The 89,601-nt window shown below is 59.5% G+C and carries 64 protein-coding genes, 1 tRNA gene and 4 pseudogenes; 25 read left to right on the forward strand and 44 right to left on the reverse strand.

Going from position 1 to position 89,601, the window contains the following annotated elements; genetic code table 11:
* Window positions 1–55: 55 nt before the first annotated feature.
* Together GFD25_RS08155 and GFD25_RS08160 are read right to left on the reverse strand one after the other, a co-directional pair.
* A complete protein-coding gene (locus tag GFD25_RS08155) occupies window positions 56–1,252 on the reverse strand; it encodes a glycosyltransferase family protein (RefSeq protein WP_163231742.1) in 1,197 nt (398 codons plus the stop codon).
* Between the two features lie 59 nt (window positions 1,253–1,311).
* On the reverse strand, window positions 1,312–2,124 hold the full coding sequence (locus GFD25_RS08160; RefSeq protein ID WP_338024642.1) for a glycosyltransferase family 2 protein: 813 nt from the start codon (window positions 2,122–2,124) through the stop codon (window positions 1,312–1,314).
* Window positions 2,125–3,031: 907 nt separating this feature from the next.
* On the opposite strand from GFD25_RS08160, the gene GFD25_RS08165 reads away from it, so the two are divergent.
* Complete coding sequence (locus GFD25_RS08165) at window positions 3,032–5,863, forward strand: RICIN domain-containing protein (protein ID WP_163231744.1); 2,832 nt, start codon at window positions 3,032–3,034, stop codon at window positions 5,861–5,863.
* Window positions 5,864–5,951: 88 nt separating this feature from the next.
* Window positions 5,952–7,256 carry a hypothetical protein gene (locus GFD25_RS08170; RefSeq protein WP_163231746.1) on the forward strand — a complete coding sequence of 435 codons (1,305 nt, stop codon included), beginning with the start codon at window positions 5,952–5,954 and terminating at the stop codon, window positions 7,254–7,256.
* 75 nt (window positions 7,257–7,331) lie between these two features.
* Here GFD25_RS08170 and GFD25_RS08175 read toward each other — a convergent pair whose 3' ends face one another.
* Complete coding sequence (locus GFD25_RS08175; protein WP_204314837.1) at window positions 7,332–12,839, reverse strand: glycosyl hydrolase 53 family protein; 5,508 nt, start codon at window positions 12,837–12,839, stop codon at window positions 7,332–7,334.
* A 199-nt stretch (window positions 12,840–13,038) separates the two neighbouring features.
* Between GFD25_RS08175 and GFD25_RS08180 the strand changes: the two genes are divergently transcribed.
* On the forward strand, window positions 13,039–13,989 hold the full coding sequence (locus GFD25_RS08180; protein WP_163231750.1) for a glycosyltransferase family 2 protein: 951 nt from the start codon (window positions 13,039–13,041) through the stop codon (window positions 13,987–13,989).
* A gap of 458 nt (window positions 13,990–14,447) precedes the next feature.
* Here the strand turns inward: GFD25_RS08180 and GFD25_RS08185 are convergent, their stop codons facing one another.
* Both GFD25_RS08185 and GFD25_RS08190 read right to left on the reverse strand, forming a co-directional pair.
* The gene (locus tag GFD25_RS08185) at window positions 14,448–14,852 is read right to left on the reverse strand and encodes a hypothetical protein (RefSeq protein WP_163231752.1); all 405 of its coding nucleotides are present in this window, start codon (window positions 14,850–14,852) and stop codon (window positions 14,448–14,450) included.
* A gap of 843 nt (window positions 14,853–15,695) precedes the next feature.
* Window positions 15,696–16,958 (reverse strand): Fic family protein, encoded by a 1,263-nt coding sequence (locus GFD25_RS08190; protein ID WP_204314838.1) that lies wholly within the window; start codon window positions 16,956–16,958, stop codon window positions 15,696–15,698.
* A gap of 204 nt (window positions 16,959–17,162) precedes the next feature.
* Here GFD25_RS08190 and GFD25_RS08195 point away from each other — a divergent pair, with 204 nt between their 5' ends.
* Window positions 17,163–17,909 carry a helix-turn-helix domain-containing protein gene (locus GFD25_RS08195; RefSeq protein ID WP_163231754.1) on the forward strand — a complete coding sequence of 249 codons (747 nt, stop codon included), beginning with the start codon at window positions 17,163–17,165 and terminating at the stop codon, window positions 17,907–17,909.
* Complete coding sequence (locus GFD25_RS08200) at window positions 17,887–19,215, forward strand: type II toxin-antitoxin system HipA family toxin (RefSeq protein ID WP_163231756.1); 1,329 nt, start codon at window positions 17,887–17,889, stop codon at window positions 19,213–19,215. Before GFD25_RS08195 ends, GFD25_RS08200 begins: the two co-directional genes overlap by 23 nt.
* Before the next feature lie 135 nt (window positions 19,216–19,350).
* Here GFD25_RS08200 and GFD25_RS08205 read toward each other — a convergent pair whose 3' ends face one another.
* On the reverse strand, window positions 19,351–19,626 hold the full coding sequence (locus GFD25_RS08205) for a hypothetical protein (protein ID WP_163231757.1): 276 nt from the start codon (window positions 19,624–19,626) through the stop codon (window positions 19,351–19,353).
* 508 nt (window positions 19,627–20,134) lie between these two features.
* Between GFD25_RS08205 and GFD25_RS08210 the strand changes: the two genes are divergently transcribed.
* Window positions 20,135–20,350: a hypothetical protein gene (locus tag GFD25_RS08210; protein ID WP_163231759.1), complete on the forward strand. Its 216-nt coding sequence runs from the start codon at window positions 20,135–20,137 to the stop codon at window positions 20,348–20,350.
* A 253-nt stretch (window positions 20,351–20,603) separates the two neighbouring features.
* Window positions 20,604–22,352: an ATP-dependent nuclease gene (locus GFD25_RS08215; protein WP_163231761.1), complete on the forward strand. Its 1,749-nt coding sequence runs from the start codon at window positions 20,604–20,606 to the stop codon at window positions 22,350–22,352.
* Between the two features lie 136 nt (window positions 22,353–22,488).
* On the opposite strand, the gene GFD25_RS12405 is transcribed toward GFD25_RS08215, so the two are convergent.
* From GFD25_RS12405 to GFD25_RS08270, 13 genes and pseudogenes are all read right to left on the reverse strand, one after another.
* Complete coding sequence (locus GFD25_RS12405) at window positions 22,489–22,617, reverse strand: hypothetical protein (protein WP_275575583.1); 129 nt, start codon at window positions 22,615–22,617, stop codon at window positions 22,489–22,491.
* Window positions 22,618–22,733: 116 nt separating this feature from the next.
* Window positions 22,734–23,987, reverse strand: a pseudogene (locus GFD25_RS08220) (IS3 family transposase); the annotation flags it as partial.
* A gap of 192 nt (window positions 23,988–24,179) precedes the next feature.
* Window positions 24,180–24,298, reverse strand: a pseudogene (locus GFD25_RS12245) (IS3 family transposase); the annotation flags it as partial.
* 129 nt (window positions 24,299–24,427) lie between these two features.
* Window positions 24,428–25,834, reverse strand: coding sequence for an O-unit flippase-like protein (gene wzx / locus GFD25_RS08225; protein WP_163231763.1), 1,407 nt, complete (start codon window positions 25,832–25,834; stop codon window positions 24,428–24,430).
* An 8-nt stretch (window positions 25,835–25,842) separates the two neighbouring features.
* Window positions 25,843–26,982 carry a hypothetical protein gene (locus GFD25_RS08230; protein WP_163231765.1) on the reverse strand — a complete coding sequence of 380 codons (1,140 nt, stop codon included), beginning with the start codon at window positions 26,980–26,982 and terminating at the stop codon, window positions 25,843–25,845.
* Window positions 26,975–28,078, reverse strand: coding sequence for a glycosyltransferase family 4 protein (locus GFD25_RS08235; RefSeq protein WP_163231766.1), 1,104 nt, complete (start codon window positions 28,076–28,078; stop codon window positions 26,975–26,977). Before GFD25_RS08235 ends, GFD25_RS08230 begins: the two co-directional genes overlap by 8 nt.
* Window positions 28,079–28,086: 8 nt before the next feature.
* The gene (locus tag GFD25_RS08240; protein WP_163231768.1) at window positions 28,087–28,893 is read right to left on the reverse strand and encodes a hypothetical protein; all 807 of its coding nucleotides are present in this window, start codon (window positions 28,891–28,893) and stop codon (window positions 28,087–28,089) included.
* Entirely contained in the window at window positions 28,890–30,491 is a 1,602-nt protein-coding gene (gene pssE / locus GFD25_RS08245) for a PssE/Cps14G family polysaccharide biosynthesis glycosyltransferase (protein ID WP_163231770.1), read from the reverse strand. Before pssE ends, GFD25_RS08240 begins: the two co-directional genes overlap by 4 nt.
* 26 nt (window positions 30,492–30,517) lie before the next feature.
* Window positions 30,518–31,120: a PssD/Cps14F family polysaccharide biosynthesis glycosyltransferase gene (gene pssD, locus GFD25_RS08250; RefSeq protein WP_476727075.1), complete on the reverse strand. Its 603-nt coding sequence runs from the start codon at window positions 31,118–31,120 to the stop codon at window positions 30,518–30,520.
* Window positions 31,014–32,252 (reverse strand): nucleotide sugar dehydrogenase, encoded by a 1,239-nt coding sequence (locus GFD25_RS08255; protein ID WP_204314843.1) that lies wholly within the window; start codon window positions 32,250–32,252, stop codon window positions 31,014–31,016. Before GFD25_RS08255 ends, pssD begins: the two co-directional genes overlap by 107 nt.
* A gap of 95 nt (window positions 32,253–32,347) precedes the next feature.
* On the reverse strand, window positions 32,348–33,850 hold the full coding sequence (locus tag GFD25_RS08260) for a tyrosine-protein kinase domain-containing protein (RefSeq protein ID WP_338024643.1): 1,503 nt from the start codon (window positions 33,848–33,850) through the stop codon (window positions 32,348–32,350).
* A 154-nt stretch (window positions 33,851–34,004) separates the two neighbouring features.
* Window positions 34,005–36,026, reverse strand: a complete 2,022-nt coding sequence (locus GFD25_RS12485) for a DUF4012 domain-containing protein (RefSeq protein WP_163231777.1) — start codon at window positions 36,024–36,026, stop codon at window positions 34,005–34,007.
* Between the two features lie 108 nt (window positions 36,027–36,134).
* Complete coding sequence (locus GFD25_RS08270) at window positions 36,135–37,640, reverse strand: sugar transferase (RefSeq protein ID WP_239512494.1); 1,506 nt, start codon at window positions 37,638–37,640, stop codon at window positions 36,135–36,137.
* Window positions 37,641–38,201: 561 nt separating this feature from the next.
* Between GFD25_RS08270 and GFD25_RS08275 the strand changes: the two genes are divergently transcribed.
* Entirely contained in the window at window positions 38,202–39,860 is a 1,659-nt protein-coding gene (locus tag GFD25_RS08275; protein ID WP_163231779.1) for an MDR family MFS transporter, read from the forward strand.
* Between the two features lie 233 nt (window positions 39,861–40,093).
* On the opposite strand, the gene GFD25_RS08280 is transcribed toward GFD25_RS08275, so the two are convergent.
* From GFD25_RS08280 to GFD25_RS08290, 3 genes are all read right to left on the reverse strand, one after another.
* Window positions 40,094–41,410 carry an Nramp family divalent metal transporter gene (locus GFD25_RS08280; protein ID WP_204314839.1) on the reverse strand — a complete coding sequence of 439 codons (1,317 nt, stop codon included), beginning with the start codon at window positions 41,408–41,410 and terminating at the stop codon, window positions 40,094–40,096.
* A gap of 151 nt (window positions 41,411–41,561) precedes the next feature.
* Entirely contained in the window at window positions 41,562–42,320 is a 759-nt protein-coding gene (locus GFD25_RS08285) for an HNH endonuclease family protein (protein WP_338024644.1), read from the reverse strand.
* 93 nt (window positions 42,321–42,413) lie between these two features.
* Complete coding sequence (locus GFD25_RS08290) at window positions 42,414–43,298, reverse strand: aldo/keto reductase (protein ID WP_163231783.1); 885 nt, start codon at window positions 43,296–43,298, stop codon at window positions 42,414–42,416.
* A gap of 242 nt (window positions 43,299–43,540) precedes the next feature.
* Between GFD25_RS08290 and GFD25_RS08295 the strand changes: the two genes are divergently transcribed.
* Window positions 43,541–44,212 (forward strand): sugar O-acetyltransferase, encoded by a 672-nt coding sequence (locus GFD25_RS08295; protein ID WP_239512495.1) that lies wholly within the window; start codon window positions 43,541–43,543, stop codon window positions 44,210–44,212.
* A gap of 10 nt (window positions 44,213–44,222) precedes the next feature.
* Here GFD25_RS08295 and prmC read toward each other — a convergent pair whose 3' ends face one another.
* The 5 genes from prmC to GFD25_RS08320 form a co-directional block, all read right to left on the reverse strand.
* A complete protein-coding gene (gene prmC / locus GFD25_RS12255; RefSeq protein WP_338024645.1) occupies window positions 44,223–45,113 on the reverse strand; it encodes a peptide chain release factor N(5)-glutamine methyltransferase in 891 nt (296 codons plus the stop codon).
* Between the two features lie 5 nt (window positions 45,114–45,118).
* On the reverse strand, window positions 45,119–46,207 hold the full coding sequence (gene prfA / locus GFD25_RS12260; RefSeq protein WP_163231788.1) for a peptide chain release factor 1: 1,089 nt from the start codon (window positions 46,205–46,207) through the stop codon (window positions 45,119–45,121).
* Between the two features lie 170 nt (window positions 46,208–46,377).
* Window positions 46,378–46,590, reverse strand: a complete 213-nt coding sequence (gene rpmE, locus GFD25_RS08310; protein ID WP_163231790.1) for a 50S ribosomal protein L31 — start codon at window positions 46,588–46,590, stop codon at window positions 46,378–46,380.
* Between the two features lie 140 nt (window positions 46,591–46,730).
* Window positions 46,731–46,804: transfer RNA gene (locus GFD25_RS08315), tRNA-Ile, on the reverse strand.
* 78 nt (window positions 46,805–46,882) lie between these two features.
* Window positions 46,883–47,935, reverse strand: a complete 1,053-nt coding sequence (locus tag GFD25_RS08320) for a hydroxyacid dehydrogenase (protein ID WP_163231792.1) — start codon at window positions 47,933–47,935, stop codon at window positions 46,883–46,885.
* Window positions 47,936–48,286: 351 nt separating this feature from the next.
* Between GFD25_RS08320 and GFD25_RS08325 the strand changes: the two genes are divergently transcribed.
* Window positions 48,287–49,786: a xylulokinase gene (locus GFD25_RS08325; RefSeq protein ID WP_163231794.1), complete on the forward strand. Its 1,500-nt coding sequence runs from the start codon at window positions 48,287–48,289 to the stop codon at window positions 49,784–49,786.
* A 438-nt stretch (window positions 49,787–50,224) separates the two neighbouring features.
* Here the strand turns inward: GFD25_RS08325 and xylA are convergent, their stop codons facing one another.
* Together xylA and GFD25_RS08335 are read right to left on the reverse strand one after the other, a co-directional pair.
* Complete coding sequence (gene xylA, locus GFD25_RS08330) at window positions 50,225–51,571, reverse strand: xylose isomerase (protein WP_163231796.1); 1,347 nt, start codon at window positions 51,569–51,571, stop codon at window positions 50,225–50,227.
* Window positions 51,572–51,839: 268 nt separating this feature from the next.
* Window positions 51,840–53,072: an ROK family protein gene (locus GFD25_RS08335; RefSeq protein ID WP_163231798.1), complete on the reverse strand. Its 1,233-nt coding sequence runs from the start codon at window positions 53,070–53,072 to the stop codon at window positions 51,840–51,842.
* 480 nt (window positions 53,073–53,552) lie between these two features.
* Here GFD25_RS08335 and bilR point away from each other — a divergent pair, with 480 nt between their 5' ends.
* From bilR to pgl, 6 genes and pseudogenes are all read left to right on the forward strand, one after another.
* Complete coding sequence (gene bilR / locus GFD25_RS08340) at window positions 53,553–55,679, forward strand: bilirubin reductase, long form (RefSeq protein WP_163231800.1); 2,127 nt, start codon at window positions 53,553–53,555, stop codon at window positions 55,677–55,679.
* Window positions 55,680–55,845: 166 nt separating this feature from the next.
* Window positions 55,846–56,760, forward strand: coding sequence for a DMT family transporter (locus GFD25_RS08345; RefSeq protein WP_239512496.1), 915 nt, complete (start codon window positions 55,846–55,848; stop codon window positions 56,758–56,760).
* Window positions 56,761–56,962: 202 nt separating this feature from the next.
* A complete protein-coding gene (gene zwf, locus GFD25_RS08350) occupies window positions 56,963–58,531 on the forward strand; it encodes a glucose-6-phosphate dehydrogenase (RefSeq protein WP_163231802.1) in 1,569 nt (522 codons plus the stop codon).
* Window positions 58,528–58,729: pseudogene (locus GFD25_RS12575) on the forward strand (glucose-6-phosphate dehydrogenase assembly protein OpcA); the annotation flags it as partial. The gene zwf and the pseudogene GFD25_RS12575, both read left to right, overlap by 4 nt.
* Window positions 58,711–59,514: a glucose-6-phosphate dehydrogenase assembly protein OpcA gene (locus tag GFD25_RS08355; RefSeq protein WP_420829269.1), complete on the forward strand. Its 804-nt coding sequence runs from the start codon at window positions 58,711–58,713 to the stop codon at window positions 59,512–59,514. The pseudogene GFD25_RS12575 and the gene GFD25_RS08355, both read left to right, overlap by 19 nt.
* A gap of 42 nt (window positions 59,515–59,556) precedes the next feature.
* The gene (gene pgl, locus GFD25_RS08360; RefSeq protein ID WP_163231806.1) at window positions 59,557–60,348 is read left to right on the forward strand and encodes a 6-phosphogluconolactonase; all 792 of its coding nucleotides are present in this window, start codon (window positions 59,557–59,559) and stop codon (window positions 60,346–60,348) included.
* Window positions 60,349–60,603: 255 nt separating this feature from the next.
* Here the strand turns inward: pgl and gndA are convergent, their stop codons facing one another.
* The 3 genes from gndA to GFD25_RS08375 form a co-directional block, all read right to left on the reverse strand.
* Complete coding sequence (gene gndA, locus GFD25_RS08365; protein ID WP_163231807.1) at window positions 60,604–62,052, reverse strand: NADP-dependent phosphogluconate dehydrogenase; 1,449 nt, start codon at window positions 62,050–62,052, stop codon at window positions 60,604–60,606.
* Between the two features lie 218 nt (window positions 62,053–62,270).
* Window positions 62,271–63,605 carry a gluconate:H+ symporter gene (locus GFD25_RS08370; protein ID WP_163231809.1) on the reverse strand — a complete coding sequence of 445 codons (1,335 nt, stop codon included), beginning with the start codon at window positions 63,603–63,605 and terminating at the stop codon, window positions 62,271–62,273.
* Between the two features lie 36 nt (window positions 63,606–63,641).
* Window positions 63,642–64,415 (reverse strand): SDR family NAD(P)-dependent oxidoreductase, encoded by a 774-nt coding sequence (locus GFD25_RS08375; protein WP_163231811.1) that lies wholly within the window; start codon window positions 64,413–64,415, stop codon window positions 63,642–63,644.
* Between the two features lie 332 nt (window positions 64,416–64,747).
* Between GFD25_RS08375 and GFD25_RS08380 the strand changes: the two genes are divergently transcribed.
* Together GFD25_RS08380 and GFD25_RS08385 are read left to right on the forward strand one after the other, a co-directional pair.
* Window positions 64,748–65,770 (forward strand): LacI family DNA-binding transcriptional regulator, encoded by a 1,023-nt coding sequence (locus tag GFD25_RS08380; protein WP_163231813.1) that lies wholly within the window; start codon window positions 64,748–64,750, stop codon window positions 65,768–65,770.
* Between the two features lie 160 nt (window positions 65,771–65,930).
* Complete coding sequence (locus GFD25_RS08385; RefSeq protein WP_163231815.1) at window positions 65,931–66,989, forward strand: bile acid:sodium symporter family protein; 1,059 nt, start codon at window positions 65,931–65,933, stop codon at window positions 66,987–66,989.
* 302 nt (window positions 66,990–67,291) lie between these two features.
* On the opposite strand, the gene GFD25_RS08390 is transcribed toward GFD25_RS08385, so the two are convergent.
* Window positions 67,292–68,479: a pyridoxal phosphate-dependent aminotransferase gene (locus GFD25_RS08390; RefSeq protein ID WP_163231817.1), complete on the reverse strand. Its 1,188-nt coding sequence runs from the start codon at window positions 68,477–68,479 to the stop codon at window positions 67,292–67,294.
* Between the two features lie 241 nt (window positions 68,480–68,720).
* Window positions 68,721–69,122 (reverse strand): annotated as a pseudogene (locus GFD25_RS08395) (very short patch repair endonuclease); the annotation flags it as partial.
* Between the two features lie 211 nt (window positions 69,123–69,333).
* Between GFD25_RS08395 and GFD25_RS08400 the strand changes: the two are divergent.
* From GFD25_RS08400 to GFD25_RS12275, 5 genes are all read left to right on the forward strand, one after another.
* Window positions 69,334–70,389: a Gfo/Idh/MocA family protein gene (locus GFD25_RS08400; protein ID WP_163231819.1), complete on the forward strand. Its 1,056-nt coding sequence runs from the start codon at window positions 69,334–69,336 to the stop codon at window positions 70,387–70,389.
* A 1,196-nt stretch (window positions 70,390–71,585) separates the two neighbouring features.
* The gene (locus tag GFD25_RS12265) at window positions 71,586–72,065 is read left to right on the forward strand and encodes a hypothetical protein (RefSeq protein ID WP_239512497.1); all 480 of its coding nucleotides are present in this window, start codon (window positions 71,586–71,588) and stop codon (window positions 72,063–72,065) included.
* A gap of 172 nt (window positions 72,066–72,237) precedes the next feature.
* Complete coding sequence (locus GFD25_RS08410) at window positions 72,238–73,482, forward strand: tyrosine-type recombinase/integrase (RefSeq protein WP_094667163.1); 1,245 nt, start codon at window positions 72,238–72,240, stop codon at window positions 73,480–73,482.
* Between the two features lie 92 nt (window positions 73,483–73,574).
* Window positions 73,575–74,279 carry a helix-turn-helix domain-containing protein gene (locus tag GFD25_RS12270; protein ID WP_239512498.1) on the forward strand — a complete coding sequence of 235 codons (705 nt, stop codon included), beginning with the start codon at window positions 73,575–73,577 and terminating at the stop codon, window positions 74,277–74,279.
* Complete coding sequence (locus tag GFD25_RS12275; RefSeq protein WP_223847562.1) at window positions 74,276–75,013, forward strand: hypothetical protein; 738 nt, start codon at window positions 74,276–74,278, stop codon at window positions 75,011–75,013. The genes GFD25_RS12270 and GFD25_RS12275 overlap by 4 nt, the downstream gene beginning before the upstream one ends.
* Before the next feature lie 50 nt (window positions 75,014–75,063).
* On the opposite strand, the gene GFD25_RS08425 is transcribed toward GFD25_RS12275, so the two are convergent.
* The 4 genes from GFD25_RS08425 to GFD25_RS08440 all read right to left on the reverse strand — a co-directional run bounded on the left by GFD25_RS08425 (window position 75,064) and on the right by GFD25_RS08440 (window position 78,274).
* The gene (locus tag GFD25_RS08425) at window positions 75,064–75,666 is read right to left on the reverse strand and encodes an ATP-binding cassette domain-containing protein (protein ID WP_204314840.1); all 603 of its coding nucleotides are present in this window, start codon (window positions 75,664–75,666) and stop codon (window positions 75,064–75,066) included.
* Between the two features lie 86 nt (window positions 75,667–75,752).
* Window positions 75,753–76,823: a hypothetical protein gene (locus GFD25_RS08430; protein WP_094667165.1), complete on the reverse strand. Its 1,071-nt coding sequence runs from the start codon at window positions 76,821–76,823 to the stop codon at window positions 75,753–75,755.
* A complete protein-coding gene (locus GFD25_RS08435) occupies window positions 76,820–77,707 on the reverse strand; it encodes an FtsX-like permease family protein (protein WP_094667166.1) in 888 nt (295 codons plus the stop codon). The genes GFD25_RS08430 and GFD25_RS08435 overlap by 4 nt, the downstream gene beginning before the upstream one ends.
* Before the next feature lie 189 nt (window positions 77,708–77,896).
* The gene (locus GFD25_RS08440; RefSeq protein ID WP_109056372.1) at window positions 77,897–78,274 is read right to left on the reverse strand and encodes a hypothetical protein; all 378 of its coding nucleotides are present in this window, start codon (window positions 78,272–78,274) and stop codon (window positions 77,897–77,899) included.
* 383 nt (window positions 78,275–78,657) lie between these two features.
* On the opposite strand from GFD25_RS08440, the gene GFD25_RS08445 reads away from it, so the two are divergent.
* Window positions 78,658–79,935 (forward strand): tyrosine-type recombinase/integrase, encoded by a 1,278-nt coding sequence (locus GFD25_RS08445; protein ID WP_163231821.1) that lies wholly within the window; start codon window positions 78,658–78,660, stop codon window positions 79,933–79,935.
* 123 nt (window positions 79,936–80,058) lie between these two features.
* Here the strand turns inward: GFD25_RS08445 and GFD25_RS08450 are convergent, their stop codons facing one another.
* The 6 genes from GFD25_RS08450 to GFD25_RS08475 all read right to left on the reverse strand — a co-directional run bounded on the left by GFD25_RS08450 (window position 80,059) and on the right by GFD25_RS08475 (window position 87,906).
* Complete coding sequence (locus GFD25_RS08450) at window positions 80,059–82,068, reverse strand: beta-N-acetylhexosaminidase (protein ID WP_163231823.1); 2,010 nt, start codon at window positions 82,066–82,068, stop codon at window positions 80,059–80,061.
* A 132-nt stretch (window positions 82,069–82,200) separates the two neighbouring features.
* The gene (locus GFD25_RS08455; RefSeq protein WP_109056370.1) at window positions 82,201–83,073 is read right to left on the reverse strand and encodes a carbohydrate ABC transporter permease; all 873 of its coding nucleotides are present in this window, start codon (window positions 83,071–83,073) and stop codon (window positions 82,201–82,203) included.
* A gap of 2 nt (window positions 83,074–83,075) precedes the next feature.
* The gene (locus tag GFD25_RS08460) at window positions 83,076–84,011 is read right to left on the reverse strand and encodes a carbohydrate ABC transporter permease (protein ID WP_169240090.1); all 936 of its coding nucleotides are present in this window, start codon (window positions 84,009–84,011) and stop codon (window positions 83,076–83,078) included.
* 10 nt (window positions 84,012–84,021) lie between these two features.
* Complete coding sequence (locus GFD25_RS08465) at window positions 84,022–85,332, reverse strand: sugar ABC transporter substrate-binding protein (RefSeq protein ID WP_204314841.1); 1,311 nt, start codon at window positions 85,330–85,332, stop codon at window positions 84,022–84,024.
* Between the two features lie 397 nt (window positions 85,333–85,729).
* Window positions 85,730–86,659 carry an ROK family protein gene (locus tag GFD25_RS08470; protein ID WP_163231825.1) on the reverse strand — a complete coding sequence of 310 codons (930 nt, stop codon included), beginning with the start codon at window positions 86,657–86,659 and terminating at the stop codon, window positions 85,730–85,732.
* Between the two features lie 131 nt (window positions 86,660–86,790).
* Window positions 86,791–87,906: an ROK family protein gene (locus GFD25_RS08475; RefSeq protein ID WP_163231827.1), complete on the reverse strand. Its 1,116-nt coding sequence runs from the start codon at window positions 87,904–87,906 to the stop codon at window positions 86,791–86,793.
* A 233-nt stretch (window positions 87,907–88,139) separates the two neighbouring features.
* Between GFD25_RS08475 and GFD25_RS08480 the strand changes: the two genes are divergently transcribed.
* Entirely contained in the window at window positions 88,140–89,465 is a 1,326-nt protein-coding gene (locus tag GFD25_RS08480; protein ID WP_163231829.1) for an ABC transporter substrate-binding protein, read from the forward strand.
* Window positions 89,466–89,601: the final 136 nt, after the last annotated feature.

Below are 89,601 nucleotides of genomic sequence, written 5' to 3' on the forward strand. Positions count from 1 at the left end.
GACCTACCTCTCCGATGTTCACCTCGCGCTCATCGCCATCCACCTCAAACGACCCTTAGAGTAAACACACCCTAGTATAACCAAATACACCGTAATCTTTCAATCGTTGAGCAATTACGGCCGTGTCAGCCTGCACTTTATCATCATAGGTTTTTTGCGACATCGTAAACTGATATTCTCGATCATCGTATCCACCAGTATTCGCCATTCCCATCATAATGAAATGCTGCGCCGGTAAGGTTAGATTCTTGTCATACGGCATAACGGTCTGAGTTTCAATGAACCGCTGATACGACACATGCGTTCCGACGAATCCGACGCCGGTTATCGCTAGGACGACCAACAACGGAATAATTGCGCGCCAACGGATCTGATTAATAATCCAGACAACAATGCAAGCAAAGGCCGGGATGACCGCCGATGGCTTCATGGCATACGTGACCGCCATAGTAATTCCGAAAAGTAGCAACAGAGCGACGTTCTTTGCTGATTTGACATATGACAAGTCAATCGCATCCGCTTTCAGGAAGTGCAGCGAAAAGGCCAGCAAAGCAAGCACAAACGGAAGACAAAACACATCACTGTATGGCTGCATGCACCATCCCGACAAACCAAGCAAGGCACACCAAAAGAAAAGAACGACATTCGCTATCAGTGCATCACCATATCGAAGAGCAATACGGTATGCGGCGATGGCGCATATATCGACAGTCAGAACAGACAACACACGTAGCGTCATCGTAAGATGAATCTGTGTGTCCGCGAACGGCAGCAGCCTGTGAATACCGAGCTCTATGAAATAGATCAGATAGTTGTTCGGGGAATTAGACAGGTACTCATATCCATTCAGACCTTTTGAAGTAATGACATTGGGATCAATGACATATTGAACGATCCATCCGCTATCTGCATCATTGAACGGCCCCATCGCAATCATTACTAACAGCTGAATGACTACCATACAGCCGAAAAGGATCCACTTATAACGAATAATGTTGCGGAGCATCCGGCTAATCCGGTGTCTCACTGTTTCAGAGACAAACAGTATAGACGACAGGAACAGCATCATTACGAGGAAAACCGTCGACGGACGATTGTTCTTGCTCACATCGATATCCGTCATCTGAGGGGCATATGCACGCAAAGCGCAATACATCCACCACATCAAAAGAACAAGCAGGATGAAAAAGCCAGAAAGAACAATAACCCTATACCACCTCACAGATGGCTTACTTGCAGCATTATGTTTCACGATAATTCCCAATCAACACACAGATGATTCGTATTACACACGAACATCACACATTGCACTTACTTGTTCAAGCGTTCTTCTTGAACAAGATAATTAGGCCTTTCCTTCGTCTGCATGAAAATTCGACCCAAATATTCGCCGATGATGCCAAGACTCAGCAATTGGACGCCGCCTAATATCAGCATCACGATCATAATAGAGGCGTATCCCGGCACGTCAATGCCGAAGATAAGAGTACGGAACAGAATGATCAGCGCATAGATGACCGCCACGATGGATACGATGCCGCCGAGCCAAGTGGCGATCTTCAACGGCAGCGTCGTAAAGCTGGTGATCCCGTCCATTGCCAGGTGGAACAGCTTATAGTAGTTCCACTTGGTTTTGCCTGCCGCCCTCTTGTCTCGATCATACAAAAACTCTATCTTTTTGAAGCCGATCCAGCTGAACAGGGCTTTTGAATTCCGTTCGGACTCATTAAGACGTTTCAACGCATCAATGCATTTGCGATCCAGTAGGCGGAAATCACCGGTGTCTTTCTGAATCGTCACGCCGGACACTTCCTGCAGCAGATCGTAATACCAGCGACTCGTTGCTTTCTTCAGCCAGCTTTCCCCCGCACGGGACCTGCGACGCGCATATACGTCGTCATACCCCTGCCGCCATAATTCCGCCATCTGAGGAATGAGTTCAGGCGGGTCCTGAAGGTCCGCATCGATGATTACTAATCCGTCAGTATGTACGTTTTCTATCCCGGCGAACATGGCCTTCTCCTTGCCGAAATTGCGGGACAGGAATATATACTCCACGTTAGGGCGTGTCTTTGCATAATCCTTGATCAGGGAGCAGGTACCATCCTTGGATCCGTCATCCACGAACAGAAGCGTATAGTCTAAGCCCCCCCCCCGATGCCGCGACCAGCTTGTCCATCCGCTCAAAAAGAATCGGCAAAGACTCCTGCTCGTTATAGCACGGGATAAGAATTGTTATGGTCCGCTTCCGAGAAAAGTCCGCATGCGCGCCCATACATTATCCCTTTCCAAAATCCAACGGATCAGCAACGCACAAGCCCAGCTTCCTCTATAAGGGCACCAGCCTCAATCTGATCCGTTGTTAGTTTACACTACAAGAGCAAGTTGGTAATCGGTCCAATCGCCATAACTTGATATGTCATTGGCCATATCTCTGCTTGTGTTCGATATGTGTTATAAACACAGAATGGGAATGCCATTGACGTCCGATAGAGCCCGATGCAGATCGGGGGTGTAAAGGCCACTGACTACTATCGGGCATAGTAGTCTAGGCGTTTCGTCGCCGGAATAAAGAAGAGGGCATTTCATGGCATCACATAGATTCATCCGTCAACGGCACACCCGACGGAGTCATCCCCTGCTGGCAATGATAACGGTTTGTCTGCTTTCGTTTGGCCTTCTGTGCAATACCGCATACGCTACGGACGATGTGTCCGAACCGACACATACGACTCAATCCGAGACAGGCGCATCAAACGGGTCCGGGAACAACGATTCGTCGATCCCGGATTCCGAAACCGCAAACGATCAGAAGGATCAGAAGCCGGATCAGACAAATTCCGATTCCGCAACGGAAGCATCGATAGGCAACGGGAACACGGAAGATCAGCCGAGCGCAGACGATTCCAACTCGTCGGATGCATCCGACGACGTATCCGATGACACCGCAGGAATCACACCCGACGACTCCGCGGTCACGACTCAGGTAGCCCCATCCGAGAAGACCACTAGTGTCGTTCTTCCCGACGGCATGTACACCTTCGCATCCCAACTTTCTGGGCACCGTCTGCTCGAGATCGCGAACGGCTCGACGAAGAACGGCGGAAAAGCACAGCTATACGACAACAACTATGCCTCCTGCCAGAGGTGGAAAATCATCAACGACGACACCGGACTGGTCCTCGTCAATGTCAGGAGCGGCAAGGTGCTTGAGGTGCCCGGAGCACGGGCCTCAAGGGGCGCGCGAGTCAAGCAGTATAAGTCCAATGGCACCGCCGCGCAACGCTGGATCGCGGAACAGACCGCCAAAGGCATCGTACTGCACTCGGCACTGAACAAGAACATGGTGCTCGACGTGGCCAGCGCGAACTCGGCAAACGGTGCGGCCGTACAGCTCTACACGGCGAATGGTACAAACGCGCAGGCGTGGATCACCACCAATGAGACCGCCGCCTTGACTGATCTAGCCCAAGCCAACAAAGGCACCGTTCCGGACGGCGTGTATGGATTCGCGAGCGCATTGACCGGCAGCCGTCTTCTTGAGATCGCCGGCGGCTCATCGCAGAACGGAGGCAATGCACAGACCTACCGCAACAACCGTACGTCAGCGCAGCGCTGGCAAGTAACCAACGATGCGAACGGCTTCCTGACACTGAAAAACGTACGTAGCGGCAAGGTACTCGACGTGGCCGGAGCATCTGCGAAAAACGGCACGAATGTGCAACAGTATGCGGCAAATGGCAGTCGCGCCCAGCAGTGGATCGCGGTGAAGACCGGCAACGGCATCGTGCTGCATTCCGCGTTGAATGCCAAACTGGTACTGGACATCGCGGCTGGGCAAGCCAAGGACGGCGCAAACGTGCAGATCTATCAGGAGAACGGTACCAAGGCGCAAAGCTGGTCGCTTGACACTTCGGCGTATGTGCGCGGTTCGATCGAGTCGTATTACAGCAGAAACTCCTCTTGGCTTGGCGTGCCGAAGGCAAACGAGCAGGCCGACGGCAATTATGTTGTGCAGGAATTCCAGAACGGCACCGTATATTCGAAGAACAATGGCGGCACCTATGCGGTGCGCAACAACGGCATGCAGAATACGTATGCGGAACAGGGTGGCCCGTCCGGCTGGCTCGGCTACCCGATCAGTGACGCGCAGACTAACAAGAACCGCACCGCACAGCAGTTCGAACACGGCGCGATCGTGAGGAATTCCAACGGCTCAGTGCTGTTCGTTAAAGGCGAGATCAACTCGTACTGGACGACGCAAGGTGGTTTCGGCGGCTGGCTCGGGTGGCCGACGGCTAACGAACAGGCCGACGGCAACGGCAATTACTCACAGAGCTTCGACGGCGGCACCGTGCACTGGTATGCCGACGGATCGTCGGTGGCCAGCATCCAGTCGAAATGGACGGCGCTTGGCGGAGACTCCGGATCATTGGGGGAACCGGCCGACAAGATCACCGTGCAGACCCCGCAGGGGTATGTACGCACGTTCAAGAAGGGCATGATCTTCGCCACGTCCGCGACGGATGTCTCCACGGCCGTGGTGATGGACTCGAACATCTTCACCTATTGGAACAGCAAGGGCGGTCTGAAAAGCTATCTTGGTCTGCCTACCGGCGATGCGCTCACCGTCAAGGGCGGCGTCTCCCAAACATTTAAGGGTGGCACCGTGTTTTGGAGCAAAGAGACCGGCGCGCACAGCGTCCGTTCCGGAGCGTTTCTGAACGAGTACGCCAAGATGAAGTATGAACAGGGCAAGCTTGGATTCCCCACCTCCGAGGAACAAACAATTCGCGGAGGTAAGTCGCAGGTATTCCAGAATGGACAGATTCACTGGTCGTCCGCAACCGGCGCACATGCAACCATCGGGGCGATCCTCTCATACTGGTCCAGTCGAGGCTGGCAGAACGGCTGGCTGGGCTTCCCCACCGGTGACGAATTGACAGTCAAGGGCGGCGTCTCCCAGACGTTCCAGCACGGCACGGTGTTCTGGAGCAAGAAAACCAACGCGCACGGCGTCAAAGGCGCGATCCTGAGCAAATACGCGAACATGAGGTACGAGCAGGGTAAGCTCGGCTTCCCTACCTCCGATGAGACCGGCACCGTGCGCGGCGGCGTCTGGCAGTCGTTCCAGAACGGCACGATGTATTGGAAGTCCGATACCGGCGCACATGCCGTGGCCAACGGATTCTTCGGCTGGTATCGCAACGACGGCTACGAACGCGGCATCCACGGGTTCCCAACCTCAGACGAGTATCTTGATCGTGGCCACGCCCGTCAGAACTTCGAGCATGGCTCGTACTGGTGGGGCGGCATGCCGTCCGGCACATACTCGTTCGGCATCCAGTGGGCCGGCCAGCCGAACACGTATTACTGCGTGCCAACATCCGGTTACATGATCATGCGCAACGCCAAGCGACTGACGTCCCCGAACGGCACTCGTCTGTCCATCGACGCGATAGCCCGCTACATGGGCGCCGGTACGGACGGCACATGGAACAACGAGAACAAGGCAGGCCTGAACGCCTGGCTCGGCGCCAACTATTACGAGCTATACGGGTACCCGAGCTACAGCACGCTGAAGAACCGCATCCTGCACTCGTATGAGACCGGTTACGCGCCGATGATCCTCGAACATGAGCGTCGCGGCGGATATCACCCGAACGGACATCCCAATGCCACGTTCTCGCATGCGCTCGTTCTTGACCAGTACAACACCAAGGACGACGGCATCCTGCTTGTGGATCCGCTTGCCTCGTACGGCGGCAAGCAGAAGTTCTGGGACCACCTGTCGGGATTCCGCAACGCCTATCTGACGGTCAGTTCCGATGGCGATGCGCCCGGCATCATGGCCACCCGCTGAACCCGAACAGACACAGTGAGGAACGATCGTGAACAACCCTAGCGATACCGAATCGACGCGAACGACGAAACGTCGTCGAATCTGGGCCTTGGCCATCGCGGCAGTCATCGTTGTGGCGATTATCGTCGCCGCGACGGTGGCGTTCGTCGTGACGCACGGCACCGATCAGGCGAACAGCGGCAAGGCCACGTCCCAGATCAAACCGTCGAAGTCGGACGGCGCCACCGTAACGCAGCCGAAAAAGACCGACGACAACGACGTCACGACCAAAAACGATCTTCCGTTCACCCTGGACGGCGTGACGGTCAGCGGCGGTACCGTGGAGGTTTCCGAGGGAACCAGTGCGGCCACGCTTGCTGATTCATGGACGTTCGGCGGCGATTTTTCGCAAATCGGTTCGTTCCCGATCGATACGACGACGGTGTTCGGCTCGACGACCAGCGATCCGAACGACCTGACCGCCTACTACGCTGCCCTGCTCCGCCAGGACGGCAGTACGCAAAGCGTGGACGAAAACGGCGCCGGAACCGGTGCCACGCCGGGTGCTACGTTCTACGAGCCGCAGGACGGTACCGGCGATGCGTCGCGCATCGTGTGGCGGTCGTCCTCGATGAACAACACCACGCAGACGGGTGTGGACAACTGGCGTCTGCAGATGTGGGAAGCCAGCAGCAACACCGCGCATACACTCGGCACCGCCGCAAGCCTCAACGGGCGGGACGATACGCCGCAAACCTACGGCGAGGTCGTGCCGACATTCAACGCCGATCACGCGTTCTTCTCGTCCAACGTCATGCGTGACGGTTCGTGGGTCGAAGCCGTGCTGTCGTTCGATCTCAACGGCAACGGCGATGCCGCTCCGCGCGTGGTCGGCGACGGCAACTTCCCGGCCGCGGTCGACGACGGCGTGCTGTTCGCCGGCAATGCCTCACAGAAGAACCAGTTCCGTGCTTACGCGACGTTGAAGCACGATGACGGCCAGTCATCCACGAACGTGTTCACCGTGCATTCGAACGGCGACAAATGGGGTATCTCCGGTGTCTGGGCGCACGGCAAATACCGTGCCGTGAGCTTCTCGGACGGCACGACCGACAGCGGCAACTACATCGGCCTGTGGTCCGACGATTTCAAGACGAACCTCGGCTGGGTGCACGTCAAATCCGCCAGCGTGGTCGCCTCGATGAACGATCAGTGGATCGTATGGGGATCCGGCTCGCAAAACGACAACGCCGGCATGTACGCATTCAACTGGTCGAACCAGACCGTCAAATATCTCGGCGAACTATCCGGTTATTCCCGACCGACCATCGCATCCGACAACAATACGGTGATGGTGCCCACCCACAGCGGTTCCGCCCAAGCGGTCGGCTTCACCGTGGGAACGTTGGAATAGTTTTACCACGCATAGCGAAGGGGCTGTTCGGAAACCACATAAGGTTTCCGAACAGCCCCTTCGCTTATTGTGTCCTTACTTCTTCAGCGTCCACCGCTGGGCGGAGGAACCGTTATAGGACCACAGCTGGATGTTCGCACCGTTGTTCCGGGAACCGCCGGAGACATCCACGGCCATGTTCTCGGCGAGCGCCGAGTACAGGACCACGCGGCCACGGCTGTCCTTCGTCAGAATCCACTTCTGTGCGTAGGACTTGTTCGACTGGTACTGCTGGATGTTCGCACCCTTGCCGGTGCCGGCTCCGGCGACGTCCAGCACCTTGCCGGACTTCACGTTGGTCAAGGTCACATAGCCCTTGCCATCATGCGTCACCTTCCACTTCTGGGCACTGGTGCCGTTCGCGGTGTAAAGCTGCACGTTCGCACCGTTCTTCTTGGAACCGCCTGCCACGTCGACGCGCATGGAGTCCTTCGCCGTGGACACGATCTCATAGGTGCCGTCGGCGACGTCACCCGCGTGATCCTTGGCGAAGGCGTCCAGCCGGCCGCGCAGTGTCTTGGTCGTCGTGAAGATCCAACGCTGGGCGCCGGAGTTGTTGGACGACCAGATCTGCACGTTCGTACCGTTCTTGGTCGAGGCTCCCGCCACATCCAGCACGAGGTCGGGCGAAACGCCGGACACCAGCTTGAACACCGATCCGGACTTCACCGCGATCCACTTCTGGGCGTAGGTGCGGTTCGACGCGTACTGCTGCACGTTCGCACCGGACTTTGCCGCGGCACCGGCGATGTCGAGCACCTTGCCGGACTTGGCGTTGGTGAACGTCACGTAGCCGTCGGCATCGTGGGACACGATCCATGCCTGCGCATCGGTGCGATTCGAAGCATACAGCTGCACGTTCGCGCCATTGTTCTTCGAGCCGGCGGCAACGTCCAGCACCTGCGACGACTTGTTGCTCGTCGCGATCGTGTATGTGCCGTTCTTCAGATCATCGCGATGCTCGTCGGCAAGACGGTCCAGCTTCTCTCGAGGGCTGGTGGCATCCACGAACTTCCAACGCTGGGCGAGGTTCTGTCCGTTCTGTGTGAACGCGTACAGCTGCAACATGCTGCCGTTGGCGTTCTTCGCGCCCGGCACGTCAAGCGACATGCCTTCCAGTCCGTCGGCGACCGGACGGATCGCGAACGTACCGTTTTCAGCGGCCACGATCTTCCATTCGGTGCCATACGTATCGGATGCCTCACGTTGTTCGATGCGTGAACCATTGGTCGCATGCAGCGGATAGGCAAGCGGCAAGCGCGATCCTTGGTTGACGATCGTATAATTGCCATTCTTCAGCGCGGTGACACGGTACTTCTGCGCGTCTGTAGTGTTCCTCGTATAGAGCTGCACGTTCGCGCGCGCTTTCTTGGAACCGCCCGGAATGTCTAGCACACGTTCGGTGCCACTCAGCGCGGTCGCAATCGCGAAGGTACCGGTGCCGAGCGCCACGTCCACATGCACGGTCACGCCGTCCGACCATCCGGAAACGGAACCGTGCACGTCGAAACCGCCCACCTTGGCATACTGTGTCTTGGAGAACGAATCCCAGACGACCTTCTCGTTGGTGGTCTGGCCGTTCGACCAGGTGGCTTGCACGGTGCTCGGCAGCACCGGCGCCTTGCGGGCCGGAGTGGTCACGGTTTGCGGAGCCGCCACGGAGACGATGTTCTTCCACTGGGCGTACAGCTGCACGTCGGCCGTCACTGCAGTGTCGAAATCGTATGCATTGCGACCATCCGCGTCAGTGGTCCAACCAACGAACACATAATCGTCGCGGGTCGGATCCTTCGGCTTGCTGGCCTTGCCGCCTTCGGCGACCTTCTGCTCGCTGGTCGAAGAACCGCCTCGGGAATCGAACCGTACCGTAAACGCACGTACCAGTTTCGACGTGGCCTGTGCAAGATCGGATGCGGCCTTGCTGAGCTGCGCCGGAGTCGACTGTTCATCGTCTGCGACCTTATGGACGGCGTCGCGTACGATGATGAACTCCTTCCACGAATCGGCGGTGTAGTCGGATTCGTTGAGCTGATCGGCCTTAGCAAGGCTGGCCTGAAGGCTGCTGCGATCCGCTTCGGCAACAGTGATCGTGAAGGTCGTGGTCTTGGTGGTATCGGCAACATAGGTCACGGTCACGGTCTTGGTACCAACCGTATTCAATTCAGGTTTCGACACCGTGTATTCGCCGGAGGAGAGCTCACGCTGTGAACCGTCCGCCAACGTCGCGGCGACGGCAAGACCCGCGGTGTCAAATACGTCACCGACATGGTATGCAGTGTGCTCCGGCGCTGCCGTCACCGTAATGGCGGTCACGTCAGGAGTCCACTTGGCATACAGGTCGAATACTCCATTGGCGGTCGGTACGAGATTCCTGACGGACTGTTTGTCCTGATAGGAATCGCCCGTCGAATCGGCCTTGGTATTCCAACCGGCGAACTGCCAATCCTTGCGAGAGAAAGTGTTTTCGCGCAATGTGACGCTTACGCCGTAGGAGACCTTCTGGTCAACGGTCTGGTCGTTCACAGCACCATCGTTGAGATGGAAGCGGATCGTATAGGAATTGACGGTCCACTGAGCATACAGTGTGACGTCCGCGGTCACCGGCTTGGTGAAGTCGAACGGCTCCTTGCCTTCCTTATCGGTAGCCCATCCGGCGAACGTGTATCCGGCGCGGGTCGGCGCGGCAGGCGCCGCCGCGATGCCGCCGTCCTTTACCGAAACAGCCGCCACATCGGAGCCGCCCTGCGTATCGAATGTGATCGTACGATCGGCGATGATCTGGCTGAACGCCCTGAGCGACTGCAACGGATACCCGTGATCGTCGAACAACGCCTGATTATCCCAGCCGGAAGCGCCCCAGCTGTCGTACTCGGTATTGTTCGGATCGTTGTCCTTGGAGTATTCGCTGGCCCAGCCGGTACCGTAATCGTTGGAGTATGTACGGTTGATCTGCCAGTGGTTCGTACCGGCGACCACGGCGATCCACGCAGGCTCCCAGTAGAATGCACCAAGGCCGAGATCAGTGCCGCCGTCTGCGGTGGTGACCGTCTCCATGATGTCGTGGATGACGTCGGCCTGCCCCTGCGCGGAAGCCGCGTAATCGCTCACGCCGCCGTCGACCAGGTTGTTGGCGAAACCGTCGCTGTCCTGCATGGTGAACGGCTGGCTGAACTCAACCACCGCGAACTTCTTCTTGTACGTTTCGGTGATGACCTTCTCGGACTTGACGAGCGCGGCCATGCCGTCCTTCGGATCGGTGCCGTCGCTGCCGGCCGACCAGAACGGGTAGTAGGTCATGCCGAACACGTCGTAGTCGAGCTTGTACTGCTGGAAGTTCTTCGCGATGACGCCGACCGTCCACGAGTCGGAATACATCATGTGCACGGCGATCTGTGTCTTCGGCGAATATTTGCGGATCGCTTTGGACGCCTCGTTCATCAGCTCGACCAGGCGTTCCCAGTTCGGGTCCTTGTCGAAGCTGTAGCCGTTGCTGCACACGGTGACGCCAAGCAAGCCGCAGTTGCTTTCGTTGCCGATCTGCACCATGCCCAGATCCACGCCGTTGTCATTCATGGTCTGCATGAACTTGGCGGTGAAATCATAGACATCGGTCTTCAGCTGGCTGTAGCTGTGGTTCTTCCACGCCTTCGGCGTGCGCCACGAGGACGCATAGAAGTCGTTGTAATGGATGTCCACATTGACCTTCAGGCCGTACTTCGTGGCTTCCTTGGCCATCTCGGTGACATTCTCGAGATCGTTGTTGCCGCCGCCGTAGGAGCGTCCCTGCGCATCGTATGGATCGTTGAACAGGCGCAGACGCACCCAGTTCATGCCGTTGTCCTTGAGGATCTTGAACAGGGATTCTTCCTTGCCATCGAAGTTCTTGAACCGCACGCCGGCGTCGTAGAGCGCCTGATAGCTGGAGACGTCCGCGCCTCGGATCGTGTCCTCGGTCACGGTCGGGATCGGCTCGACCGAAGCGGTCTCCTTGGTCGCACCGGTGTCCGCACCGGACGCATACGAATCCTGCGCCTCCGGCACCAGATCCGAGTCGGCAGGGTTTGCGGCCGCAAGCTGCGCGAACATCTTCAGCGACTGGAGCGGCTGGCCGAGATCGTCGAACAGCGTGGTGTCATCCTGCTGGGACGCGCCGCCGTTGTTCGCGTAATCGACGTATCCGGCCGCATACTTGCTCACCCAACCGGTACCGTAATCATTGGCCGCGTTCCAGTTGTCGGTGGCGTACCACAGGCCTGCCTTGACCGCGATCCATGTGGCGTCACCGTAGAACACGCCGGCGCCGTTCGCGTTGTTCTTCGCGGAAACGATCGACTTGTACAGCTTGCGCATGTAGTCGGCCTGACCCTGCGGGGTCAGTTCACCGCCGTTCTTGACGATATCCGCGCCGCCGGTCGTGTTGGACTGGCCGTCGGAATCGTACTGGGTGAACGGGTAGAGCGTGTCGAGCACGGCGAGCGACTTGCCGTACTCCTCGGACACCATCTGCCGGGTCTGCGCAAGCGCGGACAGATCGTCGTACGCGGCATACACCTTGGTGCCGAGCACATCGTAGTCGACCTTGTAGTACTTGAGCATGTCCACGTAGGTGGTGACCAGCACCGGCGTGACCGACGACGTGCCGACCGCGATCAGCGTATCCGCCGAGTTCGCGGAGACCGACTTGCTGGCCGCTTCGATCAGCGCGGCGATCGACTTCCAGTTATCGGCTCCGAGGAAGCCACCCTGCAAGGCCTTGTCATCGTCATAGTACGGAGAGCTGATTTCGTTGCCGATCGTCACCATGTCCGGGACCACGCCACCGGCCTTGAGCGTAGACAGTGCCTGCGCGGTGTAGTCGGAGACCTTAGCGACGAGCTTGGTCTCGTCCTTGGCGGTCGGCCAGCCCTTGGGCAGCTTCTGCACGGTCTTCGACGTGTAGAAATCCGAGTATAGGAACTGGATGTTGACCTTCAGGCCGTTGGCCTGAGCTGCCTTGGCGGTCTTCAGCGCGTTGTCAAGCGTCGGGTTTCCGCCGCCGTAGGTGTTGCCGTTCGCATCGGCCGGGTTCACCGCCACCTTGAGCAATACGTAGTTGACGCCGCTGTCCTTGAGCAGCTGCATGAGTCCGTTGTCATCGATCTCATTGCCATCGAAGTCATGGAACTTCACTCCGGCGCTCTTCTCGGCCTGATACGAGGTGAGGTTGACGCCGCGGACGGTGTCGTCGGTCATCGAGGAGATGCCTGCGACACTGGCCGGCAGATCCTTCATACCGGTGTCGGTTCCCTGGTTCCATGCATCAGGAGCGTTCGGATCTTCCGCCGTGGGAGCGACGGAATTCAGGGTCTGCGCGGACTGCTCCAACAGTTCACGTTGCAGTTTGACCGCCTCTTTAGCGGCCTCGGCACGACGCTCAGTGCTAGTGGCTGCAGCACCATCGAGGGGGGCGTCAGCCGTATTGGCAACGGCCACGGAAACGGGGAGCAGCATGGATACCGAAGTCAACGCCGCACAGGCGATGGCCAGAATCTTCTTGCCGTTCATCTTCTTTTTCCTTCTTCTTATACTGTGACTTGCATGCACACGTTTCCCGATAACGATGTCAGGGTTCGACCTGCCACCCGGTGCGCGCGTTTTGCAATACCTCCCAAATATATCCCCCGAACCGGAAAACCGGTTCGATATCGGGACCGCACCAGTCCCGTCACAAGCTAAGACCAGCACCTCACATATAGTGGTAGGCATGTCCGAACAGATCGAGAACCCGACCGTCGCCGTGCTGCTGCCCTGCTACAACGAGGAAATCACGATCGGCAAGGTCGTGCGCGACTTCCGCGCGGCGCTGCCGAACGCGACCGTATACGTGTACGACAACAACTCCACCGACCGCACCGCCCAGATCGCCGCCGCCGAAGGCGCGATCGTGCGCAAGGAACCCCGCCAGGGCAAAGGCAACGTCATCCGAGCCATGTTCGAGGACATCGACGCCGACGTGTACGTCATGGCCGACGGCGACGACACCTACCCCGCCGACGCCGCACCCGCCATGGTCGCCAAGATCCTCGAAGGCTACGACATGGTCATCGGCGACCGCCTCTCCTCCACATACTTCCAGGAGAACAAACGACCCTTCCACAACTTCGGCAACCGACTCGTACGCGCCTCCATTAACGGGCTCTTCCAGGCGAACGTCACCGACATCATGACTGGTTACCGCGCGTTCAGCTTCACGTTCGTCAAGACCTACCCCGTGCTCTCCCGCGGCTTCGAGGTCGAAACGGAAATGACCATCCACTCCCTGAACAACAACCTGCGCCTGTACGAAATGCCGATCCAATACCGCGACCGCCCCGCGGGCTCGGTGTCCAAACTCGACACCGTCGGCGACGGCATCAAGGTCATGAGCACCATTTTCCGCATGATCCGCGAATACAAGCCCCTTCCGTTCTTCGGTGGACTCGGTCTGATCATCGGCCTGATCGGCGTGATCCTGTGCGGCACCGTCACCGCCGAATTCATGCACACCGGCATGGTCGCCCACTTCCCCACCCTCATCGGCGCCACCATGCTCGTCATCGCCGGACTGCTCCTCATCATCACCGGCATCATCCTCGACGTCATCGCCAAAAACAACCGCAAGACCTACGTCATCGACGCCAACAAACTCGCGTATCTCAAACGACAGGGCAGGTAACAAAGTCACGGTTTTCTCGGCGCGGGGAACGGGGAATGCGGGGATGGACGCTTCGCGGATTTCTCCGAGCGGTTGCCTTACCGAATGCACCGCAGCCTCTGCTTACCAGAGCACCACAATGCGTATCGTCTAAACGACCAGCGGCATGTGGGAATGGGAATCGTCATGGTTTTCCCCTTCGGAAACCATGACGATTCCCTCGCGATCAGCAGTAACCGTGGTCCCATAAACCAGCGAGAACCGTCACATAACAACCCGAAGAGGCGGAATCTCACGCGAGCACACGTACGGCTCCTCTCAATCCCAGCACACCTGTATCAGCTGGCATAGTCCAACGTCAGTGCATCGCCCGCCACAAAACCGATCCCGGGTCGGTTCACGCCGTCCCGGCATGGCAATCGTCGCCGACGCCTGCCAAGACTAGATAAAGTCGCGACACACTCCGAAGAGAAAAACAGTTACAGAACCTTAAGCAGTTGCTGTTTGGTCCGAATCAACGCCTCCAACAGATCTATGGATTCATTCAGTTGGGCCATGGCCGCTTTCTTGGATTCTAATTTCGCGTCGAGCATATCGATTTCCTTCCTTAGCGTCTGACGATTCAAGGTGGCATCGTTCAAGTTCATCGACCGTTCCGAAGCAACCGACGACACTCCCATCGTCCTGCCTTCCAAATCGAAGGCATGCTTGGCCTTGATCTCAGACCTCAATTGATCCAAAGTATCTTGGCTAATGGCCCAATGGCCGGCCGCATCCTTCGTAGCCACAAGAGTGCCTTTATGGATACGCTTTGATAATGCAGAACTGGTAATTCCCAAGCATTTTGCAGCCTCCTTGAGAACATACAACTTACTCTGCGACATTTCCCATCAACCTTTCTCAAGCTTTCCAAGCCATAATGGATCCATTCAAATATGAGAATACACCATCATGGGAATTCATAGGAACTTATTGGGAATTCTCTTGGAGGCGAGCAAACGAACATACAAAGCCAACACACGCAAACCCCAGACCTGGCGAGCAAGCAAGCACAACGATCGCCACATGAGCTGATCCACACAGACATGCGCGGACAATGGACAACACCTTGTTGATATCGCCGCCCGTCCCGGAATCGGCTTGGCCACAATCTCCCCAGATTCTCAAATGCACTGACATTCATACCTCTTTCGCCGAAGTAGCCAAGTTCAAGAACGTTCCCGCTCTCATCACCTGCCATGATACAACATCTTTTAGATTAAAATGAATAAGAAGTTATAAATTATTATCGTCGCAGCCAAGCAGACCTTGATATCATGATATATGGTGTCCGAAGACTGCCCTCCATGAGCGCGCTAGGCGCACATCTGTCGCGGTTGTTCTCCATGCACGAAGGAGCCTGACCGAAAACGAACAGATTCTGCACCCAGCGGCGTATGCACTGTCTCCCTCCTTCCGAGGGAGTGGATTGAAATTTATTGGTTTTCATCTAGGACACCAAGGCAACCGGCATGCCCGCTGTCGCATGAAGGCGGGCATGCCGGTCTCACACGCAAAATGTCATCAGCCACGCCACCACCATCGGCAATCACAAGCATCACCGCGGCCTCATGCTTGCAATGGTCGCCTTTTGCGGCAAACGGACAACTGCACGCGACGAGCCTGTACGCACCATCATCGGGCACGCGGACGGAAATTGCCACGCGCCGGCGGGGAACTCACGTCGATTATCCGGCGTTCTCATCTGTTCCCGACGTGAGGATGCCACGCAGCGGTTCCGATGCCCGTATCATCAACGGACGTTTCCCGCTCTGTTCGACGAGGCCTGCATTCAGCAACTCCCCCACGTATTTCCTTGCGCTTTGCTTGGACAGTCTGAGATGATTCGCGGCATCGTCCAGCGACATGGACTTGAACGAATCGAACAGTTCTTCCTGGACCACCGCATACAGCAGCGAGAGCGCGTTCCCGGACAGACCATGCCGTTCCGCGAGTCGTCTGCAGACTACAGCACCCTTGTCGAGCTGATCGACCTTGACTCCCAGCTCATCGATCAGCTCGTCCTGTGCCTGCTGGATGAATCCGAGGACAGTATTCACAAAGAACGTGAGCTCACCGCAATTCAGCGTGTCCTCCGCCTCAGCGAACGCCTTGTAGTAGGCGTTCTTGCGTTCCGCTATGGTGCGGGACAGCGACAGCACGGTGGGCATGGTCAGATCGCGATTCAGATACAAAGCCAGCAGGTACCGGCCCGTTCTGCCATTGCCATCGTAAAAAGGATGGACGTACTCGAACAGGAAATGCGACATGATGGCCGACTGCAAGCGCGGAATCTCGTCGGAGGACGCAAGATGGATCATGTCCGTCAGCAGCGAGGCGATGGAGCTCTCACCACTGATGCCGGTATGGATCGCCGTGCCGCGCGGACCTTGTATTTCCACATCATGCCGTCTGAACAGATCGCCATCGGGCTTGTCGTTCTCATCGATCTCGTCAAGCACGACCTTGTCGTAAATATCACGGATATCCGAGATATCCCTAGGCAGCGCGAAATCCTCATCGGCAAGGTTCAAATACAGTTTGGCGAACTCGCTGAACCGTGCTTTGGAACCATCACCCTCTTTCCGCGCTCGTTCGGCCACCGACACTGCATTCTGCGTCTCTTTGCGGGTACTGCGCACCCCTTCCATCTCATTGGTGGCGAACAGTTCCTCGCTGATGGAATGCCGTATGTAATCCCAGCGCATGACGCCGGGAATCTGATTCCATAACCGGGATACCCGCCTTTCGGCAAGCAGCACCCGCTCCGTCAGCATCGCTGTATCCCGAGGCGTGGCAGCAAACAGCTCCCCCAACGGGGTCATGATTCCGGTTCGGAACGTGGAATCAGCTTCAAGACGCCGTGCCGCCATCTTCTCATGATTATTGAAGGCATCATTCGACCTGTCGGCGTGGAACAGCCTCGCCAAACTTTTATATTTCATATCCATAAGTACGACTCACTTCCATAACACCCACCTTAGTTATAGAAACTATAAGATAGATGGCACAATAAGTCAATCAGAGATGTCATACACACATCACATAGCATCAATAACTCCGCATCACAGGCAAAGTCAAACAACCAATCCAAAACTATGTTAGAATTACCTAACAAAGATGCCGATGTTAGATATTCATAACATGGAGTTTCCGTGCACATTGCAAGCGATATCCGATCGGTGCGGCAATTGGCCGCAAGCGTGCGAGATGCCCGTCTTGCCAAAGGCTTGACGCAAGCCGACTTGGCCGAATACATCGGCGTGAGCCGCCCATGGATCAGTCAGTTCGAGCAAGGAAAGATCGCAAACGCCGGCTTTGGGCACATCCTCGATCTGTGCCGAGTCCTTGACATTACGGTCACGGTTTCATACGGAGAGGATTCCACTTCTGCAGGTCCCGCAAGAGATCCCACCGAGATGAAACACGATGGTCCTTCCGTCGTCAAAACCATGTCCGGAGGTTCCGCCGACGACGATTCCGACGATATCGATTCCGACGATGCCGACGAACTCCCCGACATGCATCAAGCGTCTGTTTCCGATTGGATGAACGCAATTCACGCATTGGACCGCTCGCGGTCGGAACAATTCGACGAAGTACTGCGACATGCTGCGCAGCAGATAAATGACACTCAGCGAATAAATTTGGATCAGATGATGAACGTGACCCAAAACGCACAACGCACACCTTTTCAAACGATTAAGCAGCAACTGGATTCTCTACAGCGCTTGACAATGATCATGCCATATCTCAAGGAGATCACCGGAGACAGCATGACCCCCATTCTTAACAACTTACGCACATCCAACATATCTAGGTTGCTCCCGACCTCCAAGTCAACGGAGCCAGAAGAGCCAAAGAAGGAAAACGAATCCGATGACAAAGCCCAAAACTCTTGACGTACTCTTGGAAGGCCGCCACATAGGAACGCTCCGGGAAGAACGCTCCGGCAAACATACGTTCACTTATGATATGGATAGCTCCAGCTCAGCCCAGCTTTCGCTCTCAATGCCACGACGGATGGCACCTTGGGAAGGGGCACCCGTCGAAGCATATATCGACGGGATATTACCGGACGCCCTGGTCGTACGGCAACGAATCGCGCGCATGTATGGAGTCAATGCGCACAATCCCTTCTCCCTGTTGACCGCAGTAGGATTGGATTGCGGCGGCGGAGTCCAGTTCGTAGCGCCCGATGATAATGGGAACCTTATTCTTGATGAGACTGTTCGTCCACTAAATAGCACGCAGATCGCCCAACGATTACATCGTATATCTGGAACACAGCAGGCATCGTGGCAAAGTATGGGCGAACATTGGTCGCTCAACGGTGCACATGACAAGATCGCATTAAGGTTCATCAGCGGGCAGTGGTATGAGGTCGAAGGCGCAGCCGCCACGACACATATAATCAAACCAGGCATTCATGAACTGCACGAACAAGCATTCAACGAATACCTATGCATGAAGACCGCAGAGCACCTATCAATTCCAGTTGCGCAAACCGATTATCAGGTATTCGATGACATCCCGGCATTGGTAAGCGCACGTTGGGATCGAGTCGTCGACGACAGGCCCACGCCTGCACTTGTTCGGCGACTGCATCAAGAAGATCTATGTCAGGCGATGAGCATCATGACCGCACAAAAATACCAAGCCGAAGGCGGACCAGACGCAGTCGAGATCATACGATTCCTAAGAGCCAACGGTTTTGCGAATGATGACGTACATTTTTTCATCAGAGCTTTGGTGTTTAATTATCTCATAGCAGGATCCGATGCGCATGCGAAAAACTACGCAATTCTAGAACCCGCCGGGGAACGTCCCCGACTGGCTCCTTTATATGACATTGCATCGTTATTTCCTTACGCCACGCAGCGAAAGGATCGCAAACTCGCCATGAGTATAGGAGGAGAGTACTCGTGGGAACGAATTGATTTACGGCATTGGCAGCGTTTCGCCGATACGCTCGGCGGACCATCCGATCGCGAGATAGTATTCGACACACTCATCGATCTCGCCACACGCACAGTACCGGCTTTTCTGCAGGCATCCGTCGAAGCACTTAGCAAAACCACGTCCTTGCCTTCAGCCACCGACGAGAGCCAAAAGAATAAGGGAATTATCGCCACACGTATACAAAGCGGCATCATCGGGCAGTGTACCCGGGTACTGAAATGGTTCTCCGTAAAGGGTGGCAGCTAAACAAAGATATAACGACTATGGCGAATGCGTTCCATTCAAATGCAACGCATTCGCCATCACCTTCGCCGACCGCCGGCCGGACAAACTGAGAAAAACCACCAATTACACACTTAAAAGACGGTCCTCAGCGAGAACTCAGTCGTCGCCGTAATGTCTTCCAGTTGATTCCATGCGGACCTGCTCTTTGCGCTCCATCAGATCAGATTTCAGATACGTTCGGGCATTGCCTTGCTTGTCTCCTGTTTGTTCCGTGTAATAGGTACGGAAGAACCCGTGGCTGACATGAAGGGCCTCCGCGGCCTTGGCATCGTTCTCGTATACTGTGTCATTAAGCCGTCGATACACGTCGGTGAAGTTCTCGATTGCGGCGGTCAATCGATTTAATGCTCTTATAAGCTGCGCTTCGTTCATCATTTCCATCCTTAATGTTCAACAGCAATAGATTGCCGCATTTATAGGCTAAATGAAGTGATCACCGGACCGTCCTGCCTGGACTAGTTTCCCCAGTTGAAAGCAAACCATCCGGTTTCTCGGGAAAGGAAAGGAATGACAGTACCAATGTGCATACAACAACGTATCAGAATACTCGACACGAGCGAAGTGTCACTGTGACACACATCCAAGGAGCTCGGGGGTTGGCTTGTGCCAAAGTCATGAAGCACACGAGGAAGGACGGCTGATCACCCGGATCGGGATGTCTCATCTCGAGGCCACCGAAACTTGGCCCATTCAAGACGCCGGTCGACGGATGGTTGGAGGCGGACCGGCTGTTCGATAATCTCGGACCGCCACATAAGAAACCGATGATGCTATGACAGGAACCGCGAAAACCTGCCGTCTACTATCCCCGTACCGCAGGCGATCACTTCCGGCAATGCAACGCCAAAATTGATCGCCGAGCATGCGGGAGCGGAAACCGATGCCACTGGGCAATTATCTGAAAATGTTGTCCTCACTGCGTCTGATCGAGCGCAGGGTACCGTTCTGGAAGAACCCCGACAAATCACGAAAAGGCATGCACAGCATCGCCGACCCGTTTTTCGCGTACTGGTTTCGTTTCGTCAGACGCAATATAGGTGTTCCGGAAACCGGCATCAGCGAACAGGTACCCAAAACGCGCATTTCGCATTGTTGACGAAGAATCCGGTCGAGACCGGACCCACAGAATCAATACCAAAGAGATGATGCCATGAAATCCGTTTCGGAGGAGAATCTGTATGCCTCATGAGCGATATAGACGCGTTATACGCTATTCGAATTCCAAACATGGTCAATATGATACTAAAAGTTATTCGTTAAAGAATGCAATCATTCTATACTTGACGATGAACTTGCAGAGAATATATTTATGATGATATAGTGATGAAATCACCAAAGACTGGAGAGACATGTCATCAATCAAAGAAAAATATCAATTCAAGATAAACGAAATTCATCTAAATGGTAATATATCAATTCCTCCCAAAAAAGCAAATATCATAATAGGAGCAAATAACGTAGGGAAGAGTCTTTTTCTAAAAGAAATTAGAGATTATCTTTTTGGAAAAGAAAACATAAGAAAAATAATATCAAACATAGACCATCAACTCCCAGAATCTTTTGACGCTTTAAACTCAACCTATAATATCACAAACAAAGTATATAAGGACAGCAATGGCAACTGGAATCTAAAATCATATTCGAATACTATAGATAATTATGATTACATGAATTCCATAGTCGCAGATATATACACTCAGACAGCATCGGGATACTCAAATAATCCATGTACAGATATCGATCTATGTATCAAAAATCGCGACAATTTAAGCTTCCGAAAACTTTGCGGATCCCTCTTTTTCCAATATCTTGGTACGGAAGAACGACTTTCTATCTGCAAAATGCAGAAAAACCTAGGAGTAGATGATTATAGAAGTAATTTATTATCGAGTATAAAACATCATCCGAAAACATTAAAGGCCCTCTCTACTAGCACAAAAAATATCTTCAATAAAGAAATCTATCTTGATACAGACACCTTAGGCGATCGCATATGCTTTAGAGTCGATGAGAACTTTTCTCATATTATAAATCAGGCAAGATTTAACGAAAATGATGTCCAGTATATTTGTTCAAAACCTTTACTGGACGAACAAGGCGACGGACTTAAGAGTTTTGTATCAACATTTTTATCAATAAATACCGATGAAAAAGACATCTTACTCTTAGATGAGCCCGAAGCATTTCTTCATCCACCACTGGCAAGACAAATGGGAGAAATGATAGGACAAGCATGCGAGACAAAGGATATAAGCATTTATATCGCAACGCATAGTGTTGAAATCCTCAAAGGCATCTTATCAAAATGCCATGATGTCAACATCATTAGATTAGATCAAAAGGAAAATAAGTTTAACGTAAAAATAATACCGCAAGAAACTTTAAATTCGGTTATTTTAAACCCATTGTTACGCTCTTCGAAAGTTCTTGAAGGTCTATTCTGCGAAAAAGTCATAGTAACGGAATCCGATGCAGATGAAATCATTTATCAAGAATTAATAGAGAAGAAATCCCCCGAATCAGGAATATACTTTACCCACAGCCAGAATAAACAAACCTCAATACACATTACCGATTTCTATAGAAAAGTTGGAGTTCACTGTTTAATTATCAGTGACTTTGACTTCATTAGAGACACTAAAGATGTTGCAAAATTCCTCAGCGAGTGCTCGAAAATTAAAGAAAACGACAAACAACAAATTTTATCAGAGATAGATAAAATTCATGATATCATTAAACAAAAGTTTTCAAATTCACAAAATATTGATACGCAGGAATTTGATAGTCTAGAAATGGAATCCACTAAAGAGTGGAAGGCATATAAGAATATGTTATATCATCAGCAAGGGCTAAGAGCTTTTTCAGGAAACGATGAAAAGACTCTTCAAAATATACTTGAAATACTTCAAAAGTTAGGGCTCTTCATTGTTCCCAGCGGCGAGCTTGAAACCATCCTTGAAAGCTTTGGAATCGAATATACGTCAAACAAGCAAAACTGGATCATAAATGCGCTTCAAAGAATTAATGAAATCGATAAAGACAATATTGAAAAAAGTGACGAATTAAACAATTTCCTTGATTCAATAATTTCTTATTGATATGAAAGTTTACTTTAACTACAACATGCAGCCTATTTTACCGAAGATGAGTTTGTCATCAATGAATATTTGATTTTGCTGGGTGCGGTGGAAATCTGGCACTGTGTCGTGCTTGGTAATCATTGAGTGTGGCAGGTCATGCGGCCGGTGCGAGCAATCTGCGCCATTCAGCCGGGCTCATGCCGTTCAGGTGATGCTTGATGCGGCGTTCGCACTGCCAGCGTAGGTAGGCGTCCAACCGCCGCGCGAACTCGTCGAGAGCCACGCCGCGCCAGTCGCGGTTGTGGAAGAATGTGTTTTGTCAAGTTGAAGTGGGCCGTTTCGGCGTTTCTTGTGGTCCGTTTGAGCGGTTGGTTGGGGGTGCGGATGTTTTTTGGACGGCTAGGCGGCCAGTCCAAGGTATTTGCGGTACTGCACCGGGCTCATCCAGCCCAGCGACTGCTTGATACGGGTTTCATTGTAGTGGGTCAGGTAGGCTGACAGGCGTCGATGGAACTCGTCGTAGCCGACGTCCGTCCAGACGCGTCCGTGGTAGAACTCGTTCTTGAGTTTGCCGAAGAAGCCCTCGGCCGCCGCGTTGTCGGGGGAACAGCCCTTCGCGCTCATCGACCTGGCCAGTCCGTGCTCGTCGCATATCGCGATCCACTCGGGCCATCGGTAGTGCACGCCGCGGTCCGAATGGATGACCGGTCTGTCGCCGTCCTTGAGCGTGGCGACGGCGTCCAGGAGCATCCTGTTCGCCATGTCGGCGTTCGGCGACCTCGACAGCGTCCAGGAGACGACCATCCCGTCGAAGCAGTCGACCACCGGGGAGAGCCAGCACTTGTACCCGTCCATGGTGAACTGGGTGACGTCCGTGACCCACAGCCGGTTCGGAGCGTCGGCGTGGAAGTCCCTGTCCACGAGGTTCGCGGGCGCCTCGCTCACCTCGCCGGCGTACGAGCTCCACCGCTTCGGACGCTTCAGGTACACGGGCCTGAGGTTCTCCTCGCGCATGATCCGGCGCATGACCTTCTCGGAGACGACGAGCGGATCCGCCCCGTCCATGCGCAGCATCCGGTGTATGCGCCGATAGCCCCACACGCGACCACCGGCCTCGAACAGGTCCGTGACGCGGGCCCGCAGCACGGCGTATCTGTCGCCAGCGGCGATGACGCCGCGCTCGTAATAGTAGGTGCTGCACCTCACCCCCACGGCATCCAAGGAAGCCTTCAGGCCGAACTCACCCCTGATCGCGTCGACGACCCGCGCCCTCTCCCCGTTCGTCAGCATGGACGGGTCGAGGCGCGGGTCGTCGGCTTTTAAAACCCTGATCGTCTCCCGCATCACCGCGTTCTCCAGCCGCAGGGTCTCCACCTGCCGGCGCAACGCCTCCACGGCCGCGCCCTCCGCCGGCGGGACGTCCGATGCGACGTCGCTTTCCCGTCCCGTGACCATGCCGGCGCCGCCTTCCTCGCGATACCTGCGGGCCCACGCGTACACGCTCGACGGCGTGCACCCCACCGCCGCGGCGACCGTCCTCGCGTCGCCGCCGCGCAGGAGCGCGCGTGCGGCCTCCAATCTGGTCTCCAGCGTATACGACGCCCCGTATCCGCCCGGAACCGGTGGCCGGTACCGCGGGTCGGCGTGCACCCATGCGTCAATCGTGGCGCGCACGGGCATGTTCTCCATCCCGGCGATGGCGCGCACGCTCAACCCATCCACGAAATGCAGATCAAGGACACGCACCCTTATCTCCTGCGAATACATCACGGACTCCAATCCGGACGCCCAAGGCGTCCAACATTTCGTCCACACCCCAACTCCATCTCCATCTTGAGGTTACCGAAAGAACCCCTCCGCGGCCGCGTTATCCGGACCGCATCCCTTGCGTGACATGCTGCGCGTCCACCCCGCACTGCCCATCCCGGCCACCGGTAGTGGCATCCGCGGTCGGAATGCACCACGACGCACCCGGCCTGACATCGAGCCGATGGTCGCCGGATATTCTCGTGGATGTCCAACGGACGCGGCCACCGGCAAGCGCGCATGAGATTGAGGTGCACCATACGTCGGCTGAACTCATACCGCAGGTTTTAGTGATGCAATCGCTTACACCATTGATTAATACCGTTATGCCAGAGTCCAATGTATGTGGTGTCGATGCGCTGACAGAGATAAAGAGGCCATTTCCAATTGTTGTACATAATTTGGGAGAATGCTTGTCCTAAAACGAGACCCCAGACGCCCATGCGCATAGGGCCGCAGAACAGGCATACTAATGCACAACCTGCCACCGCAGCGATTAAAAAACCGTTCATATAAGGAATTTCATTCATGCTTATGATAAAGCTGCAAAAAATGGAATGCTGCTGAAGCAGAGCCATATAAGCACATAATGCGATAAACAACGAGTAATCAACATCTACATCAGGTTTGAACAGAGGTAGCAGTGGCAAGATAATGGCAGTTACACCGATCGTGCCTGCAATATATAGAATCCAGTAAACTACGATGCTAGCGGAGATAATATTCTTTTGTTGTTCGCGGTTGTTCTCAGCATATGCGGACTGCAGAGCGGGGAGAAATGACCTAGGATACGCCGCTGCAAAATTATAAAGTGCAGTTGCAAGCTGAAGAAGCACAGAGTATGTACCGGTTTGTTCAAGGGTAAGAAATAGCGAACAGAAGATTGAAGTGGCCTGTGTGGATGCATATGTTGCAAGGCTAACTATGCCATCCTTCCAAGCGAGATGCGAGACTGTGCCTAAAACGGATTGTATCTCCTTGAATGTGATTGGTTGCTTGTCTATTTTTCGTCCAGCTTCAATATCGCGATGTTTACGCATACGGATGATGGCAAATCCACGTAGTAAAAGTGCATTGGTCAAATATCCGATTGATGCGCCAAGTAGCCCATATCCCATAATTAGAAGAACGCCGCTGACTATCAGCTGCATAGCCTTGGCGATGGTTTTGGCTTGGTTTTCTCCAGCTACATCTCCATATCCACGCAGAATAGTGATGGAATACAGGAAATATAGGTTCAAAAAGATAGACAGGCAGAACAGAATCCACGCCCCCCAGTGCCCGTCGTCCTTCATACCATAGGTAATGTGAGATATGTATACGGTTCCACCTGTGACCAAGATCAGGAGTGTGATACTGGCTATACCAGCATAGATAAGTTTGGATGCTCGAATGACGGTGTTGAGCAGGTGCCAGTCGATACCTTTTCGCACAGCCGATGCATCACGCCCAGTGGCAGTAAGGCGACGAGTACCGCTGAGTACATAGACTATGTTACGTGCGAATGTGGGAGTAAAGCCGAATTCAAAAAGCATGGCTAAGTTAGCGATAGCTAAGTACACATACCACAATCCAAGCTCATCACCGGATAAAAACCTCATAAGCAAAGGTAATAAAATGAACCCACTCGCCATAGACACTACAGTGCCTACATAATTCCAAATAATATCCGAACGCCTAGTTTTAAGAGCCATTAGAAACCTTACAAATCAATGGTGCCAGTTTTTTTGTTTAATAAAAATACAAGGAGCAATACCACAAACCCACTATAAACATTCAACCCATGCACTTCCGTTATACCTAAAACCGACCAAATAATAATAAAGCAATTAACCTTATTATTACCTCTTTTGGACAGCATCCATAAAAAAATCGCAATCAAAACAAACCATACAACCCCTATGTTCAACAATAAATAGGAGTAGAAATCATCAAAAGTGAATCTGGTTATAGGAAAAAGAGAACTCCATGTAGTCGAGCGATCTGACATATCTCTGCCAAGAAGAGTAAATCCATTATTCGAATAAACATATGATCCTAAAAGTATTCGACCAGATAATAGCTTATCTATCTTTAAAACTAAAGAATTCGAGCGTAAGTATAGGTTCCAAGAAATAAAGTATAGTAGCCCGACTACAGGAAATATAAGTCCAGCAACAAATGAAAGAAGTTTATTTGAATCATGGATTCTTTTACAGAAAGTTATCACAGCGATAATAAAAACAGTGCTCACGATCAATGTACGTGTCTGAGTGAGTGCCGCCACAGCAAAAGTGACCATTGTTATGCATAACATTTTTTTTGCTGAAATTTTTTTATAAGATAACCAAATACAGATTAACGCCATGTTGACTATATAAGCAGAAAAAACATTAGGGTGCGAATATCCGAAATTAAATCTGTTTCTAGTGCCATCGTTATAAAAATAACTGTCAATCCTGCCTGGAAGCACAATCAGTAAAAATAAAAAATGTATCATAAGGCACAGCAACGACCAACGAAAGATATAATTTATCACATAATCAAATTTATGGCCTCGTATGGCAAGGATTGTAATAATACCTTCAAGAAGAATTGACAGTCCTGTAAAATAATAGTTTAGTAAAGCTAAAATTGATATACCTGCATAGAAGAATAACGTTCCAGCTTTATATCTTTGACTTAAAATACTAATACCTAATGCAACAACACCCAATACGGTGAGCGCTAGATCTAATATATTAGAATATGAGAATAGCACCGATGAGCTCAGGAATAATTTTACAACAAAAATCGCCAAGCCTAACTCAAGAAAAGAATTAACGCGTGGCACAATTACTAAATTATTAATCATCTCAGCCACTTATTCCACAATTATCTGTAACCGATTGATAAACGTTTTTATAACTTTGAATCATTGATTCAATACTATACTTTTCAATTGCATGTTTATATGCCAAGCTCACTATCTTTGCCGTATCTTCTGTTTCTATTTGATGTATCGCAAGTGCCAACTGAAAACTATCCCCGACATTAAATAGCAATCCATACTGATCATTTCCAATGATTTCTTTCGGGCCGTCTACCGCCGAAGCAATGACAGGAATCTTGGCCATCATCGCCTCGATGATGGCAATGCCAAATCCTTCATATCGGGATGGCAACACGAAGATATCGGATTGTGCCAGCAGCTGGGGAATATCGTTTCGATTACCAAGAAATTCGACATGCTCCAACCCATATCCCGCAGCACGATCAATCAATTGCTGACGATATTCGGGGTGCTCAGATGGCTCCGCACCGACGAACAGACACCGGTAATGTTCACCGCGTTTGGCGAGATCGGCAAGTGCATCAATCAGGATGTCCTGTCCTTTTTTCTCAGGCAACAGTCGCGCAACGCATATTATCGTCTTTAACCCATTTTGTGAGCCATGGTGGCTAATGAACTTGTCTGGGTCAACGCCGTTATACACCACAGCGGTACGAGGCTCAGGAAATCCAGCACTGACGATATTTCCATACACGGATTTCGAAATAGCTGTGATACGGGAAACCAGTAGCTTATGTAAAGCTACGGTCGTTGCTGGAAGATGGTTATAAATATTGGTGTCGTGAACAGTGTAAACATACTTCCACCGAGGATGCAGCAACTTCAGCGGCAACGTAAACAACAGCACATTGTTACTGTGGCAATGCACCACATTCGGACGAAAATCAGACAAAACCGCATTTAACTTCCTCAGGTAGCGAAGTTTCCCTTGACCTTCGGGACGATTCAGACATACGACAGTCACATTTGCGCGCTTGTGGATTGCATCAATCAATGCTGCATCGAAGGTGTTATTAATGATACAAAGCATGAGTTGATCTTCAGAAGACCAGTTATTTAGTAGATCAATAAGAAGATGCTCAATTCCACCACTGGTGAAAGAAAATACTACATGTGCAGTACGCATTCGTACTCCTAAGAATCCGCATTGATTATGTGATTAATAGAGGAGACAAAGAATGCAGGGAAGTAGAGACTTACATCCCCATGATTTTCATAATCTTTAACGTCCTCAACGAGATTGAAACCACATTCACGTAATACCTTGAGAAGATCTTTGATGTGCTCCTTATACGTGTGTTCTTGCGTTGAATAATGGATATAGATATGCTGTTCTTTCGCAAATTGATTTGCTTCGATATTCTTCTTGAGATAGATATCGAGTACATCTGAGACCTTGGCCACAACATCAGCGTTTTTTGACACGGCAATGCTCTCGAGCGTTATCAATCCTCCTGGAGCCTGTAGATACGTGCCAAGCCAGAATTGTGGTGCACCAGTAATGATTTCGGCACCTAAGCCGCGACCTGCGTATTGGACGCCAAAGTTTAACGCTGCCCAACCGCCCTTTGAAGATCCACCGAAACATACCTTCTTGATCTCCGGGCGCTTGAGGAACGAGTCAATAAGGGTCTTGGTCGCCTTCTCCATCTCGAAACCAGGATATGCACCAAGGTAATAGCCGCCACGATGGTCCTCACCGAAATCATCAAGAATGAATAGCTTATTGACCGGGATATTCTTCAAGGTACGCATATAGTTGTAACGCGCGGGAAGCCCAGGTCGAGTGCAAGCACTGAATACTACCAACAGACGATTCGACCCCTTGCAAGGCTGATACATATATTTCAGTGTGGTATTCCCGTAGCGGAATTTACGTTCTTGAACAGCTTGTTTCAGCAATGTGGTGGCAAATTCGATGTATTTACTCAGTTTTTTCATCGAGACTCCTTCGCCACTTGCCTATACAGGTTTGTCAATTCACGGAAGTATCCGGCATCGTTGAACTCACGTTCGGCAAGTTCGCGCGACGCTTGTGAGAATTCCACGTAACGTGCACGATCGTTGAGGCGTACCAATGAGTCAGCCAACGCATCTACATCGCCAGGCTTTATCAGATAGCCGTTTTCACCATCATGCACGGCAGCAGCCATATCACCCACGCTCGTGGCGACCACGGGCATGCCATAGCTGATGGCTTCTAGTACGGCGACGGGGAGACCTTCGTTATATGAAGGCAGCACAAGCGCTTGACTGTGTTCGAACAGTTCGCGCTTCTTATCGCCGACGGTCCAACCGGCGAAATCTACGGCATCACCCGACAGCCCGAGATTTTGGGCCTTGGTTTTGAGTTCTTCCTCCTGAGCGCCGGTGCCGGCAATGACTACATGCATATTGCCCAGTCGATTCGTATTACGAAGCTCAGCTAACGCATTCAGTAAATCGTCCACACCCTTGCGCTGAATGAGCACACCCATAAACAACACTTGGAAGCGCTTACCAGACTCAGGCCAACTCACAGTTATGTCGGGGATGTGTACGGTGTTGCTTACTACCACCGTATGTGCAGCCGGTTCGATAGTTTTGATGCGCTCATTCCACTGATTGCCAAGCACGATCACGGCCGAGGCTTCTCGCAACATGGCGCAGATGCGTTCCTGCTGCTTAGGATTGCAGCTGTCATACCATTTCTTGAACTCTGAACCATGCATATGGATGACATCAGGCACATCATACTTACGGCACAGTTTGTGCACCTGGTGCTTACGTACAAAGCTGCCCCTATACGACATATGAATATGTACTACGTTCGGACGAGTAATCGGATTGGCAAGCAGCTTGCGGATCCGATGCAATGCCTTTTCAAAGAATAGGATTTTCTTCACCGGGTTCGCGGCGATGTATGTCGGAATGAATTTCATGGATACGCCATCTGCCGCCCAATCATGGGCGAGCAGTTGACTGATTACGCTGGTGATGCCACCCTTAACCGACGGATCATTGCCGACCATGAGCACACTCAGGCTATCGTCGTTCGTTTCAGATGTCTGCTCCCCCATTACTTCGGAATGAATGAACCCATTAATCGAGTCAATAATGGTCTTAGTATTGGAATGAAACGGCCGGTACTCAGTATGCTGCACTTCATCCAGAGCATGACCAAGCTGGGAACAGTCATCACAGACGCAGATGATATCCATCTGCTTGAATTCCTTGAGCAACTGCAGCTGATGGTCATCCACATGCTCACCGTACTTAGCAAGACGTGGAACAGCGATAACCTTTTTGCCTTTCTTCACTGCTCCAATGATTGCACCAGTACCACCATGCGTAATGACAAGATTAGCTTCATCCATACGTTTGGCGAATTCGTCGCGATCAAGGAAATTCTTGAACTCATAGTGTTTCGGCTGATAATCGCTGTAACCGCTTTGTGCAAACACTGGCTCAGCAATGATGCCATTCGCTACCAATTCGTCCACTGCCTTAAGCAGTCGATTGAACTGGAATTTTTGTGATCCTAAGGTAATGAAAATCATTAGTCCGTCACCCGCATCCTATCGACTCAGTAGATGCTACCGAGATAGATGGCATTCGGATAGATGTTTTTCATGCTCTCCCACTGCACATAGAATCGGTCAGCAAAACGGTACAGCAACTTGCCGGACTCCGTTGCAGAAGTCACCTTTGCAAACGATTCGATATAGACAAGCTTCTTACCAAACAACTTCATGATCAGGCACATCGGTAACATGGCAAGTACACCTGTGCAGATAATTACATCCGGGCGTTCCCTAACGAAGATACCAAGACAACGAAACGCGTTGATAACCAGTTTCAACAGCACGGACTTTTCCTTGCGGTTGATTTGGCCTACATAATAGGTCTTCTCCCCCTCGGTCTTCGATTCATATTGTGTCTGTTCAGTCAGTACGAAACTGTCGTACTGCTGCATCAGAGGTTTCAACATCATTAGCTGTTCGTAGTGGCCACCGGAGGACGCAGCGAAACATAATTTGGGGGATTTCCTGCTCATGCTGTATGTATCTTTCGACTCGAACTCAGTCTCTACGGAACAGGTCGCGCGTATAGACCTTGTTTTCAACGTCATCAAGGCAGGAGTCGTAACGGTTTGCGAGAATCGCATCGCTACGCTTCTTGAATTCATCGAGATCGTTGACCACTTCGGAGCCGAAGAATGTGGTACCGTTCTCCAGCGTAGGCTCGCATACGATAACGGTCGCGCCCTTCGCTTTGATACGCTTCATCACACCCTGAATCGCGGACTGACGGAAGTTATCTGAATTGGACTTCATGGTCAATCGGTAGACACCGATGGTTACCGGCTTTTCGTCAGCGGAATCATACTCGTTGTTGTCGTTATAGCCGTAGTAGCCAGCTTTCTTAAGTACACTATCGGCAATAAAGTCCTTGCGGGTGGCGTTGGACTCCACGATGGCTTCAATGAGATTCTCCGGCACGTCCCGGTAGTTGGCGAGCAACTGCTTGGTGTCCTTCGGCAGGCAGTAGCCGCCGTAGCCGAAGCTTGGGTTGTTGTAATGGGTGCCGATACGCGGATCGAGGCATACACCATCAATGATTTCTCGCGTATTCAATCCCTTGGACTCGGCGTAGGTGTCGAGTTCGTTGAAGTAAGAGACGCGCAGTGCCAGATAGGTGTTGGCGAACAGCTTGACGGCCTCGGCCTCGGTGAAGCCCATGAACAACGTGTGAATGTTCTCCTCGATGGCGCCCTGCTGCAGCAGCTTGGCAAAGGTGTGGGCGGCCTCCACGAGGTGCTCATCCTGAGGGTCGGTGCCGACCACGATACGGCTCGGGTACAGGTTGTCATACAAAGCCTTGGACTCGCGCAGGAATTCAGGGCTGAAGATGATGTTCTTGGAGCCGGTCTTCTCACGGATGGACTTGGTGTAGCCGACAGGAATGGTGGACTTGATCACCATGATCGCGTCCGGGTTGACCTTCATCACTAGGTCGATGACGGACTCCACTGCGGAGGTATCGAAGAAATTCTTCGTGCTGTCATAGTTGGTCGGTGCGGCAATGATCACGAAATCGGCGTCCGCATAGGCCTTCTCACCATCGAGCGTGGCGGTAAGATTCAATTCTTTCTCCGCGAAGTATTTCTCGATGTAATCATCCTGAATTGGAGACTTGCGCGCATTGATCATATCAACCTTCGCCGGAACAATATCCACAGCGGTAACCTGATGATGCTGCGACAACAAGGTAGCCAGGCTCAGGCCAACATAACCAGTACCGGCAACGGCAATCTTCAACGAATCAAAATCACGCATAGTATTTTTTGACCTCATTTCAATGGAACGATATAAATAGCCGCGACTTTAAAGGAAACAGAACAATAGCAGCCTCATCACCTCGCTGCTCGGCGAGCAGTGCTTTTCTTGCGCGTTCGGCTTTTCTTCCTACGAGACGACTCATCGTCATCGTCGTAGTAGTAATTACTGTGCGAATACCCGGACTTCTTGTTCTCCTTGGCAAAGTTGAAGACGAAGCCGGTCACCGAAACGCCGAGGTTGTCCAGCTGTGCGGCGATGTCACGCAGTTCGCGCTTGTCGGTCACGTCACGGCCGGACACCAGTACCATGCCGTTGCCCATCGAGGCGAACACGGTCGCGTCGTTGGCCACGATCATCGGCGACGTGTCCACCAGCACGTAGTCGTACTGGGTGAGCGCCTGCTTGATCAGTTCCTTCATGGTCTGCGAGTTCAGCAACGCGGACGCGTTCGGCGGCTTCGGACCGGCCGGCATGATGTGCAGGTTCGGCCTCCAGTAGCGCTGCACCACATCCTTCACGGTTGCCTGACCGGACAGCACATGGGTCAGACCAGCATTGCCCTCAAGCGACAACTTATTGGCGACCAACGGATGACGCAGATCCGCATCGATCAGCAGCACACTCGCACCGTTTTCCGCCAACGTGGCCGCAATGTTCACCGAAGTGGTCGTCTTGCCCTCATTCGGGCCGACCGACGAAATAACGATCAGACGAGACTTCGTGCCCTCGACGGCCTGGGTAAACGAGAGGTTGGTGCGAATACGACGGTATTCCTCGGCGATGGCGCTGCTCGGCGAAGAGACGATTACCGGCACAGCCTTCTTCAAGTTCTCGTCGTCCGGGATACGCCCCATGATCGGCGCATCGATGACTTCCTGAAGATCACGGATATCCTGGACTCGGGTAGACAGCAGATCCCGAAGCAACGCCACAATCACGCCCAATACGAGACCAACTGCGATACCAAGCGCCAAATTCATCTTGACATTCGGAGAACTCGGCGACGTCGGTTCCTGCGCCTGCTGAACGACAGTCAGCATGACGGGAGACTTCTGATCGGAGGAATAGATGGATTCCTCCACCACGGTCTTGAGCGAATCCGCAACAGCATTCGCAATAGCAGCGGACTGTCGGGCGTCACCATCGGTGGCGCTCACATTGACGAATGCGGTATCCGTCGGATTGGTGACGGATAGCTCGGCAGCAAGTTGATCGACGGTCATGCTTAACCCGAGATCATCGATCACCGGCTGCAATACCGATTCGGTGGTGGCAAGCGTTGGATACGATTTGATCTGATTGGAAATATATGTACCCGCACTGTTGATGCTGTTGAAGTTATCCTGCGAATTGGCGGAATCGCTACGGTACGTGGCGAATGCTTGTGCAGTGGATGTGTATTTCGGCGGAGTGAGAACCGTATACGCACACACCGCAGCGAACACAGCAACGAACACGACGATCATCGCAACAACATGTTTGCGCACGGCATGCAAGATATCCATGACGGTGATGCCCTCTGAAACGGCATCCTCAGCACCATGATTCCGCTGCTCGTTGTTCTCTCCGGAAACCACCCGTTTTCTCCTCTTAATCCGAACTTCTGCACGTAACCAATGTGGATTTTATCAATGCCCCTGTACCCCCTTAAAATAGGGTCTCAGATGCCGACAAGCATTCACAAATCATCCATTTTTCCTCATTATTCCAGTGCAACCGGAAGCATTCACCTTACTTGCCCTCAGTGCGCCCCTCGATTTGGGGTGTCTGACGGACAATGATCGGGGCCTGCACTCCGGGGGCAGACTGCACATGCACGGTGATCTCATAGGATTCCCCCGGACTGAGCAGGAACGTCTTCACGCCAAGGGTCAATCCGTCGTGCACGGTGATGCCATCGAACTGGCTGCCGTCGCTCATCGTCCAGTCGACCAATCGGCCGCCGGCCGGCGCGTAGACGAACGCCGCGGTCTTGATCTGTCCGTTGGCGATGCCTTCGAGTTGGCTGCCCAACACATACTGCGGCGTGGACGCCACCTGATCGGCGGTCATCATATTGGTGAGCTTGATGTGCACCGTGTACTGGTTCGCGCCGTTCGCGGCCACCTTGTCGAACTCGGAGGTGACCTCTCGCTTGAGATACCAGTCCATCTTCGACTGCGTGATGTCGGAGAAATACACGCCGACCTGCGGATCGGACGCCTCGGTGGCGAGCCGGCCGGAAATCACCGTCTCCTCCAGCAGCTTCTGCTCGTCCGCATTCGCGCTCCACATCAGGATATGACCCTGCTCGATCGACGCGACGGCAGCCTTCAGGAACGCCTTCGGATCATCGGCCTTGTCCATGATGTGCTGGAATGCAAGGCTGGCCGCCTCGCTGAAGAACGCATCCTGCTCGTCCTCGCTTTTCTGCGCATACACGTCGCTCAGCAGAAACTTCGCGGTGTTCGTGCCGTCGATCACGGTGCCGTCGCTCAGCGTGACGCCGCCGGTCACGGCGAGCATGTTCTGCAGGAACACCGGGTCGATGGCGATCACGCCGTCCACCTGCGTGCCGAACCGGGTCTTCCACATGGCGCTGGCGATCTGGCCGGTGCGCGGGAAATCGGGCGTGAAGTTCACGTCCTGCGCCACGCGGCCGAGCTTGTCGGTGAACAGCGACCGTTCCTCGGCGGTCAGGTCGATGACCGGCTGATCGAACCAGGTCGGGGTCACGTCGGTGTCCGCGACGAACTCGTGCATCTCGACCTTGCCGCCGGTCACGGTCATCGTGCCCCACGATCCCGGCAGGCCGCCGGACGGTCGGATCTCGGAATTCGTCTGCGCGAGAATCAGATACGTGCGCGACTGCCCGTCCGTGGAGAACATGCTCGGCGCGATCTGCGCGAACACGGACGCGTTATGCACCGTGGTGTCGACCGTGGCGAGGTACTCCTTGGCCTTGCTCATCGCTTCGGCGATCTGCTGGATATGCGGCGTGGGCGCGGCGACGACGGACTGGTTCGCATGATCGATGACCGTGTCTGCCTGTTTGAGACCTTCGGCGGCCTGCGTCATACCGGGCATGCTGACCGTACCGTTCTGCACGGTGACGTCGCCCAGCGCACCGATCGCGTTCGTCAGCGCGGGCAGTCCCTGCGACGAAATGTTCTCCATTGCGGTGACGGCCGTGCGCACCGCAGTGATGTCGTCGCCGATGTACGGGACGCGCGCGGCGACCGCCCACAGCACGGAACTGGTCTGCCGGTAGGCATTATTGACATGGCCGGAAAATTCGCTGACCTGTGCGTTGAGTTTGGCGGAGTCGCCACCGAGCAGCGTTTCCTGCATGCCACTGGCGGAGGCGACCGCCTGCTGGAGCTCGTTCTTCGTTTTCATGGCGGACACGCCGAACCACGCGCTGAGCGCGACGAGGATAAGCAGAAGCACGCCGAGCCCGATGAGGATGCGCTTGCGCCGGCGACGGCGCTTGATGCGGCGAATATGCTGCGGGCTCATCCGGCGACGGTGACGGCGGGAAACCGGCGCGGCTTCACCGGCATCGCCGGCACCACCGGACTCCCCTGCTCCGACGCCGTCCCCGCTCGCGCCACCATCGTCCTCGGCGGTCATGAAATCGAATCCTTCGACCGGCGTGCCGGAGAAGTCGCCGAACGCATCGTTGCCAGGCAACGCGCTGCCGGACGATGCCGCATCGGCCGACACGCGGCCGGTCATCTCATCATTCGTGTTGTCGGACGGGTTCTCTGCCACGGATGACCACCGTTTCCTTCCCGATCAGGCCGGAAGACCGTCCGGCCAAGGTCGCTCAAACACACGGAATATCGGGTTTTAGTGTAATAGAGGGGTGCGAGATAGGGGTTAATACGCGCCCTTGTGCCCGAGCACGGCACCGACCGTGCGGAAGACGTAGATGATGTCCCCGCCGATCGACCAGTTCTGCACGTAGGAGACGTCGAGCTGCTCGCTCTCTTCGGCGTTGAGATCCGACCGTCCGGACACCTGCCACGGGCCGGTGATGCCGGGTTTGACGAACATGCGGGTCGCGTAGATCTGATCGTACCTCGCGTATTCCTCCGGCAGCGGCGGCCGCGGGCCGACCACGGACATGTCGCCGCGCAGCACGTTGAAGAACTGCGGCAGCTCGTCCACCGAGAACCGACGGGTGAACTTGCCGACCTTGGTGATGCGCGGATCGTCCTTCATCTTGAAGATGAAGCGGTCCGTCTGGCCGGTCTCCTGCGCGAGTTTCGCCTTCAGCGCGTCGGCGTTGATGACCATCGAACGGAATTTGAGCATTTCGAACGGCTTGCCGCGCAGGCCGATGCGCTTCTGCTTGTAGAAGATCGGACCGTTGTCGTCAAGCTTGATGGCGATGGCCACGCCGATCATCAGCGGGGACGTGAGCACGATCAGCAGGGACGATACGACAATGTCGAACAGTCGCTTGAGGATCCGCGTCGTCACGCCGTACTGCGCAAGGCTGATCGTCAGGATGTTGATGCCGCGCAGGGTGCGCATGGACAGCTGATGACCGGCGATGTCGGCGGCGGAGGTGAGCAGCGCGATCTCCAGGCCGATCGACTCGATGCCGATCGAGAACGCCGCGAAATTGTCGGAATCACGATGGAGCACGTCGGTCACCATCACGGTCTGCGCCTTCATGCGCACCGCGGTTTCCGCCAGACGGTCGTCGTAATCGATGACCGGCAGATCGGAGACATCCCACACGGACGCCAGTTCGTCCAGTTCGGCATCGGTCAGCCGCGCGGATTCCACGGCACCGATCGTCGGATTCTCGGCGATCGGGCAGATGGCGACCGGCTTGTAGTTGAGCTGCTGACGGTCCTCGAGGAAACGCAGCGTATGCGCGATGCCCTGCGGCGAGCCGACGACGATCGTGGCGTACGTGTACGCGCCCTTGCTGCGGTCATGGATGATCACGGCGCGCGACAGCATGCGTTCGGCGATCGTCAGCACGCAGGAGAACAGGATCATCATCGTGACGGTGAACAGCGGCACGTCGACGCGGAAGACGTAGTTCACCGCGCACAGCACGATCCAGCTGATGGCCGCCGCCTTGATGATCAGAGGTACGAGCTGATAGCCGTCGCCCATGATGTGACGATGGTATATGCCGACGCGCCACAGGCAGAACGCCCACGCGCATGCGCCGACGACCAGATACAGCGTCGTGTCGAACGCCGGCAGGTCGATGAACGTGGCCAGATCCCCATGCTTGAACCACAGCAGCGCCGTGGCGGAGCCGACGATGAACATCGCCGTGTCACACAGCAACAACGCCAGATTGAGGAAGAACCGCCAGTATTGAACGCGGCTGTACTGGTTGGAGCGCAGATCGGTCAACAGACGGGACGGCTCTGGGGATTTACGGGAAGCTCGCTCTCCGCCGGTTTCGAATGAGACGCTATCCGATGTACCGCTCACCGTGCGGCCCATTCCCTTCTCACTGGCCGCGGTGTTGCCGGGCTCAGTCTGTACCGATGCCATCCAGCTCTTCTCCCGTTTCGATCCCTTGGATGAATACCGGCTCACGATCGCGGCCATCGGAACGAAACGACCCTCTTTCCGCATACGTCCGACACGGCACGATCATGACCCCTTTACACCATAGTTCCAAGGGGGTATATTCGCCAAATTTCGGGGCAGTGACAGTTCGCAGTTCGATCAGGCCGCAGCTCCCGCGCGAACCGGCAATGCGGGACGACGAATATTGTTGATTCGGATTCGACGCATGGTCCACGCTCGCGTCCACGGCGAGCGCCGCCCATCAAACGGACATTGCCCATATATAGGTATAGGATGTTGGGGTTTTGATCGGCGGTTTCGGGAAGAATGTGATGCATGGGATCGATGAGGCGCAATAACGGGATTGACGGACAGACCGAGGGTACGGGAGTGGGGAACATGAGGCTCAGCACGCGCGGCAAGGCCGGCTCACGAGCCGACCGCGCCCGCGCGCTCACCCGCGACGAAACCTACGTCAACGGGCATCTGACGCGCGTGGCGTTCACGTCGATCGCGATCCTCACGTTCATCACGTTCGTCGGCAATTTCACGCAGCTGCAGCTGAGCGCCGCACTGCCGACGATCGTCTCGGAATTCGGCATCTCCGTGACCACGGGCCAGTGGCTCACGTCGATCTTCCAGCTCGTCATGGGCGTGATGGTTCCGCTCACCGCCTATCTGACCCGCCGCTTCTCCACCCGCCAGATCGTGATCGTCTCGATGGTCGTGTTCACGATCGGTTCATTGCTGGCGTGGGTCGGCACGTCCTTCCTCGTCGTGTTGCTCGGCCGACTGCTCGAAGCGATCGGCACCGGCGTGATGTGGCCGGTCCTCCAGATCACCGTGTTCTCCATTTACCCGCTCTCCCGCCGAGGCATGGCCATGGGCACGGTCGGCATGGCCATGAGCGTTGCCCCGGCCATCGGCCCCACCATCGGCGGGTGGCAGACGGATGCGAACGGCTGGCGCTCGATCTTCCTGACCCTGACCGTGATCGGCGTGGTCTCGCTGCTGCTGGCCATCTTCGGCCTGCATAACTTCGGCGAGCATGATCCGGACGCGCATGCGGACTTCTTTTCGGTGGGCTTGTCGGTGATCGGCTTCGGCGGTCTCATGTTCGGGTTCACGAACATCGAGGCGTACCCGTTCACGCATCCGATGGTGTGGGGCGCGGTGCTGATCGGCCTGGCGGGCATCGTGTGGTTCGTGATGCGGCAGGTGCGCGGGGCACGGGCGTCTAACGCGGCGAAGGCCGACGCCAACGGAACCAGTACCAACGCGAACACCGACACCGACAAGGCAGTGCCGACCACCGACCGTGAGTCCACCGATACGACCGACCGCAAACTTCCCAATCCCCCGCTGCTCGACCTCGGCGTCCTGAAGAACCGCAGCTTCACGGTCGGCACGATCTGCGCGGCGCTGAGCTTCTTCGCGTTCAGCTCGATCATGGTCATCATGCCGTTGTATATCCAGAACGACCGCGGCTATTCGGCCACGATCAGCGGCTTGGTGATGATGCCCGGCGCGTTCGGTATGTGCATCTCGCAGTTCTTCGGCGGCAAGCTGCTCGACCGGCTCGGGGCTCGCCCCGTCGCGATCACCGGCACCGGCATCCTCCTGTTCGGTACCGTCATGATGAGCCTGATCGACCGCGATACGTGGATTTGGTGGGTGTCCATCTGGCAGTTCGTCCGGCAGATCGGTATGGGCTTCATCATCATGCCGATCACCACATGGTCGCTCAACTGCCTCGACCACAGCGAGGTGTCCGCCGGTTCGGCCGTCACCAACACGGTGCGTCAGATCGCCGGCGCGATCGGCGCCCCGGTGCTGGTCATCCTCATGGAAACGCTGATGCAGGTGCATGGCGACAACGCGATCGATGCGAGCATCTTCGGCACGCAGTGGACGCTGCGCGTGAGCGCGTTCCTCGTGTTCGTCCAGATGCTCATCGTGATCTTCGGCGTCAAGGGCGCCGGCGCCGGTTCCTCGCACGAGGCGGCGCAGAAGGCCGTGGCGCACTTTCGCGAGGCGCGCGCCGCCCGCACGAGGTAAGGGCAAACCTTTTCGCAAACTTTGAGGCAGTTTTACCGCTCCGCGCAGGTCGTTCTGCAAACTTTGAGGCAGCTCCATCCCCCATTACGCCCGAATCAAACCGAAATTGATGTCAAAACAGGCGGGGTTCGTGGTTCAACTGCCTCAACGTTTGGAGAAAGACCCATACGCGCGTGAGATTCTGCCTCAAAGTTCGCCAAAAGCCCCAGCGCGACCTTGAACGCCCCAGCTCGTCACGCCTTGCCGAGCACCGTCAGCACGATCAGCAGCACGTTCAGCGCCACGATCAGCGCCGCCACGCAGATGAAGATCACATGCTTGACGGTTCCGTCCACATACTCTCCCATCAGCTTCCTGTCATGCGTGTATCGCATGAGCGGGATGATCGCGAACGGGATGCCGATCGACAGGATCACCTGGCCGACAACCAGCGCCTGTGTCGGATTCGGCGCGAACCACAGCACGATCAGCGCCGGCACGAGCGTGACCACACGGCACGCCCACATCGGGGCCTTGATGCGCAGCAGCCCGTGCATGATCTCCGAACCCGCATACGTGCCGACCGACGTGGAGCTCAGCGAGGACGCGAGCAGGCCGATCGAGAAGATCGTACCGACCACCGGGCCAAGCACGCTGACGATCGCATGCTGCGCGCCCTCGATCGAATCGGTGCCCTTCATGCCGTACAACGAGTTCGCGGCGATGATGAGCAGCGACACGTTCACCGAACCGGCCAGCAACAACGCCCACGCCACGTCGATCTTCGAGCCGTGCAACAGCTGACGCACGGTCGGCTTCTTCTCCCCCGGCGCATAATGGTCGTTGACCAGCGTCGAATGCAGGTAGATCGCGTGCGGCATGACGGTCGCGCCCAGCATCGACGTGGCCATGAGCACCGAATCGGTGGTTGTGAAGTGCGGGATCAGCCCGCCGAACACGGCCGCGGGATCCGGCGGCGCGATGAACAGGCCGAAGATGAAGCCGAACGTGATGACCAGCAGCAGCGCGATCACGATCTTCTCGAACAGGCGATGCGTTTTGCCGCCTTGGAACCACAGCAGCACCGTGGAGATGGCGCCGATCACGAGGCCGCCCATGAACAGCGAGATGCCGAACAGCAGGTTCAGTGCGATCGCGCCGCCGATCACCTCGGCCAGGTCGGTGGCGATGGCGATGACCTCGGCCTGCATGAAGAACATGAACCGGCCCGCGTCGCTCATGCGTTCGCCGAGCAGTTCCGGCAGTGATTTGCCCGTGACGATGCCGAGTTTCGCGGACTGGTACTGGATGAGCACCGACATCGCGTTCGCCAGCACCAGCACCCATACGAGCAGGTATCCGTAACGCGCGCCCGAGGTGATGTTGGCGGCCACGTTGCCCGGATCGACGTAGGCGACGGCGGCGACGAACGCCGGTCCGAGAATGGACGCGAGCGCGTGTCCCTTGCGTCCGTTGGCTCGCTGATGACCGCGGATGCGTTCCCCCTCCGCGGCGTGTGCGCGTTCGATCTCCAGTTCGGCGGCCGACCGCTCGACGGGATTCATGGGCATTGTTTCGACTGTGCTGTGTGCGTTGTTCTCTTCCATACCGCGCACCGTTATAGACCGGGCATGTTACATGCGTCCACACATGCGTCCGTGTGCGGTCGGTGTTCGCCGGAAGCGCGATATCGACGGCGCACATACGACAACGCGTATCCGGCTACGGCAGCGGTTCGCCCGGGCATGCGGCGAGCACCGACTGCATGGCCCGTTGCTCGCGCGAGGTGACCGTGAGTCCGTACGCGGCTTTCACCGCTATCTGCCGGGCGACGTACCGGCATCGGTAGTCGCCGTTCGTGGGCAGCCAGTATGCGGCGGAGGCCGATCCTTTCTCCTGATTGGCCGGCCCGTCCACCGCCAGCAGGTTGGCGAGGTCGTTGCCGAACCGGTATCGCGTCGCGGTATCCCAGTCTCGGGCGCCTGACTGCCATGCGTTTTCCAGGGCGACGACGTGGTCGATCTGCACGGCGGAGCTGGTGCGTGCGCCGCGCACGAACCGGATGGTCCGACCGGTGTACGGGTCGTCGAGTGTGCCGGATCGGACCGCGCAACCGCCGGCCGTCACGTATCGCACGTCGGTCAGGTCGCGGGCGAGCACGTCTTCGCGCACGTCGCAGCCGTTTCCGTCGTCATCGGTGGCGCGGTAGCCGAACAGGCTGCGGTCGTAGCCGGACCGGTCGGGATCGTCGTCGATCACGAGCCGGCTGAGCGCGTCGGCGGCCGGACCGCCCGCCGCGTAGTCGCCGGTGATCCGGCCGACGGTCGGGCTGACGTTCGGCAGTCCGACGCCCAGTCCTATGCCGCACGCAACGGCGAGCGCCAGCAGGATCAGCGCACGTCCGGCTGGACCGGACGGGTCGAATCGGCGGCGCGGGAAATGGGAACGGTCACGGCCAGCGGCATAACGCGACGGCCGCACACCCGGATGGGCATGCGGCCGTGCGGCACGTCGGTCAGTTCGCGTGCGGTGGGTTCGGTGTCCGTCGGTCATGGGCGGCGCCGTGAGCCGTCATCACGCGTAGGTGAAGGTGAGCGGGTCGTGGCCGGCGCGCTTCGGGCCGTCGAGCGCGTCGATGGCGGCGTGTTCCTCGGGGAACAGCGTGAAGCCGAACACGTCGAGGTTCTGCTTCTGGCGTTCGGCGTGCACCGACTTGGGGATGATGATCGTGCCGTTTTCGATGTGCCAGCGCAGGATCACCTGGGCAGGGCTCACGTTGTGCGCGTCGGCGATCTTGGCGATAACGCCGTTGCCGGCGTTGAGGTCGGCGCCGCGGGCCATCGGCGAGTATGCTTCGACGGCGATGCCGTGTTCCTTGCAGAAGGCGACCACGTCGCGCTGCTGCCAGGTCGGGTGCAGTTCGATCTGGTTGACCGCCGGCCATTCGCCGGTTTCGTCGTGCAGTCGCTGGAGGTGTTCGGGCAGGAAGTTGCACACGCCGAGCGTCTTCACGCGGCCGTCCGCGCGCAGCTTGGCGAGCGCTTTCCACGTGTCGCCGCTGCGCCAGTTGAACGGGGTCGGCCAGTGGATCATGTACATGTCGACGTAGTCGACCTGCAGCAGTTTGAGCGAGTCGTCGAATGCGCGCAACGCGGAGTCGTAGCCCTGTTGGGAGTCGCGCAGCTTGGTCGTCAGCCAGAGCTTGCCGCGCTGCTCGCCCGTGTTGTATCCGGTCGCGGCGAGCGCGCGGCCCAGACCGCCTTCGTTGTTGTATCCGGCCGCGCCGTCGATGTGGCGGTATCCGGCGGACAGTGCGGATTCGACGACCGGCTCGACGGCATCGTCGTCGATGCGCAGGATGCCGAGTCCGATCTGCGGGATCGCATTGCCGTCGTTCAGCGCGATGTCCGGCACGGTCGCCGCGGCGGCAGCGGCGGCGAGATCACTGGTTTCCAGCATGGCAAACCTCCTGACGAATTGATTCCTGTGCTCAACAATACACGGATGCGGCATCGTCGTGGGCCATGATCGCCACGCCGCGAAACCCGGTCGCGGACATGCTTCCGCGTGACACGGTCTTGTGGACGGACCGACTTGATATGTACGTTCGTACACCTATACTGGAGCGCCGTATGCCGGTTTTGGCGCCGCTCAGGCACCGAGCCCGGCAACCGTTTCCGACTTCCAGCAAAGGAGCCTCCATGACCGCCGAATCCGTCTCCGCCATTCCCCCCGTCGAACCGCGTACCCCGCGCGCATCCGAACGCGAGGAGATGCTCGCCGGCAAACTGTACAATCCCGCCGACCCCGAACTGTGCGCGCTGCGCGAGAAGGCCGGCGACCTGTGCACCAAGTTCAACGGACTGCCACGCGGCGACTATGCCACGCGCGCCGCGGTGCTCGACGAGCTGATTCCCGGCCACGGCGAGAATTTCGACGTGATGGGCCCGATCTTCTTCGACTACGGCTGCCATACCACGGTAGGCGACCGCGTGTTCATGAACTTCAATTTCAGCTGTCTTGACTGCGCGCCGGTGACGATCGGCGACGACGTGCTGTTCGGACCGAACGTGTCGCTGCTGCCGCCGATGCATCCGATGCGCTGGCAGGATCGCAACGTGCGTCGCGCCGCCGACGGCTCGTTCTACGACTACGAGTACGGACTGCCGATCACGATCGGTTCGAACTGTTGGTTCGGCGGCGGCGTGACCGTGGTCGGCGGCGTGACGATCGGCGACGGCTGTGTGATCGGCGCGGGCGCGGTGGTCACGCATGACATTCCGGCCAATTCGGTGGCGGTGGGTGTGCCGGCGCGCGTAATCCGCACGATCACCGACGCCGACGCCGCCGTCTATCAGGAATACGCGCGGTAGACGCCTTCGCCTATCCCCGCAGCGCGAACAGGAATCGCGGCCGGCCGGTCCAGTCGTTCTCGGTATGAGCCTGCGCGAATCCGTTGGCCCGTGCGAAGGCGACGAGCCGGTCGCCCTGCGAGATGTCGTGTTCCATGACGAGCGCACCGCCCTGCCGCAGCAGCGCCGCCGCGCGCAGGATGATGCGTTCGGGGATCGCGACGCCGTCCGCGGACCCGCCGTACAGGGCCATGTCGGGATCATGGTCGCGCGTTTCCGGCTGTTCGGGAATCTGCGACAGCGGCACGTACGGCGGGTTCGTGATGACGATGTCGATCGTGCCGTCCAGCTGCGGCAGGGTGAGCGGGCTGGTCGCGTCGCCCCGTTCGAGGTGATAGTTGTATCCGGCCGACGGATCCTGCTTGGCGACCGTCTCACGGTTGCGTTCGGTCCATGCGTAGGCGTCCGGCGACAGTTCGACCGCCCACACTTCGGCACCGCGCACTTCGGTCACGACGGACAGTCCGATCGCGCCCGATCCCGCGCACAGGTCGACGACACGCGGCGCGTACAGCCGTTCACGCGTGATCCAGTCGAGGCCGGCCTGCACCACGGTTTCGGTTTCCGGACGCGGGACGAACACGCCCGGCCCGACCTTGAGATCGAGGTACCGGAACGACGCGTGTCCGGTGATGTGCTGCAACGGCTCGCGCTTGGCCCGCCGCTCGATCATCGAGCGGAATCGCTGTTCCGTCGTCTCATCGAACGCCCATTCGTCGCCCATGAGCATGGCCTTGTCGACGTCGCGCAGCTCGCGCCCCGCCGCCTCCGCCAGCAACAGCTTCGCATCATGCTCGGGGGTATCCACCCCCGACTCGCGCAGCGTCCCCGCCGCGTCCCGAATCACTTCAGCAACAGTCACGGATGTCACTTCTGGTTCGCGAGGCGCTCGGCCTCGTCCGCCTGGATGTCCGAGTCGATCACGGCCTGCAGATCGCCGTTGAGCACCGCGTCGAGGTTGTACGCCTTGTAGTTCGTGCGGTGGTCGACGATGCGGTTCTCCGGGAAGTTGTACGTGCGGATGCGCTCGGACCGGTCGAGCGAGCGCACCTGCGAGTGGCGCATGTCGGCGGCCTCGGCGGCCTCCTGCTCGTGCTTCATGGCGAGCAGTCGGGACTTGAGGACGCGCAGCGCGGCGGCGCGGTTCTGGATCTGCGACTTCTCGTCCTGCATGTTCACGGTGATGCCGGTCGGGATGTGGGTCATGCGCACCGCGGAATACGTGGTGTTGACCGACTGGCCGCCGGGGCCGGAGCTCATGAAGATGTCGATCTTGAGGTCCTTCGGATCGATTTCGATCTCGTCGTCGTCCTCGTCGGCTTCCGGGAAGACGATCACGCCGGCCGCGGAGGTCTGGATGCGGCCCTGCGATTCGGTGACGGGGATGCGCTGGACGCGATGCACGCCGCCCTCGTACTTGAGGCTCGCCCACACGCCGTCTTCCGGCGCGGGCGTGCCCTTGGCGCGGATGGCGATCTGCACGTCCTTGACGCCGCCGAGCTCGGTGGTGTTCTCGGACTGCACGGTGACGGTCCAGCCGCGCTTTTCCGCGTATCGCGTGTACATGCGCAGCAGGTCGCCGGCGAACAGCGCCGCCTCCTCGCCGCCGGTACCGGCCTTGATCTCCATGATCGTGTCGCGCGCGTCGTCCGGGTCGCGCGGGATGAGCGCGGTGCGCAGCTTCTCCTCGGCGGCCGGCAGTTCGGCTTCGAGCCGCTTGGCCTCCTCGGCGAAGTCCTCGTCCTCGCCGGCCATTTCGCGCGCGGCTTCGAGGTCGTCGCGGATCTGCAGGTAGGTCTTGTATGCGGACACGATGCCGCCGAGTTCGGCGTGGCGACGGCCCAGCTTGCGGATCTTCTCCGGGTCGGACACCACTTCGGGATCCGCCATCTTCGCTTCGAGGTCGTGGTATTCCTCAAGCGCGGTCTGCGCGGCGGGGAACTGTTCGTCTGCCATTTTGTCGTCCTTACGATCGCACGGTGACCATTACACGGTGGTCGTTACGTTGCCGGTTCGGATGTGTTTCGCGCGATGCCGCATGAAACGCATCAAGGTATACAAAAACGCCAGTCCGCGATCGGGTCGCCGAAGCGACGCCTTGACCGCACGGACTGGCGTTGATGAAGCTAGTTGGCCTTCTTGCCGTAGCGACGCTCGAAGCGAGCGACGCGGCCACCGGTGTCCATGATCTTCTGCTTGCCGGTGTAGAACGGGTGGCAGTTCGAGCAGACGTCGACCGTCATGTGGTCGCCCTTGTAGGTGGAACGGGTGACGAAGGTGTTGCCGCACGAGCACAGGACTTCGACGGCATGATAATCGGGATGGATACCCTGCTTCATGGTGTGTCTCCTAAGGATTCGGGGGACCCGGGTCGTCGCGCCCCTATGGCCGACGTGAACCGGAACCTATGGGAGTATACGCGCGAGTCTCGACTTCGTGACACGCATGCGCGCGGGCCGATGGCGCGTTGTCGGAAAAGTGGGGCCGCAGGGGCTTGAACCCTGGACCGGGCGATTATGAGTCGCATGCTCTAACCGACTGAGCTACGGCCCCACGATGGTGCGCCGAGCGCAAACCAACCCGACCAGTGTAGCAGAACGGCCGCCCGACGCAGCCGCAAATCCGCCGGAATCAGTAGTCCTCCCGGTACTTGAGCGGCTTGCCGGCGGCGTGGCGCGCGAGCTCCTCGGCCACGTTCAGTCCCATCGCATGCAGTTCGCTGCCGGTCGAACCGGCGATGTGCGGGGTGAGGACCACGTTCGGCATGTCCCACAGCGGCGAGTCGTGCGGCAGCGGTTCGGGCCAGGTCACGTCGAGGATCGCGTTGATGCGGCCGGTCGCAAGTTCCGCGATCAGCGCGTCGTGGTCGACCACGCGGCCGCGCGCCGAGTTGAGCAGCGTCGCCCCGTCCTTCATGAGCGACAGTTCGCGCGCGCCGATCATGCCGCGCAGCGCCGGGATGTCGGGGGCGTGCAGCGACACGATGTCGGATTGGCTCATCACCGTGTCCAGGTCGGCCTTGACTGCGCCGTACGACGCGGTTTCGTCGGCGGACATGTCGATCGAATAGGCGAGCACGTCAAGGCGGGTCATCTGCAGCATGGTCATGAGACGGCGTCCGATGCGCGACGACGCGCACACCAGGCCGACGGTCTTCTCGTAGTTGCCCACGCCGGCGAACACGCTTTGCACGTCCACCCACGCGCCCCAGCCGCGCTGGTCGTGGTACATGCGTTCGGCTTGGAAGAACGCCTTGTTGGCGAGCAGGATGTTCGCGAAGCAGTATTCGGCGACGGGCAGGCCGTTGAGGTATCCGGAGTTCGACAGCGCGATGCCGCGCCTTTTGGCCTCGTCGCGGGACTCGTCGTCGGCGAAGATGCGGGCCGCGGCGCCGCTGGCGGCGAAGATGCCCTTGAGATGCGGCATGGCGTCGAGCGCGGCGACGTCGAGCAGCTGCTCCGCGCCCCATCCGGTGATGATGTAGTCGGCGGCGGCGATGGTCGCCGCGTTGGCCGGGTCGTGGAAGTCCTCGATCACGACCGGTTCGCCGTGGTCGTCGCGTGCGTATCGCGCGATGGCGTCGAGTTCGCGCCACGCGTCCCGCCCCATGATCTTGCCGAGCAGATCGGCCGGTCTGAACGAGAACACGACGGACGGCTTGTCGGATGACGGTTCCTGTGTCATGATTGCGCTCCTTTGACGACTGATGACGGCGGCCGGTGACGGCGATTATCGACAAGACCGTCGCCGGCGGACGACTTGCGCCCACAGACGACGGCCACCGACCGGCACCGCGGTCACAGATGATCCGGTTCGCGATTGTACGGTCCGGCCGCGCAAGCCGTTCGGTCCTTGCCATTTGTTGCAGGCGTGCGTCACGGGCACCCGACGTAGTCGTTCCGGCTTGTGCACAACCCATTCGATGGCGACCGGCGGCACCCAGTGATACACTGATCTCATAAGTTCAATCATCTAACTTATTGGCGCGCCGACGGCACTGTCAAGCCGGCAGCCGCGCCCATGCAAGGAGGCAACATGACCCGGATTCTGGTGGCGGGCATCGATACATCCACGCAGTCGACCAAGGTGCGCGTCACCGACGCCGCGACCGGCGAACTGGTGCGTTTCGGACAGGCAAAACACCCCGACGGCACGAGCTGCGACCCGAACGCGTGGTGGGACGCGTTTCTTGAGGCATCGGCTCAGGCCGGCGGCCTCGACGACGTGGCCGCGCTGGCGGTCGGAGGACAGCAGCACGGCATGGTGCTGCTCGATAAGCAGGGCCGTGTGGTGCGCGACGCGCTGCTGTGGAACGACACCCGTTCCGCACCCGATGCCGAACGGCTGATCGCCGAGTTGGGCGAATCCGCCAAAGCCGCGGACGGCTCGGAGGACGATCTGTCCGACGATCCGACCATGCGCGGCCGCCAGCGCTGGGTCAGGGCGGTCGGCTCGTCGCTGGTCGCCTCGCTGACGATCACGAAGATCGTGTGGGTCGCGAAGAACGAACCGGAAAACGCCGCCCGCGTGGCCGCGGTCTGCCTGCCGCACGACTGGCTGAGCTGGCGCATCGCCGGCCACGGACCGGTCGCGGACGGCGAAACCGCCGACCTGGCCGCGCTGTTCACCGACCGCTCGGACGCGTCGGGCACCGCATATTTTGATTCGGCCGCGAACGAGTATCGCATGGACCTGTTCAAGCTGGCGTTCGGCCGCGACGACGTGACCCTGCCGCGTGTGCTCGGCCCGACCGAGACGGGCGCGGTGGCCGATCCGGCGATCGCCGGCAAGAACGTGCCCGGCGGCTGCATCATCGCCCCGGGCGGCGGCGACAATGCGATGGCGTCGCTGGGCCTCAACATGGGCGTGGGAGACGTGTCGATCAGCCTAGGCACGTCGGGCGTGGCCGCGGCCATCTCCCCCGTGCCGACCTATGACATGACCGCGTCCGTGACCGGTTTCGCGGATTGCACCGGCCACTGGCTGCCGTTGGCCTGCACGATCAACGGTTCGCGCATCGCCGATGCGGGGCGCGCGGCGCTGGGCGTGAGCTACGACGAGCTGGCCGATCTGGCCGCGCAGTCGGTACCGGGAGCCGAGGGCATCACGCTGATCCCGTACTTCGACGGCGAGCGCACGCCGAATCGTCCGGACGCGACGGCGACGCTGCATGGCATGACGTTGCGCAATACGACCCGCGCGAATATCGCCCGCGCGTTCGTGGAGGCGCTGCTGTGCTCGCAGCGCGACTGCCTTGAGCTGGTGAAGGGCCTTGGCGTGGACGTCAAACGCATCCTGCTGATCGGCGGCGGCGCGAAGTCGGCCGCAGTGCGCGCGTATGCGCCGTCGATCCTCGGCATGGACGTGCTGCTGCCGAAGACCGACGAGTATGTGGCGATTGGCGCGGCACGCCAGGCCGCGTGGGTGCTGGGCGGCAAGGCCGAGCCGCCGGCATGGGAGCTGACCATCGAGGACACGCTCACCGGCGAGCCGACCCCTGAGGTCTACGCCCAGTACGCGAAGTACCGCGGCTGAATTCCGCTCTTTTCTGGGCGCAAACCAACGCGGAACGGCTGATTCGCGTTGGTTTGCGCCCAGAAATATGGGCAAATATGGTTTGAGCCCGGTCTCCGATAATGGAGACCGGGCTCAAACCATGCACGACATCGATGGGTCGGCGACGCCCTCGACGATCGGGACGCTCAGAGCTGGCCGTCGCGGCGCAGACGCGCGCGCAAGGCGATGCCGATCAGGGAAAGACCGAAGGCGGTAATCGCGGCGATGATCACGGTCTTATCCTTTCTCTTGGAATCCGGACGATTACGATGCACGATAGTTCGCGGATGTTGCGAGACATCGCGCGCAATCTCACGAGGATGTTACGGTCCGGCCGCGTAAAAAACGGGGCGCCGCCGGAACCGGACGGAACCGACGGCGCCCCGATCAGTCATGCATCAACGGTTGCCGCGAGGATCAGGCCTCGGCGAGCGCGTCGACGATGTAGTTGTTGATGGTCGCCTTGACGGATTCGAGGTGATCGGACTTGGTCGCGGCGATGAGCTCGGACTGCGGCTTGTCGATCGCGTACTCCTCAAGGGAGGCGAGGGTGGCGGTGCCGTTCTCGATGGTCGCGCCGATGCCGGAATCGTAGGAGCTGTAGCGCTCGGACATGAGGTTCTGGATGAAGCCGTCGCGGTTCATCTTGTCGGCGACCAGCAGGCCGGCCGCGTAGGAGTCCATGCCGGCGATGTGCGAACGGAACAGGTCCTCGGCGTAGAAGGAGGTGCGGCGCGGCTTGGCGTCGAAGTTCAGGCCGCCGTGGGGGCCGATGGAGCCGGCCTGCAGGACCTCCCACATGACGGCGACGGTCTCGTACAGGTCGGTCGGGAACTCGTCCATGTCCCAGCCGATGAGCTTGTCGCCCTGGTTGGCGTCGAGCGAGCCGAGGAATCCGGATTCGCGGGCGACGCGGATCTCGTGCTGGTAGGTGTGGCCGGCGAGGTTGGCGTGGTTGCCTTCGAGGTTGAGCTTGAAGACGTCGGTCAGGTCGTAGGTGCGCAGGAAGTTGATGGCGGTGGCCGCATCGAAGTCGTACTGGTGCAGCGTCGGCTCCTTCGGCTTCGGCTCGATGAGGAACTGAGCGTCGAAGCCGATTTCCTTGGCGTAGTCGGCGCACATGTGGAAGAACTTGGCGATGTGGTCGGTCTCGCGCTTCATCTCGGTGTTCCACAGGTTCTCGTAGCCTTCGCGGCCGCCCCAGAACACGTAATTCTCGGCGCCGAGGCGCTTGCCGATCTCGAGGCTCTTCTTGAGCTGGCCGGCGGCGTAGGCGTAGATGTCGGCGAACGGGGAGGTGGCGGCGCCGGACACGAAGCGCGGGTTGGTGAACAGGGAGGAGGTGTTCCACAGCAGCTTGACGCCGGTGGACTTCATGTTCTCCTCGATCTTGTCGACGACCTTGTCGAGGTTGGCGTTGGTCTCGCGCAGGGTGTCGCCTTCAGGGGCGATGTCGCGGTCGTGGAAGCAGAAGTACTCGACGCCGAGCTTGGTGAACAGCTCGAAGGCATAGTCGACCTTGGCGAGCGCCTGATCCATCGGATCGGTGTACTTGTAGTACGGGCGGTGCGCGGTGCCGGTGCCGAACGGGTCGACGAGCTCCTGGTTGAAGGTGTGCCACCAGGCGACGCCGAAGCGCAGCCAGTCCTTCATCTTCTTGCCGGCGACGACCTTGTCCGCGTCGTAGTAATGGAAGGCGAGTCCTTCCTGCGGCCCCTTCTGGCGGCCGACGTACTCGATCTTGTCGATGTCCCACAGACCCATGACGATCTCCTTGGTTGATAACTTCGTTGTCCGATGCCGCACCCGCACCGTTGGCGGTCGATGCGGCATCGCCGTACGCCAAAAATATTAAATCGTTGAACTATATTTGTCAATCCAATGAACTTTTTGGCGTACGCGACGGCGTGTCACGCTCCCCGCAACGGGCCGCGCGAACGCAGGACGGATCATCACGCGGTCAGGACACCGATCAGCCGACGCCGGACGAAACCGATCAATACAGACCGCGCCGACCGGCGCATCACACGAATCACGCGGATTCCAGGAACCGCATCGGATCGCCGGTGAACCTATGCAATCCCATCACGGCCGCGCCGTACATGGCCGGATGTTCGGTCACCGGCGGGAACATGAGCCGCACCTTCACCGCGTCGCGCGCCAGGATCTGCGACTGCACGCGCCGTTCGAGATCGGCGCGCAGGTCGTCGCCGAACCCGCTCCACAAGCCGCCGACCATCACGTTGCTCACGTCGACCACGTTGACCGTCGACGCGATCGCCGCGGCCAGTGCGGCCAGCGCGTTCTCCACGGCGAGCGCCGCGCCGGTATCGCCGGCATGCCAGGCCTCGATCAGCCGGGCAGGCATCCCCGCATCCACGGCCGTCGCCGCATCCGAGGCCAGTCCGGAGGAGAGCATCACCGCACGACGGCCGGCGAACATCTCCAGGCATCCGTGACGACCGCACCGGCACAGCGCGCCATGCACGTCGACGCACATGTGGCCGATCTCCCCGGCGAAACCGTGGTCGCCGCGCACGATCTGCCCCTCGCGCACGTACGCGCCGCCGATGCCGACGTCGGTCGACACGTAGACGAACGAATCGGACGGGCCGATCGGCCAGTCGTCGGACGAACGCTGCGCGGCGAATCCCGGGATCTGCGCGATCGCGGCCAGCGTCGCCTCATTGTCGGCCACGGCCCCCAGACGGGACACCACCGCATACCGGTTCAGGTCGATGTCGCGCCAGCCGAAGTTGCGCGCGACCAGCAGGCGGTTGCCGTCCGCCACGAGTCCGGGCAATGCGAGCTCGCATCCGGTCACGACGGCGCCGTCGGCCGCGAGCCGCTCCTCCACCGGACGCATCATCGCGTCGAGTTCGGCGAAGATCTCATCCGGATCAACGTCGCCCATCGGACGGTCGCGCCACTCGCTCGCCGTCACCGTGCCGTCGATGTCGAGCACGGTGTATCCGAAACCGTCGGTGTTGATCTGCATGCCGAGACCGACCCACCGTCCCGGCCGAAACGCAAGCGGCGTGCTCGGGCGGCCGTACGAGACGACGGCCGCCGGTTCGAGCTGGCGGATCACCCGGTTTTTCAGCAGGATGTCGCTCAGCAGGGACAGCGTCGCCTTGGTCAGACCGGTCTGCTTTGCCAGCGCGGCGCGGCTGAGCGGCACGCGCGAACGCGCCATCGTGGACAGGACCACGGACATGTTGTGATTGCGCAGATCATCCTGGTTGATGCTTCTGGACACCGGCATCGCGGCTCACCTCCTTGCGACGCGGCCTGTGGCCGGCAGTGCGTCCTGACTGGCCTGCCTACCCGATGGCCCGACCAACCCGAACGCCGGACGCCGGACGCCGGACGCCGCGGCCAATGCGGAACCCGACCGGAGAACGGCAGGCAAATGACTTAGCAAAATGATTGTACCTGATAGGAAAGCGCGACTTTCCGCGGATTCCGCAATCCGCCGAGTGGAGCCGGGGCGAGCGATTCGGAGCGGTTTTCGGCAGGTCGGATCCAGCAGGTTCGACTCGACGAACCCGCTCGACGCCCGGCTCGACAGGCCCGCGCACCCACGCGCACCAATCTTGTAAACATTCTTTACAAAATCGCCCCATCCGCGCCCGCGCGCCGCGTGACGACTCCAAGTTTGTGCTGATACTGTGAATTCCGTTATCAAACTCTTGACGTTTTCGACGAAGAGACCTCAAGACACCAGCTCGACATGGAGGTCAACATGACAGACACCGCAACCACCACACTCGCCCCGGAGGGCACCGACACCCTCGATACCCCCGACGCCCCGGACACCACGGCGATCCTGATGCAGCCGCTCGAGATCCGCCACATGCGGCTCAAGAACCGCATCATGTTCCCGCCGATGACCACCGGCTACGAAGCCCGCGACGGTTCGATCACCGAACAGAGCATCAACTTCTACAAGCGCGTGGCCGAAGGCGGCGCCGCCTACATCGTGCTCGGCGACGTCACCCCCGTGCACACCATCTCCCCCACGCCGAAACTCGTCACTGACGAGCAGATCCCCTCGTTCGCCGCCCTCGCCGACGCATTGCATGAATTCGACTGCAAACTCGGCCTGCAGGTCTTCCACCCCGAATACGACACGGTCGCGGTGGCCGAACTGTTCGCCAAGGGCGACATGGCGGGTGCCCGCGCCAAGCTGCATCACGACATGGCGCATTACGTCAACGAGGTGAGCGCCGAACGGCTCGGCGAGATCCTCGGTTCGATCACGGCCCTGGCCCGGCGGGCCGCGGCGGCCGGCGCCGACGCGATCGAAGTGCACGGCGACCGTCTCGTCGGTTCCCTGTGCTCGCCGCTGATCAACGAACGCGACGACGAATACGGCGGCTCGTTCGACAACCGCACGCGGTTCGCCCGCGAAGTGGTACGCGCGATCCGCGCCGGATCCCCGGACATCTGCATCGACTACAAGCTGCCGATCATCACCGAAAACCCGCAGATCGGCCGCGGCGGCCTGTTCATCGACGAGGCCGTGACGCTCGCACGACTGCTCGTCGAAGACGGCGTCGACACGTTCCACGTCGGTCAGGCCAACCACACCGGCAACCTCAACGACACGATCCCGGCGATGGGCACGCGCCCCGACTGCTTCATGGAACCGTATTCGCGGCGCATCAAGGAAGCCGTGGACGTGCCCGTCTCGACCGTGGGAGCGATTCCCGACGCGGACGCCGCGGCCCGGCTCATCGCATCCGGCGCCTGCGACTACGTCGGTCTCGGCCGACCGATCCTGTGCGATCCCGACTATGCGAACAAGGTGGCGGACGGCCGGGCCGACCTGATCCGCCCGTGCATCATGTGCAACCGAGGCTGCACCGACGCGATCGCCTCCCGCCGGTTCATCTCGTGCGTGCTCAACGCGCAGAACGGCTACGAATACCAGCGCGTGATCGGCAAGACCGAAGCCCCGAAGCGCATCGCCGTGGTCGGCGGCGGACCAGCCGGCATGGAGGCGGCGCGCGTCGCCGCGCTGCGAGGCCACGACGTGACCTTGTTCGAACGCGCCGACCGGCTCGGCGGTCAGCTGGACATCGCCAGCGTACCGCCGCGCAAGGGCACCATGCGCAGGATCGAACAGTGGTACGCACGCGCGCTCGACGCGGCCGGCGCCGACGTGCGGCTCAACACCGAGGCCACGCCTGAGATGCTGGCCGACGGCCGGTTCGACGAGGTGATCGTCGCGGTCGGCGGACGCAACGCGACGCCGCCGATCCCGGGCACCGACCTGCCGCATGTGATGGACGCGTGGCGCGTGCTCGCCGGCGAACAGCGGCCGCACGGACGCACCGTGATCATCGGCGGCGGACTGGTCGGCGCGGAAACGGCCGAACTGATCGCGCAGGACGATTACGGCTGCGACGTGACGGTCGTGGAGATGATGGGACAGATCGCGGCCGAGGAGTCAAGCACGATCAAGCCGATCATGATGGAGGATTTCGCCACGCACCATGTGACGCTGCTGACCAACACCAAAGTGGAGCGCGTTACGGAACATGCGGTGGAAGCGGTCGAGACGATCAACCCGCCGGCGCCCGCGGGACGGCCCGGCGCACCGGCAGGACGTCCCGGCGCGCGGCCCGCGGGAGGCGCGCCGGGACAGGCGGCCGAAGCCTCGGGCGCACCCGAGCCGCAGACCCGACCGGTGACGATCCCCTGCGATTGCGTGATCCTGGCGCTGGGCACCGCGCCTCTGCCGTTCGATACGACGGCATTGGACGCGGCCGGCATCACCGTCACCCGCGTCGGTGATTGCAACGGCCGTGCGGCGGACATCAACCGCGCGGTCGAGGAAGGCTACCTCGCGGCCGTCGCGGCGTAACCGGCAACCGTGTCAGGCAACCCGCCCGTCCGGCATGACAAACCGGGCGGGCGGCACTATGCTGTTCTCGGTTTTGCGTTCCGGACCAATCCGTCAGCGAACCCCGAACACCTCCGCCGCCGACGCCCGTCGACGCCAGCGGCACACCGACAAAGGAGCTTCTGCAATGACGCGCACGTTCACGCTCTCCCCCACCCTCGGCAAGCTCATGCTGCTCGCATGCGCGATGCTGTGGGGCGGCAGCTACCCGACCGCGAAGGTCGCGATGAGCGTCGTCACGCCGCAATGGCTCATGGCCATCCGTCTGCTCGCCGCGTCCGCGATCATGCTGATCCTGTTCCGCAAGCAGATCGTGCCGTATCTCAACCGCCGCATCATCGTTCCCGGTCTGTTGGTCGGATTCACCTACTGGGGCACCATGGTCAGCCAGATGACCGGCCTGACCATGATCGAACCGGGCCGCAGCGCGTTCCTGACCGCCGCGTACTGCGTGATCGTGCCGTTCACGTCATGGCTGCTCTTGCACCAGCGGCCGACCGCGCGCAACCTGGTCGCGGCCGCGCTGTGCCTGACCGGCGTCGGGTTCGTGTCGCTCAGCTCCGGTCTCGGCGGCCTGTCGGTCGGCCTGGGCGATCTGCTCACGTTGCTGTGCGCGTTCGTGTTCTCGTTCAATCTGGTATGGCTCGGCAAGTTCGGCCAGACGATCCACCCGGTCGCGCTCACGTTCAGCCAGTTCATGGTGGCCGGCGTGTGCTGCCTGGTCGGTGCGATCCTCACCGAACCGGCACCGACCGCCGCATGGCTGCAGCCGAACGTGCTGGCTTGCCTCGTCTATCTGTTCTTCGGCGCGACGATGTGCGCGCAGATCATGCAGAACATCGGACTCAAGGTGACGCCGCCTTCGCAGGCGTCGCTGATCATGTGCCTGGAAACGGTGTTCAGCCTGCTGTTTTCGGTGCTGTTCTACGGAGAGCGGGTGCAGGCGGCGGCCGGCGTGGGATTCGCGCTGATCTTCTCGGCGATCCTGTGCTCGCAGATCCACCTCAACGGCCGCATGCTCGAACGGCTCTCGCGGCGGTAACGGACCGTCTCATCGCACTGCGCGTAAACCAACGCAAAACCGCCTGTAAGCGTTGGTTTGCGCACGCTTCGCCGTGCCCCGGACGCATCACTCTGCTACGCCTAGCTCGAAATACTCCTGCGCGCCACACCCTGTCATTTCCCGTGGTTCATGATACGCCGCGCTCGAAATTCCTCAGCGAACCGCCCGTCCGCCCACTAGGATGGGGCGTATGAGCGAATCAACATCTTCCGCCGCCGGCAGCGCCGAGTGGGTCAACCCGCTGCGCGATCCGCGCGACCTGCGTCTGCCGCGCATCGCCGGCCCGTGCAGCATCGTGATCTTCGGCGTGACCGGCGACCTGTCACGCAAGAAACTGCTGCCCGCCATCTACGACCTCGCCAACCGCGGTCTGCTGCCGCCGAGCTTCGGCCTGACCGGCTTCGCCCGCCGCGACTGGACCGAGGACCATTTCAAGGATTTCGTGCGCGAGAACGTGATCGCGCACTGCCGCACCCCGTTCAAGGAGTCCACGTGGACCCAGCTGGCGGCCGGCATCCGCTTCGTGCAGGGCACGTTCGACGATCCGAAGGCGTTCGAGCGCCTGTCGAACACGGTCGCCGAGCTCGACCGCGACCGCGGCACGCGCGGCAACCACGCGTTCTACATGTCGGTGCCGCCGCGCGCGTTCCCGATCGTGGCGCGCCAGCTGGCCGACTGCGGCCTGTCGCGCTCTTCCGAGGGCGCATGGCGTCGCGTGATCATCGAGAAGCCGTTCGGCCATGACCTCGAAAGCGCGAAGGAGCTCGACCGCGTCGTCTCCGAGGTGTTCGACCCGTCGAGCGTGTTCCGCATCGACCACTACCTCGGCAAGGAGACCGTGCAGAACATCCTCGCGCTGCGGTTCGCGAACGCGATGTACGAGCCGATCTGGAACGCGAACTACGTCGACCATGTGCAGATCACGATGGCCGAGGACATCGGCGTCGCCGGTCGCGCCGGCTACTACGACGGCATCGGCGCGGCGCGCGACATCATCCAGAACCACCTGCTGCAGCTGCTTGCCCTGACGGCCATGGAGGAGCCGGTCTCGTTCGCCGCGTCCGATCTGATCGCCGAGAAGACGAAGATCCTCTCCGCGGTCCGTCTGCCGCGCGATCTGGCCGCACACACCGCCCGCGGACAGTACGCGGCCGGCTGGCAAGGCTCGCACGAGGTCGTCGGATACTTGGAGGAAAAGGGCATTGACCCGTCGTCCACGACCGAAACGTACGCGGCGATCCGGCTCGATCTCGACACGCGTCGCTGGGCGGGCGTGCCGTTCTACCTGCGTACCGGCAAGCGTCTGGGCAAGCGCGTCACCGAAATCGCGGTCGTGTTCAAGCGCGCGCCGCACCTGCCGTTCGAGTCGACGGCGACGCGCGAGCTCGGCAAGAACGCGATCGTGATCCGCGTGCAGCCGGACGAGGGCGTGACGATGCGGTTCGGCGCGAAGGTGCCGGGCGGCACGTCGATGGAAGTGCGCGACGTGTCGATGGACTTCAGTTACGGCCGTTCGTTCACCGAGTCGTCGCCGGAAGCGTACGAACGGTTGATCCTGGACGTGCTGCTCGGCGATCCGCCGCTGTTCCCGACGACGAAGGAGGTCGACCTGAGCTGGGAGATCCTCGATCCGATCGAGGACTTCTGGTCGACGCTCGGCCAGCCGCAACCGTACCGTGCCGGCACGTGGGGACCGGAAGAGGCCGATGAGATGCTCGCCCGCGACGGACGCCATTGGAGGATGCCATGATTATCGATATGCCGAACACGCGGACCCGTGAGATCTCGCGCAAGATCGACGAACTGCACGAGGAACGCGGAGAATCCGCGACCGGCCGCGTGCTCACGCTGCTCATTTCGACCAACGAGGATGAGCTGGAGCATGCGCTGGAGCTGGCGAATGCGGCGAGCCGCGAGCATCCGTGCCGCGTGATCGCGATCAGCCCGAAGCGCGGGGCGGCCGCGGCGGGCGGACAGAAGGGTGCGGTGGCCGAGAACGACGCGGACGCGCAGGACGAAGAGTCGAACCTCGACGCGCAGGTACGTTTCGGCGCGGACGCCGGCGCGGGCGAGATCATCGTGCTGCATCCGCGCGGCGGACTCGTGCATCATCAGGACACGCTGGTGATTCCGCTGCTCGTGCCGGACGCGCCCGTGGTGGCGTGGTGGCCGACCGAGGCGCCGGCGAACCCGTCGAAGGATCTGCTCGGCGCGATGGCCCGCACGCGCATCACCGATGCGATGCGCTCGTCGAACCCGTACCGCACGATCGCCGATCTGCGCCGCAACCGTTCGTCCAAGAACGTGGACCTGTCGTGGACGCGACTGACCGTGTGGCGCGCGATGCTGGCGACGATGCTCGACCAGCCGCCGCACCTGCCGATCAGCACCGTGCGCGTGACCGGTCCGAAGGGCTTCCTTCCGATGGACATGCTGGCCGCGTGGCTGCGTCTGCGACTCAACGTGCCGGTGACGGTGGAGGATGTGCCGGGCGCGACCGCCGTGACCGGCGTATACCTGACCCGTTCCGACGGCGTGCTGAGCCTGGAACGCCCGGATGCGGATGGCGGCGTGGCCGTGATCAGCATGCCGGGTGCTTCGCCGCAGACGATCAGCGTGCCCGCACGCACGCTTGAGGAATGCCTGAGCGAGGAGCTGCGCCGACTCAACCCCGATGAGGTCTACGCCGAAGTCATCACCGAAGGCTGGGATCTCATCCATCCCACCGACTGACACGGAATCGACCGTAGGCCGATTCCTTACCCAAGGAACGACATGACCACACGAAAAACCATCATCTATCGCGATCCGGTCGTGCTCGCGCAGGCCGTGGCCGCACGTACGCTGCTCACGATCGGCGATCTGCTGGCCGAACCGGGCCGCACGCGCGTCGACATCGCCGTGACCGGCGGCACCGACGGCAACCGCGTCTTCCACGAACTGCTGGCCAGCCCGCTCACCGAAGCGGTCGACTGGTCGCGCGTGCACCTCTGGTGGGGTGACGAACGGTTCGTCGCCGCCTACAGCGACGACCGCAACGTCAAGCAGGCCCGTGGCGAGTTCCTCGACGAGATGACGGCGCGCGGACTGCTGCCGGAGGCGAACATCCACGCGATGCCGGCCGACACGCGCTCGGCTGAGGAGATCGCGGCCGCTTCGCCTGAGGAAACCGACGCCGTGCTTGCGGCAGCCGCGGCCGAATATCAGGCCGAACTGATCGCGGAACTCGGGGCCGAACCGGCGCTGGACATCGCGATGTTCGGCATGGGTCCGGACGCGCATTTCGCGTCGCTGTTCCCCGGACTGCCGCAGGTGCTCATAGACGATCCGCACGTGCTGGTCGCCGGCGTGCGCGACTCCCCCAAGCCGCCGCCGCTGCGCCTGACGCTCACCGTGCCGATGATCGCCCGGTCGCGTCACACGTGGGTGTTCACGTCCGAGGAACGCAAGGCCCCGGCCGTGGCTGCGGCATTCGCCCAGCCGCGCAACCCGCAGGCCCCCAGCTCCTTCGCCGACGGTCAGGAACTCCTCTGGCTCATCGACAAGGGTGCGGCGAGCAAGCTGTAAGTCCCCGGATACGACAAAGTGGCGGTTTTCTCTTGCTGAGCACATGCTCGGCAAGAGAAAACCGCCACTTGCGTTATTTGCAGATCAGAAGCGATCAGGCTTCGATCTCCTCGCGATCCTTAGTGGCCTTCGGCCCTGCACAATTACGGACTCGCCTACGGCGAGGCTCAATACTGCCTTCGCTCGCCTATCGGCTCGCTCAGGCCGAGCCTAAGCACAGTCCACTGGACTGTGCTTGTCGCGACCCGATCTCCGCTACGCTTCGATCTCTTCGCGACCCGGCTCGGCCCAGAGAGTGTGATAGGCACCCGGCATGTCGACGCGCTGGTAGGTGTGGGCGCCGAAGTAGTCGCGCTGGCCCTGGATCAGGGCGGCGGGCAGACGCTTCGAACGCAGGCCGTCGAAGTACTCGAGCGAGGAGGCGAACACCGGGACCGGCACGCCGAAGGAGATCGCACGGGTCACGACGCGACGCCACGAGGTCTGCGCGGTCTCGATCGCGTCCTTGAAGTACGGCGCGAACAGCAGGGAGACATTGGCCTCGCCGGACTCGAACGCGTCGGAGATGCGGTTGAGGAACTTCGCGCGAATGATGCAGCCGCCGCGCCAGATGCGCGCCACCGCTGCCAGATCGATCTTCCAGTCGTACACCTTCGCGGCCTCGGTGATCTCGTTGAAGCCCTGCGCGTACGCGACGATCTTGGACGCGTACAGCGCCTCGCGGATGTCGTTGATGAACGCGGCCTTCTCGGCGGAATCCATCGGCACCACGCCTTCCGGCCCCTCGAACGCCTGCTTCTGGGCCTCGGCGCGCAACTCGGTCTGGCCGGACAAGCCACGGGCGAACACGGCCTCGGCGATGCCGGTCACCGGCACGGCCAGGTCAAGCGCGGACTGCACGGTCCACGTGCCGGTGCCCTTCATGCCGGCGTGGTCGACGATCACGTCGACGAGCGGCTTGCCGGTCTTCTTGTCGACCTGGTGCAGCACGTCCGCGGTGATCTCGATCAGGTACGAGTTCAGCTCGGTCTTGTTCCACTCCTCGAACACGTCGCCGATCTCGGCCGGGGTCATGCCCAGCGCGCGGCGCATCAGATCATAGCTTTCGGAGATGAGCTGCATGTCAGAGTACTCGATGCCGTTGTGCACCATCTTGACGAAGTGGCCGGCGCCGTTCTCGCCGATGTGCGTGACACACGGCTCGCCCTCGGCCTTGGCCGCGATCGACTCGAAGATCGGCTTCAAGGTCTGCCAGGACTCCTCGGAGCCACCGGGCATCATGGACGGTCCGAGCAGCGCGCCTTCCTCGCCGCCGGAGACGCCGCAGCCGACGAAGTGCATGCCGCGGGCGGAGATGGCCTTCTCGCGGCGGATCGTGTCCGGGAAGTGGGCGTTGCCCGCGTCCACGATGATGTCGCCCGGCTCCATGAGATCGGCCAGCTGGTTGATCATGTCGTCGGTCGGCTCGCCGGCCTTGACCATGATGATCGCGGTGCGCGGCTTCTTCAGCGAGTCCACGAACTCGGCCATCGTCTTGGCCGGGAAGAACTGGCCCTCGTCACCGTGCTCGGCGATGAGCTTCTCGGTGCGCGAGTAGTGGCGGTTGAACACGGCCACCTTGTTGCCGTGACGCGCGAGATTGCGGGCGAGGCTGGCGCCCATCGCAGCAAGACCGACAACGCCGACGTTTGCTTCAGCGGACATTGTTATCCTTTCGAATATTTGGCATACATATTCCATAGATCAGTCTATAACCCGGCCGCACCAATCGGCCATGCCCACGGCAAAAACCGGCAACGGCCGCATGCGACCGAAGACTGCCGTCTCCGCCGCATGCGACCGGCCGATCCGATTGATCCGACCGATGCGACCGGCCGATCCAGGCGGCACGACCGAACCGACCAAGCCGATACGGCGGCCGTTCAGACGAACAGCGACAGGCCGAGCACGGAGACCAGGCCCATCACCGACATAACCGTCGTCGCGGTCGTCCACGACATGAACGTCTCCTTCAGCGACAGTCCGAAGTACTCCTTGATCATCCAGAATCCGGCATCGTTGACATGGTCGGCGATCACCGATCCGGCCCCGACCGCCAGCACCATGAGCGCGGGGTTCACGGTGGTCATCGTCATGAGCGGCGCAACCAGCCCGGCCGCGGTCAGCGAGGCGACGGTGGCCGAACCGAGGCAGACGCGCAGCACGGCGGCGACGAGCCATGCGGCGATCAGCGGCGGCATGTTGATGTTCTGGAACAGCGTGGAGACATAATCGGAGATGCCGCCATCGACCAGCACCTGCTTGAATGCGCCGCCACCACCGATGATGAGCAGCATCATGGCGATCTGCTTGACCGACTCGGTCATCGACTGCGCGATTTCAGGCATCTTCTTGCCACGAGCGAAGCCCATGCTCCACACGGCGAACAACATCGACAGCAGCATGGCGGTATCCGGCGCACCGATCGCCTGGATCACCTCGTTGACGAGGGCGTCCTTCGGCAGCGTGAACGAGCAGACGGTGGCGACGGCGATGAGCAGCACCGGCATCATGGAGGTGAGCACGGAGATGCCGAACCCCGGGGTTTCATCCTCGGAGAACTCCTTGAACTCGCCAAGCACGGCGATGTCGAAGTTCTTGCGGTACAGGCCCGGCTTGATGCGGTGCAGCAGCATGTTGAACAGTGGACCGGCAACGATCACGGTCGGGATGGACACGATGATGCCGAACAGCAGCACATGGCCCATGTTCGCGCCGAGCGTTTCGGTGATGGCGGTCGGAGCGGGGTGCGGCGGCAGGAACGCATGCGCCACGTTGAGCGTGATCGCCATCGGGATGCCGAGGAACATGAGCGGCATGTCGAGCTCACGCGCAATGACGAAGATGATCGGCAGCAGCACGACCAGACCGACCTCGAAGAACAGCGCGATGCCGACGATGAACGACGCGACGACCACCGCGATCTGGATGTGTTTGCGACCAAAGCGGTTGATCAGCGTCATGGCGATGCGGTGCCCGCCGCCCGAATCCGAGACGAGCTTGCCGAGCATCGATCCGAAACCGAAGATAATGGCGAGGTGGCCAAGCTGGCCGCCGATGCCGGTCTCAATGGTGGAGGGGATCTTGTCGACCGGGATCTGCAGTACCAGCGCGGTGAGGAACGCGGTGATGATCAGCGAGACGAACGTGTTGAGCTTGACCTTGACGATCAGGAAAATAAGCACTGCGACGGCGCAGGCCACGATGAGCAATGGCATGGGACTTCCTTATCCGTTGACGTTTCGCTCGCAAGATTAACGCAGCAGGTAGCCGCCGTCGACCGGCAGCATGACGCCATTGATGTAGTTGGACGCATCGGAGCACAGGAACACCATCGCGCCCATCAGCTCGCGCGGTTCGGCCCAGTGACCGGCCGGAATGTGTTCGCGGATCTCGACGCTGCGGACCGGGTCATCCTGCAAGGCCTTGGTCATCGGCGTGTTGATGTAGCCGGGGGCGAGGCCGTTGACCTGGATGTTGTACGGAGCGAGCGCGTCGGCGTAGGCGCGGGTCAGGCCCATCACGGCGTGCTTGCTGGCGGCGTACGGGTAGATGAACTTGCCGGCTCGGTAGGACTGCATGGATCCGATGTTCACGATCTTGCCGCGGTTCTGCTTGATCATGACCTTGGCGACCTCATGCGACAGATAGTACAGCGCGTTGAGGTTGAGGTTGATCACGGCCTGCCAGTCTTCGTCCGGGAAATCGACGAGGTCGTGGCGACGCTGCATGCCGGCGTTGTTGATGAGCACGTCGATGCGGCCGAATTCCTCGAGCGCCTTGTCCACGATCTTCTTGGCGGCACCGGGCTCGGTGATGTCCTGCTGCATGAAGACCACGCGGCGGCCGTTCGCTTCGACCGCCTTACGGGTCTCCTCCCAGCCACGCTGCTCGTTGGCGACGACGAACACGTCGGCGCCGACCTTGCTCACGGCCTGCGTGTAGTACTCGCCCAAACCGCTGGCGCCGCCGGTGATAAGCACGACTTTGTCGGTCAGTTCGAAGGTGTGAATCGAAAACTCTTTCATGATCATTGCTCCTCGTCGATGATGGAGGTTCGGCGTGCCGGTTGGGTTCGGTTTCCCAACGTTCATCGCAGCCGATGCCGATGTGTTGCAGTTAGGTATATCGTTGCCCCGAACTTACGTCAACCGCTGACGTTCGCTGTGGTGTATCGATACCCCAAAGCATATGGCCGACGATTGACGAAGTCAAGTCGGATGGTGTATCGTTTTCCTCGACGATCGGAAAACGGCGGATTCACTGGCGTCCGTCGGAGTGTCGCACCGCCGACACGCACGGCGCCACGCAGCATGCGGCATACGGAGCGCATGCACAACCCATACGGAAAGGACCGCATATGGCCAAGGTGACCATCGCCGACATCGCCCGCGAATCGCAGGTGTCCGTGACCACCGTCTCGCGCTACCTCAACGGCAACTACGGCAAGATGAGCGCCGCCACCAGAACACGCGTCCAAGAGACCATCGAACGGCTCGACTACCATCCCAACGCATCCGCGCAGCGCATGCGCCAACAGCACACGCATATCGTCGGCGTCATCGTCGCCGACATCTCGAACGTCTTCTCGTCGCTGCTCTTCAAGGGAATCTACAACGAGCTGGAACCGGCCGGCTACGACGTCATGCTCATGAACTCGAACAATTCGCTCGGCGAAGAGCACGATGACATCGACCGACTGCTCTCGCAACGTGCCGACGGACTGATCATCCAACCGAACGCAAGGACCGCCGCCGCATACGAATCCGTCATCAGTGCGCGCAAGCCGCTCGTGCTCGTCGACCGCGAGCCCGACGAACGCCCCGCCGGCATCAGCCAGATCGTCGCCGACAACAGCGAATCCTGTCATCGTCTCGGACTCGAACTCGCGCAACGCGGGTACGACAACATCGTCGTCTGCAGCCGCATCCGCAGCGAGATCTCCGCGCAGACCAAACGAGTCGAAGGCTTCCGCGCGGCCGCCGAGGAAAGCCACCGGTTCATGGTTCACATCGAGGTCGCCTCCAACGACGTCGACTGGCTGACGCGCGAACTGTCGGTGACGCTCGGTCATCTGCATGGCCGCACCGTCGTCATCTCACTGATGGGACCATTGCTGTTCGACTTGCTCGCCGCATTGCGCACGCTGGACATCACGTTCCCCGACGACATTGGCTTGGTCAGTTTCGACGACTGGCAATGGTCGCAATACGTGCGGGACGGCATCTATCTGCTTGAGCAGGATCCTCAGGCACTCGGCCAGGCCGCAGCGCGCAACCTACTCGACCAGATTCGCGCCGGTTCGTCGCCGGGCGGTGACCCATACGCCGCCAGCGACGTCATCACGTTGCCGGTACGCACGGTATCCGCGCCATCAATCTAAATCGTTCATCACGACACCGTTACGTAACACGATCCTTAACACAACGTTCACAACGTGAGACGCGCAAGAACAATCGGGCACATCCTCTTACGATGTCGGATTGTTATCCGCAAAACGGAACCGTATTTCACGTCAGATTGATACAAGAGAGAGATTTTCGATGGAAAACGTGAAGAAATTCGCCGATTGGCTGACCAAGTGGTTCACGGCGATCGTGGTCGTGTGGGCCGTGTTCAACTACTTCGTGCCGCAGGCGAGTCTGTGGGGCAAGCCGTACACCGGCTACATGCTCGGCATCGTGCTGTTCGGCATGGGTCTGACCCTGACGCTTGACGACTTCAAGCGCATCCTCACCCAGCCGCTCATGGTCATCGTCGGCACCGTGGCGCACTTCGTGATCATGCCGCTCATCGCAGTGCTGCTGTGCTGGATCTTCCGCCTCGACGGCGCGCTGGCCGTCGGCGTGATCCTCGTCGGCTGCTGCCCGTCCGGCACCTCCTCCAACGTGATGAGCTACCTGTCGCGCGGCGACGTGGCGCTCGACGTGTCGATCGGCATCCTGTCGACCCTGTGCGCGCCGTTCATGATCCCGCTGCTGATGCAGTGGCTGGCCTCCCAGTACGTGTCCGTGCCGGTCGAGTCCCTGTTCCTCAACGCCGTCAAGGTCGTGCTCTTCCCGATCGCGCTCGGCGTGATCTGCCACATGATCTTCGGCAAGAAGATCGAGACGATCACCGTCGCCCTGCCGATCGTCTCCCAGGTCGCCATCCTGCTCATCATCGGCGTGGTCGTCGCGGCCAACGGCCCGAAGCTGTTCGTCGCCTCCTCGCTCATGGCCATCCCGGTCGTCATCCTGCACAACCTCTCCGGCTACGCGCTGGGCTTCGGCTTCTCCAAGCTCATGTACAAGATCTACCCGAAGGGCTTCCGTTACGCGCAGCAGAAGGCCATCACCTTCGAGGTGGGCATGCAGGACTCCGCCCTGGGCGCCACCCTGGCGCTGACCTCGTTCGCCTCCAACCCGATCGCGGCCGTGCCGTCCACGTTCTTCTCCGTGTGGCACAACATCTCCGGCTCCATCCTGTCGAGCTGGTGGCGCAACCACGATGACCGCCACGAGATCCACTGGGATTCCGACAACGGCGAGAAGGGTTCCGCCAAGGACGCGACCAGCGAGCACGCGTTCGACGCCGACAAGAAGGCCGCCGCGACCAAGTGATCGGCTGATCAATTTACGGTTGGCTGATTGTCGATCAGCCGGCTGACTACAGGCCGTAACTGAGTCCGTATGACACATATCGGATTCGGTTACGGCCTTCGTCGTATCTATAGACGACCACAGTCGGATCACATACCAGTAACGCGGACTCAGCGAGAGTCTCCGGAAGACAAAAAACGACCGTAACCGAGTCGGATATCGGCGACGCGGACTCAGTTACGGTCTGTATGACATCGTGGACGACCGTAAATAAGTCATGACGTATGATCCTGGGGTCAGTTACGGTCGTTATGCGAGCGCGGCTACAGTGTCTTGACGAACTCGCCCAGACGACGCAGTCCTTCGGCGAGCGCCTCACGCGATGCCGCGTACGACAGACGCACATGGGTGTCGGCCGTGGCCGGACCGAAGTCACGCCCCGGGGTCAGCGCCACATGTGCCTCGTTCAGCGCGCGTTCGCAGAACGTCCACGCGTCCAGTCCGGTCGAGGAGATGTTGAAGTACGCGTAGAACGCACCGTTCGGCTCCACTTCGAGCGGCAGTCCGATCTCGCGCAGCCCGTCGACCACGATGCGACGTCGGGCCAGCAGCTCCTGCCGGCGTTCCTCGCACACCGCAAGGCTTTCGGGCGTGAAGCACGCCACTGCCGCGTGCTGGGTGGGCGTGTGCGCGCACAGGTAGAAGTTCGTGGCGAGGTCGTCCACCGCCTCGATCGTATTCTCCGGAATCACGGCCCAGCCGAGTCGCCAACCGGTCATGCCGAAGAACTTCGAGAAGCTGTTGCATACGATCGCATCCGGGTCGGCGAGCAGCACCGACCGCACTTCGCTGCCGTCGGCCTCGCGGTCGGCCAGATCGAGGTACGTCTCGTCCACGATGCGCCACGCGCCGCGCTCGCGCGCCAGATCGCACACGGCCTTCAACGTGTTGAATTCGATCGTCGTGCCGGTCGGGTTCGACGGCGACGTGATCATCACGGCCTTCGTATGCTCGCTCCACGCGCCGGCGACCAACTCCGGCGTCAGGTGGAAGCGCGTGGCCGCGCTGGTCGGCACGTCCACCACGGTGCCGCCGAACGAGCGCACCAGCTCGCGGTTGCACGGGTACGACGGGTCGGCGATGATCACCTCATCGCCCGGATCGACGGTCAGCGCGGTCGCCAGTAGCAGCGCCGCCGAACCGCCCGACGTGATCACGATGCGCTTCGGGTCGATCTCGACGCCGTGCTTGGTGCGGTAGAAGTCCGCGATCGCGCGGCGCAGTTCCGGCAGTCCGAACGCGGCGGTATACGGCAGCGGGCGTCCGTCGTACTGCTCGCGCATCGCCTCGCGCACGGCCGGCGGCGCGCCGAAGTCCGGCTCCCCCAAGCTGAGCTTGACCACATCGATGCCGTTCGCGATCATGTTGTCGGCCTTCTCGCCGAACACCATCGCGCGAAACGGCTGCGCCTGCCGCGCCCGCTGAGCCATCACCGGCTGCCTGTCTGCCATGTCACGATTCCTTTCGTTCGTTTCCGTTCCCGATTCTAGTGTCGGGTGGATCGATCGTGCCGATTATGCCCGTTTCCGACGGCCGACGATCGTACGAATCGTCCGCGCCGTCAGCCATTGCGTCGCTGCCGGCCGTCGTTCCGTCGATCGGCGCGTCACGGTCATCCATTGCCGTCACACCACCGTCAGCAGACCAGCCGTCAGCCGCATCACCAGCCGACCTGCCGTCAGGCGTCCCCGTGATCTCGTCGACCAGCCGCGCCAATCGTTCCTCACGCAACGGTCTCGCCAGCTCGCATTCCCACACGACGATCACCTTCCAGCCGGCCGCCCGCAGTTCGGCATGCTGTCGCACGTCCCGGTCGTGGTTGCGCAGCAGTTTCGCGCTCCAGAATTCGACGTTCGACTTCGGCATGGCACGTTTCGCGCAGCCTTCGTGCATGTGCCAGAAACAGCCGTTGACGAACACGATCGTGCGGTATTTCGGCAGCACGACGTCCGGATGGCCCGGGTAACGCTTGTCGTTCTTGCGGAACCGCAGTCCGTGGCGGAACAGATAGCTGCGTACGAGCACCTCGATCTTGGTGTCCTTGCCGCGGATGTGCGACATGACGTAGCTGCGCGTGCCTCGTTCGTACCGTTCGGATTCGGACTGCCCGGACCGGCCCGTCCGCCCTGACGTGTGGCTGGCGGCGCGTTTGACGGTACGCCTGACCGCACGTTTGACGGTATGTTTGGCCGGCTCGGACTGCCGTGATGGTTGGGATTGGCTGCTCATGGGATTCCATTATCGCCCGAGCGGATTCTAGAATGGTACTGTTTGCGATTCCACACGAACGATTCGAGGAGGAACGATGAGCCGGTTGAACGGACGACGCGCCGAAGCCGAGGCGCAGGGACTGAAGGTGAAGGTGGCGATTCTCGGCGCGGGAGGCATCGCGCGCCATATGGCCGAGACGCTGACGAAAATGGCAGCCGACCCGAGCTATTCCGGGCTGATCGAGCCGTATGCGGTGGCCTCCCGCGACGGCGAGCGTGCCGCAGCCTTCGCCGCCGAGTACGGCTTGCCGGTGTCGTACGGTTCGTATGACGAGCTGCTGGCCGATCCGGACGTGGATCTCGTGTACATCGCCACGCCGCACAGCCTGCACGCCGAGCAGGGCATCGCGTGCCTGCGGGCGGGCAAGAACGTGCTGGTCGAAAAGTCGTTCACCGCGAACACTGCTCAGGCACGCGACCTGTTGGCCGTGGCCGACGAGACGGGGTTGCTGTGCACGGAGGCGATCTGGACGCGGTACATGCCGTCGCGCGCGATCATCGACGACGTGGTGGCGTCCGGCGTGATCGGCGAAGTGCAGTCAATTTCGGCAAACCTGTGCTATCCGGTGGCCGGCAAGGCGCGACTGCACGATCCGGCGCTGGCCGGCGGCGCGCTGCTCGACGTCGGCGTGTATCCGCTGAACTTCATCGACATGGTGATGGGCGGGCACGACGACGTGGCGATCGACCGCGTGGAAACGTCGATGATGCCGTATGAGACAGGCGTGGACGCGCAGAATTCCACGACGATCTATTATGCGAACGGCGTGATGGCGTCGGCGCAGTCGTCCATGCTGGCCGCGTCGGATCGCGGCGGCTATATCTGGGGCGAACGCGGATACATCGTGTGCCGGAACATCAACAACGTCGAGGCGGTCGACGTGTACGGGCTGGATCACCGGCCGGTCGCGCATTACGACGTGCCGGATCAGCTGACCGGCTACGAGTACGAGGTGGCGGCCGCCGCGAACGCGATTCTCGACGGCCTAGGCGAATGCGCCGAGATGCCGCATGCGGATACGCTGCGCATCATGGAGTTTATGGATGTGCTGCGCGGTAAGTGGGGTCTGCGCTATCCGTTCGAGGGGTGACGCCGGGACCGGCTCCATCGTCTTCCGCATCATACCTAGGCAATGGATTGCAGTGTCTTTGAATTGAAATGCTTGGGGCCGCCATGACGACCCCAGCCTGACAGCGATCACAGGCCCGCCGGCCTGCGCTCGTCGTGGTGTCCATTGTATACGCGGCGCATACGGGAGCGCGTACTAACGTTTACGATGACGATCTTCGGCATTGGCACCTGCATCGCCTCGGTACCAATGCGAATCCGCAAGATCGCCGCGGCATGGGACTCGGTATTGCGGAGATCTACGCTACCGTGGCGGACGCTTCGACCGGTTTCGTGCCACGGTAGCAGAAAATCAGCGGGAAAATGCTACCGTGGCACATCTGCTTGCCACGGTAGCAACGGCAATCGATCGACGTGGGAACCGTGGCAACACGTCTCTTCGATAAAGCCCGGAATTCCGCCATTCTTGTTTTGACCGTATTTCCCCACCTTTACAGCGCGTGCCACGGTAACCTGAAACCGAGCGAAAACCGCTACCGTGGCACGCCATACGCACTTCGGGGCATACGTCAACCATGTCCCGCGACAGTACATCACGTCAACGTGGGTTTTTCCTATCGAGAACAAGAAAAGCGGATGAATCTTAGAAAGAAAGATCCATCCGCCGTATGGGAGACCGCTTCACACCATGTCAGGCCGGTCGAGTCGTCCCTCGTTCATGTGATAGGCATGATAGCAAAACCACGTTCCTAAAGGAAATCCGCAGTCTTCCCGATGACGCGTCTCTTTCCTTGAGCGTATACAGAACTATTCCCGATCGGGAATAGTTCTGTATACGCTTCGATCAGCCGCGCCACGCATATGGCATCCACGCATTGACATTCCGCGGCCGTTGACAAGAACCGGCATCAAACGCTCATGAATGGCGATTCACGCGAAAGCGAGATAACCTGATATGGATATTCGGATTTGCTGCATCAGCGGACGCGCCGCCTCTTTCACCCAGACTCTGTACAAGAGCTGTAACCATCAGACCATCGGGATCACAAACGGGATCACAAAGGAGCGATTCCCATGCACACAAGTATTCACATAAGCACTCTGTCCACTCCCCTGCGCAAAAGTGGTCCGGCGAAATCAACCGATAGGCCATGCCCACCGAAGACGGTCCGCCCTATCATCGAACGGCATGACCGCGGCATCGCAAGGACATTCTCGATGACAGTCAGCACCGCATTGTCCGCGCGTCCTTATGAGACCGAAGCTATAGTGGATGACGGTAAAAGCCACCACTGCCTCTCACCGAAGCACACTAGGGTGGCATTTTTCGCCCCTGACGATCATCGGTCAACCAGAGGAGACGGGTTAGGTGCATTTTTAGTGGCAGTGGCCACCGCCGGGTTTCCTGTGCGAGCAACTGAAGGCCAAGCTGGCGGCCTGAAACCGTTGGAAACAAAAGGCTCCGGGCCACGATACCTCGTGGAACCCGGAGCCGGTGAGTACCCCCAGAGAGGGGGATACGGCCCAGCGTCGTACAGGTCCATCTCCACCACTCCGGGGGCAAATAAATTTACCTTCATTACTTACAAAATCAATCATAGCAACGGTTCCCGCTTTCTTCCAATAGACACGCAAGCAGTGTTGCTCCTTATCGTCATCTTCATGCGGCTGATGGTCGAAACGACCTGTGACGAGTGATCGAATCAGCCTAAACCTCAATGATTGCAAGGCCTAAGGCACTAGAGGTGCATTTTTAGGTGCAATGGCTCACTGAGAGCGTATTCGGCCACTTGGTGGCATTTTTGGTGGCATTTTTCCGAGGCCGTTATGCCATGCCATCGATCTTGGATTCAGCACAAGGAGCATCATCATGTCCGCAAGGACGAAGAAGGACAGTATGGGGCCGTCGCCGGGACGGCGGAGCAGGTTCGGCACCGTGACGCCGCGCTACGATACCGCAGGCAATCTCGTCGCCTGGCAGGTGCGGTACCCGGACCCGAAACGACCGGGCAAGAAGGTCCAGCGTCAGTTCAAGCCGGACATGGAGCACGAGGCGCACCAGTGGCTCGAAGAGGAACGGCATCTGGTGGAACTGGATCGCAAGAACATCCAGGAATGGGTCCATCCGTCAGAACGCCGCCGCAGGAAGCGCGCGAACCTGATCTCGTTCGAGGATTACGTGACCCGGTGGGCGGAAGGATACCGGCTGCCGAACGGCGAGAGGATAGCCGGCGGCACGCGCCGGAACCTGTATCTCGACATCGCGCACTTCATGCCGGGCTTCAAGGGCAAGCTCCTGACCGAGATCACGCCGAAGGACATCAAACGCTGGTACGACGCGCCGCACCCTGAGGGGCAATGGGCGTTCCGCCGCTCATGCATGCGCCTGAAGGCGGCGTTCGCCAGCGCCACGAAGATGAGTATGGACGGCTCCCCGCCGCTGATCCGCGACAACCCGTTCATCCTGCCCATACCACCCGCGCCACGATCCGCCAGGGAGGACGTTCCACCGGTCACGCCGCTGGAACTCAAGCTGATCGCGGAGAACATGCCCGACTACACGAGACTGGCGGTGATACTCGCCACGCTCGTCGGAGGCCTCCGTTGCGGCGAGCTGTGCGGCCTGCAGATCAAGGACATCGACCTGAAGGCCAAACGCCTGACCGTGCGACATTCCGTCAACAGGGGCTATGCGGATCGCGGTTCGACACGCATCGCCAGGACCAAGACCGACTCCAGCCGGCGCACCGTGCCCATCCCCGACGGGCTCGTGCCCCTGATTCACGACCACCTGCTCAGGCACTGCGAATGGACGGACCCGGAAGCCATGGTCTTCCGCCCCAGACGAGCCTCGGTGATGAGCCAGACCACTTTGGAGGCCCAGTTCCGCAAAGCCAGGGAGAAAGCCGGCCGCCCCGACCTGACCTTCCAATCCCTGAGGGCGAGTCACGCGACACTGCTCATGCTCAAGGGCGGCACCCTGCGGGAAGTCATGGACGAACTCGGTCACGTCAGCGAGAAGGTCGCCATCAAGCACTACCAGCGCATCGTCGCCCGACACCGCAACCAGATCGTCAACCAACTCGCCGAAGACTTCATCAAAGCAGCGCAATGACCACATGCAGACGAATACGGATTGAGACGCCCTGTTGCCCTGTGTATACAGAACTATTCCCAATCTGGAATAGTTCTGTATACAATAGGAATATGGCTATCAGAACGAATCGGACGCTGCTCACACGGCGGGAAGCCGCCCGTAGACTCGGAGTGAGCGAGCGACGGGTCAGCGCGCTTCGCGCTGCTGGCCGGCTTGAATCTCTTTCCGTGGGAGGCGGCTCGCTGATTACGGAGGATTCCGTACGTCGCCAAGCACAGTGGCAGGGTGCGGATGGGCGTCCTTATTCACCAGACATGGCGTTCGGGGCGCTATACATGCTCAGCGGGCTCGACGCGCCATGGCTGGGCCGACAGCAGCGATACCGGCTCAGGGGATACCTGAGGCAGATGGATGCGGAGAATCTGACCCGTCTCGCGCGCAGGCGTGCGACGACGGTCGAATACTGGTGCAGGGACTCCAACCTCGACAAGGTCGAAACCCTCATCCGTCCCTCCGCCGCCACCGGAGCATTGGCCGCCTCGTTCCAATTGACCGCCACAGACGTGGTGGAAGGCTACGTCACCGCCGATGCTCTGAACGACGCCATTCGGCAATGCCGGTTGAAGCAAGGCGCGACTCCGGTCCGGGTACGGCTCCACGTCGCCGACGATCTTCCCGCCGGCGAGGGGCCGATGCCTCTCGGCGTATGCGCGGCCGACCTGGCTGAATCCAACGACCCGAGAGAACGCCGCGCCGGCATGGAAACCCTTCAACAGCTGATCGACGAATATCATCGCAAGGAGCACCAGGCATGATTCCGACAATCCGCATCCCCAACACGGGCCATCCGTGGAATACCGTGTACGCGGTAGCCGCGGCGAACATCCCGGAATCATGGCTGCTTACGGGCGGGCTCATGGTCCAGCTGCACGCCATCATGGGCGGATTGACAGCACGACCCACCACCGACGCCGACCTGCTCGCCGACCTCATGGCGGATCGACGCGGCATCGCCAGACTGCGCGGCATTCTCACCTCTCGCGGGTTCGAGACGCAGCCGGGCACGCTGACCGGATACACGACCCGCATGATCGCGCCGAACGGCGACGTCGTGGACCTGCTGGTCGCCGATCACCTTCCCAAGTTCCTTGGGGCTGACGCGACCATCGCCGGCACACCGGTGCTATCCATGCCGGGCGGCGCGCAGGCAGTGGAACGCAGCATGCAGGTCCAACTCATCGATGACAAGGACGGCGCCGAAGTCGTGGTTCGCATCCCGGACCTGCTCGGCGCGCTGATACTCAAGAGCGCGGCCTACAGCGCCGACCACGCCGGCTACGGTGACCGTCACCTCTATGATGCAGCCATGCTCGCATCCCTCATCCCGGATCCCGATGCGGAGCTCGCACGCTTGCACAGCGGCACCGACCGCAAACGCATCAGACTCCTGCACGACAAGCTCATCGAGGATTCCCCGTACTGGGACAACCTCGATGAATCACACCGTCAAGACGGGCTCGACACTATTGAAACGCTCTCCACATGGTAATTGTCGGCAATTCCTTTTCTTGCAGATCCAGTTGTACCTTGCGAAAACCTTCAGATGAATGCGCCGTCTCGCATGGTGAGGGTGGTGTCGCATTGGGCTGCGACGCGTGGGTCGTGGGTGGCGAGGATGAGCGTGGCGCCTTGCCTGCATTGCGCGAGGAGCATGGTCATGATGGTGTCGGCGGTGTGCGTGTCGAGTGCCGCGGTGGGTTCGTCGGCGATGATGATGGCGGGGTGCATCACGGTCGCCCTGGCGATGGCGATGCGTTGCCTTTCGCCGCCGGACAGTTGCCCGGGCATGCGTCGCGCCTTGCCGGCGAGCCCGACTTGTTCCAAAGCGGCTGTGGCGCGTTGCCGGCGTTCGGCGCGCTTGATCTTGGGTTTCGCGTATTCCATGGGGATGGCGACATTGGCCCATGCGGGCTCGTCTTCGAGGATCGCGTAGTCCTGCGGGATGAAGCCGAACATGCGGTTGCGCCATGCGGACCGGTCCTTGTCGTTTTCCGGCGTCGGGCGTCCTTGCAGGAGCAGGGAGCCGGAGGTGGGTTGCATGGACAGTCCGATCATGCGCAGCAGGGTGGATTTGCCGCATCCGGACGGTCCCATGATGGCGATCGACTCCCCGGCCGAGGCGTGCAGGGATACGTCGCGCACGGCGAGGAGCTACGCCTGCCCGTCCGTGTATCGTTTGGTCAGGTTTCGGGCGTCTATGGTCGTCTGTGGCATGGTCGGTGCTTCTTTCATTGAATGTGTGTGGTTGCGCGTCGTACGGCGATCGTCCAGACCAGGGCCGCCATGGCGAGGATGACGGCGATCATCGTCCGGGATGCGGTGGCCACCGGTTCCCCTATCAGCTGGAAGCATGCCAGCACCACGGCGGCGGGCAGCAGCATGATGAGGATGAGTCCGGCGACGCGGATCGCCTCGTCCGCGGCGGTGGCGCCGTAGAGCCGGCGGACGAGCATCGCCGGCCGCTCCCGTGCGAGGGTCACGGACAATGATTGGATGATCACGATGACGGTGAGCGCGAGGAAGGCGGACAGTCCGAGCAGGTACATCAGCGCGCGCACGATGAGATCCCTGTCGCGTTGGGGCTGCTCCGTGTTCAGCCGGTGCGGCACGAGTATCAGGCCGGCGTCGCGGCTTCCCGTGATGAAACCGTCGAGCTGGGTTCGGGATGGGTTGAACATGACCGTTTTGGTCACCGCCTCTTCGAGTTCGATGTCGTTGAGCCGGTTCAGCGAACTCGGGTTGAGTCGGATGACGATGGTCCGGTCCAGGTTGATGCCGGCGGTGTTCGGGTCGAATATGGCCGCCGAGGCCGGCAGCGTGCCGGTTACCCTGACGTCGGTGCCGGCGATATGCACACTGTCGGGCGCCTGCGCCCGGTCCACCCGGTAGCCGATGGACGCGCAGGGCGCGTGGGAGCACAGGCCCAGACGGGGGAACACGTCATCGACGTTGCCCATCAGGACGATGGCCGGTATGCCGTTGGCGAAATCGGGATCGTCGATCTCGACGTTGTTGACGATCGCGGTGTACGCCCTGCCCTGCTCCAGCATGTCCCGCAAACTATCCGTCACCTTGGGGTCCGTCTTGCTCGGGGACTGCAGGAGGTATTGCGGGGAGAACGTGACCGCGTCGACGGCCCGCAGACGAGCCTCGCCGCTGATCACGCTGGATTCGGTCAGCACATCGCTGAGCGTCATCGTGAACACGCTTCCCGCGAAGACGACGAGCAGCGTGATGCCGAGAATCGATCCCCATCGCCTCAATCCCATGCGGACGCCGGTCATCAGTTCATGGATCATCGTTCCACCTCGTCATTCGATCGTATGCCGAGCCATTCAGCCAACGCCGTCACAAGCGCCGTCAGGACCGTGCCGCTGATAAAAGCTGCGGCGAACGCGGCCGCCGGGCCGATGCCGGTCCTGCCCGACACCACGGTGATGAGCACGGCGCTCAACACCGTTCCTGCCAGCACGCCGGCCACGATCGGGACAACGGCCTCACGCACCCGGCCCGCCCACACCTGCCTGCCAGTGGCGCCGAACAGCCGTCTGACATGCAGGTCGGCCTTCCTCGCCGTCTCCATCGTCATGACGCACACGCAGGCGCAGACCAACGCCAGTACCAGAAACAGCAAGGTGATACCCACGAAGGAATCACCGGCAAGGGACGACCACAACGACTGCGCCTGCGGTTGGGTCACGTCCATGCCGCAGCGCGCGAACAGGTCCGAGATCTCCCGGAGCCGCTGCGGGTCGCTCGTGTTCACATACACGCTGCCGGGAAACAAGGGAACCGCCCCCAACGGGAGCACATACTGCAGGTTGCCGCCGACGTTCGCCCCCGGAACCCTGACGACACCGCCGACGGAAAACCCGGCGGGCAATAGCGGTGCATCCCCATGCTCACGCCATTGCCCGGCCGAGAACGACGACTCGATCACACAGGCCACGCGACTGTTCATGTTCCGGCATTCTTGCGGAAGCGCATCGGCCCATCCGATGGAGGCCCCCGACGACTGGAACACGATCGCCGGCCAACCGTCCCCCACGGAACCCTCCAACAGGGAAATACCGTGACCGGAAAGATACTCGGCCAGATCACGCGTCGCCTCAAGATTCTTTCCGTCGTCGTGCCCGGCATCCGCCGACGCGGTCAGCACCAGTTGCGTCTTCGCGTCGAACATGCCCCATTGCGATCCACGCCAATCAAGAACGCTCCAGTACACCGCCCAGGCAAGAAACGAAGACAACATCCCCAACAGCAACGATATTGCGCAAATGGATGTAGAAAAAAACTTTAGATGACGGGTAATTTTTAGCATTCCGTATCTTTCCAATCACGGTATTTCTAGATGGGTGCAATAAGAAATGCGTCAGAAGTATTCAACACCCCAGTAATAGTGCGTGACGTACTTATCGCCCCACAATACGGAATCCCAGACGGAGTCCGTCCTGCTTCGAACCTGAGTGTCTCCTGAATAGGAAGCGGCTGATGTATACAGTCGTCCGGTATCCAAGCTGGGGCCGGCCTGTCGGGTGAAACGCTGATATCCGCGACGCGCGTGACGCCCGCCATCATTATAGGAAGCCTGAATCTGTACGTAGCCATTCACCTTGATGCCGCCAATGCTGCTTTCCCATGTGCGTCCATAATTCGGACTGCCAGCAAAAGCGGTAGAAGGCAATGCGATGCCAGCGATACCCAGAATTGCCGCAAGGACAATTGCCGTAAATTTCTTTCGAACAATCATGATTACTCCTTTGTTGGAAAATTTGGAATGTGTAAAGACATGCGTAAAAAACTAGATGATAATTACTTTCCTTTCTGCTAGATGCCGAAGTCTTATGGCTTCGTCTTGCAAGATCCAGTCTTCTACCCCAGCGAGATAGAAACAATCAGAGAAGGAGTTATTGACATCTAGAGATGACTCGCAATACGTCGATCGGAGAAGGGGAAAGCTACAACTAGCTGCTTCTATAGCCAACTAATGCTGATTATGCTTGTTTTTGTCATCTCAAGATGACAAAAACAAGCAACGGCTCTTTCAGCATATTCACTTACACTGTTCCTTGGTTTCAATCTCCCCACAAGGCGCACGCAGGGTGCGCCTTTTCGCGATCGAGGGAGATCAATATGCCGAAAATCAGGCATTCCCATGGAAACCATCCGCAGAAGCCGCCGCGAAGCAAGTGGGGAACCGTGCTGGCCCGTTATGACAGAACCGGCATGCTAATCGCATGGCAGGTTCGATATCCGAATCCATTAGAACCCGGCAAACGCGTCCAACGCCAGTTCAAGCCGGATCAGGAGCTCGAAGCCCGTAGATGGCTGGAAGCCGAAAAGTACCTTGTCAGCCTCCATCGTAACGGCATCGCCGAATGGGTTCATCCAACAGAACGAAGCCGACGAAAAGCCGTCGCGGAAAAGAGCCAGACACAACGCAATATGTTGTTCCGCGACTATGTGATGCGATGGGCCGAGGAATACCGGCTGCCCGACGGCAATGGCATCGCCGGTGGCACGCGTCGCAATCTTTATCTGGACATTGGCCATTTTCTGCCAAGTCTTGGAGACCTGCCGCTTAACGAGATCACTCCGTCCATCATCAAGGCTTGGTATGATGCGCCTCACCCGGAAGGCCGGTGGGCATTCCGACGCTCATGCATGCGGCTGAAGGCGGTACTTGAGTCAGCCACCCGTGGCGGATTGGATGGTTCGGAGCCATTGCTGTCCTTCAATCCCTTCATATTCCATATTCCGCCAGCGCCACAGCCCGCCCGCATCAACGTGCCGCCGGTGACTCCTTCCGAATTGATCCTGCTGGCGAATGCCATGCCCGATTACACCAGACTGTCCGTATTCCTCTCGACTTTAGTGGGTGGTCTGCGATGTGGCGAACTATGTGGGCTGCAGGTGCAAGACATCGATCTGAACAGGCAGATACTTCACGTCCGGCATTCCGTGAATCGCGGTGACGCTGACAGAGGGGATCTCCAATTCGGTAAGACGAAAACGGAATCCAGCATCAGGAACGTACACATCCCGGATACGCTGATTTCTCTTATTCGACAGCACCTTTCTGATTACTGCGATCTGACCCGACCGGATTCGCCGGTGTTCGTGCCCAAACGTGCAAGAATCATGTCCCAGACAACGCTGGACGGCCAGTTCGCCAAAGCCCGGTTGAAAGCAGGACGCCCTGATCTGACATTCCAAGCATTACGAGCCAGCCATGCAACATTACTCATGATTCAGGGTGGAACGTTGCGGGAAGTCATGAATCAATTGGGACACGTCAGTGAGAAGGTTGCCATCCGGTACTACCAGCTCACCGTCGCCTCACATCAGAGTCAAGTGGTTGACGAGCTTGCCGAATCATTTATGAGCGGTATCCAGCGGCGTGAATCCTAGACCAAAGTGATGCACCATCGCGATACGTGACTCACCTTCGTATAGGAAATGCCGTGAGGGATCTGAATCTGGTCCCTCACGGCATTTCGGTATCTGACTGGTCGAAGTCTCACAATCGCAGCATCAGACGGATTGGAAGCGCAGATAGTCCGTTAACTCCCACACCGTATCTTGCAGCCGACGGAGTTCGGAGTCTCGGCTGAGAGTACGCCATTGCGCCGCATACGCCTCCATCCAGATCTCCAATGCTCCGGCAAGGTTCGCCGCGTCGTCATGCTGAATCGCCTCAGTGCCAATGACCCCGGTCTCGGACGCGAGTCGGAGGCCAACTCGGTTCAGAAGTCGCTGCCCCTCGATGGCTACGCGAAATGCAGCGGCATCCCCGTTGGCCCAAGGTCCTGAGGTCGCGGCGATTGCGGAGATTCGACGGGCACTGGTCTGTAGAAGGTGATCTGCGGTTTCGCCGAGCGTGACGTGATGCTTCAGATAGCGGAGCAGCATCCGTCGGGATTCCGCAAGTGACGGTGCCCGGCTTCCGTCCTGAAGGGCGCGGACCACGTCGTCCGGTCGTTCGTCTTCCGGCAGCAGTCCTGGGATGGTTTGCAGGACCCCGGTGTTGACGCCGCCCCGTCTGTCATCAAGTTCCAGCCATGTGATCAGATGGTTCCATTCGAAGCTGACCGCATGACTGGCATGGGTGAGGATATCAAGCAGTTCGCCGCTGGCGTCGTGGTATTCGAGTCGGGAGATGCGGCGGAGCATGTCGGTTTCGTCGGGGATGCGTCCGGGGTTCCATGATTCCTGTGCGCCGATGATCATGCCGGGGATGGCCATGCGCGGGTCGTTGACGTGGCCGAGGTCGCCCCAGTCGGTGACGAGCATGCCTTGGGCGCCGTATTGCGTGCCGTAGCGGGCCATGCGGGTGATGTTGTTCCAGGCGTCGTCGATGCGCGGCAGGAGCGCGTTCCAGCACCATACGGCGGGGCAGACGATCTGTCTGGCGCCGGATCGGGCGACGGTGCGGATCTTCTCGTCGGTGACCTGCGGGTCGTACTGCCAGTTGAGCAGGGTGACGGTTTCGGGGAGTCTTTTCAGGATCTCGGGGTGTTCGAGGGCGATGTCGCCCCACATCATCGGCTTCTTGCCCTGGGTTTCGAGGTGGCGGCACAGGCGGGTGACGTAGTCGGCGTACATGGCGGCGACGCCGACCTTCTCGGCGAGGGGCTTGGAGCGGCCCTTGCCGAGGTCGAAGGTCTCGTCGGCGCAGATGTTGAACTTGTCCGAGCGGAACAGCTGCAGGTAGTCGTCGATGAGCCGGCAGGATAGGTCGAAGGCGCGTTCGTCGCTGATGTTGAGCGTGTGGTGGCGCATGCGGTCGATGAACCCGAACGGCTCGTCGGCGCTCTCCGGGAATTCGCCGAGGTCGCGCAGGGATTGGGTGCGCAGGGCCATGTAGAGGTGGCCGAACGTGGAGACGGACGGCACGAGCTCTAGCCCGCGTTCGGCGCAGTAGTCGTCAAATTCGAGGATGTCGCGCGGGGCGAGCGGGCTGGAGCCGCGCCAGGTCTCGCTCATCCCGTCGAAGGCGAAGGTGTGTTCGACGTAGAGCTGGAGCTGGTTGTACTTGTAGAGGCAGAGCTTGTCGGCCCAGGTCTTGAGCCAGTCGAGGGTGGGGACGCGCCCGCGGGTGACGTCGAGGTAGTAGCCGCGCGTTTCGAAGGCGGGCTCGTCCTTGATATGCAGGCAGGGCAGGGCGGCGCCGCATTGGCGGATGAGCTGGCGCAGGGTCTGCACGCCGTTGCGCACGCCCTCGAAGTCCGCGCCCCTGACGGTCACGCCGCCCTTGGTGATGTCGAGCGTGTACGCGCCGGACGGACGCGCATGGAGATCGTCCAGTGTCGTCAATGTGATGAATCCAGGCCAACGGTCACCCGTGGCGATGTCCCATTCCAATCCCGTAACCGCACGGATGTCGTCGGCAAGTTGTGTTGCGAGTACCTGCCGTTCGTCTCCGAACGCACGTGGCTCGTTGACTCGGCCGCACATCGGCAGCAGTGAGACGCCCGCCTTGTGTTGTACGGTCTGCGGCTTGGGAATGATGGTCCATCCCTTCAAGGTTGCTTGATCGCTCATGGAAGTCCTTTCTCAGTGGTTCACCTTTGATTGCGGTATATTGCGTTTTGGGTTCCGAGATGACGCGCGGCGCCGGAACCACTCGCGGAAATGGTCCCGGCGCCGCACGCATTGTTCATCGCTCCGTTTGGGTTATTTGACGGCTCCAGTGGTGACGCCCTTCATGATGTTGCGTTGAATGATCATGAAGAAGATCACGACGGGCAGGGAGAAGATGACGGATGCGGCCATCTGTCCGCCGAAGTCGGTGCCCATGGTGGGCGTGGAGAACGAGGAGAGCCACACGGGCAGCGTGTACTTGGACTGGTCCTTCATGAACGTGTAGGCGGTCATGTAGTCGTTCCATGCGTTGATGAACGCGAACACGGACGTGGACACGATGCCGGGCGCGGCCAGGGGGAAGGTGATCTTCCACAGGATCTGCCAGTCGTTGGCCCCCTCGACGGCCGCGGACTCGAAGATGTCCTTCGGGATGTTCAGGAAGAAGCCGCGCATGTTCCAGATCGCGAACGGCAGGACCATGGCTATGTACGCGAGGATCAGGCCGCTGTACTTGTTGAGCAGGCCGAACTGGTTGAAGATGATGAACTGCGGGATGATGCCGCCCGAGGTCATCTGGATGGCCAGCACGAACACCATGATCGCCTTGCGGCCGCGGAACCGGTAAAGGGTCAGGGCCGCGCACGCGAAGAACGCGAGGACGATCGACAGGACGATCGACACGGCGGTCACGATCACGCTGTTCTTCAGGTTCGTCAGAAACGAGGTCTGGGTGACGGCCACCATGAAGTTGTCGATCGACAGCTTCGCGGGCCAGAACACGGGAGTCGCGGTCATGATCTGGTTGCGCGGCTTGATCGACGTGACGAACATCCAGTAGACCGGGAAGATCCACACGATGCAGAACGCGACGGCCAATACGATCGTGCCGATGCGGCGCAGCTCGGCCGATGCGCTGCGCTTGGCGCGCGGCGCGATGCCGTGGTTTGCGGTTGCCCTATTCATGGTCACAGGTCCTCCCCGGATTTGAGCAGGTAGCGGATGTACACGCTCGTCAGGGCGAGCAGGATGAGCGTGACCAGCACGCTCGCGGCGGCGCCGGTGCCGATGTCGAACGACACGAACGCCTTCTTGTAGGTGAAGATGCCGATCGTCGCGGTCGTCTCGCGGGGTCCTCCCTGGGAGACGAGCCAGATCTGGTTGAACACGTTGAAGTCCCAGATCACCGACAGCATCGTGATGACCATCAGGCTCGGCTTGATCAGCGGCACGGTGATCTGCCAGTAGCAGCGCAGCTTCGAACAGCCGTCCAATTGGGCCGCCTCAAGGCAGGACTTGTCCACCTGCGTGGTCGCCGCGTACAGGTTGATCGCGATGTACGGGACGGCCTGCCAGACGACCAGCAGCCAGATCTCCAGGAACGCGAGCCACGTGTTGTCGGTCCACGACAGGTTCGTCACGTCGCCGAACAGCCGGGTCTGGGTCAGCAGCCAGTTGACCACGCCGTACCCCGGCTGGAACAGCCACTTCCACACCACCGACGAGGCCACGTTCGGCATGGCCCACGCGAAGATCAGCACGAACGTGACCAGCCAGCGCATCACCGGCCCCAGCTTGGTCATCAGCTGGGCCACGCCCATGCCGATCAGCACGCTGCCGGCCACGAGCGCGGCCGCGAACCCGAACGTGCGGGCCAGCGACTTGTAGAACTCCGGGTCGGTCAGCACGTTCTCGTACTGGTCGAACCCGACGATGTTGAACGAGCCCGTGAACAGGGTCTTCTGGTTGAAGTCCGTGAACGACGTGAAGACCAGGAAGATTAACGGCACCACGACCAGCGCGACGATGATCACGCCGGCGGGCGTCAGCAGCCACAGGGGCGTCAGATTGCGACGCCGCTTCACCACGGGGACGGCGGCAGCCGTCGATTGCGCATTGCTCATCACGCTTCCCCTACTTCTTCGCGTACAGGGAGTCCGCATGCTCGTCGAACGACTTGGCCGCGGCCTTGGCCGTGGTGGCGCCGGTGGCGATGTCGCCGAAGCAGTTCAGGGAGCTGTCGTTCTCGATGGTCAGCCATTGCGGGGACGCCGGTGTGGCCTTGGTGTCCTTCGCCGATTCGAAGAAGCCGGTCAGGTAGGACGGGAAGTCCGCGGACTTCATGACCTCGTCGAGGCCTTCGACGTAGTTGGGCATCCATCCGTCCTTGGCGAACACGTAGTCCTTCTGGATCTCGGGGCTTGCGGCGATCTTGATCCACTTGAGCGCCAGCTCCTGGCGCTTGCTCTTCTGCGCGACGCCCCACACCGAACCGGCCATCATCGCAGGCTGGAGCTTGCCGCTGGCGCCGGGCATGGGGAACGATCCCAGATCGTCGGTCGTGAGGTCGGGGTTGTACTGCTGGATGGTGCGGATGCCGGCGCTGTTGTTCAGGATCGCGCCGGTCTTGCCTTCGGCCAGCAGCTGGCTGAAGTCGGGGTTGCCGGTATCCAGCGAGCGGGACGCCTCGGAGGACCACTTGTGCTGGAATTCCAGCCATTGGTCGATGCCCTTGAGTGACTTGTCGCTCGACAGGGTGCTCTTCCAGGTTCCGTCCGATTGCTGTTCGGCGAAGTCGCCGCCGGCATCCCAGATCCACCGTGCCGCCGACTTCCAGTCACGCCCCGGCATATAGAACGGGGAGAAGTCCTTGTCGGTGTTCGCGTCCCGAAGCTTCTGGAGATCGGTCTCAAGCTCCTCGTACGTGCTCGGCGGATTGTCGATTCCGGCCGCGGACCACATCTTCTTGTTGTAGATCACGGCGCCGGCGGCTCCCAGCGCGGGGATGCCGTACAGTCTGCCGTCGATGGTGGCGGGCTCTTCAAGGCCGGACAGCCAGGTGTGCCCCTGCCTCATGTCGTCGGCCTTGTCCGTCAGATCCAGAAGGCCGCCGCTCACGGCGAACCCTGCGACCTGCGTGTTGCCCAGATCGATCACGTCCGGCGGCGTGTCCGTGGACAGCGCGGTCGTCACCTTCGTGTTGATGTCGGCCCACACCTGGGTCTGCACATCGACCTTGACGCCCGTCTCCTTGGTGAACCGCTCGTTGATCGCCTTGATGGTGTCCTCGCTCTGGTCGCCCTGCATGATCCACACCGTCAGCTTGCCGCCTGCGGACGCATCCTGCTGCGAGCCGCCGGACGGGGCTCCCATCGAGCATCCCGACAGGGTGAGCGCCGACGCGGCCGCCAAGGCGATGGCCGCTGAAATCCTCTTCGTTCTCATGATGGTTTCCTTTTCCTGGAATGCCTGCCCGACGCCGTCGTTCGGAGGAATGGCGCGACGTGCCGCTGCGCACGACGGTCCCGGGTCCGTATCCGCCCGCGCTGCCATGCACGGGCGATGCCGCTACGGACGCCGTTGCCGACGTCCGTAGCGATACCGAGGAACATGACGCCACACACCACTTCTGGGCATCGCGCCGCAGCAAGACCGGATATTTTGTTAGCAAGCCTTGCGTAATTCCTGTAGTTGGTTTCAACCTCCTTGAAAGCCAAGGATATGACGCCTTAACTTTTTTTGCAAGTCAGTCGAACAAAATAATGGATGTGGTGCACCCCGTCTGTTGGAGATTGGGAAATCTGGTTTCGGCGCGCCGATGGTCCGTCGGCACCGGGTCTGGTCAGCAGGCGATGAGGGACGCTCCGAGCGCGCCGATCGGAATCGACGCATCGGCGAGCCGCAGGCGTTCCGTCAGCCGCAGACCCGCGATGAATCCGCTGGAGGCCTCCCTGTTGCGCAGTTCCCCGCGCAGCGCATCAAGCAACGGGGATCCGGCGCGGGAAACACCGCCTCCGATGACGATGACCGAAGGATCCGCGGCCTGGGCGACGATCTGCACGACGTCGGCGAGGGCATGCAGCGCGATGCCGAGAACCCGTTCCGCTTCGCCATCGCCGCCGTCGGCCTTCGCGAGGATGTCGGGCAGCGGAGGATCCGCGACGGGCCACATGCGCCGCAGGCCCCCTCCCGAGCATGCGGTCTCCAGGCATCCGCGCTGACCGCATTGGCACGCCATGCGGTTGGGGTCCACCGGCAGGTGGCCGATCTCCCCGAGGGCGCCGGTGTCGCCGCGTTCGACGAGACCGGCGCGGACGAAGCCGGCCGCCAGCCCCGTCCCCAGGTTGACGAACGCCATCCTGCCGCGCCTGAGTCGGTCGGGCAGCGTCCCATAGGCCCCCAGCGCCGCGGCGTTCACATCGTTGTCCACCCACACGGGAAGGCCGAGCATGCCGGATGCGCGACCTCCCAGCTCCAGGTTCTCGATTCCGAGATTGACCACGTTCTCCACGCGCCCGGTGTCGCGGTGCACTAGCCCGGGGATGCCGATGCCCACCGATCTCACCTCATCGAACCGCATTCCGGCCACCTGCCGCACGATGGCGACCGCATCCTCCACGACCTCGTCACCGCCCTTCCGGGCTGCCTTGCGCGCGGATGCGAGAACCGTGCCGGCCGCATCGGTCAGCACCGCCTCGATCTTCGTTCCGCCGACATCCACGCCGACGCGCAGGTTCTCTGTTTCCGGCGTACCACTGGCATTCATCGTCATGACGATCTCCGTTCCCGAGGGCGGACTCCTGTTTCGTCCGCCCGCCATTATGTTCGGAATCCTTACATATTGGATTCGGGAAGCGATGATACACCACGCCACGCGCGCTTGGCGGCGGGACGCACGTGGCGTCAGGACGAGGCCGTCGCGGACAGCCCGCGCCTGCCCACGATCTCGCGCAGCACGGAGACCGCCTGCCCCCGCAGAGTGGCGTCGTCACCGAGCTCACACCGGCGCACCCGCATACTGCTCTGGTAGTCGTTCCGCGACAAGGAGTTGACGGTCTCGTCGCATGCATTGAGCAGCGTCTCGCCGACGATGTCGGGAGGTCCGTAGACGGCGATGTCATGAAGATTCAGCAGGCTCGCCGGCATGGCCAGAGCTCCGCCGAGCCTCGCACCAGCTTCGGCCAGGATGTCCACGCGCCGATTCGGATCCCTGCGGATGCGGTCGCGCAACGCGATGGCGGAGACGTAGGTCTCCAGGCAGCCGCGCTTGCCGCAGGTACATGCCGGACCGTTCGGGTCGATCACAACATGGCCGATCTCGCCGGCCGCATGGTCGTCGCCATCCACGAACTCGTCGTTGAGCAGCACCGACGCGCCGATGCCCCGGGTGATCTGCACGAGCAGGCAGTTGGGATTGCCGTGCCCGAGGAACCGGTCGGCGAGCAGTGCGGCGTTCGCGTCGTTGTCCACTCGGACCGGCAACGAGAACCCGCCTTCGAGCATGTCGCGAAGCCCCACGTCGTCCCAGCCGAGATTGGAGCTGGAGATCACCCTCCCTGCACCGGAGACCACGCCGGGGACTGCGACGCCGATGCCGACAAGCCCCGAACCGGCAAGCCGGATCATCTGACCGACGAGCGAAAGCACGTCGTCGAGATCGACCCGGTCGCCATCATCAAGCACACGTTCGCGACGTTCCACGATTCTGGCCCGCAGATCCATCACGGCGCCGGTCATCACATACGGGCGCGACAGATCGATGCACACCAGACGAAGCACGTCCGTATCGATGGCCAGCAAGGTGCCCGGCTTGCCGCGGCCATCCCGTTTCCCCGACCCCAGTTCACGTAGCAGGCCGTCGTCGATCATCTCGCCGGTCACATCCGTGGCGGTGGCGCGCGAAAGCCCCGTCTCCTTGCACAGGTCGGCGCGCGACAGTTGCCGGTCGGGGAACAGCAGCCGGAACAACAGTCTACGGTTGTTGGCCCTTGCGTCGCTGGGATTGGATTTAGCGTACATGGGAGCCCTCCTCGGGTGAGACGATTGCGGAAATGCGGAATCACATTATCGGGACGGACATCCCGGCGTCATCCTCGAACGGCTTTCAGAATAACACCCATCAGGGGACTGACAATATGAAAACCCCGGCACTTTGACAAGTTTCCCATCTCTGTACATAATCATGTTCGACATCCAAACAAAATAGTTGCGACATACGGCCAAAGACGGTCAAGCACGGAAAGAAGACCAACATGAACAACACCACACGCGCAGCCATAGCCACGGCCGCCATCGGAGCCCTGCTCATCCCGCTCGCGGGATGCGGCAACACAATCGCAAGCTCGGGCAAGACCGAACTGACGGTATGGTCATGGGACGCCAGCATCGATCGCGCCGCCAAAAACTTCATGAAGGCCAACCCCGACATCACGGTGAAGGTGAGCAACGTCGGCAGCACCGAGGAGACCTACACCGCGCTCAACAACGCGGCCCAGGCCGGCAACGGCCTGCCCGACGTCACCCTGATCGAATATCTCGCCATCCCGCAGTTCGTGCACTCGGACACGCTCATGGACCTGAGCAAGGTCTACGACACCGCCAAGCTCAAGGACACGTTCACCCCCGGCACATGGAGCTCCGTGAACATCAACGGCGGCGTGTACGCGATGCCCGCCGACTCGGGCCCCATGGCCTACTTCTACAACAAGGACGTGTTCGACCAGGCCGGCGTCAGCGAACCGCCGACCACCTGGGACGAGTTCTACGAGGACGCGAAGAAGATCCGCGCCACCGGCTCCTACATCACCTCCGACTCCGGCGACGCGGGCCTGTTCAACGCGATGATGTGGGCCATGGGCGGCCACGCCTACAAACTCAACGACGACAAACTGACCATCAATATCACCAAGGACAAGGGCGCCCAGCGGTTCATGAACCTCTGGCAGAAGATGCGCGACGAAGACCTCATCGACGTCCACACGAAGACCTGGACCGACGACTGGATGAAATCCCTCGGCGACGGCTCCATCGCCAGCCTCATCAGCGGCGCGTGGATGGCCAACAACCTCCTGCAGGGCGTGCCCCAGGCCACCGGCAAGTTCCGCGTCGCCCTCCTGCCCACCGTCGACGGCACGCCCATCAACGGCGAATACGGCGGCAGCGGCCTGGCCATCACCAAGAAGATCCCCGACGGCAAACTCGACGCCGCCAAGAAGTTCGTCGAATACGTCACCACCAACGACGAAGGCATCGACGCCCGCGTATCCAACGGCAGCTTCCCCGCCACCACCAAGACCCTCAACCAGAAGGACTTCCTCGCCAAGACCACGCTCAGGAACGCCGACGGCAGCGACAACGAGTTCTTCGGCGGGCAGAAATACAACGAGGTCTTCTCCCAGGCCGCCAAGGACGTCACCGGCAAATGGGAGTTCCTGCCCTTCGAACCCTACGCCCGCTCCATCTACAACGACAATATGGGACCGTTCTTCTCCGGCAAGGAGACTTTCAAGGCTGCCGCTGACAAGTGGCAAAAGGCGCTGAAACTCTACGCCGAAGATCAAGGTTTCATCATCCAGTGATTTGATTCCCTGATTTCAGGAGATAGCTATAGCGTTGGCTATGACTTATCTTGTTCATTTAGGGTGTGTTTACTCTAAGGGTCGTTTGAGGTGGATGGCGATGAGCGCGAGGTGAACATCGGAGAGGTAGGTCTCC

It is taken from the genome of Bifidobacterium aerophilum, from assembly GCF_010667685.1.
Taxonomy (GTDB): Bacteria; Actinomycetota; Actinomycetes; order Actinomycetales; family Bifidobacteriaceae; genus Bifidobacterium; species Bifidobacterium aerophilum.

Bases quoted from the DNA above. Each gene is read 5' to 3' on its own strand.
- GFD25_RS08410 (WP_094667163.1), top strand. From the start codon at position 72,238: ATGTCCGCAAGGACGAAGAAGGACAGTATGGGGCCGTCGCCGGGACGG.
- GFD25_RS08280 (WP_204314839.1), bottom strand. From the start codon at position 41,410: ATGCCCATGAATCCCGTCGAGCGGTCGGCCGCCGAACTGGAGATCGAA.
- GFD25_RS08465 (WP_204314841.1), bottom strand. From the start codon at position 85,332: ATGAGAACGAAGAGGATTTCAGCGGCCATCGCCTTGGCGGCCGCGTCG.
- GFD25_RS08290 (WP_163231783.1), bottom strand. From the start codon at position 43,298: ATGCTGGAAACCAGTGATCTCGCCGCCGCTGCCGCCGCGGCGACCGTG.
- GFD25_RS08380 (WP_163231813.1), top strand. From the start codon at position 64,748: ATGGCCAAGGTGACCATCGCCGACATCGCCCGCGAATCGCAGGTGTCC.
- xylA (WP_163231796.1), bottom strand. From the start codon at position 51,571: ATGGGTCTGTGGGACATCGACAAGATCGAGTACGTCGGCCGCCAGAAG.
- prfA (WP_163231788.1), bottom strand. From the start codon at position 46,207: ATGGCAGACGAACAGTTCCCCGCCGCGCAGACCGCGCTTGAGGAATAC.
- GFD25_RS12270 (WP_239512498.1), top strand. From the start codon at position 73,575: ATGGCTATCAGAACGAATCGGACGCTGCTCACACGGCGGGAAGCCGCC.
- GFD25_RS08400 (WP_163231819.1), top strand. From the start codon at position 69,334: ATGAGCCGGTTGAACGGACGACGCGCCGAAGCCGAGGCGCAGGGACTG.
- GFD25_RS08210 (WP_163231759.1), top strand. From the start codon at position 20,135: ATGCCACTGGGCAATTATCTGAAAATGTTGTCCTCACTGCGTCTGATC.
- pssE (WP_163231770.1), bottom strand. From the start codon at position 30,491: ATGATTTTCATTACCTTAGGATCACAAAAATTCCAGTTCAATCGACTG.
- GFD25_RS12265 (WP_239512497.1), top strand. From the start codon at position 71,586: ATGACAGTCAGCACCGCATTGTCCGCGCGTCCTTATGAGACCGAAGCT.
- GFD25_RS08215 (WP_163231761.1), top strand. From the start codon at position 20,604: ATGTCATCAATCAAAGAAAAATATCAATTCAAGATAAACGAAATTCAT.
- GFD25_RS08480 (WP_163231829.1), top strand. From the start codon at position 88,140: ATGAACAACACCACACGCGCAGCCATAGCCACGGCCGCCATCGGAGCC.
- GFD25_RS08190 (WP_204314838.1), bottom strand. From the start codon at position 16,958: ATGGATATGAAATATAAAAGTTTGGCGAGGCTGTTCCACGCCGACAGG.
- GFD25_RS08295 (WP_239512495.1), top strand. From the start codon at position 43,541: ATGACCGCCGAATCCGTCTCCGCCATTCCCCCCGTCGAACCGCGTACC.
- GFD25_RS08445 (WP_163231821.1), top strand. From the start codon at position 78,658: ATGCCGAAAATCAGGCATTCCCATGGAAACCATCCGCAGAAGCCGCCG.
- GFD25_RS08325 (WP_163231794.1), top strand. From the start codon at position 48,287: ATGACCCGGATTCTGGTGGCGGGCATCGATACATCCACGCAGTCGACC.
- zwf (WP_163231802.1), top strand. From the start codon at position 56,963: ATGGGGCGTATGAGCGAATCAACATCTTCCGCCGCCGGCAGCGCCGAG.
- GFD25_RS08200 (WP_163231756.1), top strand. From the start codon at position 17,887: ATGACAAAGCCCAAAACTCTTGACGTACTCTTGGAAGGCCGCCACATA.
- GFD25_RS08235 (WP_163231766.1), bottom strand. From the start codon at position 28,078: ATGCGTACTGCACATGTAGTATTTTCTTTCACCAGTGGTGGAATTGAG.
- gndA (WP_163231807.1), bottom strand. From the start codon at position 62,052: ATGTCCGCTGAAGCAAACGTCGGCGTTGTCGGTCTTGCTGCGATGGGC.
- rpmE (WP_163231790.1), bottom strand. From the start codon at position 46,590: ATGAAGCAGGGTATCCATCCCGATTATCATGCCGTCGAAGTCCTGTGC.
- GFD25_RS08455 (WP_109056370.1), bottom strand. From the start codon at position 83,073: ATGAATAGGGCAACCGCAAACCACGGCATCGCGCCGCGCGCCAAGCGC.
- GFD25_RS08435 (WP_094667166.1), bottom strand. From the start codon at position 77,707: ATGTTCGACGCGAAGACGCAACTGGTGCTGACCGCGTCGGCGGATGCC.
- GFD25_RS08475 (WP_163231827.1), bottom strand. From the start codon at position 87,906: ATGTACGCTAAATCCAATCCCAGCGACGCAAGGGCCAACAACCGTAGA.
- GFD25_RS08180 (WP_163231750.1), top strand. From the start codon at position 13,039: ATGTCCGAACAGATCGAGAACCCGACCGTCGCCGTGCTGCTGCCCTGC.
- GFD25_RS08175 (WP_204314837.1), bottom strand. From the start codon at position 12,839: ATGAACGGCAAGAAGATTCTGGCCATCGCCTGTGCGGCGTTGACTTCG.
- GFD25_RS08450 (WP_163231823.1), bottom strand. From the start codon at position 82,068: ATGAGCGATCAAGCAACCTTGAAGGGATGGACCATCATTCCCAAGCCG.
- GFD25_RS08185 (WP_163231752.1), bottom strand. From the start codon at position 14,852: ATGTCGCAGAGTAAGTTGTATGTTCTCAAGGAGGCTGCAAAATGCTTG.
- GFD25_RS08370 (WP_163231809.1), bottom strand. From the start codon at position 63,605: ATGCCATTGCTCATCGTGGCCTGCGCCGTCGCAGTGCTTATTTTCCTG.
- GFD25_RS08275 (WP_163231779.1), top strand. From the start codon at position 38,202: ATGAGGCTCAGCACGCGCGGCAAGGCCGGCTCACGAGCCGACCGCGCC.
- GFD25_RS08165 (WP_163231744.1), top strand. From the start codon at position 3,032: ATGTACACCTTCGCATCCCAACTTTCTGGGCACCGTCTGCTCGAGATC.
- GFD25_RS08460 (WP_169240090.1), bottom strand. From the start codon at position 84,011: ATGAGCAATGCGCAATCGACGGCTGCCGCCGTCCCCGTGGTGAAGCGG.
- pssD (WP_476727075.1), bottom strand. From the start codon at position 31,120: ATGAATTCAAGAAGCGTAGCGATGCGATTCTCGCAAACCGTTACGACT.
- GFD25_RS08205 (WP_163231757.1), bottom strand. From the start codon at position 19,626: ATGAACGAAGCGCAGCTTATAAGAGCATTAAATCGATTGACCGCCGCA.
- GFD25_RS08390 (WP_163231817.1), bottom strand. From the start codon at position 68,479: ATGGCAGACAGGCAGCCGGTGATGGCTCAGCGGGCGCGGCAGGCGCAG.
- GFD25_RS12275 (WP_223847562.1), top strand. From the start codon at position 74,276: ATGATTCCGACAATCCGCATCCCCAACACGGGCCATCCGTGGAATACC.
- GFD25_RS08345 (WP_239512496.1), top strand. From the start codon at position 55,846: ATGACGCGCACGTTCACGCTCTCCCCCACCCTCGGCAAGCTCATGCTG.
- GFD25_RS08385 (WP_163231815.1), top strand. From the start codon at position 65,931: ATGGAAAACGTGAAGAAATTCGCCGATTGGCTGACCAAGTGGTTCACG.
- GFD25_RS08440 (WP_109056372.1), bottom strand. From the start codon at position 78,274: ATGATTGTTCGAAAGAAATTTACGGCAATTGTCCTTGCGGCAATTCTG.
- bilR (WP_163231800.1), top strand. From the start codon at position 53,553: ATGACAGACACCGCAACCACCACACTCGCCCCGGAGGGCACCGACACC.
- wzx (WP_163231763.1), bottom strand. From the start codon at position 25,834: ATGGCTCTTAAAACTAGGCGTTCGGATATTATTTGGAATTATGTAGGC.
- GFD25_RS08320 (WP_163231792.1), bottom strand. From the start codon at position 47,935: ATGACACAGGAACCGTCATCCGACAAGCCGTCCGTCGTGTTCTCGTTC.
- GFD25_RS08430 (WP_094667165.1), bottom strand. From the start codon at position 76,823: ATGATCCATGAACTGATGACCGGCGTCCGCATGGGATTGAGGCGATGG.
- GFD25_RS08335 (WP_163231798.1), bottom strand. From the start codon at position 53,072: ATGCCGGTGTCCAGAAGCATCAACCAGGATGATCTGCGCAATCACAAC.
- GFD25_RS08470 (WP_163231825.1), bottom strand. From the start codon at position 86,659: ATGACGATGAATGCCAGTGGTACGCCGGAAACAGAGAACCTGCGCGTC.
- GFD25_RS08240 (WP_163231768.1), bottom strand. From the start codon at position 28,893: ATGAAAAAACTGAGTAAATACATCGAATTTGCCACCACATTGCTGAAA.
- GFD25_RS08375 (WP_163231811.1), bottom strand. From the start codon at position 64,415: ATGAAAGAGTTTTCGATTCACACCTTCGAACTGACCGACAAAGTCGTG.
- pgl (WP_163231806.1), top strand. From the start codon at position 59,557: ATGACCACACGAAAAACCATCATCTATCGCGATCCGGTCGTGCTCGCG.